The sequence below is a fragment of the Photobacterium aquimaris genome (genome assembly GCF_002954455.1).
GTDB classification, from domain to species: Bacteria; Pseudomonadota; Gammaproteobacteria; order Enterobacterales; family Vibrionaceae; genus Photobacterium; species Photobacterium aquimaris.
Genome location: NZ_MSCC01000001.1, coordinates 500548 through 615890, shown reverse-complemented (window position 1 = coordinate 615890; position 115343 = coordinate 500548). Strand labels below are relative to the sequence as shown.

Annotated in this window: 110 protein-coding genes, 1 other RNA gene and 4 pseudogenes (2 of these 115 only partly in view); 29 read left to right on the top strand and 86 right to left on the bottom strand. The window is 41.3% G+C overall.

The features are described from left to right. The 5 genes from recR to BTN98_RS02645 all read right to left on the bottom strand — a co-directional run. On the bottom strand, positions 1-43 hold the start of the coding sequence (recR, locus tag BTN98_RS02665; RefSeq protein ID WP_060997006.1) for a recombination mediator RecR. 557 nt of this gene lie to the left of the window's left edge; the window shows 43 of its 600 coding nt (coding positions 1-43); it begins with the start codon at positions 41-43; its stop codon lies off the left edge, out of view. Positions 44-46: 3 nt separating this feature from the next. Further along, on the bottom strand, positions 47-376 hold the full coding sequence (locus tag BTN98_RS02660) for a YbaB/EbfC family nucleoid-associated protein (RefSeq protein WP_045041700.1): 330 nt from the start codon (positions 374-376) through the stop codon (positions 47-49). Positions 377-412: 36 nt separating this feature from the next. Next, positions 413-2506, bottom strand: a complete 2094-nt coding sequence (gene dnaX / locus BTN98_RS02655) for a DNA polymerase III subunit gamma/tau (protein ID WP_060997007.1) — start codon at positions 2504-2506, stop codon at positions 413-415. 283 nt (positions 2507-2789) lie between these two features. Then, on the bottom strand, positions 2790-3335 hold the full coding sequence (apt, locus tag BTN98_RS02650) for an adenine phosphoribosyltransferase (protein ID WP_045027108.1): 546 nt from the start codon (positions 3333-3335) through the stop codon (positions 2790-2792). Between the two features lie 126 nt (positions 3336-3461). Continuing rightward, on the bottom strand, positions 3462-3866 hold the full coding sequence (locus BTN98_RS02645) for a YbaN family protein (RefSeq protein ID WP_231730623.1): 405 nt from the start codon (positions 3864-3866) through the stop codon (positions 3462-3464). Between the two features lie 369 nt (positions 3867-4235). Between BTN98_RS02645 and BTN98_RS02640 the strand changes: the two genes are divergently transcribed. Further along, the gene (locus tag BTN98_RS02640; protein ID WP_060997144.1) at positions 4236-4583 is read left to right on the top strand and encodes a TraR/DksA C4-type zinc finger protein; all 348 of its coding nucleotides are present in this window, start codon (positions 4236-4238) and stop codon (positions 4581-4583) included. A 116-nt stretch (positions 4584-4699) separates the two neighbouring features. Here BTN98_RS02640 and BTN98_RS02635 read toward each other — a convergent pair whose 3' ends face one another. Together BTN98_RS02635 and BTN98_RS02630 are read right to left on the bottom strand one after the other, a co-directional pair. Further along, positions 4700-5344: a YccT family protein gene (locus BTN98_RS02635; protein ID WP_370738424.1), complete on the bottom strand. Its 645-nt coding sequence runs from the start codon at positions 5342-5344 to the stop codon at positions 4700-4702. A gap of 151 nt (positions 5345-5495) precedes the next feature. Continuing rightward, on the bottom strand, positions 5496-6485 hold the full coding sequence (locus BTN98_RS02630; protein ID WP_060997010.1) for a porin: 990 nt from the start codon (positions 6483-6485) through the stop codon (positions 5496-5498). A 533-nt stretch (positions 6486-7018) separates the two neighbouring features. On the opposite strand from BTN98_RS02630, the gene dinG reads away from it, so the two are divergent. Genes dinG through rsmS form a run of 4 tightly spaced genes read left to right on the top strand, consistent with a single transcriptional unit; the run spans position 7019 to position 10713 of the window. After that, positions 7019-9103, top strand: a complete 2085-nt coding sequence (gene dinG, locus BTN98_RS02625; RefSeq protein ID WP_060997011.1) for an ATP-dependent DNA helicase DinG — start codon at positions 7019-7021, stop codon at positions 9101-9103. Between the two features lie 30 nt (positions 9104-9133). Continuing rightward, positions 9134-9907: a TSUP family transporter gene (locus BTN98_RS02620; protein WP_060997012.1), complete on the top strand. Its 774-nt coding sequence runs from the start codon at positions 9134-9136 to the stop codon at positions 9905-9907. Between the two features lie 24 nt (positions 9908-9931). After that, the gene (locus BTN98_RS02615; protein ID WP_060997013.1) at positions 9932-10483 is read left to right on the top strand and encodes a primosomal replication protein; all 552 of its coding nucleotides are present in this window, start codon (positions 9932-9934) and stop codon (positions 10481-10483) included. A 59-nt stretch (positions 10484-10542) separates the two neighbouring features. Further along, positions 10543-10713, top strand: coding sequence for a pleiotropic regulatory protein RsmS (gene rsmS / locus BTN98_RS02610; RefSeq protein WP_082732101.1), 171 nt, complete (start codon positions 10543-10545; stop codon positions 10711-10713). Between the two features lie 72 nt (positions 10714-10785). Here the strand turns inward: rsmS and BTN98_RS02605 are convergent, their stop codons facing one another. The 8 genes from BTN98_RS02605 to cobA all read right to left on the bottom strand — a co-directional run bounded on the left by BTN98_RS02605 (position 10786) and on the right by cobA (position 23100). Next, positions 10786-11280 carry a hypothetical protein gene (locus BTN98_RS02605; protein ID WP_060997014.1) on the bottom strand — a complete coding sequence of 165 codons (495 nt, stop codon included), beginning with the start codon at positions 11278-11280 and terminating at the stop codon, positions 10786-10788. Between the two features lie 456 nt (positions 11281-11736). Next, positions 11737-14820: an efflux RND transporter permease subunit gene (locus tag BTN98_RS02600; RefSeq protein WP_060997015.1), complete on the bottom strand. Its 3084-nt coding sequence runs from the start codon at positions 14818-14820 to the stop codon at positions 11737-11739. Next, a complete protein-coding gene (locus BTN98_RS02595; RefSeq protein ID WP_231730624.1) occupies positions 14817-15908 on the bottom strand; it encodes an efflux RND transporter periplasmic adaptor subunit in 1092 nt (363 codons plus the stop codon). The genes BTN98_RS02600 and BTN98_RS02595 overlap by 4 nt, the downstream gene beginning before the upstream one ends. A 136-nt stretch (positions 15909-16044) precedes the next feature. Further along, positions 16045-17790, bottom strand: coding sequence for a bifunctional protein-serine/threonine kinase/phosphatase (locus tag BTN98_RS02590; protein ID WP_060997016.1), 1746 nt, complete (start codon positions 17788-17790; stop codon positions 16045-16047). A gap of 32 nt (positions 17791-17822) precedes the next feature. Continuing rightward, complete coding sequence (locus BTN98_RS02585; RefSeq protein WP_060997017.1) at positions 17823-19292, bottom strand: NarK family nitrate/nitrite MFS transporter; 1470 nt, start codon at positions 19290-19292, stop codon at positions 17823-17825. 9 nt (positions 19293-19301) lie between these two features. Next, the gene (nirD, locus tag BTN98_RS02580; protein ID WP_060997146.1) at positions 19302-19649 is read right to left on the bottom strand and encodes a nitrite reductase small subunit NirD; all 348 of its coding nucleotides are present in this window, start codon (positions 19647-19649) and stop codon (positions 19302-19304) included. Between the two features lie 12 nt (positions 19650-19661). After that, positions 19662-22208, bottom strand: coding sequence for a nitrite reductase large subunit NirB (nirB, locus tag BTN98_RS02575; protein ID WP_060997018.1), 2547 nt, complete (start codon positions 22206-22208; stop codon positions 19662-19664). 16 nt (positions 22209-22224) lie between these two features. Next, positions 22225-23100, bottom strand: coding sequence for a uroporphyrinogen-III C-methyltransferase (gene cobA / locus BTN98_RS02570; protein ID WP_082732102.1), 876 nt, complete (start codon positions 23098-23100; stop codon positions 22225-22227). Positions 23101-23535: 435 nt separating this feature from the next. Between cobA and BTN98_RS02565 the strand changes: the two genes are divergently transcribed. Beyond that, positions 23536-26196 (top strand): nitrate reductase, encoded by a 2661-nt coding sequence (locus BTN98_RS02565; protein WP_060997019.1) that lies wholly within the window; start codon positions 23536-23538, stop codon positions 26194-26196. 84 nt (positions 26197-26280) lie between these two features. On the opposite strand, the gene BTN98_RS02560 is transcribed toward BTN98_RS02565, so the two are convergent. Both BTN98_RS02560 and BTN98_RS02555 read right to left on the bottom strand, forming a co-directional pair. After that, positions 26281-26754, bottom strand: a complete 474-nt coding sequence (locus tag BTN98_RS02560; protein ID WP_060997020.1) for a hypothetical protein — start codon at positions 26752-26754, stop codon at positions 26281-26283. A gap of 128 nt (positions 26755-26882) precedes the next feature. Then, on the bottom strand, positions 26883-28343 hold the full coding sequence (locus BTN98_RS02555) for a glutathione synthase (RefSeq protein WP_060997021.1): 1461 nt from the start codon (positions 28341-28343) through the stop codon (positions 26883-26885). Positions 28344-28732: 389 nt separating this feature from the next. Between BTN98_RS02555 and ald the strand changes: the two genes are divergently transcribed. From ald to BTN98_RS02540, 3 genes and pseudogenes are all read left to right on the top strand, one after another. Then, positions 28733-29848 carry an alanine dehydrogenase gene (gene ald, locus BTN98_RS02550; protein WP_065190112.1) on the top strand — a complete coding sequence of 372 codons (1116 nt, stop codon included), beginning with the start codon at positions 28733-28735 and terminating at the stop codon, positions 29846-29848. 201 nt (positions 29849-30049) lie between these two features. After that, positions 30050-30946 carry a DMT family transporter gene (locus BTN98_RS02545; RefSeq protein WP_060997023.1) on the top strand — a complete coding sequence of 299 codons (897 nt, stop codon included), beginning with the start codon at positions 30050-30052 and terminating at the stop codon, positions 30944-30946. A 112-nt stretch (positions 30947-31058) separates the two neighbouring features. Further along, positions 31059-31325, top strand: a pseudogene (locus BTN98_RS02540) (DEAD/DEAH box helicase family protein); the annotation flags it as partial. 136 nt (positions 31326-31461) lie between these two features. Here BTN98_RS02540 and nfsA read toward each other — a convergent pair. Then, on the bottom strand, positions 31462-32184 hold the full coding sequence (gene nfsA, locus BTN98_RS02535; RefSeq protein WP_060997025.1) for an oxygen-insensitive NADPH nitroreductase: 723 nt from the start codon (positions 32182-32184) through the stop codon (positions 31462-31464). 163 nt (positions 32185-32347) lie between these two features. On the opposite strand from nfsA, the gene BTN98_RS02530 reads away from it, so the two are divergent. Then, positions 32348-32728, top strand: coding sequence for a VOC family protein (locus BTN98_RS02530; protein WP_060997026.1), 381 nt, complete (start codon positions 32348-32350; stop codon positions 32726-32728). A gap of 1 nt (position 32729) precedes the next feature. Here BTN98_RS02530 and BTN98_RS02525 read toward each other — a convergent pair whose 3' ends face one another. Further along, positions 32730-32918 carry a hypothetical protein gene (locus BTN98_RS02525; RefSeq protein WP_060997027.1) on the bottom strand — a complete coding sequence of 63 codons (189 nt, stop codon included), beginning with the start codon at positions 32916-32918 and terminating at the stop codon, positions 32730-32732. Between the two features lie 479 nt (positions 32919-33397). On the opposite strand from BTN98_RS02525, the gene lepB reads away from it, so the two are divergent. Next, on the top strand, positions 33398-34279 hold the full coding sequence (gene lepB, locus BTN98_RS02520) for a signal peptidase I (protein ID WP_060997028.1): 882 nt from the start codon (positions 33398-33400) through the stop codon (positions 34277-34279). A gap of 330 nt (positions 34280-34609) precedes the next feature. On the opposite strand, the gene ffs is transcribed toward lepB, so the two are convergent. Both ffs and BTN98_RS02510 read right to left on the bottom strand, forming a co-directional pair. Continuing rightward, positions 34610-34706, bottom strand: an RNA gene (gene ffs, locus BTN98_RS02515) — signal recognition particle sRNA small type. A 168-nt stretch (positions 34707-34874) separates the two neighbouring features. Beyond that, positions 34875-35612 (bottom strand): VP0952 family biofilm-associated protein, encoded by a 738-nt coding sequence (locus BTN98_RS02510; RefSeq protein WP_060997029.1) that lies wholly within the window; start codon positions 35610-35612, stop codon positions 34875-34877. A gap of 111 nt (positions 35613-35723) precedes the next feature. Between BTN98_RS02510 and BTN98_RS02505 the strand changes: the two genes are divergently transcribed. Continuing rightward, complete coding sequence (locus BTN98_RS02505) at positions 35724-36032, top strand: MGMT family protein (protein WP_060997030.1); 309 nt, start codon at positions 35724-35726, stop codon at positions 36030-36032. Between the two features lie 64 nt (positions 36033-36096). Next, positions 36097-36954 (top strand): acyl-CoA thioesterase II, encoded by an 858-nt coding sequence (gene tesB / locus BTN98_RS02500; RefSeq protein ID WP_060997031.1) that lies wholly within the window; start codon positions 36097-36099, stop codon positions 36952-36954. Between the two features lie 80 nt (positions 36955-37034). On the opposite strand, the gene BTN98_RS02495 is transcribed toward tesB, so the two are convergent. Beyond that, a complete protein-coding gene (locus tag BTN98_RS02495) occupies positions 37035-37496 on the bottom strand; it encodes an Lrp/AsnC family transcriptional regulator (RefSeq protein WP_060997032.1) in 462 nt (153 codons plus the stop codon). Between the two features lie 745 nt (positions 37497-38241). Here BTN98_RS02495 and queC point away from each other — a divergent pair. The 4 genes from queC to cydX all read left to right on the top strand — a co-directional run bounded on the left by queC (position 38242) and on the right by cydX (position 42244). Then, positions 38242-38940 (top strand): 7-cyano-7-deazaguanine synthase QueC, encoded by a 699-nt coding sequence (gene queC / locus BTN98_RS02490; RefSeq protein WP_060997033.1) that lies wholly within the window; start codon positions 38242-38244, stop codon positions 38938-38940. Between the two features lie 440 nt (positions 38941-39380). Further along, positions 39381-40967 carry a cytochrome ubiquinol oxidase subunit I gene (locus BTN98_RS02485; protein WP_060997034.1) on the top strand — a complete coding sequence of 529 codons (1587 nt, stop codon included), beginning with the start codon at positions 39381-39383 and terminating at the stop codon, positions 40965-40967. Between the two features lie 18 nt (positions 40968-40985). Then, entirely contained in the window at positions 40986-42122 is a 1137-nt protein-coding gene (gene cydB, locus BTN98_RS02480; protein ID WP_060997035.1) for a cytochrome d ubiquinol oxidase subunit II, read from the top strand. 14 nt (positions 42123-42136) lie between these two features. After that, positions 42137-42244, top strand: a complete 108-nt coding sequence (gene cydX / locus BTN98_RS02475) for a cytochrome bd-I oxidase subunit CydX (protein WP_060997036.1) — start codon at positions 42137-42139, stop codon at positions 42242-42244. Positions 42245-42334: 90 nt separating this feature from the next. Here the strand turns inward: cydX and prmB are convergent, their stop codons facing one another. After that, positions 42335-43267 (bottom strand): 50S ribosomal protein L3 N(5)-glutamine methyltransferase, encoded by a 933-nt coding sequence (gene prmB / locus BTN98_RS02470; protein ID WP_060997037.1) that lies wholly within the window; start codon positions 43265-43267, stop codon positions 42335-42337. Positions 43268-43320: 53 nt separating this feature from the next. On the opposite strand from prmB, the gene smrB reads away from it, so the two are divergent. Next, entirely contained in the window at positions 43321-43851 is a 531-nt protein-coding gene (smrB, locus tag BTN98_RS02465; RefSeq protein ID WP_060997038.1) for an endonuclease SmrB, read from the top strand. Here smrB and BTN98_RS02460 read toward each other — a convergent pair. Beyond that, a complete protein-coding gene (locus tag BTN98_RS02460) occupies positions 43848-44207 on the bottom strand; it encodes a hypothetical protein (protein WP_060997039.1) in 360 nt (119 codons plus the stop codon). The genes smrB and BTN98_RS02460 overlap by 4 nt on opposite strands. A gap of 12 nt (positions 44208-44219) precedes the next feature. Next, positions 44220-44693, bottom strand: a complete 474-nt coding sequence (gene sixA, locus BTN98_RS02455; RefSeq protein ID WP_060997040.1) for a phosphohistidine phosphatase SixA — start codon at positions 44691-44693, stop codon at positions 44220-44222. A 280-nt stretch (positions 44694-44973) separates the two neighbouring features. On the opposite strand from sixA, the gene BTN98_RS02450 reads away from it, so the two are divergent. Beyond that, the gene (locus tag BTN98_RS02450; protein WP_060997041.1) at positions 44974-47739 is read left to right on the top strand and encodes an insulinase family protein; all 2766 of its coding nucleotides are present in this window, start codon (positions 44974-44976) and stop codon (positions 47737-47739) included. Positions 47740-47952: 213 nt separating this feature from the next. Beyond that, a complete protein-coding gene (locus tag BTN98_RS02445) occupies positions 47953-48234 on the top strand; it encodes a hypothetical protein (protein ID WP_060997042.1) in 282 nt (93 codons plus the stop codon). Positions 48235-48315: 81 nt separating this feature from the next. Here the strand turns inward: BTN98_RS02445 and fadJ are convergent, their stop codons facing one another. Both fadJ and fadI read right to left on the bottom strand, forming a co-directional pair. Beyond that, entirely contained in the window at positions 48316-50418 is a 2103-nt protein-coding gene (gene fadJ, locus BTN98_RS02440; protein WP_060997043.1) for a fatty acid oxidation complex subunit alpha FadJ, read from the bottom strand. Continuing rightward, positions 50418-51728, bottom strand: coding sequence for an acetyl-CoA C-acyltransferase FadI (gene fadI, locus BTN98_RS02435; RefSeq protein ID WP_060997044.1), 1311 nt, complete (start codon positions 51726-51728; stop codon positions 50418-50420). Before fadI ends, fadJ begins: the two co-directional genes overlap by 1 nt. A 593-nt stretch (positions 51729-52321) precedes the next feature. Between fadI and BTN98_RS02430 the strand changes: the two genes are divergently transcribed. The 4 genes from BTN98_RS02430 to BTN98_RS02415 all read left to right on the top strand — a co-directional run bounded on the left by BTN98_RS02430 (position 52322) and on the right by BTN98_RS02415 (position 56752). After that, entirely contained in the window at positions 52322-52885 is a 564-nt protein-coding gene (locus BTN98_RS02430) for a sigma-70 family RNA polymerase sigma factor (RefSeq protein WP_060997045.1), read from the top strand. Next, positions 52878-53615: a DUF3379 family protein gene (locus BTN98_RS02425; protein ID WP_060997046.1), complete on the top strand. Its 738-nt coding sequence runs from the start codon at positions 52878-52880 to the stop codon at positions 53613-53615. The genes BTN98_RS02430 and BTN98_RS02425 overlap by 8 nt, the downstream gene beginning before the upstream one ends. Before the next feature lie 272 nt (positions 53616-53887). Next, complete coding sequence (locus BTN98_RS02420; RefSeq protein ID WP_060997047.1) at positions 53888-55114, top strand: outer membrane protein transport protein; 1227 nt, start codon at positions 53888-53890, stop codon at positions 55112-55114. Between the two features lie 357 nt (positions 55115-55471). Further along, positions 55472-56752 (top strand): outer membrane protein transport protein, encoded by a 1281-nt coding sequence (locus BTN98_RS02415; protein ID WP_060997048.1) that lies wholly within the window; start codon positions 55472-55474, stop codon positions 56750-56752. Between the two features lie 78 nt (positions 56753-56830). Here BTN98_RS02415 and BTN98_RS02410 read toward each other — a convergent pair whose 3' ends face one another. The 10 genes from BTN98_RS02410 to ccmA all read right to left on the bottom strand — a co-directional run bounded on the left by BTN98_RS02410 (position 56831) and on the right by ccmA (position 64940). Next, on the bottom strand, positions 56831-57634 hold the full coding sequence (locus BTN98_RS02410; protein ID WP_060997049.1) for an MlaA family lipoprotein: 804 nt from the start codon (positions 57632-57634) through the stop codon (positions 56831-56833). Positions 57635-57706: 72 nt separating this feature from the next. After that, positions 57707-58996 (bottom strand): c-type cytochrome biogenesis protein CcmI, encoded by a 1290-nt coding sequence (ccmI, locus tag BTN98_RS02405; RefSeq protein WP_060997050.1) that lies wholly within the window; start codon positions 58994-58996, stop codon positions 57707-57709. After that, positions 58993-59505 (bottom strand): cytochrome c-type biogenesis protein, encoded by a 513-nt coding sequence (locus BTN98_RS02400; RefSeq protein ID WP_060997051.1) that lies wholly within the window; start codon positions 59503-59505, stop codon positions 58993-58995. Before BTN98_RS02400 ends, ccmI begins: the two co-directional genes overlap by 4 nt. Then, positions 59505-60086 (bottom strand): DsbE family thiol:disulfide interchange protein, encoded by a 582-nt coding sequence (locus BTN98_RS02395; protein ID WP_060997052.1) that lies wholly within the window; start codon positions 60084-60086, stop codon positions 59505-59507. Before BTN98_RS02395 ends, BTN98_RS02400 begins: the two co-directional genes overlap by 1 nt. Continuing rightward, positions 60079-62070 (bottom strand): heme lyase CcmF/NrfE family subunit, encoded by a 1992-nt coding sequence (locus BTN98_RS02390; RefSeq protein ID WP_060997053.1) that lies wholly within the window; start codon positions 62068-62070, stop codon positions 60079-60081. Before BTN98_RS02390 ends, BTN98_RS02395 begins: the two co-directional genes overlap by 8 nt. Before the next feature lie 3 nt (positions 62071-62073). Then, the gene (ccmE, locus tag BTN98_RS02385; protein WP_060997054.1) at positions 62074-62556 is read right to left on the bottom strand and encodes a cytochrome c maturation protein CcmE; all 483 of its coding nucleotides are present in this window, start codon (positions 62554-62556) and stop codon (positions 62074-62076) included. Then, complete coding sequence (ccmD, locus tag BTN98_RS02380; protein ID WP_060997148.1) at positions 62553-62759, bottom strand: heme exporter protein CcmD; 207 nt, start codon at positions 62757-62759, stop codon at positions 62553-62555. The genes ccmE and ccmD overlap by 4 nt, the downstream gene beginning before the upstream one ends. Before the next feature lie 7 nt (positions 62760-62766). Further along, positions 62767-63498, bottom strand: coding sequence for a heme ABC transporter permease (locus BTN98_RS02375; RefSeq protein WP_060997055.1), 732 nt, complete (start codon positions 63496-63498; stop codon positions 62767-62769). Positions 63499-63616: 118 nt separating this feature from the next. Then, positions 63617-64285, bottom strand: coding sequence for a heme exporter protein CcmB (gene ccmB, locus BTN98_RS02370; protein WP_060997056.1), 669 nt, complete (start codon positions 64283-64285; stop codon positions 63617-63619). Next, on the bottom strand, positions 64278-64940 hold the full coding sequence (ccmA, locus tag BTN98_RS02365; protein ID WP_060997057.1) for a cytochrome c biogenesis heme-transporting ATPase CcmA: 663 nt from the start codon (positions 64938-64940) through the stop codon (positions 64278-64280). The genes ccmB and ccmA overlap by 8 nt, the downstream gene beginning before the upstream one ends. 276 nt (positions 64941-65216) lie before the next feature. Here ccmA and BTN98_RS02360 point away from each other — a divergent pair, with 276 nt between their 5' ends. Further along, complete coding sequence (locus tag BTN98_RS02360) at positions 65217-65909, top strand: hypothetical protein (protein WP_060997058.1); 693 nt, start codon at positions 65217-65219, stop codon at positions 65907-65909. A gap of 20 nt (positions 65910-65929) precedes the next feature. Beyond that, positions 65930-66235 (top strand): EscU/YscU/HrcU family type III secretion system export apparatus switch protein, encoded by a 306-nt coding sequence (locus tag BTN98_RS02355; RefSeq protein WP_060997059.1) that lies wholly within the window; start codon positions 65930-65932, stop codon positions 66233-66235. A 25-nt stretch (positions 66236-66260) separates the two neighbouring features. Here BTN98_RS02355 and BTN98_RS02350 read toward each other — a convergent pair whose 3' ends face one another. The 38 genes and pseudogenes from BTN98_RS02350 to flgK all read right to left on the bottom strand — a co-directional run bounded on the left by BTN98_RS02350 (position 66261) and on the right by flgK (position 104015). Next, positions 66261-66695 carry a DUF2802 domain-containing protein gene (locus tag BTN98_RS02350; RefSeq protein WP_060997060.1) on the bottom strand — a complete coding sequence of 145 codons (435 nt, stop codon included), beginning with the start codon at positions 66693-66695 and terminating at the stop codon, positions 66261-66263. Further along, complete coding sequence (locus BTN98_RS02345) at positions 66695-67189, bottom strand: chemotaxis protein CheW (RefSeq protein WP_060997061.1); 495 nt, start codon at positions 67187-67189, stop codon at positions 66695-66697. The genes BTN98_RS02350 and BTN98_RS02345 overlap by 1 nt, the downstream gene beginning before the upstream one ends. Before the next feature lie 20 nt (positions 67190-67209). Further along, complete coding sequence (locus tag BTN98_RS02340; protein ID WP_060997062.1) at positions 67210-67935, bottom strand: chemotaxis protein CheW; 726 nt, start codon at positions 67933-67935, stop codon at positions 67210-67212. After that, entirely contained in the window at positions 67928-68704 is a 777-nt protein-coding gene (locus BTN98_RS02335; RefSeq protein ID WP_060997063.1) for a ParA family protein, read from the bottom strand. The genes BTN98_RS02340 and BTN98_RS02335 overlap by 8 nt, the downstream gene beginning before the upstream one ends. A 10-nt stretch (positions 68705-68714) precedes the next feature. Beyond that, complete coding sequence (locus BTN98_RS02330) at positions 68715-69878, bottom strand: protein-glutamate methylesterase/protein-glutamine glutaminase (protein ID WP_060997064.1); 1164 nt, start codon at positions 69876-69878, stop codon at positions 68715-68717. A 74-nt stretch (positions 69879-69952) separates the two neighbouring features. Continuing rightward, the gene (locus BTN98_RS02325) at positions 69953-72079 is read right to left on the bottom strand and encodes a chemotaxis protein CheA (protein ID WP_060997065.1); all 2127 of its coding nucleotides are present in this window, start codon (positions 72077-72079) and stop codon (positions 69953-69955) included. Positions 72080-72088: 9 nt separating this feature from the next. Continuing rightward, entirely contained in the window at positions 72089-72808 is a 720-nt protein-coding gene (locus tag BTN98_RS02320) for a protein phosphatase CheZ (protein WP_060997066.1), read from the bottom strand. Positions 72809-72839: 31 nt separating this feature from the next. Beyond that, positions 72840-73211, bottom strand: coding sequence for a chemotaxis response regulator CheY (cheY, locus tag BTN98_RS02315; protein WP_036795644.1), 372 nt, complete (start codon positions 73209-73211; stop codon positions 72840-72842). A 72-nt stretch (positions 73212-73283) separates the two neighbouring features. After that, positions 73284-74006, bottom strand: coding sequence for an RNA polymerase sigma factor FliA (locus BTN98_RS02310; protein ID WP_060997067.1), 723 nt, complete (start codon positions 74004-74006; stop codon positions 73284-73286). Further along, a complete protein-coding gene (locus tag BTN98_RS02305) occupies positions 73999-74889 on the bottom strand; it encodes a MinD/ParA family protein (RefSeq protein WP_060997068.1) in 891 nt (296 codons plus the stop codon). The genes BTN98_RS02310 and BTN98_RS02305 overlap by 8 nt, the downstream gene beginning before the upstream one ends. Next, a complete protein-coding gene (gene flhF, locus BTN98_RS02300) occupies positions 74882-76504 on the bottom strand; it encodes a flagellar biosynthesis GTPase FlhF (RefSeq protein ID WP_060997069.1) in 1623 nt (540 codons plus the stop codon). The genes BTN98_RS02305 and flhF overlap by 8 nt, the downstream gene beginning before the upstream one ends. Before the next feature lie 51 nt (positions 76505-76555). Further along, on the bottom strand, positions 76556-78652 hold the full coding sequence (gene flhA / locus BTN98_RS02295) for a flagellar biosynthesis protein FlhA (protein WP_060997070.1): 2097 nt from the start codon (positions 78650-78652) through the stop codon (positions 76556-76558). A gap of 171 nt (positions 78653-78823) precedes the next feature. Then, entirely contained in the window at positions 78824-79954 is a 1131-nt protein-coding gene (gene flhB / locus BTN98_RS02290) for a flagellar biosynthesis protein FlhB (protein WP_060997071.1), read from the bottom strand. Positions 79955-80026: 72 nt separating this feature from the next. Beyond that, complete coding sequence (fliR, locus tag BTN98_RS02285) at positions 80027-80809, bottom strand: flagellar biosynthetic protein FliR (RefSeq protein WP_060997072.1); 783 nt, start codon at positions 80807-80809, stop codon at positions 80027-80029. Positions 80810-80867: 58 nt separating this feature from the next. Next, a complete protein-coding gene (gene fliQ / locus BTN98_RS02280; RefSeq protein WP_045026998.1) occupies positions 80868-81137 on the bottom strand; it encodes a flagellar biosynthesis protein FliQ in 270 nt (89 codons plus the stop codon). 30 nt (positions 81138-81167) lie between these two features. After that, positions 81168-81964: pseudogene (gene fliP, locus BTN98_RS02275) on the bottom strand (flagellar type III secretion system pore protein FliP). Positions 81965-81995: 31 nt separating this feature from the next. Continuing rightward, on the bottom strand, positions 81996-82352 hold the full coding sequence (fliO, locus tag BTN98_RS02270; RefSeq protein ID WP_060997074.1) for a flagellar biosynthetic protein FliO: 357 nt from the start codon (positions 82350-82352) through the stop codon (positions 81996-81998). A 9-nt stretch (positions 82353-82361) separates the two neighbouring features. After that, on the bottom strand, positions 82362-82748 hold the full coding sequence (gene fliN / locus BTN98_RS02265; protein WP_060997075.1) for a flagellar motor switch protein FliN: 387 nt from the start codon (positions 82746-82748) through the stop codon (positions 82362-82364). A 22-nt stretch (positions 82749-82770) separates the two neighbouring features. Beyond that, the gene (gene fliM, locus BTN98_RS02260; RefSeq protein WP_060997076.1) at positions 82771-83820 is read right to left on the bottom strand and encodes a flagellar motor switch protein FliM; all 1050 of its coding nucleotides are present in this window, start codon (positions 83818-83820) and stop codon (positions 82771-82773) included. Between the two features lie 7 nt (positions 83821-83827). Further along, positions 83828-84313, bottom strand: coding sequence for a flagellar basal body-associated protein FliL (gene fliL, locus BTN98_RS02255; RefSeq protein ID WP_105029943.1), 486 nt, complete (start codon positions 84311-84313; stop codon positions 83828-83830). Positions 84314-84358: 45 nt separating this feature from the next. Then, a complete protein-coding gene (locus BTN98_RS02250; RefSeq protein ID WP_060997078.1) occupies positions 84359-85738 on the bottom strand; it encodes a flagellar hook-length control protein FliK in 1380 nt (459 codons plus the stop codon). 132 nt (positions 85739-85870) lie between these two features. Next, positions 85871-86314: a flagellar export protein FliJ gene (gene fliJ, locus BTN98_RS02245; protein WP_060997079.1), complete on the bottom strand. Its 444-nt coding sequence runs from the start codon at positions 86312-86314 to the stop codon at positions 85871-85873. 43 nt (positions 86315-86357) lie between these two features. Next, a complete protein-coding gene (gene fliI, locus BTN98_RS02240) occupies positions 86358-87674 on the bottom strand; it encodes a flagellar protein export ATPase FliI (protein WP_060997080.1) in 1317 nt (438 codons plus the stop codon). Next, the gene (gene fliH, locus BTN98_RS02235; protein WP_060997081.1) at positions 87671-88480 is read right to left on the bottom strand and encodes a flagellar assembly protein FliH; all 810 of its coding nucleotides are present in this window, start codon (positions 88478-88480) and stop codon (positions 87671-87673) included. The genes fliI and fliH overlap by 4 nt, the downstream gene beginning before the upstream one ends. A gap of 44 nt (positions 88481-88524) precedes the next feature. Further along, on the bottom strand, positions 88525-89565 hold the full coding sequence (gene fliG, locus BTN98_RS02230; protein WP_060997082.1) for a flagellar motor switch protein FliG: 1041 nt from the start codon (positions 89563-89565) through the stop codon (positions 88525-88527). Continuing rightward, the gene (fliF, locus tag BTN98_RS02225; RefSeq protein ID WP_060997083.1) at positions 89558-91300 is read right to left on the bottom strand and encodes a flagellar basal-body MS-ring/collar protein FliF; all 1743 of its coding nucleotides are present in this window, start codon (positions 91298-91300) and stop codon (positions 89558-89560) included. Before fliF ends, fliG begins: the two co-directional genes overlap by 8 nt. 61 nt (positions 91301-91361) lie before the next feature. Beyond that, positions 91362-91673 carry a flagellar hook-basal body complex protein FliE gene (fliE, locus tag BTN98_RS02220; RefSeq protein WP_060997084.1) on the bottom strand — a complete coding sequence of 104 codons (312 nt, stop codon included), beginning with the start codon at positions 91671-91673 and terminating at the stop codon, positions 91362-91364. Between the two features lie 61 nt (positions 91674-91734). After that, positions 91735-91905, bottom strand: a pseudogene (locus BTN98_RS20820) (helix-turn-helix domain-containing protein); the annotation flags it as partial. A gap of 72 nt (positions 91906-91977) precedes the next feature. Beyond that, positions 91978-93105 (bottom strand): annotated as a pseudogene (locus tag BTN98_RS02215) (sigma-54-dependent transcriptional regulator); the annotation flags it as partial. A gap of 29 nt (positions 93106-93134) precedes the next feature. After that, complete coding sequence (locus BTN98_RS02210) at positions 93135-94157, bottom strand: sensor histidine kinase (protein WP_060997086.1); 1023 nt, start codon at positions 94155-94157, stop codon at positions 93135-93137. 324 nt (positions 94158-94481) lie between these two features. Then, positions 94482-95927, bottom strand: coding sequence for a sigma-54 dependent transcriptional regulator (locus BTN98_RS02205; protein ID WP_060997087.1), 1446 nt, complete (start codon positions 95925-95927; stop codon positions 94482-94484). A 251-nt stretch (positions 95928-96178) separates the two neighbouring features. Then, the gene (gene fliS / locus BTN98_RS02200) at positions 96179-96580 is read right to left on the bottom strand and encodes a flagellar export chaperone FliS (protein ID WP_060997088.1); all 402 of its coding nucleotides are present in this window, start codon (positions 96578-96580) and stop codon (positions 96179-96181) included. Positions 96581-96632: 52 nt separating this feature from the next. Beyond that, positions 96633-96950, bottom strand: a complete 318-nt coding sequence (locus tag BTN98_RS02195; RefSeq protein WP_060997089.1) for a flagellar biosynthesis protein FliS — start codon at positions 96948-96950, stop codon at positions 96633-96635. 12 nt (positions 96951-96962) lie between these two features. Next, the gene (gene fliD, locus BTN98_RS02190; protein WP_060997090.1) at positions 96963-98348 is read right to left on the bottom strand and encodes a flagellar filament capping protein FliD; all 1386 of its coding nucleotides are present in this window, start codon (positions 98346-98348) and stop codon (positions 96963-96965) included. 15 nt (positions 98349-98363) lie between these two features. Then, the gene (locus BTN98_RS02185) at positions 98364-98762 is read right to left on the bottom strand and encodes a flagellar protein FlaG (protein WP_060997091.1); all 399 of its coding nucleotides are present in this window, start codon (positions 98760-98762) and stop codon (positions 98364-98366) included. Between the two features lie 82 nt (positions 98763-98844). Beyond that, positions 98845-100224, bottom strand: coding sequence for a flagellin (locus BTN98_RS02180; protein ID WP_060997092.1), 1380 nt, complete (start codon positions 100222-100224; stop codon positions 98845-98847). Positions 100225-100787: 563 nt separating this feature from the next. Continuing rightward, positions 100788-102053 (bottom strand): flagellar hook-associated protein FlgL, encoded by a 1266-nt coding sequence (gene flgL, locus BTN98_RS02175; RefSeq protein WP_060997093.1) that lies wholly within the window; start codon positions 102051-102053, stop codon positions 100788-100790. A 12-nt stretch (positions 102054-102065) separates the two neighbouring features. Continuing rightward, positions 102066-104015: a flagellar hook-associated protein FlgK gene (flgK, locus tag BTN98_RS02170; protein WP_060997094.1), complete on the bottom strand. Its 1950-nt coding sequence runs from the start codon at positions 104013-104015 to the stop codon at positions 102066-102068. Positions 104016-104236: 221 nt separating this feature from the next. Between flgK and BTN98_RS02165 the strand changes: the two genes are divergently transcribed. After that, positions 104237-104422 (top strand): hypothetical protein, encoded by a 186-nt coding sequence (locus BTN98_RS02165; RefSeq protein WP_060997095.1) that lies wholly within the window; start codon positions 104237-104239, stop codon positions 104420-104422. Between the two features lie 86 nt (positions 104423-104508). On the opposite strand, the gene flgJ is transcribed toward BTN98_RS02165, so the two are convergent. The 11 genes from flgJ to BTN98_RS02110 all read right to left on the bottom strand — a co-directional run bounded on the left by flgJ (position 104509) and on the right by BTN98_RS02110 (position 114168). Then, positions 104509-105507 carry a flagellar assembly peptidoglycan hydrolase FlgJ gene (flgJ, locus tag BTN98_RS02160; RefSeq protein WP_060997096.1) on the bottom strand — a complete coding sequence of 333 codons (999 nt, stop codon included), beginning with the start codon at positions 105505-105507 and terminating at the stop codon, positions 104509-104511. Positions 105508-105543: 36 nt separating this feature from the next. Next, on the bottom strand, positions 105544-106635 hold the full coding sequence (locus BTN98_RS02155; protein WP_060997097.1) for a flagellar basal body P-ring protein FlgI: 1092 nt from the start codon (positions 106633-106635) through the stop codon (positions 105544-105546). A gap of 30 nt (positions 106636-106665) precedes the next feature. Next, on the bottom strand, positions 106666-107388 hold the full coding sequence (locus BTN98_RS02150; protein WP_060997149.1) for a flagellar basal body L-ring protein FlgH: 723 nt from the start codon (positions 107386-107388) through the stop codon (positions 106666-106668). A gap of 91 nt (positions 107389-107479) precedes the next feature. Next, the gene (flgG, locus tag BTN98_RS02145; RefSeq protein WP_060997098.1) at positions 107480-108268 is read right to left on the bottom strand and encodes a flagellar basal-body rod protein FlgG; all 789 of its coding nucleotides are present in this window, start codon (positions 108266-108268) and stop codon (positions 107480-107482) included. 19 nt (positions 108269-108287) lie between these two features. Continuing rightward, positions 108288-109037: a flagellar basal-body rod protein FlgF gene (gene flgF, locus BTN98_RS02140; RefSeq protein ID WP_060997099.1), complete on the bottom strand. Its 750-nt coding sequence runs from the start codon at positions 109035-109037 to the stop codon at positions 108288-108290. 158 nt (positions 109038-109195) lie between these two features. Continuing rightward, on the bottom strand, positions 109196-110548 hold the full coding sequence (flgE, locus tag BTN98_RS02135; RefSeq protein WP_060997100.1) for a flagellar hook protein FlgE: 1353 nt from the start codon (positions 110546-110548) through the stop codon (positions 109196-109198). An 8-nt stretch (positions 110549-110556) separates the two neighbouring features. Then, the gene (locus BTN98_RS02130) at positions 110557-111303 is read right to left on the bottom strand and encodes a flagellar hook assembly protein FlgD (RefSeq protein WP_060997101.1); all 747 of its coding nucleotides are present in this window, start codon (positions 111301-111303) and stop codon (positions 110557-110559) included. Positions 111304-111320: 17 nt separating this feature from the next. Next, the gene (gene flgC / locus BTN98_RS02125; RefSeq protein WP_060997102.1) at positions 111321-111737 is read right to left on the bottom strand and encodes a flagellar basal body rod protein FlgC; all 417 of its coding nucleotides are present in this window, start codon (positions 111735-111737) and stop codon (positions 111321-111323) included. 3 nt (positions 111738-111740) lie between these two features. Then, on the bottom strand, positions 111741-112136 hold the full coding sequence (gene flgB / locus BTN98_RS02120) for a flagellar basal body rod protein FlgB (protein ID WP_060997103.1): 396 nt from the start codon (positions 112134-112136) through the stop codon (positions 111741-111743). 214 nt (positions 112137-112350) lie between these two features. Next, positions 112351-113178 carry a CheR family methyltransferase gene (locus tag BTN98_RS02115; RefSeq protein ID WP_060997104.1) on the bottom strand — a complete coding sequence of 276 codons (828 nt, stop codon included), beginning with the start codon at positions 113176-113178 and terminating at the stop codon, positions 112351-112353. A 54-nt stretch (positions 113179-113232) separates the two neighbouring features. Beyond that, complete coding sequence (locus BTN98_RS02110) at positions 113233-114168, bottom strand: chemotaxis protein (protein ID WP_060997105.1); 936 nt, start codon at positions 114166-114168, stop codon at positions 113233-113235. 152 nt (positions 114169-114320) lie between these two features. On the opposite strand from BTN98_RS02110, the gene flgA reads away from it, so the two are divergent. After that, positions 114321-114995, top strand: a complete 675-nt coding sequence (flgA, locus tag BTN98_RS02105; protein WP_065190114.1) for a flagellar basal body P-ring formation chaperone FlgA — start codon at positions 114321-114323, stop codon at positions 114993-114995. A gap of 138 nt (positions 114996-115133) precedes the next feature. Beyond that, positions 115134-115343: the 5' portion of a flagellar biosynthesis anti-sigma factor FlgM gene (gene flgM / locus BTN98_RS02100; protein WP_060997106.1), read on the top strand. The gene runs 96 nt beyond the window's last position; 210 of the gene's 306 nt are visible here — the first part of the coding sequence; the start codon lies at positions 115134-115136; the stop codon falls past the right edge of the window.

Sequence of the window (115343 nt, the reverse complement as noted above, 5' to 3'; positions counted from 1 at the left end):
GTAAGGCTTCCATCAAATGCTCCAGTAAGTGACTGGTTCGCATTGATTAGAAAGGCAGCTTAAAGCCAGCAGGTAAGTTCATACCGCCGGTAACACCTGCCATTTTCTCTTTTTGTGTTTCTTCGATACGACGTGCTGCATCATTGAATGCCGCAGCAATCAAATCTTCAAGCATATCTTTGTCGTCTTCCATTAGGCTTTCGTCAATTTCTACACGACGTACGCTATGGCTACCAGTGATCGTTACTTTAACAAGGCCCGCACCAGATTCACCAGTCACTTCCATGTTTGCAACTTCTTCTTGCATCTTTTGCATGCGCTCTTGCATTTGCTGCGCTTGCTTCATCATGTTACCCATACCGCCTTTACCAAACATAACTCTTCTCTCTCTATCTGGTCTGGTTAAAAATCTTTAAACTGGTCTAATACTTTCTTCATCCAGTTGTGCAGCAAAACGCTGACAAATGAAATTCACATTAGGATCGTTCGCTAAACTTTCTCGTGCTTGTAACAATTTTTGTTGGTACAAGTGTTCACGTAATTCCAATGGTGTTTGGCCTTGTTCGCCCAACACAATTGATAATTGCACAGATGTTTGTAACACATCATTTAAAGCACTATTTAATTGCGCTGTCGCTCGCTCTGCTTGTAAATGTTTCTGAGCTGAACGCAAGTACAAGGTAATATGATCATCTGTACGCTCAAAAGCAGAGTTAAGTGCTAATTGCTGAATTAATTTAGGTACATCAAGCTGAGTAACTAACTGTGACCAACTATCCTGATTTGCCGCTTCATTGACAAGCAATTTCGCCATCTCAGGGGTTTTTTCATGCTCTAAAGCGCGCTTTAAAACTCGCGGCGTTAACTCAGGCTTAATTACCGTATCAGCCTCAGCTTTTGCCATTGGCTTCCAGCGATATTCATCTTGTTCTGCCACATTAGCAGCAGTCGACGCCGGCATCGCATGAGAATTCAATGATGGCATCGCCGTTTGCTTATTGGCTATGCGATCCATCACTGAGATTGCGACTTTTTTAGCTGGCGCCGTTAGGGCCTTTTTTGGCAATACCGATGCCGACTGATCATCTTGACCACGTTTAGTTTGGCTACGTAACTGATTACGGGCAGCTAATAGCCCTGATGCTGCCGATGGTCGAGCTACTGCAGGTTGCGGTTGTGATTGCATTGGCGCTGCCGATACCTGTTGCTGTTGCTGCGGCTGTTGTTGCTGCATCGGTGCTATTGGTGCTGACAACGGCGGCTGCGATGTTGGCATCACTGTTGGCGCAACATTATCGGTTACAGGTGGTTGCATTTGTGCTTTTAATGCTTGCACTCGCGACACACCACTTGCAGCAGCATTGACCACTGCCGGTTGAGAGCTTGGCACTACAATCGGCTGTGGTGTAATACTACCACCGCTCACTGGGCGGAAAGCAAGCATGCGTAATAACACCATTTCTAAGCCAGTACGGCCATCTGGTGCAAACGACAAATCTTGACGCCCTTGCAAACAAATCTGATAACACAATTGTACATCTTGTGGTGTCATTAGTTGGCTAAGTAAATTCACGCGCTCGGCATCGGGCAAGCTTTCGTCAAGACTTGCAGGCAAGGCTTGAAACATTGCTACTCGATGTAATTGGGCTGACAATTCACGTAATAAACTGTCCCATTCAATGCCAATAGCAGCAAGCTGCTGCAAACTTGCCATCGCGGTATTGGCATTAGCGCTAGCAACAGCCTCTAACAAACACAATGCTTGATCAGTATCTAGCGTACCCAGCATAGTCGCAACCGTTTCAGCGCTAACATGGCCATTGCCTAATGCTATCGCTTGATCGGTTAAACTTAATGCATCACGCATACTGCCTTCAGCAGCACGGGCTAATAATGCTAATGCACGCGCTTCATATTCAACTTTTTCTTCAGTTAATACTTTCTCTAATTGCGCGTGAATTTGTTGATGGTCTAGATGCTTTAAATGAAACTGTAAACAACGAGATAAAATCGTTACCGGCAGTTTTTGAGGATCGGTGGTTGCCAGAATAAATTTTACATATTCAGGCGGTTCTTCAAGTGTCTTTAATAACGCATTAAAACTGTGACGCGAGAGCATGTGAACTTCATCAATAAGATAAACTTTAAAGCGCCCACGTGCAGGCTTATATTGCACGTTATCTAATAATTCACGGGTATCTTCAACTTTAGTGCGTGATGCAGCATCAATTTCTAACAGATCAACAAAACGCCCCTCATCGATTTCACGACAGGTTGTGCATTTACCACAAGGTGTCGATGTAATGCCTTGCTCACAATTTAGTCCTTTAGCAAAAATACGTGCGATAGTCGTTTTACCAACGCCACGAGTACCACTAAAAAGATAAGCATGGTGAAGCCGATTTTGTTCTAAAGCATTCCCTAATGCTGTTAACACATGTGATTGTCCAACCACATCTGCAAACTGATAAGGACGCCATTTTCGGGCCAGAACCTGATAACTCATTTATAAATAACCTTAATCAATCTGGACTGCATCTGGTGCAACGAAATTCGCCACTCTTTCTTTTATTCTCGCCATCATAGCGATAATGCTAACAACTGCTAGTAATCATTATAAAACAAAGAAAATAAACGAAATAGTAACGAGATAGGTAAAACATTAAATTCAACATTAATGCTAGCATAGTGCCCATTTGTGAGCGAGAGGGCGCTAGAATTAGCGCCCAATGATTAACCAACTATCACTTTATTACAGAATATAATCAGCCATAGTTGTTAAAGACATCTTAATGTCCTGGGAAATCACAAATAGAGTAAACGTTCAGTCCCAAGCCTTGTAGACGTGCTTCACCACCAATATCAGGTAGGTTAATCACAAATGCAGCATCAGCAACATCACCGCCTAAACGACGCACTAAGTTAGTGGTTGCTTCAATGGTACCACCCGTAGCCAGCAGATCATCAACTAACAACACTTTATCACCAGCAACAATCGCATCTTTATGAATTTCTAAGGTATCTTTACCGTATTCAAGTTCATAACTCTCAGCAATCACTTCACGTGGCAATTTACCCGGTTTACGCACAGGTACGAATGCAACCCCTAACGCTAATGCTAATGGTGCACCAAACAAGAAACCACGCGCTTCTGTACCAATGATCTTAGTGATACCTTGATCTTGATATTTTTCAGCTAAAATAGCGATCGTAGCACGATATGCTTCAGGCACTTCCATTAGGCTAGTGACATCACGAAAAAGAATACCAGGCTTAGGGTAATCTTGAATTGATTTAATGCTGTTAGTAATTAGATCTAATGTTTCTTGGTTCATCATTCTTTCCGTACTTACTCTTACCGCAAACAGAGTAATCTCAAGTTAAAGCCTGCAGATCGCAGACGAAAGCATAAAAATACAGCCGTTCACAACAGCTGTATTTTTATGTGATAAGTACGCATTTTATGGGTTTTCGTCAGCTTCGGCAACTGACGTAACATCAGCTTGAAGTTCAACCACTGGTAATCGATTAAAACAGTATAATAAAACCATCATTCCCAGCAACAACATGCCTTTATGCCACCACAAGGGCACCATCACTATTGAGAAGGTAAAACTGAGCACTATCATTATCCTTCCACGTCGCTTTACAACAGATGTTACTGCGCCATGTTGGTGCCAATTAACTAAAATAGGCCCAAGCTGAGGATGTTGATATAACCACTGATTTAATTTCGGTGAGCCTCGCATAAAGCAAGCACTTGCCAATAATAAAAAAGGCGTGGTTGGCAATAAAGGTAAGAAGATCCCTAATACACCCAAAGCGACAGCAAGCCAACCCAAGGCAACTAAAACATAACGTATCATTCGGCTCTGAACCATAATGTCTTTATTCAAGCGTTTACTACCCCAATTCGCAAATTTAACAACTTACATACCTTTTCTATTGCGAAACTCGCTCTTTGTAACAACAATCAACATTAATTGTTAACATTTATCATTATTCATTGACGTTGGCTATATCACAGCAAAAATTAACCAATATTTATTAAATTCGTTTAAAGAATTGATTCAAATCACAACAGCATACAGAATCTCGATTAGACTAATAACACTTAGAGGTACTGCATTAGATTTTTATTTAGCCGCAGTATAACAACACTCAATCAAAGCATTAGTAATTACATTATTACCCTGACTTTATTATTGAATATCACCACTATGGCTATGACCGATATGAATTATAAAAATTTTCAGTATCCGCTAGAGACCGAATATTTATCTTTAGCTGAAAAATTAAAAAATGAAATGTTAATCAATCATTTAAATGATAGTACTATTGCAGATAATAACACTGATCTTAATGATCTAATCGTAATGGCTAAATCGTCTTTTATACCGAACCTTTTTGATATGGCGATACGATTAGAAAAAGTGGATGCCGCGGTATGCTCATTTAAATTAGGCATGTATGGCTTATGTGCCGATTGTGAAGAAGAAATTGAGTATAGCGATCTTGAGCAAGATCCCGCTCAACCTCGATGCAAAGCTTGTCGAGAGCATAGCCGTTATCATCATGATTAATTATCGCTAAAAGCTATATTTAGCCAGCAAATAAACAAAAGGCAACTTCGGTTGCCTTTTACTTTTTTATTACAAAATAACTACAATAATAATCTACAAGCAATTAACTAGATTGATTAATTAAAATCTTTTTCCGCCATCCAGATTTTAAAGGCTTTTTTATCGTTATTGGATGCTTTGGTATACCACATTTTTAATTGCGTTAATGCATCTCCAGTAATTTCTACCTTACCCGTTTTATTATCAACATTAACCGCAACTTGTTGTAAATCTACCGCGTTACCTTTTTCTATCACAATGCCATTATCGCTATTATAAGCAGCAACAAGTGCTTCAATATCGCTGTAAGCCGCGAAACCTTCACCTTGCAATTCAACACCGCCAAGAGGTTGTAGTGCCCCACCTTCAATCGCTAATTGCCACTTTGCACCCCGTTCAAAAAAGGCTTTCGCTTGTGATTCAGTGGTTAAACGTGGCAGAGTGATTTCAGCATTTTTGTGGCCTAAATCAATCTCAAATAAATACGGACGAGTGGTATAAATAGTTGATTTTGAACCGCGCTTAACCTCACCATCAAAACGCACTACCACTTGGTGTTTACCTGGTGATAATTCAACACTATCAACGGCGTTCCAACCTTGCGCTTTAACTTCTTTACCATCAACCGCTAATAACTCAATTTTATCCGCTACTGATAACGTTGCCGCTTGGGTCGTCGCTGAAAACAATGCCACTAATAGCCACAATGTGTTTTTCATTATTAATCCTTAATATATTTTGTCTTATCGGCTGCTTATTGCTATCACTAGCGCTATTAAACTAATGCGTGATAGCAATATTCATCCAAAAAAATCACCTTAGCAAAAAGCCGCCAATAAAGGCGGCTTCATCAATCATTACGTTAACGCTTGATTAGAATTTAACTTCTAGACCAGCAACGTAACCGAAATCTTCTAGTGAATCTTTCTTATCGTCAGCATAACCAACTTCAACATATGCACGTACATTGCTGTGCAGCTGTTGCGTTACGTTTGCGTATACGTTGTTGATTACGTTACCGTGAGCAACTTTATCTTCGCCACGAACATAGCCAAGTGCCATAGTTGTGTTGTCGATTTTGTATGAACCATTGATTTCGTAAAGATCAATTTTCTTATCAGTGATCTTAGTATCAGCTGCTTTGTATTCAACTTGGCCAAAAGATGCAGCTAGGTTAATTGCACCCATTGCATATTGTGCTTCAAGGTTGTAACCACGAACATTCTCACCAGCTTTACCAGGAATGATAATTGGTGTACCGTCAGCTAGCTCGCCATTTTCAACTAAACCTTTAAGGCCGATACGCTTACCGTCATAACCGTATGCGCGAATGTCTAGACCGCCAGTACGGAAACCAACACGACCATCAGTGATCGTTGTGCTGTGGTTATTATCCATTTCATGAGAAACAGCAGTGTAGAAAGTACCGTTATCGTAAACGTACTTAGCAACACGATCACCTTCAGTTTGTACCCAGTCAATCTGACCAGCACCTAGCTCGTAATCTTTACCGATACCTGAATCATCAGAAACTAGAAGTTGACGACCAAAAGTTAGTGTACCGAAGTCACCAGAGAAACCAGCCCATAGCTCGTAGTTCTGTAGATCACGGCTTTCATATTTGAATGCAGTACCAGAAACAACATTTAGGTTCTCAGACACAGCAACTGTTGCGTTAAGTGCTAGATCACCATCATCTAGACGGATAGTTGAATCGCCGTGCTTTTCAAAGTTGTCGTAAAGCTGCACTTCAACTGCACCAGAAAGATCAACTTTAACGCCATTTGCATCGTAAAGGTTGATGCCAGCATTTGCAGAACCAGCTGCAGTTAGAACTGCTAGCGCTAATAGAGTTTTTTTCATGATATGTCCACTGCCTTTCTTATTGTTGTAAACCTCAATCCTGAGGCTCCCTGTCCTTATATTCCTCTGTCATGTGTATTGATTAGAAAACAAAACACTAAAACACAAAGGAAGTAATTTATGGCTCACATCCTGACAGAAGTTCAATATTTTTGTCAAATAATCTAAATTAAACATAAAAAAACATAAAACACATCACAAAAACAATAGCTTATATAAAAACAACTAGATATTAATCACACTAAAATAAGTAAAAATATGCAATTAACAATTATTTAATAGCTGTAAATAACTGTTAATCACATTACTAACAAACTGGATAAACCAAAAATAACAGCATAAAAAACCATTTACACAGCTAAGTAATGGATTTTAAATTGGCATAGTTGAAATAAATACAAACTCAATGTAACGAAAGTAAAAAATCGTGAGCAACACCTCACTTTAAAACATAAATAGCGTAAATATTGTTACCGCTCACATTTAGCGCTTCATGCTATAATGTATTTCCCGATATTTATGAAGTTTCAGTCATGCTGCATAACACCATCAAAAACGACATTAAACAGTGTTACACCAACCTCGGTCATCAACTTGATAATTTTATTCCACGCCGCGCACAAAACTATTTAGTCGCAGAAATTGCCAAAACACTGGCGGGTGAATACCACAAAAAAAATCGTATTCTGGTGGCTGAAGCAGGAACAGGTATCGGTAAATCACTGGCCTATTTAATTGGTGGAATCCCTTTTGCTTTATTCAACAATAAGAAATTATTGATATCGACAGCAACAGTGGCACTTCAAGAGCAGCTGATTACCAAAGATTTACCACTGTTTAATCAAATTTTTCCGCGCGAGTTTAGTTTTATTCTTGCTAAAGGCCGCCAACGCTATTGTTGTAACCATAAATTAGAAGCCAGTTGTTCAACCGATAAAGAGTTGCAATTGGGTATGTGGGAAGAAAAGCCAAAAAAATCTGATCTCGATTTACTCAAGCGAATGCTCAAAGCCACCGAACAAAATAAATGGGATGGTGATCGCGATAGTTGGCCAACCACGATTCCAGATAAAGTGTGGCAACAAATCATGGCTGATAAACACAGTTGTCATGCGGGTATGCCCAAGCACCGTAGCTGTCCATTTGCTAAAGCACGTGAACATCTCGATAAAGCAGATGTAATTGTTGCTAACCATGCACTACTAATGGCAGATATTGAATTAGGTGGTGGTGTCATTCTGCCAGAACCAGAACAAACCATTTATGTGATTGATGAAGCCCATCATTTACCTCAAGTTGCGCGTGACTTTTCATCTGCAGCTTCAAGTTTAAAAGGCGCTGCCGCTTGGCTTGAAAAGCTTAATCAAATTGTGTCTAAATTTGCAGAATTAGCCGATTATCAAAAATCAAATCGTTTTCAAAACGCGATTCAAGACAACATTCAACATTTAGTACCAACCTTAAATCAAATTGCCAATAATATTGATGCCAGCACATTTAACAAAGATGGCGTTTACCGCTTTGAACATGGCGAATTGCCTCAATGGCTTGAAGAGGAAGCCAAAGGCTGTAAAAAAGCCAGTAAAAAAGCGCTACAGTCACTAGGTAAAATTCAAGATCTTATCGCTGAACGCACCAAAGAAAACATCATTATTCCGCGTTTAGGTGAGCAAGCACTTACTGAAATTGGTTTTTATTTGCAACGTCTTGAAAATTTAGAAAAAGTTTGGTCATTAATGGCACAGCCAAACCATAAAAAAGGTGCGCCACTTGCGCGCTGGATAGAAAAAAGCCCAGATCGTGAAAATGACTACATCATTGAAGTATCACCATTAGAAGTCGGTTATCGACTTGATCAATTATTATGGAGTCGGGCTGCTGGCGCGATTTTAGTCTCGGCGACATTGCGTGCATTAAATCAATTTAGTTTCTTCTGTCGTCAAGCAGGTATATCAGATACAGAAGCTGAAGGAACACGTTTTCTAGCATTAGCGTCACCATTTGATTATCAAAACAATGCTCGCTTAGTGATTCCTGCATTAAAACTTGAGCCTCAAGCAGAACAATTTACCGATTTATTGATCGATGTATTACCCGAATACCTTGAAGGTGAAACCGCAAGCTTAGTGTTATTTTCCTCTTATTGGCAGATGAACAAAGTCGCCGATGCACTGCGTCCACTGGCAAAGAAAAACAAATGGCAATTGCTGGTTCAAGGGGAAGAATCACGTAATGAAACTCTAAAAAAACATAAAGATAATTGTAAAAATGGCCTGCCAAGCATTTTATTTGGCACCGGTAGCTTCTCTGAAGGCCTTGATTTACCAGGTGATTTATTAAAAAACCTAATTATTACCAAAATTCCTTTTGCGGTGCCAACCTCACCTGTCGAAGAAGCACACGCTGAATATATAGAAAGCCGTGGAGGTAATCCTTTCTTACAAATTTCGGTTCCAGAAGCCAGTAAAAAACTGATTCAATCCGTAGGCCGATTGCTGCGAAAAGAACTCGATTCTGGTAGAGTGGTTATTTTAGATCGTCGTATTATCAATCGTCGCTATGGAAAAGCATTACTTGATTCTTTGCCTCCATTTAAACGCGTTATTGAGTACAACTAATTCATCTTAACCGTGATACAAAGCATTTAAATGATTGATATGATTGAACCAAGTATGCTATTGATTCTTGGTATTGTTGCATTAGCTGCAGGTTTTATAGATGCAGTGGCAGGCGGTGGGGGTATGCTAACCGTTCCCGCCCTGCTTTCTCTTGGGTTACCGCCTCACATTGCGCTTGGTACTAACAAATTGGCGGCAACATTTGCGTCATCAACAGCTGCATGGACTTATTATAAAAAGCAGTTGTTCAACCCTAAATTTTGGCAGGCATCTTTTGCGGCAACATTTATTGGTGCCGTTGCAGGTACTATCATCGTTAGCCTGATTAGTGGTGCTTGGTTAGAAAAAGTCCTGCCTTTGATCATTTTTGCGGTAGCAATTTATAGTTTGTGGCATCCGCACCCTAATCCTGATCAAACCCAACTGCCAGCAGTGACTCGCAAGTTTAAATATCAACAATGGCTGCAAGGTTCCAGCTTAGGCTTTTATGATGGTATAGCGGGGCCAGGCACAGGCGCATTTTGGACAGTATCGAGCTTAGTATTATATCGTTTAGATATGCTGCGAGCTTGCGGACTTGCTAAAGCGATGAATTTCACCAGTAACATAACCTCATTGGTGACCTTTATTATTTTAGGCCATGTTAATATCGCATTAGGTTTAACAATGGGGCTGTGCTTAATGATTGGTGCTTACCTCGGTGCACACTCAGCTATTCATTTTGGTGCTAAATTTATTCGTCCCGTATTTATTAGCGTGGTCTTTATTCTTGCGGCTAAATTAGCTTGGCAGGCGTGGTTTTAACCTTCGCTATTGATAGGTATTGTAATGATAGATCTTTCTCGACTTCACTCGCTGGTTGAACAATTACAACATCAAGCAGCAGAAACAGATCGTATTCGTGGTGAAGCATCGCGTCCATTATTTGATCAACAATTATTTCGTTATCGCAGTAAGTTGCTTGCGCCTTGTGTAGCAGAAATTGCTCAAGAATTAGCAATACTTCAAAAAGAACAACAAACGGGAAAGTTATTACCAGAACGAACGCAACATGTCTGTGAAAAGTTAGTTGCCCAAATCCATGCTGTACAACGTGAATTTGCCACGCAACACATTCGTAAAAATGAGCCTAAACAGGCAATACGTAAGCAACGTTCAATCAATCAAATATACCAAGATTTGAATCAGCATCGTGATTGGGAGCGCCGTTTAAAATCGATGCTTCGCGATAAAGAGTCATTAGTTAATCGTTGCGGTTCTCAATTTGAACAACAACAATTACAAAAAGAAGTTCTAGCATTAGAAGGACGGATCAATCGTTGCCAAGCTGCATTAATCAAGCTTGAAGATGAAATTAACCGCCGTGAAAGAAAAGGCTAATCGCCAAGGTATAGTTTGAACACACTACACTTAAATAACACTAAACCAGAGATTGATTGATGAGTAACGCCCCTGCATCACCTTTAGAGAATGCCCCCGCTGAAATTAAACTAGCGGTTGATCTTATTTGCCTATTAGAAGATAACGCGATTGATCCGCATACAGTATTATTAGCATTAGATATTGTGCGTCGTGATTTTGAAAAGAAACTGCAACCACAATCGGCATAGTTATAATAAATAGCCATAAAAAAAGGCTGAATTAATCAGCCCTTTAAAATAGTGGTATTTCTTAAAAATAAATTAGTTAATGCCTGCGCGCTTTAATAGACCAGCCATCAATGCTGAGCTTGATTTCACTTGCTTTGATTTGTTTTTCAAATCTTTAGCCAGTGCTGCATCATTAATGTCATTAGCAATGAAGATCATTGATTGATACATATCACGTGGCGTTTTGATACGCTCTTTATCATTCAATGGCTTCAGCAAGGTCACTACATCAGAGCCTTTCTTTTTATTTTCAGTTGTATAGCGCAAAATAGAATCAAGTAAGCGATCCATATCAACCATAAATTCAGAGTTTTCAGTACCCTGCTTTTTCATTTCTTTAAGGTTTTTCTTACGAACCTGATTAATAACAAATGCTGGTTGATTTATTTTACGGTAAGCGAAGATACCCGCTAGCACCAATAACGCTACACTACCTGCTGCAACATAACCCCAGATAGAACCTGAAGATTCAGCAACAGGCTGAGCGACAGCGGCAACGTTTGCAACAGACTCTGGTACATCAGACATATTTGTAACCTTTTACTTTAAGAATTCGGAATGCGGTGAGACCTTACCACCTACTCGATAAACTGCTATATCTTTTATCAAAAATTAGTTCAAATAGGCGACAGAGCTCAAATCTATGCTCATTCTGCCGTTTTCACCAACAAAAATAAAGCACCGTTTGGTTGATTTGCAACCAACCAATGGTAACTGCTTGTCTAACAATGTAAAAACCTTGATTCAATTCAAAGTTTATTTTCTGATGAAGCACAAACAAGCTAACAGTTATACAAATTAATCAGTTGTCAGAACTCGATTTCACGAACTCGTGTTAATACCAATACATCGACTTTAAACAACCATACCAATGCTTAAAGTCTAGTTGGTTTTAGCTACAATGAAAGTATCAAGATATCTATCATTAATAACAGCTAACAACACTAAACCGCGGCTATAATCAACCGCAGTGGCAACTCTGTTTTAATCGATACTAGAGGCCGTGACTGAAGTCTTGGTTCGTTTTAGCTTTTGCACCATCAAATACACACTCGGCACTACAAATAATGGATCAACAATACCTAACGCCATTCCGGCAATAATAATGATCCCTAGCGATCCCATGGCATTAGCACCAGGCCCAGTTTCGCATAATAACGGTAATGTCCCTAAAATCATCGTCAATGAGGTCATTAATATTGGTCTTAAACGGGTTTTAGTCGCTTCTAAAATAGCCTCTCGCGGTGAAAATCCTTGTGCCTGTAATTCATTGGCAAATTCAGTAATTAATATGCCGTGTTTACAAATCAAACCAATTAAAGTGACTAACCCTATTTGTGAATAGACATTTAAACTGTAGTCACTGCTATATAATGCCCACAACGCGACCGATAACGTGATCGGCAATGACAGCATCACCACCAGTGCATCAACCATGCTCTCAAATTGCGCACTTAACACCATATAAATAAATATCAATGCCGCCACAAATACCAACAGCATTTGATGGTTTGCATCTAAATATTGTTTAGCACTATCGACATAGTTATAACGCGCATTAGCAGGTAACACCTTGGGTAATAATTGATTTAAAGCCTTAATCCCCTGCCCCATGCTGACACCATCCGCTAATCGAATTGATAATGAAGCTGAGGTAGCACGATCATATTGTTCAAGTGAGCGTGGCCCAAGTTGATTTTTAATCGTAATAAGCTCAGATAATGGCACTAATGTACCTTTATTATTACTGATCATCAGTTGTTTTAGCGCATCAGGCGTTAAGGTATAAGCGGAATCCAATTGTAAATGCAGTGGATAATTAGTCCCTTGGTAGCTCATATCATTACTGAATGATTTACCACTCATGGCTAATTTCAATACTTGCTGAATATTATGCAGAGAGACACCGTATTGCGAAGCCAGCACACGATTAATAGTAATAGTAAATTGATTCTGATCGAACTTTAATGCGCTTCTTGCATGATCAAACAACGGTGATTGCTGAATCTTATGCGTGACCTCACTCATTTCTTGTGCCAGTGTTTGCTCATTAACATTACTGCTGACATTAATATCAATACCATTACTGTTACCACGGCGACCACCGCCGGTTTCAATCGTGGGGATGACACCTGTAAAAACAATATTACCGCCTATTTTTAAGCGGGCACTGATCATTTCACTGATTTTTAGCGCGGATAACTTACGCTGATCCCAAGGTTTTAAAGTCACAAAACCACGAATAAAATCACTACTCGAAAAAATCGCCACGTGGGCAATATCAGGGATCTGATGTAACTGATAATTCATGTTATCAATCATTTTTTGTTCGCTAGTGTCATCACTACTACCCACTAACGGTTGAAATAAAAATATTTGTCCAGAATCTTCCGTCGGTAACATTTCTGAAGGGGTTTGCATTAATGGCCAATAACTACTAGCTAAAATCACCACCATCACCACTAACGTTGTTTTACGATAATCAATGGTCACGGTTAATAACCGTTGATAAGCACCAGCCAGCCGAGTTAACTGCTGATTGATCCACACTTCAAACCAACCTGGCGGTTGATGATTTATCATTTTACTGCACATCATAGGTGATAAGGTTAATGCCACTACACCAGAGATAACTACCGTACCCGCTAAGGTAAATGCAAATTGTTGAAATAACTGCCCAGTAATACCATCAACTAACCCTACCGGAATATACACGGCAGCCAATGTCAGTGTGGTTGCAATAATCGCAAATCCAATTTGACGACAAGCAATCACGGTCGCTTTACGCACTGATGAGTGATGCCTCAGTTGACGATGCACGTTCTCAACTACCACAATCGCATCATCAACCACCAACCCAACAGCTAACAACATTGCTAATAACGTTAACGAATTAATGCTAAACCCGGCCAATTTAAGAATAATAAACGAGCACGATAAACACACCGGAATGGTCACAATCGGAATCAGCGCGATGCGTAAATTACCTAAAAATAGCCAAATCACTCCAGCCACCAGCAATACCGCAAACCCAATCGCAACATAAACATCGTTAAGCGAAGTGATAATAAAGGTCGATTTATCCAATAATACTGCGGCTTTCATACCACTAGGTAAAGTCGTTGCTTTCAACAATTGATGCACTTGTTGTGACAATACCAATGGATTAGACGTGGCAGTATACTGAGGATTAAGTATAAATAGCATTGCACTTTGTTTGGAGAAATCCACCATCGGCCTTAATACTAACTGGCTGCTTGGCGTACCAATTATTACCGTTGCAACTTGGGATAAGCGTATCGGTTGTTGTCCATACATCGCCACAATAGTATTTTTAATATCATTAAGGTTGGATATAGCCCCAGTAGATACCAATTGATATTGACTTTGAGACCCTGATGTTTGCCCACTTAGCGCCGTTATACTGTCAACATCGGCGATTTTGTTGATCACATTATTTAAAGTTAACCCGTAATGCTGCACTTTATCTGGATTTAGAGTAATCAATACTGATTGGTCAGAATTAGGCGCAACACTCACCGAGCCCGTTGCAGGTAACTGCTCTAACTGCGGCAACAGTGTATCCATAGCATATTGATGAAATTCATATTTTGCTTGATGTGGTCCGGGGGTTAAGCTAACCAGCATTGCAGGCATGCCCAGATCATCAGATTTAGACACCTGTGGAGAAATATCATCCGGTAACTGGCTTTCTATATTACCGATATCATTATGGATCTCACTTACCAAGGTATCAATTTTACTGTCATCAACGCTGGCAGCAACGTCAATGATAATATTGCCCTGTCCTTGGCGCGCCGTTGCGGATAAATGGCTGATCCCTTCCGTACCAGCAATGGCATTTTGAATTGGGATCAATACTTCAGTCATCATATTTTGTGCAGCAAGCGCACTATCATGGACTGAGATTTGAATTTTAGATTGGCTAATTTTGGGTGTATAACGCCACGGTAATTTTTGAAAAAACAGTAACCCAATAAATACTGGAATGAGCCACAACACAGTACATAGCACTGGGCGACGAAGGCAAAGCTCAGTTAATTTCATGCTTTACCTTCTTTTGAGTGCGGTTGTGAATGCGAGTGTAGTTGAAACGGTTTAGGATCAACAATTTCGACCTTTTGATCGGTACGTAAATAATTTTGTCCATTAACAACCAGTTGATCTCCTGCTGCTAAACCAGAAACTATTTGTACATAGCCATCATAATATTCACCAACTTTAACATCACATAAACGCGCTTTATTATCCACCACGATAAATACCTGTGCGCCTTGAATATTAATCATTAACGCTGATGTTGGAATCGTCACTTGATGAGGTAATAGTTGGGTTTTTTGAACAACTTTGATGTTTTGTCCCGGCGTGAATGGTGCGTCAGACGGTAACTGTGCTTTTAATGTCACCAGCCCCGTTACCGTATTAGGTGCAATATAGTCCACCGTAGCAATAATCTTAGTAGCAGGATCTAATTCCGATTGTACTAATACTTGCTGGCCTAATTTATAATCTAAGCGTTGTTGTGCTGGTAGTTGATATTCTACCGTGAGTTGGTGAGGGGAATACAAAGTAGCGATACTATTACCGACGGTGACCACATCACCAACATGGAAATCGGTTTGGCTGATCACGCCATCAAACGGCGCTTTGATGGTCAGTTCGGCTAACAAGGTTTTATCTTGTGCTAACTGGGCTAATGCCTGCTTATAACTACTTTCGCTGTCATCATAACTGCTACGAGAAATAACGCCTTTGGCACTTAATTGCGTTTGACGCTGCCAGGTAGATTTTGCTGCCGTCAATAATGCTTGATCATGAGCCACTTTTGCTGTGGCAACACGGGGATCTAACTGCACTAACTGCTGCCCTTTTACTACTGTCTGACCATCACTGAACAAAATTGCAGTTATTGTATTAGTTTGCTGGCTTTTTAGAGTCACAACGTTATTGCTATTAATCACGCCATAGCCTGTTACTTGCTGAACCAATGTTCGCGCGTTAATGGTTTGGGTTTCAACTTGTACAGCAGCTGCAGTAGCTTTGTGAGCAGCGACCTTTGAACCACTATCACAGCCTGCAATAACAGATACTAATGCGGTAACCACCACCATTGAAATGACTGTTCGTTTTATCATGATCTACTTCCTAGAACATTAAACAACATGCGCTAGGACCAACCAGCACCATATATACCCATAGGGAATACAATACTAGCAAAGCTATTTTTTCGAATATACGACTATTACTCAACTTTACGCTGTTTTACATTTATTATATTACCCCAAAAATTTGTAGCATGATAATTACCAATAATATTAGACTAATCGATTGCCATAACAGCAATGGATTACGTTCAATTAATGGCTGTTGCATCATTGTGGGTAATGGTGCGGGAGTGGTTAATGCTATGATTAATTCAGAAAGCGCTTGATAACGATATTGCGCATACGGATGACAACTTTTCTTGAGACTTACATCTAACCATAACGGTAAATCTGCACGATAATGGTTGAGTGCGGTATAGTTCATCTTGATAGCAACAGGTACGCTACTATGAGGTGTTAAACGTGGATAAGGTAATGATCCGGTTAGCATTTCATAGATAACAACCGCAACTGAAAACTGCTCACTCAACATTGATGGTTTACCACCAGCATGACACTCAGGAGCGAGATAATTTAAATCCCCTCGAGGATGATAGTGAGTCTGTGCTAAGTCTAGCTCTTGATAGCCATTGATCCACGCACTGCCAAAATCAATCAGAGTCACTCTTAAATCAGAACCTAATATAATATTTTCAGGTTTGATATCGGCATGATAAATACCTTGTCGTTGTAAAGTTCGTACCACTGCCACAATTTCAGTAACAATCACTCGCACAGTCGCCAAAGGTGGATTGGGATTATCTATCATCCATTGACGCAGTGTAGAACCTTCAAGAAATTCACACACATGATATAGAAACGCTGATTGGGCATTATGATTAAATATTGGCATTATTCCATCAAACTGACATTGTCGTCCTAGCCAACCTTCACGCACAAAACAATCAAGGTATTGGACATCATCAACCATATTGGGCGATGGCATTTTTAATACATAATAATTGTTATCATCATTCGACTTGGCCAAGTAAATATGGCTTCTACAGCCCACATCAAGAATACGGCAAATAACAAATTGATCGATTCGTTGCCCAACATTTAGTGCGGCAGAAATAGTTTTATAACGACACGCCGCTAAAATTTCATCAGCAGCAGGCAAAGGCAGCGCTACAATCTCTAGCACCACACAACTGGCATTATCTTGTACTCCTTGTTGCTGGGCATTCGTGACTAACTGACGCGCTTGCTGCTCTAAACACTGTTGCTGTTGTAAGTCAGATAACAACGGTTCAATAGACATAGTTGCTGCAATTGATTGTTCAATATCATCGACATCATGCACACCGTCGGTGGTCATCACGAGCTTATCACCGACATTTAACGCAATGGTTTGATAATCCACTTGAAGGTGCGACTCCATTCCGAGTGCACGAGTAAGATAATGTTGACCATCATGATGATTGCGACGGTGATCTTGAGTTAAGCAACAACAATTGTTATCACGCCATAAATACACTCGGCAATCACCAATATGAAAGATATGTGCGGTATTGGATTTAATGATCACCACTGACAATGAGCTCACAGCCGCATCTTGCGGTAACCCTGCTTGCTGGCCATCATCAAATAGCCATGAATTAAGCGTGTTTAATACCGAAGAAGCAGCTTGCTTAACCGATAACGTGGTGGCGGTCGCTAAATAATCTTCAATAAAATGAACAACACTTAATTGGCTGGCGATATAACTGCGATGACTACAACTAACACCATCAGCAATACACGCCACCACCCCTTTATGTTGTAACTCTAGCGTTTTTAAGGGTGATAACACCGCAAAGGCATCCTGATTTTGCTGCTTTTTTCCTGCATCAGAATAACCACCATAACCTACCGACAGATTAGTTACCGTCATGATATTCCTTATTGAATGACTCGGTTATGCCACTAACTGACATCGATTAAGGTCACGCTACCATCATCATTGATCTCGGCCATTGTGCCTGATGGCTCTTGCAACGCCAATAACGCCACAAAACCTAAGATAGCGGTTAATGCAATAATGACAAAAAAAGTACTGTATTCAACCACCGATAAAATAGTCAGATAACACACCGCACCAACATTACCGTACGCCCCTGTCATGCCTGCAATTTGACCTGTCATGCGGCGTTTAATTAATGGCACCACAGCAAACACAGCCCCTTCTCCTGACTGAACAAAGAACGAACATATCATTGCTGCTAATACCGCACTCCATAATGGCCAACTGGCGTTAATATTGGCCATCAACAAATATCCGATAGCCAAACCTGCAGTTAAAATCAGTAAAGTTGATTTACGGCCAAATCTATCCGACAACCAGCCGCCACCAGGGCGAGAGACCAAATTCATAAACGCATAGGAAGATGCAACCACACCCGCCATCACAGGGGTTAAGGTAAAGATATCAGCAAAAAATAATGGCAGCATCGATACCACCGCTAACTCCGAACCAAAGGTAGTAAAATACAACACATTAAGCACCGCAACTTGCCGAAAAGAATAACGGTGGATGGCTGGCACAGGTTTGATTAACATTTGCTGATTAGCTCGCCACAGTTGTTTAATATCAAATAAATACCCCCCAACTAAGGCGATATAAATACCATAGCTAATATCAGCACTTAACATACCAATCGCTGGCGATGACAGCTTCCACACCAATAACCCCATTGCGGCATACATGGGTATTTTCATGATAGTTAATAGCCATAAATCACCACGCGATGTCACTTCCATAGCACCAACATGATGGGATTTATAATAGGTTGCACCTTTGGGAGTATCCGTCACCGTCCAATAAAATATCACCCCAAAAATAACGCTTAACCCGCCAGTTATCGCCATCGCATAACGCCAACCATCATCACCACCGAACCATAATGCTAACGTCGGTAATGTAAATGCCGCAGCAGCAGAGCCAAAATTGCCCCAGCCACCATAAATACCTTCCGCAGTGCCTAATTCATGATGGGGAAACCACTCCGACACTAATCGAATCCCAATCACAAACCCTGCGCCTATAAAACCGAGCGCAAAACGGGCAATGGCGGCTTGCATAAACGTGGTTGAAAAAGCAAATACAAAACAAGGAATTGCACATAATATCAATAACAAACTATACACAAGCCGTGGGCCATATCTATCGGTAAGCATGCCAACCACGACTCGCGCTGGAATAGTTAATGCGACATTTAATATTAATAAGGTTTTTATCTGCTCCGTGGTTAACCCTAACGAGGTTTTTACGGCTTGCAACAAGGGGGCGAAATTAAACCACACCATAAATGTGATAAAAAAAGCCAGCCAACTTATATGAAGTATTTTCATCTTGCCGTGAAAAGAGAACAAATTAAACTTATGATAATTCGACATTATTGTTCCCTATTCACCCAGTAAAGAAACGATCAATTGCACCTGAACATTACCGTTATAACGGCGCACAGGATATGTTGGTACTAAGGTTTCAGCTCGCTCGACACATTGACCACTTTCAAGACAAAAATGCTGTTTATATAATGGTGACGCCACCACTACTGTACCGTTTAATGAGCCAACAATACCCCGTGACAGCACATTTGCTTTACCGATGGGATCGTAATTATTGATCGCATAGAGACTATTATTATGACCACATAGAAACAACGCTATCTGATGACCATTCACCAACGCACAAACTCCCGCATCAAGGAATAAATCATTTTCACCACACACAGTAATCCATTGATTAATCATTATTTATCCTTATTCAGTAATATTAACAATTGCAATCGAATCCGCGCTTTTAGGCCATGTCATTGGCGTACGTTGCTGACGAACAGTGTGATAAGCCAACCCCAAATCAGGTTGACGACTATTAATGAAATGTTGAAACCGACGCAGTTCTTGTGGTGACTCAAGGGTGGTTTTCCATTCACATTGATAATTACTCAAACTGGTTACCATCTCTTGCTCCAGTTCAGCATTAATCGTTAACGCATCATCAATCACCACTTGGCGTAAATAATCAATGCCGCCATCAAGGTTTTCTAACCAGACAGAGGTACGTTGCAACCTATCGGCAGTACGAATATAAAACATCAAAATTCGGTCGATATATCGAATCAAAGTATCGCTATCAATGTTTGAGGCAAACAGATCCCCATGACGTGGACGCATGCCGCCATTACCCGCAACATATAAATTCCAGCCATTTTCAGTAGCAATCACGCCAATATCTTTTGATTGCGCTTCTGCACATTCACGAGTACAGCCAGAAACGGCAAACTTAAGCTTATGCGGTGAACGTAACCCCTTGTAACGATTTTCAAGATCGATTGCGAATGCCATGCTATCTGCCATGCCATAACGACACCATGTTGATCCGACACATGATTTTACGGTTCGTACCGATTTACCATAGGCGTGTCCAGTTTCAAAACCCGCATCCACCAGTAACTGCCATATTTGAGGCAATTGATGTAACTGGGCGCCAAATAAATCAATTCGTTGACCACCGGTTATTTTGGTATAAAGTTTAAATTGCTGTGCGACTTGACCTAATATAATTAATTTTTCAGGCGTAATTTCACCCGCAGGAATACGAGGCACAACCGAATAAGTACCGTCTTTTTGCATGTTGCCAAGATAAATATCATTGGTGTCTTGCAGGCCAACATGTTGTGGCTCCAAAATATAATCATTCCAAAATGAAGCTAAAATTGAACTGATAGTCGGTTTACAAATATCACAGCCTAATCCTGATCCATATTCAGTTAATAGAGCACTAAAGGTTTTAATTTTTTTAACTCTAATAATGTCGGCTAACTGCTGGCGACTATAGCTAAAATGCTCACATAAATGGTGATTAACTTGGTGGCCTAACGCTGCTAATTCAGTTTGCATAATTTGTTTAGCAAAACTGGCACAACCGCCGCAACCTGTACTGGCCTTAGTGATGGTTTTAAGCTCAGCCATATCGCTACAACCATTAGCAACAGCTTGACGAATATGGCCTTTCGTCACATCAAAACATGAGCATACTTGCACCTCATCACCAAGGAGATCATCACTCGCTGTCAATTGAGAACTCGCCGCTAACGCCTCAGGCATTAATAATAACGACGGTGGGGTTGGTAATGGCTGCTGATTGAGTGTTAATTGTAATAACTGCGAATACTGTTCAACATTACCAACTAATACTGCACCAAGTAATTTATCACCTTGCTTGGAAACAATGATCCGTTGGTAACTCTGCTCAATATCATGAGATAAAGTAAACACTTGAGCGGCATCAACATCATGATGAACGTCGCCGATACTGGCGACATCAACTCCTAATAATTTCAATTTGGTGCTCATATCTGCACCCGTAAATGCCGCCTCAATACCACATACCGTCGACGCTGCCACCCGTGCCATTTTATAGCCCGGTGCCACTAACCCAAAAATACGGTTATTCCATAACGCACACTCACCAATGGCATAAATATCAGCATCACTGGTCTGGCATTGATCATTAATCACAACACCACCACGCTCACCCACTGTCAGCCCCGCTTGTTTTGCTAGCGTGTCTTGCGGGCGAATACCTGCTGAGAAAACCACCATATCTGTTTCTAATTCAGTACCATCGGCAAAAATAAGTTTATAGCGGCAATGATCGCCAGTTGCGATTTTCTCGGTTGCTTTACTGGTATGGACATGTACGCCTAATGCTTCAATTTTTTGCCGTAATACCGCGCCGCCGCCTTCATCTAGCTGCACCGCCATTAACTGCGACGCAAACTCAACCACATGGGTTTCCAATGCCATATTTTGCAGTGCATTTGCCGCTTCTAATCCAAGTAAACCACCACCAATCACCACCCCAACTCGACTGTTTTTACCTGATGCCGCAATGGCCTTTAAATCATTAATGGTGCGATAGACATGACAATGTTCACCATCATTACCCGTAATCGGTGGCACAAAGGGGTATGATCCGGTAGCCAAGATCAACTGATCATAGTCAATCTTTTTCCCCTGAGCGGTAACAATGTATTTATGCTCTCGCTCAATTGCTGTCACTTGTTGATTAATATGGTAACCAACCCCTGCTTGTTGATAATCAACCTCATCGACAAGGGCTAAATCTGCCGCCGTTTTATCACTGAAATAATGACTCAGTTGCACTCGGTCATAGGCTAAGCGATCTTCTTCAGAGAAAGTCACCAACCTGATGTCATTAGCACTATCAAGGGCTAATACCTGCTCAATAAAATGATGCCCAACCATGCCATTACCAACAATAACCACTCGCTTTTTATTCATGTTATTCTCCCTGTGTTTATGCCAACTGGTGATGTTTATTCATTGACATCAGCGCATGCATTTGAGGTTGATACCACGCTAAGCTGTCACTTAAACTCACCACCTCACCAATAATAATTAATGCTGGAGAGCAAACTTGATGACGGTTAACTTGCTCGGTTAGAGTCGCTAATGTGGCGCTAATGAGTCGCTGTTCAGCAGTGCAGCCTTTTTCTATTATTGCAGCAGGTGTTGCCGCCTTTAATCCTGCCAACACTAATTGCTGACAGATCAGATCAACTTTGGATAATCCCATATAAAACACTAAGGTATGGTTGAGATTGGCTAATGCTTGCCATTGAATATCAAGATCTTTTTCGGCGTGAACCGTGACTAACGTGCACCCTTGAGACACACCACGATGGGTTAATGGAATTCCCGCATAGGCACTACAACCACTAGCAGCTGTAATACCCGGTACAACATCAACCTTGATACTATGCTGACGTAAATATTGTATTTCCTCACCACCGCGACCAAACACAAACGCATCACCACCTTTAAGGCGACATACGTGTTTTCCTTGTTGGGCTAACCGCACTAATAACTGATTAATTCCAGCTTGAGTTATGCTTGGTTGACCTTTGGCTTTACCAACACAAAGAGTTTGGCAGCGTGACGGAATCAACGCCATAATCGCTGCACTGACTAAACGGTCGTAAACCACCACATCCGCTTGTTCGAGGGTTTTTAGCGCTTTTAAAGTTAATAAATCAGGATCACCAGGCCCTGCACCGACTAACGTCACTCTTCCTAGTTGATATTGAATATTCGTCGATTGTATTACCTGACACCATTGAATCTCAGCGTCATTAGTCACTAACGAATATTGTTGCGGCTGCAATGGTTTCATTGTTCACCTCTTATTTTAAAATCATCATTACTTTTATTTTTATTTCAAGTTGTTATTTGAGACTGTTATTTATTCAGCAATGTTAATGCCAGCCTGTATTTAAAAAACAAATAAAACCATCAAGCACCTGAATTAAAAAAGTAAATATCAATTAATTACCAACAAAGAAAAACTTATTTAAAATATATTAAAAACAATAAACACCGTTATGGTGCAGAATTAATCTACTGTTGCACCAAAATGATTAATGATAAATATTAACCAACCATAATAGCGCTAAAGAAAATTAACAAAAAAAAACAATAACAATTAAAATCAAATACTTAATAAATAAAAAACAAACACAGAAAATATTTAATGACTATTGGTACATATGTTGCTGTATTTATTAATGACCATCTATTGTGGCTGTATTAATAAAAGGAATCGTCATCAATGAATAAAAAAAGCTCATGGAAAAAATCAACCTGTGCTTATTGTGGTGTTGGTTGTGGAATAAAGTCACGGTTTAATAATGATGGTCAACTAGAAATAAAAGGTGACGAACAACACCCTACTAATAAAGGTAAACTGTGTGCAAAAGCATTAACGTTATCAGAAACACTCACCACAAATAATCGTATGCTAACGCCACAAATATTAAATAAACCTGTTAGCTGGAATCAATCTTTAAATGAAACAGCAAATCAGCTTCAGAATATTATTGATAACTATGGTCCTGATGCGGTTGCGTTTTATGTTTCCGGACAATTACTCACCGAAGATTATTATGTAATTAATAAACTAGCAAAAGGCTTTGTTGGCACAGCGAATATTGATACCAATTCACGGTTGTGCATGTCATCAGCCGTCGCGGGTCATCAACGGGCATTTGGTGAAGATTGTGTTGCTGGCTGTTACGCTGATTTAGAAGCTGCTGAAGTAGTGATTTTAACAGGATCAAACCTTGCGTGGTGTCATCCAGTACTTTTTCAACGCCTTAAACAAGCACAGCAACAGCATAATACTAAAATTGTGGTAATTGATCCGCGTCATACCGCCAGTTGTGAAATTGCTGATTTACACCTTTCAATTACCCCTGGCAGTGATGTTGCGCTATTTAATGGTTTACTCAGTTACTTACATACCAATGACTATGTTGATCAACATTATATCGATGCCCATACCAACAATATTACGGCCGCATTAACGACGGCAACCGCTTTAGATCTGCAACAAGTAAGCCAATTAACCGGCATCAATGAGCAGCAACTGCATACTTTCTATCAGCTATTTGCCACTCATTCACGCACTGTGACACTATATTCTCAAGGCGTAAATCAATCGGTATCAGGCACAGATAAAGTCAATGCGATCATCAACTGCCATTTAGCGACAGGAAGAATTGGCAAAGTCGGCGCGAGCGCTTTTTCTATTACGGGTCAACCTAATGCGATGGGAGGACGTGAAGTCGGTGGCTTAGCAACCACCTTAGCGGCGCACCTAAGTTTTGAACACCACGATCATTGGCAATTACTCAGTGATTTTTGGCAAACCGATAAACTGGTGACTAAGCCGGGGCTTAAAGCGGTTGATATGTTTGATGCCATTGCTAATGGATCAATAAAAGCAGTATGGATCATCGCTACTAATCCCGCCGCAAGTTTACCTAACAGCAATAAAATCAATCAGGCATTAGCTCAATGTCCGTGTGTGATCGTGTCTGATTGTGTCGATAATAACGATACACTACGCCATGCAACCATTAAACTCCCAGCTCAAGGTTGGAGTGAAAAATCAGGCACTGTCACCAATTCTGAGCGTTGTATTTCCCGTCAACGACGTTTAGTTCCAACTCAAGGCGAAGCTAAACCCGATTGGTGGATAATCACTCAAGTCGCACAAAGAATGGGATTTGAACGCCAGTTTAATTACATCAATGAAGCTCAAATCTTTGCCGAACATGTTGCATTAACAGCAACCAATAATCACCCAACTCAAAGTCCACGTTTACTGAATCTTAGCGGACTATGTCATTTAACTGCTAACGATTATGACCATTTATTGCCTCAGCAATGGCCAATTAACAGCGATGGTATTAGCCACCAGCGATTATTTAGTGACGGTATTTTTCCTACTCAAGATGGGCGGGCGTGTTTTATTGCAACCCCTTATCGCCCAGTGATAAGTCAAGCTTCAGCGGATTATCCCTTATTACTAAATACAGGCAGAATTCGAGATCAATGGCATACCATGACACGCACAGGACTTGCGGCTTCGCTGGCTGATCATATTCAACAACCATTGATATCAATACACCCAACAGATGCCAATCACTACCAAGTTATAGATAATCAATTAGTAACGGTAACCAGCCACTACGGCGAAGCTATTTTTCGAGTGCGTATTACCACCGATGTTAAACCTCAGCAGGTATTTATCGCCATTCATTGGACTCAACAGACTTCATCTGCAGGCAGTGTTTGCGCGCTCATTGGTGAACAACGCGATCCGATTTCAGGACAGCCACAATATAAAGCGGCCGCCGTTCAACTATCACCACTCACCTATACCACCGATGCTATCTTAACTACCACCACCACAATCGCATTGACTGAGCTTAGTGCATCAACAGCACTCTATTGGGTATGTAAAAAAGTAGCAGCAGGTTATCAATATTTTATCAGCTCAAATCTGAGTTCAAGTGCTTTAGAGAAAAGATTAATGGCCCACTTCATGCACTCGACGCAACACGACTTACGAGCCATTACTCACAATTGCCGTCGTGCTGTGGTATTTAACAATAATCGCTGCCTAGCTTCAGTGGTTATTCATCCCCATAATAGCCACCATTACAGCACCACATCGGCAAATATTATTGGTAATGAAGTTAACGATATTGGCGTTCATCAGTTCCTTAATGGCGAAGATAAGCTGGCCTCCTCTGACATTGTTTGTGTGTGTAAACAAATAACCAAACAACAACTTATTGATACGATCGCCAGCAATAAAGTACAGGATTTATCGACACTAAGTCGTATAACAACCGCAGGAACAGGCTGTGGTGGCTGTTGTACTGAAATAGACATCTTACTCAACACCACCAACGTTAATTAGTTAACTCGTACATATTTAGTGACGGGAATAAGCGTTACGTTATTAGGATTAAGCTGGCGCTTATTTAATTACAACAATGATGGTTTACAATTCCTCAACCGCAGAAGTAAAGCCATGAGCGGATAAGTTAAACCCTGCAATATCGACATACTCTTTCTTTTGAAATAAGGTCAATACTCGATCCATATTACCGCCATTATTACCTGCATAAGCATGCGCAGTGCAATTATGGGTGCTTGGATTGTAATTAGTGCTTACGCGTAATACGACTTCGTCAGCAACATTAAGGTTGTTAAATGCTGGAACATATAACCAATTTTTGCATGCTGTAGCTTGCGTTTCCATATGATCAAGAAAATCAATACGTGATAACCGCTGACCATTGCCTGTAAAATGGAAAATATAGGTCTGATTACCAAAATCAGTTTTAGTCACAATTTCATTTTGAGCAGGAAGAACTTGATAACTATTATGCTGGGTTGTGCCAGCAAATGCAGCGGGCGCCACGAAAGATAAAGAAAGCAATAATGTAGAAATAACGGTGGTTCGGTTAAGCACAGCAGTAAACTCCAATGGCAAATGTCGCTAACAGCCATCTAATATGCCCATTAGCGATAATAACACAATAGTTTTTACGTCAATTTTATGGTTAACCACCGTATTTATACATATTTAAAGCGATTCCATTAACCTATCAACACTAACGAATCCAAAATCCCTTTACCACTGTGAATACCACCTTCATTTTCAGTTGCTGGCTTACTACGAATTAAATACCCAGCATAACCATCAAAATCGGTGACAGGCTTACCATTGAAATAAGCACTAAATAGCCCGATTTCACTGACTAAGTCCGTCACTACTGTTGCCTGTGCATCACGAATAGCCACCGTCGGCACTTCACGCTCGTGTGGATATAAACGCTGCATCAATGCCCATGCGTCATATTCTGCCGCGGTTAATGTTGCTAGCGTTGCGCTAATATCGTCTCCAAATACACAATGACCGCCACCTTCACCCTGATTTTTTAGTACCCATTCACCCTTGGTTGCTTGCGTATTAAACCAAGCAATGGTTGTGGCTGTAATTGGCTTCATTTCAGCTAAGACACTTTTTACCAACTCTGCTTCTGCAGCGGTTAACCCCCAACGCAAATACTGTTGAGCTGGCATCATGGTTAATAACATTTGCATGGTTTTACTGGTTGCAAGTTGTTGACCTACGGTGGCATTTAAAGCGACGTGATGTTGCTCGATAAACACTCGCATTTGGCTCAAGGTATAACAGCAAACCGCCTCATGCAGTGCTGGCGCACAATAATCTGAATATTGATAACCTGCACGTAAATACACCACATCAATCGCACCAACACCTTCAAGCAGTAACCGTTGACCAGATCCTGTTGATAGCTGAGCACTTAATTGTTCAAAAGTACGTCTTACCGTGCGTATTCCTTGTTTTTGTAGCGCTGCCTCTAAAAGATGTTGATCATAAACATTATCTTCATTTGGTTGCACCACCATCAAAAACACCGGTGCATCTTGCTCATTAAAATCAGCTTTTATACTGCGAGCGGCAGTCTCAATTCCTAACGCTAATTGAGTCAATCCTTGGTTTACTAATGGTGTAGCAGAACGGTTTTCTAGCCATGCTTGATAAATTTCAGGCCATTGATGTTGCACAAATTGATGTAGTTCAGTTACACGTTGACCAAACGGTGCCATACCTGCAGCAATACCATTAAATTCAATAACTTTTGCACCATATTGACGATCATCCATAAAATCGGTTCGCATCAGTAACAACGGCTGACGCGCAGGTTCAATACACTGACTAGCATTGCCATGAATTTGTTGATGCAATGCCATTAAGCGGCCAAAGAAAGGATCCGCTTGCGCCATATCCCCCAATGCTGACTGCAAAAAATCATGATCTTCAGAGACATTACTGATCAATTTCGTCAAGAGTGGTACGACTCGGCATAAATGATGATACACCTCACGCTCAATCGTCATTGGTGCAATACTAAAGGGACAATGCCTGGCGCTATTATCCGCTTGGCGAAAAGCGACACCATGCATAATTGCCCACTCACAAATATCTTCAATGGTCTGTTGTGCAATCACGGCTTTATTATTGCTATTCATAGTTTAATCGCTCTTAAATACAGCTGAAAGTTATCTATGGTTTCAAACAATAACGCTATTTCAATCAAGGTTAAGTGTCGTCACCATTAATTCCACAATACTAGGAATATAGTTTTAATTTGTATCTATAGCAGCAGCTATCAATGCTAATCATCCTCACTCTACAACTTTTTCAAAAGTTCCCCCATAAAACTCGAACAAAAAACAACTATTTAGACTGCAACACCGATCAATATTAGATTTAATAACCACCATCAAACACCAAGGCAGTTGATGCAACTTTTATTTACTACAAAAATAGTTGCACATTCCAACAAAGTTGACCTAGTCTATAAACATACCAACAACAAACGCCACATTCCAATAACGAAATTTCAAGGTTGATTATTATGATCCTAGGTGTACCAAAAGAAATTAAAACTCATGAATACCGTGTTGGTATAGTTCCAGCAGCAGTAAAAGAAGTTGTTTCTCATGGACATAGCGTATATATCGAAACTCAAGCGGGCTCGGGAATCGGTTTTAGTGATCAAGATTATATCGACGCAGGCGCACAAATTTTACCAACAGCGGCCGAGGTATTTTTCGAGTCAGAAATGATAGTAAAAGTTAAAGAGCCGCAAGCGATTGAGCGCGCTATGCTACGTGAAGGCCAAATTCTATTTACTTATCTCCACCTTGCACCCGATTCAGCTCAAACAGAAGATCTTATTCGCAGCAAAGCAATTTGTATTGCCTACGAAACAGTAACAGATAAACACGGACGCTTACCTTTACTAGCACCGATGTCTGAAGTTGCAGGACGAATGTCGATTCAAGCAGGAGCATTTGCTCTTGAAAAATCACGCGGCGGTCGCGGAATGTTATTAGGTGGCGTTCCTGGAGTCGAGCCTGCGAAAGTCGTTATCATTGGTGGCGGTGTTGTGGGTAATAATGCTGCGCAAATGGCACTGGGATTACAAGCCGATGTAGTAATTTTAGACCGCAATATTGATGTGCTACGTCAGCTTGATGTCCAATTTAATGGCAAACTAAAAACTGTTTACTCAACCAATGATGCTATTGAGCGCCATGTCTTAGAGGCCGATTTAGTGATTGGTGGGGTGCTTGTTGTCGGTGCTGCAGCGCCAAAACTTGTCACCGCTGAGATGATCAAAAAAATGAAGCCTGGTGCGGCTATCGTTGATGTTGCCATTGACCAAGGTGGTTGTGTTGCGACATCACATCCAACAACTCATGATAATCCTACTTATATTGTTGATGAAGTGGTGCATTATTGTGTGGCAAATATGCCCGGTACCGTTGCGCGAACCTCTACGGTTGCTCTAAATAATGCCACCCTGCCTTACATTGTTGAACTAGCCAATAATGGTTATAAACAAGCGTTGCAAAATAACCCGCATTTGCTAAATGGATTAAACGTTTATCGTGGTCACATCACCTGTGAAAATGTAGCTCAAGCACTTGATCTACCTTATGTAACTGCGGAAAGTGTTGTCGCTTAATTGCCATTTCAGCGAGTAGATTTAACCTGCTTTAAGCCCTCATTATTAATCCTAATAGCCAACCGTTAACGGTTGGCTATTATTTTATTGCTACCAAAATAGTTTGCTGAAAATCATGGTAGCTCAGAAATAGACACTTTATTCTAATGAGGAATTAACGATTCTTTAGTGCCATCCAATTAACCAAACGATAAAAATACCATGCAGACTAAAAACCATAATATGCTCGGTGCGATGCTCATTATCGCCGCCACCTTATCATTAACGCTTAAAGACAGCGCTGATAAATACCTAATACAACACGGATACCATCCTATTCAAATGGTATTTTTTAGGTTTGCGATCCCTTTTTTATGCATGGCTATTTTTATGCCTAAGCAAACTAAAACTGCCATTTTTGCCACTAACGGTAAATTAATCCTACGGGCGGTATTATTTTTAGTGTGTGCGGTGACGTCAGTGATTGCGTTAAAATATATACCGCTTGAAATGTATATCATCATTGTTCAAATGGGCAGTATCGCCTATATGCTCGGTGGTACATTATTTTTTAAAGAAACCCTGACCCCAATAAAAATCATTGCAACATTATTGGGCTTTGTTGGCGTGGTGGTGGTGATTAACCCAACCAATATAACAGGCTTACAGTGGGTATATTTATTGCCTTTACTAATTGCGGTAACAAACTCTGGTTACAACCTGATCACTAAAACCATTGATTCTAAGATCTCGCTGCTGTCGGTGCTGATTAATTCGTTTTTTATTCTTGGTACAATTGCAAGCTTGCTGCTCATCATTCAACCGCAGATGTGGCAGACTCCAACCCTGGCAGCATTACCCTACTTTATCACTATTCCTATCGTCACCATTGTGTCGCAGCTGTGTTTAATTAAAGCAATGAACATTGCCGAAGCATCCCATGTTGCACCGTTTTTTTACTTTCAAATTGTATTTTCTTGCATCTTTGGCTATTGGTTGTTTGATGAACTACCAACCTACAACACCCTTGGCGGCGGACTATTTATTGTGATCGCAGGTTTGTTAATTACCTACTCTAATTATCGTTCAGTAAAAAAAGTTACGACTAACGAGGGCTAACATCAACCCACCTAGTATATTTAATCAACATGGTCGCTTATTGAGTTAGAGATTCGAATAAGCGCATGTTGAAAGTTATATACTAATAATGAATAGCTAAAGGCGACTCGCCATGCCGCATAATGTTTTTATTCTACATTCAAAATACCCACCTTCTGGCGACCAACCACAAGCGTTAGCTAAACTGATTGATGGCGTTGAACAAGGCGTTACTCACCAGACTCTAAAAGGGGTAACAGGATCAGGCAAAACCTTCACTATGGCGAATATGATCCATCGCTTACAACATCCAACACTAATTTTGGCACATAACAAGACCCTTGCCGCGCAGCTTTATAGCGAAATGAAACGCTTCTTTCCTGAAAATGCGGTCGAATACAATCAATAAGAACCGAGCTTGATAAACTATATCGGCAGTTTATTTATATGTAATCTTCATCAATATCGGATAGCGATAATAACCTATTCGCTACCCGATATTGATAGTTACTAACCTCATCGATGCTCAACAAGAGTTATTTTTCCATCAGCCCTTTGCTGTGAAAATATTCCGCCATAAATGGACGCGACTCTTTTGAAAGCGTTTTAGTAACAGTGTTAGACCAATCTTGGTGTTTATTATGGCTTGAACGCTGCTGGTAATATGCCATCGTTTGTTGATCATATTTTGCTAATAGCGGTTTATTTAATGGCTGATACTCATTTTGATGTAAAATCATATCCATTGGTAAACGCGGTTTTAATTGTGGATCTTGCGCTGGTACACCTAAACACATACCAAATAAAACCGCACAATACGGCGGTAAATTAAGCAGTGCATCAACTTCATGCGGATGATTACGCAGCCCACCAATATACACCCCACCAAGACCCATTGATTCAGCGGCGACTAAACAGTTTTGCGCCATAATACCGCTATCAATTGCGCCAATTAAGGCTAACTCAGTATATTCAGGTTTGATCTCAGTGCTAATTGAATAATGACGTTGATAATCAATACAAAACACTAAAAACTCGGCCGCTTGAGCAACATAAGGTTGATCACCAGCAAGATGCGCCAATGCTGCTCGCTTATTTGGATCCGTTATACGAATAATAGAGCTAGCTTGGATCATACTTGAGCTAGAAGCCGCAATACCTGCTGCAATGATCGCATTTAATTGCTCATCAGAAATAGCAGCGTCAGTAAAACTGCGGATCGAGCGATGATTGAGTATTGTTTTAATTGTGGTGTTCATAACAAGCAGCCTATAAAAAGATTTAATTAACCATAATATTAATCACCAAAGCTGCAACAATTTTTTCAGTAATCTATTTTATCAATACGATTGAATTGGGTTATCACGATATTCAAGTTTAATATAATATCGCCTATAGCGGAGAGATCTACGGAGTATCACCATGAAGATTAGTCATCTTGATCATTTAGTATTAACAGTCGCTGATATAAATGTGAGTGCTAACTTTTATCAACGGGTGCTTGGCATGGAATTAATCATCTTTGGCGATAATCGGTTTGCACTTCGGTTTGGTAATCAAAAGATCAACCTCCACCAGCATGGCGCAGAATTTGAGCCTAAAGCCGCCACAGTGCAAGTTGGTAGTGCTGATTTATGTTTTATCGCCACCACTACTCTCGATGAGATTCAACAACATCTGCAAGCGCAAGATGTCATTATTATCGAAGGCCCAGTTGAACGCACTGGCGCAACGGGAAAAATCATCTCGCTTTATTTTCGCGATCCTGATGGTAATTTAATTGAAGTTGCAAATAGGCTTTAAATTAAATAGTTATTTTTCGGCGTGTTACGATTTGCTTAAATAGCGTTAATTGCTTTTCCGATAATTGACCGTGATGAATTAAAGTTTGATTTAAATTACTTAAATAATCACGCTCCCAATGGGTTAAAGATTCAGAATGCAATAACAACACCGTATTCACTTTATGCATTAACTCAGTATCCTGCGCCATCGCCTTTTTCACTCACCTTAATTAACATCGAGTATTGATACCATCACTCAACAGCATTAACAATCCCTTTCAAGTAACTATCGTCATTACCGTCAGTAAATTCAATTCTCCCGTTATAGCCAACAGTGAATACCAACCAAACCCCGTCATTCCCTGTAGTGAGGTTACGAACGAGATAGGGAATCTACTGTTCGCGCGCTGTAGATTCATTGGCTTCTTTAAGGCTCAAGCACGCCTTGAATAGATCACGGATAGCTTCGTTCCTCAACTTTCGAGATGACGAATAATGGGCTGAGTGCATGCCAAGCCCCTATCCCACTCAAACCTCACAGCCAAAAATAACACTATCGGACGGATTTGGGGGTTTAGTGAGATCATAGTTTACAAAATCTGACCATTTTATTTAGCAGCTTAATCATGTTCAATAAGCAGTACTATTATTTATAGATTATTCTATTTACACATTTTTGAGATTGCACATGCTTTCAGTATTCAACGCCGCAGAATTGTTCTCACTCATTCTTACTCTCGCGACCTTAATAACAGGTATTGTGTTCGCGTTAGATAAGTTCGTTTGGCAACCAAAACGTAAAGATCAGACGCAGCAGAGTCGATCTGGTTGGGTTGATCAAGCACGCTCACTGTTTCCGGTGTTGTTTGCTATTTTGATTATTCGATCTTTTATTATCGAACCTTTTCAAATTCCAAGTGGCTCAATGCAACCAACCTTGCTGCCGGGTGATTTTATTGGGGTAGAAAAATTCGCTTACGGACTCCGTGATCCTATTTTCCACAAAACCTTAATTCCCACAGGCAAGCCGCAACGTGGTGACATTACCGTATTTATTGATCCATCTAACCCAAAGATCGATTTAATCAAGCGTATTGTTGGTTTACCTGGTGATACCGTTATTTACCAAAACAAAACCCTGTATATTAAACCTGCTTGTAATGGTCAAAAAGTCTGCCCTGTCGCGCAAGAAGTGCCTAAACAATATGTTGGCTTAACTAACTTTACTGAGCAAGGAGTACGGTTAGATGAATACAACGAGCAACTAGGCACAGTTAATCATCACATTTTGCGTGATCCTGCATTGCCTGAACAACTTTACCGTTATTACCAGCAGCCAGGTTCACCAATGGGCGAATGGGTTGTACCAAAAGGCCATTACTTTGCGATGGGTGATAATCGAGATAATAGTTTAGATAGCCGTTACTGGGGCTTTATGCCAGAACAAAACTTAGTCGGCAAGGCGACCTTTATTTGGATCAGCTTTACGTTCAACCATAATCCAAATTCAATGTGGCCACACTGGTTACCTGATGGGGTTCGCTTCCACCGTATTGGTCGCATTCACTAGCACCACCAACTAGTAAGCTCAAATAAAAAAGCCGATATGCTAATACCATGTCGGTTTTTTTAGCTTACATGTTTTCACGCTACAACACTGAGAGTTTGAGAGTTTGAGAGTTTGAGAGTTTGAGAGTTTGAGAGTTTGAGAGTTTGAGAGTTTGAGAGTTTGAGAGTTTGAGAGTTTGAGAGTTTGAGAGTTTGAGAGTTTGAAGATTACAACAAAGAAATATTAACAAACAACAGCGACAAGCTAATATTGAACTACACTATAGAAAGTTATAATTAAATTAACTATTTGATAAAATGGGGATTTTATGAATTTTAGATGGGTGGAAGCCCCCACCAGCCACATCCCGGCACACACGACGCCTGCTGCGGTTGCTCCCTTCCGGGCCTGGCCGAGTTCACAGGTTAGTGTTGCGGGAGGACCAATGGGGGCCTCCATAGATTCTTTGTCTCTTTCGAGAACGGGAAGGATTATCTATTAACCTCGCCCACAATGCAAGCCGTTATCTTACGCTTTTGTTTAACTGCTGATTATTTATGCAAAATAAAACAAATTTGTAATAAAGTCAGCCTATTGGTCACTGTTAGCGATGGTGTTATTCATCTTCCTCTTCAGGTTCATCCAGTAACGATTCCCCTAATAAGCCGCCGCCCAACACCAACAACCATGATACTAAAATAGGATTGGCAACACTGAACTGTGGCAATACCACTAAGGTTGTAAACCCTATTGCAGGTAACACACAAGCTAAACGCGGAATCCAATCTTGATGATGCATTTTAACTAGGCTTTGTAGCGCGGCTATTAAGCCTGTGACACATAATCCGACTAACGCTGCCGCTTCCATACCGCCAAGCCACAATGGAAATACAGCAAACAATGGCCACCACGTATTACCGGTGATCGAACGCCAACAACGGGCGGCATACCAAATTACACCAATCGCGATAATTTGGATCACGGTAGCACTAATACTGCCTTCAAGCTTACCTTCGCCTTGTAATGCCATTAGACCGACATTCATAGACAGCACAATCGACACCATTAAAGCGCCAAGCTGCCAGCAGCCTTTAGTCGATGTACAAATCATCAGAATCGGTAACATCATAAATAAGCTAATAGACAATGCTAGTGGTTGCTCTGGCAGCACTGCACCATACGCTCCGAGCCCACAAAGTAATAACCATCCTGCGACACCACTTTGCGGTAATAACCATAAAGCAGGGATAGCAAGTGCTAACACAGGCAGTTCTCCTGACGTTGGACCAAGAGCACTAACACCTAACACCGTTAAAATTAAGCTAACGGTAACCAATGAAGCAGCATACAACATGGCAACACCTCCTTGCGTTATCCTGTTGTCTAAAAAGATAGAGCCGCTATTATATATCAAACATCTTATTTACTATTTACCGAGCATATTTGTTAACGGCTACTTATAAATATGGACGACTTTTCCAATCAAATCTATAGCCAAGTCCATCAAATTCCATTTGGACGAGTTTCAACCTATGGCGATATAGCAAAATTTGCCGGTTATCCCGGTTACGCTCGCCATGTAGGACGCTTAATGGCAACCTTGCCTGAAGGTTCAACAATCCCTTGGCACCGTGTTATTAACAGCCAAGGCAGAATTTCATTAACAGGTGATGCACTATTAAGACAAATCGCGGCATTACGAACAGAAGATATTGAAGTATCAGATAACGGACGGCTATCACTGCGCTATTATCGTTGGCAAGGGCACTCGTAGGCATATTGGCACTAGAGCTAAATAAGCTTACCATTGTTTTAGTTTTTATTTTTCAGGATATACCATGAGCAAACAATTAGATGAACTACTCACTCTGCTGCAATTAGAGCAAATTGAACAGGAACTCTTTCGAGGCCAAAGTGAAAATTTAGGTTTGCCACAAGTCTATGGCGGTCAAGTTATTGGTCAGTCTTTGTCTGCAGCACAGCAAACGGTAGATCCAGAGCGACACTTACACTCTTTTCATAGCTACTTTCTGTTACCCGGCAACCCCGAGAAACCGATTATTTATGATGTAGAAACCCTACGCGATGGCAGAAGTTTTAGTACTCGTCGTGTCAAAGCAATTCAAAATGGTCGCCCTATCTTTTACTTAACCGCATCGTACCAAATTGATGAATCTGGATTTGAACACCAATCGGTGATGCCTACAGTTGCAGGGCCTGAAGGTTTAGCCTCTGAAAGTGAATTGGTTGAATCAGTAGCCCAATATTTACCGCCAAAGATTGTTGAAACCTTTGGTCACAAACGCCCAATTGAAGTACGCCCAGTGACGGTGGTTAATCCATTAAAACCGACTATTGAAGATCCGAAGCAATATTTATGGATAAAAACTAATGGCGAAATGCCAAATGAATTAAGTATTCACCAATATATGCTGGCTTATGCCTCTGATTGGGGATTTTTAACCACCTCTTTGCACCCACATGGCGTAACGTTGTTTAGCCCTCATATGCAGGTTGCAACCATTGACCATTCAATGTGGTTCCACCGTCCATTTAAAGTCGATGAATGGTTGCTATATGTAATTGATAGTCCATCAGCCAGTGGTTCGCGCGGTATTGTTCGTGGTGAGATTTATAACCAGCAAGGGCAATTAGTCGCAACAGCGGTGCAGGAAGGATTAATTCGTCAACGCTAATTGATTTAAGTTGCGCACAAACAATAATCCCGAGCCATTGTATAAATGGCTCGGGATTATTTGCATTATAAACACCGCATTTAAACAGGCAAGGCAGTGGTATATTTAAGCGGTTCCATTGCAAAGGTGGAAGTCACATTGGTCAGGTCAGAAATAGAAGCCACTAACTTTTTATATAAATTATCAAAAGCCTGCATATCAGCGACTTGTACTTTCATCATATAGTCATACTCTCCCGCCATACGATAAAACTCCATCACTTCAGGAAACTCTGTAACAGTCGATACAAAATGATTAAACCAATCTTTCGAGTGATTGCTGGTTTTTATTTGTACGAAAGCAGTAAATGCGATACCTAATTTGACCGGATCAAGCAAAGCAACCCGTTGACGCAAAATACCATCTTCTTCAAGACGTTTTAGGCGCTTCCAACAAGGTGTGGTTGTTAAATTCACAGCTTCTGCAAGTTCAGCCAATGGCATGGTCGCATCATCTTGTAACAAACGTAATAACGTTCTATCAACACTATCTAAAACTGCCATTCATTCCACCAATTACAACAAAAGGGTAAATACTTACTAAAAAATACCTCTTATTACGCAGAGAGGCAAAAAAAATCATCTATTATGACGATCAGTGTCAGTTTATAGGTATGAATTAACAGTAAACGAGCTTTGATTTGCGCTGTAAAGTGGTAACATTTAATCATACACACCGGAAACAATGATATTTATATCCCATAAAATTAATAACAAATAGGAGGTGGTTCTATTTATAATCTAATAAGGTAGTAACCAATTCTTTTTAACCTTCGAAAAAAGCAGACAAAGAAAAGTTTTCCCCCGTATTTATGTTTACTATATACCCAGTTGCTTCAAGGGAGTTGATTAGGTCAACACTCGATGGATTCGAATTAAGCAAAGAGGTATGACTATGACAGTAAATACCGTACAAGAACAAAATGCTTGGCTCAGTAAGGCAATAAAAGTGATTGAGCTGGTTAACTACAGCGCCAGCTCCCCTATTTAGTATTTGTGTCTTTAAACAAATATGAGTACACGTTAAGCACCCTCTGCACTTCGGTTGCTTAACTGTACACGGATACCATATTTTGTTTATTTTTATGCCGCACTTTCGAGTGCGGCTTTTTTTTATCTACGCTATTTGTGATCACTACTTTTCTATCGTCAACAGCTGGGTTAGCATACCCCTCATGCTAATAACACCATTATTAGTATGCTGTTGTACCGACTGTTTATCGGTAATCACTTATAAAGGATATCCATAATGACAAAAGCCGTTGTTGTTTTCAGTGGTGGCCAAGACTCAACCACTTGCCTAATTCAAGCATTAGCCCACTACGATGAAGTGCACTGTATTACGTTTGATTACGGCCAGCGCCATAAATTAGAGATCGAAATTGCTGAGCATATCGCCAAAGATCTTGGTGTAGCAGCCCATAAAGTCATGGATGTGAGTTTATTAGGCGAGCTTGCAATTAGTTCACTAACCCGTGATAGCATTGCTGTTTCGCATGAATTACAAGCAAATGGCTTACCGAACTCTTTTGTACCTGGACGTAACATTTTATTTTTAACCTTAGCCGGTATTTATACATATCAAATCGGGGCTGAAACGGTGATCACCGGTGTCTGCGAAACCGATTTTTCTGGTTACCCTGATTGCCGCGATGAATTTGTGCGTTCACTTAATCAATCGTTAGTGCTGGGTATGGATCGTCCATTTACTATTGCAACGCCGTTAATGTGGCTGAATAAAGCTGAAACATGGGCGCTGGCTGATCAATATGGCAAATTAGACTATGTTCGTAATCAAACACTGACTTGTTATAATGGTATCGTGGGTGATGGTTGTGGTGATTGCCCATCATGTGATTTACGTCGTGCTGGTTTAGAAGATTACTTACAGCATCAACCAATTGTGATGGCGGCGTTAAAAGAAAAACAAGCACAGCATAAAGCATAAAATATAATTGATTATTAGCTCACTCCATATTTGTTGTATGGGGTGAGTATTAAATATGACACCTCTCCCCACTTATTTAATAACACTTCAGTATTTCTTAACCTCTAATAAATAAAATTCAAATAGTAAAAAACGCCTGCCTTAATATATATTGTTGCTAATTTACATTTGTCGCTGTAATTGATAACACAACCAGTCACTATTAATAAAACACATTACATAACCTATAAAACACGATTTTTAGATTGCAAAATACACGAGTTAATAAAATTAAATAGTGAAAAATTGTTGTTTATAATATATTTCCATTTAATAACGGCTGTTATATTTATAACCATTATTGTTTACAAACAATGATTAGAAATAAATCTAACACCTCGAAATATAATATTAATTTTTAAAGTTTTATAAATTAATATTATAAATAAGGCTTTATTATTATGTTACACGATGTCGTTGATTTATCACGATTTCAGTTTGCATTCACTGCAATGTACCACTTTATATTCGTACCATTAACGCTAGGGATGACGTTCTTATTAGCAATAATGGAGTCAATTTATGTCATAACCGGTAAACAAGTTTACAAAGATATGACTAAATTTTGGGGTAAACTTTTTGCTATTAACTTTGCACTTGGTGTGGCGACAGGTTTAACCTTTGAATTTCAGTTTGGTACTAACTGGGCTTATTATTCTCATTATGTAGGTGATATTTTTGGAGTGCCATTAGCGATTGAAGCTTTAATGGCGTTCTTCTTAGAATCAACCATGATCGGTATGTTCTTTTTTGGTTGGGATCGACTTTCAAAACGCCAGCACCTTACAGTGACATGGCTAGTTGCTTTAGGTTCTAACTTATCAGCATTATTGATCCTTGTTGCCAATGGCTGGATGCAAAATCCGGTTGGAGCACATTTTGATTATCAAACCATGCGAATGGAAATGATCAGCTTCTCAGAAGTTATCTTTAACCCTGTGGCTCAAGTTAAGTTCGTTCACACTGTCGCATCAGGCTATGTCTGTGGCTCAATGTTCGTACTTGGTGTTAGTGCATTTTACATGCTTAAAGGCCGTGATCTTGGCTTTGCGCGTCGCTCATTTACCATTGCTGCCTCTTTTGGATTAATGTCAATTATTGCGGTAATGATACTAGGTGATGAGTCTGGCTATGAGCTTGGTGATGTTCAAAAAACCAAGCTAGCTGCGATTGAAGCTGAATGGCATACCGAACCCGCTCCCGCAGCTTTCACTGCTTTTGGCTTCCCTAACCAAGATAAGATGGAAACTGAATACGCGATTAAGATTCCATATTTAATGGGGATTATCGCAACTCGTTCACTGGATACTCAGGTGACGGGTATTAGTGATCTCAAAAAACAACATGAAGCACGTATTCGTAACGGTATGGTTGCCTATGGGTTACTGCAAAAATTACGTTCCGGTGATAAAAACCCAACCGATATCGCCGCCTTTAATGAAGTAAAAGGTGACTTAGGTTATGGGCTGTTATTGAAGCCTTACACTAACAACGTTGTTGATGCGACACCAGAGCAAATTCAACAAGCGACTAATGACTCTATACCGCGTGTATGGCCGTTATTCTTTAGCTTCCGAATTATGGTTGGGGCAGGCTTCTTAATGTTTGCCATTGTTGCCGCTGCATTTTTTCAATCGTGTCGTCATAAGATTACTTCCAATAAGTGGATTCTTAAAGCAGCACTTTATGGCATCCCTTTGCCGTGGATTGCGATTGAAGCGGGTTGGTTTGTGGCTGAATATGGTCGTCAACCATGGGCTATTGGTGAAATCCTACCGGTAAATATGGCGGCATCTCACTTAGTACCATCACAACTATGGTTCTCACTGTCATTAATTATTGTGCTTTATTCTTTGTTCTTTATTGCAGAGGCCTATCTAATGACGAAATTCGCTCGTTTAGGTCCAAGCAGTTTAAAGACCGGTCGTTATCATTTTGAACAACCGAATAATGCCAAAGATGCGCTAACACATCAGGTTGAAGCATAAGCAGGGAGACACAAATTAATGTTTGATTATGAAAGCTTACGAGTTATCTGGTGGGTATTAATTGGTGTGTTATGCATCGGTTTTGCAATTACTGATGGCTTTGATATGGGTGTTGGTATGTTGTCGCCATTTATTGGTAAGACTGATAGCGAACGCCGCGTAATGATTAATGCCATTGCACCACACTGGGACGGTAACCAAGTATGGCTTATCACCGCCGGTGGTGGCTTATTTGCAGCATGGCCATTAGTTTACGCAACAGTATTCTCTGGTTTTTATGTGGTGCTTATCTTGGCATTAGCATCATTGTGGTTACGCCCATTAGGGTTTGATTACCGCTCTAAACTACCGAATAGCCAATGGCGTAATCTGTGGGATAAAGCGATCTTTGTCGGTAGTATTGTGCCACCGATTGTTTTTGGTATCGTGTTTGGTAACCTAATGCAAGGTGTACCATTTGAGCTTAATAAATTTATGATTTCGACTTATCATGGGTCGTTTTATCAATTATTAAACCCATTTGCGTTATTATGCGGTGGTGTTAGTTTACTGATGATCATCACTCAAGGTGCTACATTCCTGCAATTGAAAACCACGGCAGCTATTCATAGCCGCGCACGTAAAATTGCCGTTATTTCGGCGATCTTAATGGCAATATTATTTGTTATTGCGGGTTTTGTTGCTCAAGGTATTAATGGTTATGTAATCACATCTCAAGTATTACCTAATGCCGCATCCGATCCTTTAACCAAAGAAGTTGTTCGTCAACTAGGTGGGTTATTCTCTAATTACCATAACCATCCTATATTGTGGATCGCGCCAATACTTGCTGTAGTAATGCCATTATTAACCGCAGTATGTTCACGTGCTGATCGTGGTGGCTTTGCTTTCTTATGTTCAAGTCTAACGGCTGTCGGCGTAGTGTTAACGTTTGGGTTTGCAACCTTCCCATTCATTATGCCGTCAAGCCTAGATCCAAATGTTAGTTTGACTCTTTGGGACGCAACCTCATCAGAATACACATTACATATCATGACTATTGTTGCGTTTGTAATGGTACCTGTGATCTTGGCGTACACCTCATGGTGTTACTACAAAATGTTTGGTCGTCTTGATACCAAATATATCGAAGACAATAAGACGTCACTGTACTAAGGAATAAACACACAATGTGGTATTTAGCGTGGTTTTTAGGTATTTTGCTCGCATGTTCATTTGCGATAATTAATGCCTTATGGCTTGAACAAGACACCAGTGATGATGAATTAATTAAGTAATTCTAAGTTCACAAACATAAAAAAAATCAGCCATAATCTATGGCTGATTTTTTATTGTTGGTATTAGCATTGATTAATGCTTGGTGTTAATTAATCGCGGTAAAGAGCAAAATCTTCTGCGCAATCAACTAACTGTTCACGGGTTAACATAAACACGCCGTGACCACCATTAGCAAACTCTAACCACAAGAATGGAATATGCGGGTATTGCTCTTCCATGTGGATCATTGAGTTACCAACTTCACAAATCAAAATACCATTATCTTTCAGGTAATCTGGTGCATTAGCAAGAATACGACGAACCAATTTTAGACCATCACTGCCCGCGGCTAAACCTAGCTCTGGCTCATGACGGAACTCTTCTGGTAGGCTGTCCATATCTTCTTGGTCAACATACGGCGGATTGGTTACAATAAGATCGTATTTATCTTTTGGTATATCTCGTAAAAGATCAGAACGAAGCGGAATCACTTGCTGCTCAAGACCATGATCCGTTATATTCTGTTCAGCAACAGCCAATGCATCTGTCGAAATATCAACAATATCAACTTCTGCTTCAGGGAACATGTGCGCACAAGCTATACCGATGCAACCACTTCCCGTACACAGATCCATGATCCGTGTTGGTTCTTGTTGTAAAAAGGGTTCAAAACGGTTTTCAATGAGCTCGCCAATTGGTGAACGTGGCACAAGTACACGCTCATCAACGAAGAACTCCATACCGCAAAAGTAGGCAACATTCGTTAAATATGAAACAGGTGTACGTTCATTGATTCGACGCATAACACGTTCAACAATGCGATGACGCTCACTGCTTGTTAAACGAGAATTACGCACTTCCGGTGGAACATCCAACGGTAAGTAAACTGTCGGTAGTACCAGTTGCACAGCTTCATCCCATGCATTGTCTGTACCATGACCGTAAAATAGGCCAGCAGCATTAAAACGGCTTACCGTCCAACGTAGCATGTCCTGCAATGTGTGAAGTTCGCTGACAGCTTCGTCGACAAAAATCTTATCCAAAATAGCCTCCGATAAACGCTACAATACCACTATATAATTGTTGGAATTTCATTATGAGTAACAAAGATTCACAGCTTGAAGATGATTTCAATCTCTTCAAGGCAGAGGTAAAAGGCGTAAAAAAGTTCACGCATGATACCATAATCACGCCACGTCAACAGAACTCTAAAGCGGATAAAGCAAAAGTGATGGGCAAAGAGACCCAAAATCATGAGTTTTATTTCTCGGATGAGTTTGAGCCTCATCTTAGTGACACCGGCCCTACGCAATATGCGCGTACAGGTGTGTCTAAATATGAAGTGAAAAAGCTTCGTCGTGGAGTATATGTTCCTGATATTTACTTAGATATGCATGGAATGACGCAGCAGGAAGCAAAGCGTGAGTTAGCGGCAATGATTGCAGCTTGTATCAAAGAACACGTGTCATGTGCTTGTGTTATGCATGGTATCGGTAAACATATACTCAAACAAAAAGCACCAATGTGGTTAGCCCAGCATCCAGATGTGATGGCATTTCACCAAGCTCCACTAGAATTTGGTGGCGCAGGATCATTATTGGTGTTAATTGATATTCCTGAACGCTAGTATTTTGGTTTTACCATATGACCCACGTTCACTACTTTACCATGGTTAAATAACGTCACTTCTCCTGTCTCACAGATTTTTAGGCGTTTTTTAACCGCGGTTTCAACGTAAAAATATTCACAATTATCATTACGGGCACTATCAATTCGCGCAAAAATAACCAAGCGCAGCGCACCGACCTCATTGGAATAGTTAGCAAAAGTTAAGCTACTACCCGTTTGTGAGACATGCATCCCCTCGGTACGTCCATCAGACCACTTCACCATACCGTTAGCAGCAATTCGAACTGGCTCACCAACACTGCAGCCAGCCACAAGCAAGACGCTTATTGCGGTTACTATTCCTAATTTAGTCATGGTGATTATCCATTATTTATGAGGTTGATGTTGCCATAACAAGGTGCTGGTTCCTGTTTGTGGATCATAGTCAATCGCGGCAATCGCAGAAGTTAAAAACATTGGCGGTTGTAAACCTGCGACCAATTCTGCAGTTAGATAGCCGACTATTGGCAAATGTGAAATAAATAATAACGATTGTGGTTGCTCAGTTTCAATGGTGGCCTGAATATATTCAGCCACTGTTTCAGCATCACCGTAGGGCGTAATATCCTCAACACTGTCAACTCGCATTGGTGACGGTAAGGTATTTGCCATTGCTTGCCACGTTTGTTGTGCACGTAAATACGGACTAACCCAAACATGATCCAACTCGCCATTCAAATGTGATGCGAGTAATGTCGCCATTTGCTGTGATTGAGCAATACCGCGCGCGGTTAATGGGCGCTCAGCATCACTGGCTGCAAAATTTTCGGCTTCGCCGTGACGCATAATATATATTTGCATAGATATTCCGATAACCTCAGTTAAACAATCGCCATAGCCACTCTGCTATTTGTTGGAGTGGGTCGATCATTATTACATGGTTTGATTATTGGTATAACCAAAGAGTTTTAATTCTGTGGCTAAGCCTACTATTTAACGACTTAATTGATTAAGTAATGACTAATTCATCAATTTGTTAACAAAAATGCGACTTATACTTCATCTAATCGCATCTTCAATTTGCCAGCCTTAATATTGAACGTCATACTTACTCTAATTCCCTCTAAAATAGGCTCTTCCTGTGCATACTAGCCCTAACGATCATAAGCAGTATCGCTACCTTACTTTAGCGAACGAACTTCGAGTACTGCTCGTTCATGATGCTGAAGCGCCTCGCTCTGCTGCTGCATTGTCAGTCGAGATTGGTCACTTTGATGATCCCATCGACCGTCAAGGCATGGCGCATTTTCTTGAGCATATGCTCTTTCTTGGCACTGAAAAATACCCACGTATCGGTGAATTCCAAACTTTCATTAACCGCAATGGCGGCAGTAATAATGCTTGGACTGGCACTGAAAACACCACCTTTTTCTTTGAAATCAGTCCTCATGGTTTTGAAGAGGGCTTAGATCGTTTCGGTCAATTTTTTACCGCACCATTATTTAATGAAGATGCGGTTGATAAAGAACGTCAAGCTGTTGATTCTGAATACAAATTAAAAATAAAAGACGATGTACGTCGTTTATATCAAGTTCAAAAAGAAACCATCAATCAAGCCCACCCTTTTGCCAAGTTCTCGGTTGGTGATCTGACTACCCTTGATGACCGTAATGGCCAATCAGTGCGTGACGATTTATTGGCTTTCTATCATCAACATTATTCTGCTGATGTGATGGGACTGGTACTATTAGGCCCACAATCGCTGGATGAGTTAGAGCACTACACTCAAGATTTCTTTAGTAAAATCCCTAATGCTACCACTAAAAAAGTAGCAATCGACGTGCCATTTGTTACTGAAAACGAGTGTCAGAAGTTCATTCAAATTGAACCTATTAAAGAATTGCGTAAGTTAACATTATCGTTTGCAATGCCTTCGGTTGACGAGCACTATCAAATCAAGCCGTTATCTTACCTTGCCCATTTACTGGGTAATGAAGGTAGCGGCAGTTTAATGGCGATTTTGAAACAGCGCGGCTTGATCAATACCCTAACCGCTGGCGGTGGCGTGAGTGGTAATAATTTCCGTGAATTTACCATAGGCTTAAATTTAACCCCTAAAGGCCAGCAACACACCGATGAAATCGTACAATGTGTGTTTGCTTTCATTGCGTTAATAAAGCAACAAGGGTTAAACAGTTGGCGTTATCAAGAAAAGAAATCGGTGCTAGAGATGGCATTTCGTTATCAAGAGAAAAGCCGTCCACTTGATACCGTCAGTTATTTAGTCATGAACCTGCTGCATTACAACGCCGAAGATATTATCTATGGCGACTATATGATGGAAGGCTACGATCAAGATTTACTTGAGCAATTATTAGCCTATTTTAGCGTCAGTAATATGCGCCTTACATTAGTGGCACAAGGTGGTCATTACGACCGCGTCGCCGCTTGGTATGATACCCCTTACTCAGTAACGCCATTCACAGCACAGCAAGTAGAAATGTGGACCAATATTAGCCTTGATACAGAGCTATTATTGCCTGAGCCTAATATTTATTTATGCGAAAAATTTGAGCCATTAGCCCTTGAGGCAGGATCTGAATTACCACCACAATTAATTCAAGATCTGCCAGGGTTTAGATTATGGCATAAACAAGAACATGATTTTCGTGTGCCAAAAGGCATTGTTTATGTCGCGATTGATAGCCCACATGCGGTAAGTTCTACTACCAATATTGTCAAAACACGGTTGTGTGTCGAGCTACTATTAGAAGCTATCAATGAATCGGCTTACCCTGCTGAAATTGCAGGCATGTCTTACAATCTTTATGCCCATCAAGGCGGCGTAACGCTGCAACTTTCAGGATTTAGTGAAAAACAACCACAGTTAATGCAGCTGATTTTAGAGCATTTTAAAAACCGTAATTTTACCCAACAACGATTTGATAATATCAAAGCACAAATGCTACGTAATTGGCGTAATGCGGCGGAAGATAAACCAATTTCACAATTGTTTAATCAATTAACGGGCTTATTACAGCCAAATAACCCGCCTTATCCGCACCTAATTGAAGCGCTAGAAACCATTACTATCGATCAACTGCCGCCATTTGTTGAAGCGATGTTTGCAGAACTGCATATTGATACGTTTGTGTATGGTAACTGGATTAAAAAAGATGCATTGGCACTGGCTGAAACACTCAAAGATGCGTTTCGCGTCACCGACCAATTATATGGTGAGTCACAACGCCCATTAGTGCATATAGAAAATAGCGGTACATTAACTTATGAATTAGATTGTAATCATGAAGACTCGGCTATCTTAATGTATTACCAGTCACGCCAAACAACACCCAAAAAAATTGCGATTTATACCCTCGCAAACCATTTAATGTCGACCACGTTTTTCCATGAATTACGTACGAAGCAACAACTCGGTTATATGGTGGGTACAGGCAATTTACCGTTAAATCGTCACCCTGGATTGATCTTATATATTCAGTCGCCAGTCGCTGAGCCAAGTTACTTGTCAGATGCCATTGATGACTTTACTAATGCCTTTGCGTTGGTGCTTTTAGAGCTTAATGAAGCCCAATGGCAAGCAAGCAAAACAGGATTAATTGCACAAATATCAGAACCAGATACTAACCTTCGAGCGCGAGCACAACGATTCTGGGTCAGCATTGGTAATAAAGATGAGCACTTTAATCAGCGTCAATTAGTGATTGAGAAGCTAAAACAATTAAGCCGTGCCGATATGATTAAGTTTATTGTTGATACTGTTAAACCTAGAACGGCAAATCGGCTGGTAATGTATTACACCGGTAAAACACATCAAGGTGCAGAGCCGTTAACCATAGGTCAACCGATTGAATCTATAGAAATTTTCCAGAAAAACGCTTACTAAATAAAAAACCCTATTTATATTGAATGAATGGGGTTTTATTTTAACAGCTAACATTTAAGTAGTTTTATTATGATAAAAAACACTTTCATAACATTTCAGTAGCTAAATAACAGTCCTCATAAGCATAATAATCATTATAAACATATTGCCATTATTGCAGAGACATACGGCATTAATTGCAAATAGCATTAAATTGATTAGAAGAGGATCGCCGTGACTCAACGATGTCCGCACTGCCAAATTGAAATAGATGCACCCAAGCTAAATACATACGAAGATAACTTTGTTTGTCCCCATTGCGCCGCTACGTTATCTCATAACCAAATTGATATCTTTTTTTATGCCTTTTGCTTTATTGCATTAGTTTCATTGCTACTGATCACTATTGGCCACGTTAACACCTTTATTGCGCTAGTCGTCGCTGCGGTGAGCTATCATTTCTGTCGTGGTAAGCTATTTGAGTCTCGCTTCCGTTTAATTCGCTGTACCTTTTAACATTCTCCATTACAGCTAATCAACACTCACAAAAAGCCTGCATTAAAGCAGGCTTTTTTTGTGAGTGTTGATTATAACAGCTTAATAAAACCGTTGCTGGGCTTGTGCCATCTCAAGCAAATAATCACAAGGTACAAAACGCTCACCATAAAGATCGCTGTATTCACGCATCATATCGACTACTAAATCGATGCCTAAATGATCCATATAACTAAATGGTCCACCAAGGAATGGTGGAAAACCGATACCAAATATCGCGCCAATATCACCATCTCGCGCTGATTTTATCACCCCTTCATTTAAACAACGTGCAGCTTCGTTCAACATCATTAGAGTACAACGAACTGCAATATCAACTTCGGTTAATTGTTGCTGCGGCTCAACCCCTAATAAGGTATATACCGATTTGTCAACTTCTTTATTTTTGGTGTTATACAAATAGAAGCCTTTACCACTTTTACGCCCCTTACGGCCATCTTGCTGTAACCATTCAAACATGGCTGGTGTAGCAAAACGTTCGCCTAGCTCAGCGGCTAAAATTGGACTAATTTTGGCACCGATATCGACCCCAACTTCATCAAGTAGGGTAATTGGCCCGACAGGAAAGCCAAAGTTAAGTAACGCGTTATCAATATGTTCAATCGGCTCACCAGCCAATAATAGCTGCGCGGCTTCATTCATATAAGGCGCAAGAATACGGTTAACGTAAAAACCGGCTTTATCCGCGACTACAATTGGGGTTTTACCTTGCTTTTTGGCTAATGCTACTACGGTTGCAATCGTCGAATCTGACGTTGTTGCATGGGGAATAACTTCAACTAACGGCATTTTTTCAACCGGACTGAAATAATGTAAACCAATAACATTTTCAGGACGTTGTGCCTTTTCAGCAATTTTATGAATCGGGATCGACGATGTGTTAGTAGCAAAAATGGTCTTTTCTGAAGTATTGACTTCGATTTCTTGAACCATCTTTTGTTTAAGTTCAACATCTTCAAATACCGCTTCAATCACCACATCAACATGCTTCACGCCGCGATAATCTATGCTGCCACTAATACGTAACATTTGCTGTTGTAGTTGGGGCTTACTAATAATGCGTCGCTGACGTTGCTTATTCAAAATAGCGTAGTTGTACGCTAATGCATGTTGAATCCCATCATTAGTAATATCTTTAATTCGCACCGCATAGCCGGCTTTAATTGCCGATACATGCGCAATACCTCCACCCATTAAACCGCCACCAAGTATTGCGACTCGATTAATTGGGTTGGGTTTAGCCGCTGCGCCCAGTTCTTTTTTCATTGCAGTAGTCGCAAAGAAGATATTCCGTAATGCACGCGATTCAGCGGTCATCACTAACTCACCAAATACCTTAGCTTCTTGCTCTAACCCTTGCTCAATACCTTTTTCTAAACCGTATTTTACCGTATCTAAAATCGCATCAATGGCAGGATAACAACCGCGCGCTTTTTGTTGGGCTTTTTTAGTGGCTTGCTCAAACACTACACTGCGGCCAAAAGCATTACCCGCCATCGCCCAATCTTGAAATGAATGAGAACGTATCGGTTTTGGCGTTAACGCAACTTGCTCCGCGGCGTATAATAAAATACTTTGCGGAACCATTTGATCAACCAGCCCTTTTTTCAATGCTTGTTTGGCGCGAAGTTGTTTACCGGTTAGGATCAACTCTAAACTATGTGCGACACCAATCAGGCGCGGTAAACGTTGAGTACCACCAGAACCCGGTAATAAGCCTAATTGCACTTCTGGCAAACCAAGACGGGTTATTGGATCATCGCTACAAATACGGCTATGACACGCTAAAGCAAGCTCTAACCCACCGCCTAAACACGGTCCGTGAATAGCTGCCACAACGTGAATTGGTAAGTCTTCTAATGCAGAAAACAGCTGTTGGCCCTTAATAGCTAAAGCTTCGGCTTCAGCGGCGGTTTCGCAGTTAGCCAACATATTAATATCTGCACCTGCAATAAAATTGTCGGCTTTACCGGAATACACCACTAACCCTTTAAGATCAGTATGGGTACTTAATTGTGTTAACACTGCACTGATTTGATCAGCAAAAGCGGCTTGCAGTGTATTCATTTTTTCATTGGCAACATCAATTTTAAGCCAACCAATGCCATTATCACCAAACGATAAACTAAATGCTGATTGAGTCATTATTCTGCCTCCAAAATCATTGCTGCGCCAAGACCACCTGCTGCACAGGCGGTATTTAATGCAAAACCACCACCACGCCGTTTTAATTCATGTAACGTTTGAGTGATCATTCTTGCACCAGTGGCTGCAAATGGGTGCCCATAAGCAATCGAACCACCAAGCACATTAAATTTATCCATATCAATGTCACCAATGGCATGATCCCGACCTAATTTTTGCTTGGCAAAGCGGTTAGAGCCAAACATTTTAACGTTGGCTAAAGTTTGCGCAGCAAAAGCCTCATGCATATCAATCAGAGTTAAATCAGTTAAGTTTAATCCTGCGCGTTCAAGTGCCAGTGGGCTCGCATAAGCGGGCCCCATTAGCATATCTTCAACAACATCAATCGCAGCAAAAGCATAAGAACGAATATAGCCGAGCGGAGTTAAGCCTAATGCTTTAGCTCGCCCTTCACGCATCAACAATATCGCCGCAGCGCCATCGGTTAATGGGGTCGAGTTTGCTGCAGTAACACTGCCATACAAATGATCAAAAGCCGGATTAAGTTTGGCGTATGCTGCCAATGTGGAGTCTTGACGAATATTATTATCTTGAGCAAGCCATTGTTGATAAGGGGCTGGAAATGCGGTCATGACTTCATTAGTCAGTAAACCATCACGCCATGCTTGCGCTGCTAAAATATGTGAACGGTGGGCAAAGGCATCTTGCTCTTCGCGACTAATGGCGTGACTTTTTGCCATTTGCTCTGCGGTTTGACCCATACTTAGGCCGGTCGAATATTCGGCAACAGCAGGAGGAACAGGCATTAAATCTTTCACCCCTAATGCACTGATTAACTTCAATCGAGCAGGCATGGTTTTGGCTTTACTTAGTGCAAGTAATGTCGCTGCCATTTTTTTACTAACGCCAATCGGTAACAAAGAGGTTGAATCAGCACCACCTGCGATACCAATATCAATCGTCCCTGCCATAATACTTTCAGTGACATTAACTGCCGCCTGAAAACTGGTTGCGCAAGCACGGGTTACACTATAAGCATCGGTATGAATGTTCATACCGGTACCCAGTACAATTTCACGAGCAATATTCGGGACTTCAGGTGTTTGTACGACCTGACCAAATACAACTTGTTCAATTAACTGCGGATCAAAATCAGCAACTTGCAGCATTTCATTAACGGCTATTTTGCCTAAATCAAGGGCAGATAAACGCTCAAAGACTGTTGATTGACGTGCGAATGGTGTCCGTAATCCACTAACAATAGCAATACGTTCACCGTTACGTGTGGTGATATTTTGAAGACCCGACATCGCAACTCCTTGTCACAATTATAATTAACCTTTAAATCAAGGTCAGACCACACAATTGTAACTATAAAGTTATAAAAATAAAGCTTTTGTTTAAATATGATTATTAAATGGTTTTTTAAGTAAAAAATATCGACATTAACAACGGTTGTAATATAAAAACAACCAATGCTATTTCTATGTAGGATTGATAATAAAAATAATCGCCACTCAATATTTAGGCAAAAAAAAACCACACCCGTAGGTATGGTTAGAATTCACGCCGAAAATAATCAATCAACGTAATAAAATAATCAATTAACATAAAGCCAATTGCAAATCAGGAAAAACCTGATAGGAGAAAGTAAAGTCAGCCTTCAAAAGGAAGTTGTCATCTTGCTCAACAGATGGTGTTAACTATTATTAAGTCATAGACCTAATAATAATTTCAACCATCAGATGACGCGACAACTATAACCTACCGTTAAAAACAGAATTTGAACCAGATCAATTTTAGTGCGGTTTATAGAGTCTAAAACACAAAAAAACACAGACATTACTTAAAAGTTATCAGATGGCATCGTTTATTGATGCAATAACGCTAAACAGGCACATCAATGATAAAAAATATTTTTAGAAACAAAAAGTCTTCTGCCTCGGTCTGTTTAAATATGAACAAACAAAAACGTTATGAAGCACTTGTTAGAGCGTGGCATCAAGATTTATATCGCTATGCTTATTGGCTATGCCACGACCCTCATATTGCCGAAGATTTAGTGCAAGAAACATGTCTGCGCGCCTGGAAATCACTTGATAACTTACAAGATGATAACGCAGCCAAAGCATGGCTAATCACTATTCTACGGCGTGAGAATGCACGTCGATTTGAACGCAAACAATTTGATTTAGTGGATATTGATGATCATCATATTGCAGACACTAATCCCAGCGTTGAAATGGACACCGAACAATATTTATTACAGCGATTAATCATGAAACTAACACCTGAATATCGAGAACCGCTGATTCTACAAGTGATGGCAGGGTTTAACGGTGATGAAATCGCAGGGATTCTAAATCTTAATCGCAATACGGTAATGACACGGCTATTTCGTGCTCGTAATCAATTAAAAGAACAACTCGAAAAAAAACCGACTCAACGGGGGAATCATAATGGATGATCTAGAATTTCGTCGCCGCTTACTGGCTGATCCTAATGATAATAATCCAGAACTGATTAAAACCAAAAATCAGTCCACCGCTAATCGTCATTTCTCTAATGAATTGCAACAGTTAGATCAACAATTAAAACAAGCCTTGAAGGTTGAGATACCCAATAACCTTGCTGATAGGATTCTATTTCATCAATCAAGTCAGGCACAACCACCAAAACAATCTCATTATAAGCGTTATATTTCATACGGATTGGCAGCATCAGTGATGTTTATGATCGGGGTAATCGTAGGACAACAATATCATTTTTCTCCTTTGCCCCCTACGCAACACGTCTATACTCCAGCATCAATGTCTAGTATCGCTTTACAGCACGTAAACGCTGAAGCGCAATTTGTTAACCACACCGATGAAGCGGTAACCTTGCAGCAAGTTAATGCAAAATTGAAACCTTTTGGTACCAGTATGAATCAACTACCTGGCCATATTTATTATCTTAATTATTGTGGTTTTGATGGCAACCGAGCTTTGCATATGGTTGTAGGTACAGATAAAGGAAAAATGACGGTCTTTATCGTGCCGCAAACAAGTTCACAAATGGCGACAGATAGCGACAGTACTAATCAAAGTTTATTATTACCTCTGCAAGATGCTAGCTTAATTGTGGTGGGTGACAAAGGTGAAAAGCTGATGCCAATCGCCGAAAAACTCAAATCTGAGCTCTATTGGCAAATCTAGCTCAATAAATCCCTTCGATATCCAGCTAAAAATTCGATATTGGTAATTAAGTATCGATTTTTAGCTGCGATTTATAGTACCAATTGTAACGAAAACAGCAATAAATCAGCGTAAAATGATACCAAATGAACTCAAATGTTCGCTATACCGTATTTTTTACTGTCTAGATGACTGGTCAGCTTTGATAGTACCGTTTCCCCCCCTACAATCGTCGCCAATCAGTCATATATAGACTGGAATAATAAATATAAATACATGATCAGGAATCATAAATGAATAAGAAGCAGATATTCACGCGTTCAGTAATTACTGTTGCTATCGCTGTTGCATCGTCACAAACAATGGCTGCCGGCTTTCAGCTGAATGCTCAATCAGCTACCGGACTTGGTCGCGCATTCTCAGGTGATGGTGTTATTGCAGATAACGCATCAACTATGGCTAAAAACCCTGCATCAATGGCACTGTTTGATGCCCCTGCATTATCGTTAGGTGTGATTGCTATCAATACTGATGTGCATGTTAAAAACACTGAAAGTGCAATGACGATTGGTAACCACACATTGCCATCAACTGCTATTGCTGACGCATCTATTGGTGGCACTAGCTACGCACCAAACATCTACTACATTCAACCGATTAACGATAAATTTTCTGTAGGTGCTTCGCTGTATTCAAACTTTGGTACTAAAACTGAATTTAAAGACGGTTATAAAGCCGATCTTTTCGGTGGTTTAACTGATGTTAAAAGCGTTAACTTAGGACTAAGTGCTGCTTACCGCATCAACCAACACTTTAGCGTGGGTGGTGGTTTAGACATTATTCATGGTAGCGGTAAACTGCAACGTGGTAATGCACAAGCACTGAATATCGATGCTGATGGTATTGCATTAGGTTACAACCTTGGTGCTATTTATGAATACAATCAAAATAACCGTTTTGGTTTATCTTACCGTTATAGCCCAACACTAAAAGCAAAAGGCGATATTCATTATAAAGGCGACAACCTAAGTAATGAAAAACTCATCATGCCATTACCTGATATGGTTGAGTTTTCTGGCTTTAACAAGCTTAACGATAAATTTGCAGTGCATTACAGTGTGCAATGGATCCGTTGGAGTGAGTTTGATAATTTAGCCACAACGGGTGACTCTTTTACTAAGCCTTACCAATGGCAAGATAGCTGGCACTACTCTGTTGGTGGTACTTATTACCTCAACAACGATTGGACATTACGTGCGGGTTACATGCATGACACCAGTGCTCAAGGTAAGTTAACATCAATTTCAGTACCAGATTCTGATCGTAACTGGTTATCAGGCGGCTTTAGCTACCACCTTGACAGCAAATCAACTATTGATTTCGGTCTGACCTACTTAATCGGTGAAGATGTTAAGGTAAATGAAACTCAGCCATTACTACCTGGCGTGAGTACATCAGTTGCTGCAACCACTCGTGCTAATGCTTGGTTATATGGTCTACAGTACAGCCGTTCATTCTAATTTGAGCGTACACTGATTACTTCTTCTAAAAAAGAAGCCGCGGTGGCTTCTTTTTTATATCGAAAAAATATCAATCAATGCATTTCCACTCACTAACGCCCTAAAAAATCGCATAATAAATAGCAATCAGTCATAGTTATAACAAATTTATTTATTTTATTTTTCGTACAAGTGTACGCTCAAATTTCAGCTCCTGTCATTTATCGCACAAACAACACCCGATAAAAAACTTCAATATTAAATATTTGAAGTATAAAACACTTAATGACTCGCTTTTATAAGATAATTTTTAACGCACTTTATTGCTGCGGGTATCATTTAGCTTATTATTTCGATCAACAATAAGTTTTTTATACCATGCATAAAAATAAAATCACTCTAGCCTTAGCCATTACCGCAACTGTCGGCATCAGCAGCCAAGCTTCTGCCGCAGGTTTTCAGTTAGCTGAATATTCAGCAACAGGTCTAGGTCGTGCTTTTGCGGGTGAAGCTGCAATGGCTGATAATGCTAGCGCCCAATTCCGTAACCCTGCGATGCTAACGTATTTAAAAGGCATTCAAGTTTCTGCTGGTGCAATTTATGTTGATCCTAATATTGATATTGCAGGTTCACACTCAACTCTGGGTAAAACCAATTCAGCTGACTTTGCTAACAGTGCGGTTATTCCTAACTTTTATTTCTCTCGTCCATTAACCGATAAAGCCACCATTGGTTTAGCCGTTGGTACTCACTTTGGCATGCGTACCGATCTAGGTACTGATTTCAAAGCATCGATGTTTGGTAATCAAGCAGATGTACATACAGTTGAAATCAACCCTAACCTTGGTTACAAAATTAACGATCAATTCAGCGTTGGCGCTGGTGTACGTTATGTAATGGCAACAGGTCACTTTGGTGCAGCAAGCCCAATTACTATACCGAATATGATCAATAAAGGTCAGCACCTTAAATACATGGAAGGTGAAGATAATGCATGGGGCTGGCAAGCAGGTGCAGTATGGCAAATAGATGCCAATAACCGTATCGGTATTAGTTACCAGTCGGCGGTTAAACTCAACCTTGAAGGCCACGCTAATGGTCTTGGTTTTGATTTAAAATCATTAGCTCAACATAAACTGCCTAAAACACAATATGCCGGCTCATTACCGATTGAGTTACCAGCATCAGCTGAAATTGCTAGCTTCCACCAATTAAATGATCAGTGGGCAGTGCATGCGAGTGTTAACTGGACCGATTGGAGTGCATTTGAAAAACTAGAAGCCAATATTCCAGATCTTAATGGCCCTGTAGATATCAAACCAGAAAATTGGAAGGATAACTACCGCTTTGCTATTGGTACCACTTACCAAGCGACCAATAAGCTAGTTTTACGTTCTGGTATTGCCTATGACACCTCTGCGGTTGATGAAGCTAATCGTACGCAAACCATTCCTGAAACTGATCGTACTTGGTTAAGTGTTGGTGCAGGCTACGCATGGTCTGAAAATCTAACCTTAGACGCTGGTTTTACTTATATTTTTGCTAAAAAAGCCCACATGCTTGAGCAAGAAAAAGACATGCCAATATTAGGTAAGTTTGAAGGTCAAACATCAGGCCACATTTGGTTAGCAGGTGTTCAAGCTAGTTACCGTTTCTAATTTGATCCGCTATTAGCCACACACAAAAAGACCGCCTATTATGGCGGTCTTTTTATAGAGCATAGTTAATCAATAAAATTAATCGCTATCAATTTCATCTAAATAACTATCATCAAATGTATCACCTGTCGCTTGCTCACTCACTTTACCGTCACTGGCGGTGAAGTTCTTATACTGAATATACGCATCGCGAGTAAACAGATAAGGATCAGGTGAGTTATTTAGCATTGATTCTTGGTTCACTAAAGCCGCACGATCTTCCATACCCTCAAAGATCCACTTACCTAAGCCTTCCCAGAAATTAATTAAATTCAACGGGAAATACAGATCATCAACCGAATCTGTAAAACCTCTAAATGTGATTGGTCCATAAACAGGCAACATTAAATATGGCCCGTTACCCACGCCGTAATAACCTAGCGTATCACCAAAATCACGATCTTGAACTTTATTAATATCGGCTGCTGATGCAATATCAATCAGACCCGCTAAACCAAAAACAGTATTAATCCAAAAGCGGTTAAAATGGGTTAGCGCATCTTTGCCATGCAGTGTTAGCAGGCTATTCACCATCCCTGCAGGCTCATCAAGATTTGATAAAAAATTAGTAATACCTGTACGCGCAAAAGAAGGCGTATAGTTCACATAAGCAAGTGACACTGGACGTGCTACATACGGATCTACATAATTAAAGTTAAAATCCCACATTGCTCGGTTAAAGCTTTCAAACGGATCATATACTGCCGTTGCGGCCGCGTTATCACCATCAATATGATCAGTCACATTGGCTGAAACTGTTTGCTCACTGGCTTTATCGGGAGACTGTGCGCACCCCACAATGCCAAGGCTTAAAAAAATTATCAGTAATAGATTTTTCTTCAAAACATACACCTAATAAAAAACAGGCTGAACATTGATATTCAGCCTGTTTTATTCATTTTAGCAATTAATTAGTTAATATTGCTTATTAATGATAAACGCTGTTTCTCCACCCAGAGGAGTTTGGCTACTTTGACCGTACCAATCACCTTGTTTGGTCATCACGTTACCGTCGCTATCCACACGCGCTTTAATGATCATCTCTGATAGTGATGATAGCTGACGCTGTGGAATCATGCTGTCTTTATCTGTTAACGTAATCGTTAATGGGAACTTCGTCGACAACGGTAATTTTACCGCTGCAATTGGCATTGGCGAACCATCTGCATCATGCACCGAAATTATAATATTACCTTGCTTTGGCAACACCACGTTTTTACCTAGCGCTATAGTAGCAGTAACCTGCTTTGCTGTATCGGCATTTTGCGTTTCAGATTGTGTTGTTGTTTCATCGATTGCGGTTGGATCGGGTGCAACCTTTGAAGCATCGCCATCTGCAATACGCAATTTCGCACGCTCGATACTGCGAGTAAGCATTGGTGTACGTGAATCTTTAGGACCGATAAGTATTTTCATCATTGTCCAATAATCAACTGCTTGCTGGTAGTTTTTCTGCTCAAACGCATCAAATGCTAATAATGATAAAGCTTGAACGTTAGTGTGATCACTTTTGATAACTTGACGTAAAAGCTGGCGAGCAAGTTCACTTTGACCAGGCTGTCCACTTAGCATTAATGTTTGTGCGTAACCTAAGCGAATGTCAGTATCAACCGGGTTAAGATCATAAGCACGTTTCATTGCCATTTCAGCCGTTGCACCATCGCGGTTTGCAATAGCAATACGACCTAATAGTAACCATCCCATAGGATCATCACCATCTTTGTGCAATTTCGTTCTTAATGCCAAAGTAAGATCTGACATGTCTTGATCTGATAATGGTTCATTAGACGCATTATCGCCCATTAAACGTTGCGTTAGCTCTGGTAAGCGATTCATAGCTTGGTGCCATGCTTCAACTTTAGCACTACTACCGACTGCGCCATAAACACCGTAACAAATACCAACAATCAAAATCAGACCAGGTACAACCATCGCGGGGCTAACATAAGTCGCTTGTTTCTTTTCAGTAACAGGCAAATCATCCAGTAATGTTTGTTGTAAGTCTGTCACCATTTCTTGTTGGTTATCGACTAAACCTTCTTGCGATTCTTCTTCAAGCTCATGAATACGATCTTTAAAGAAAGCTTTATTAAGCTCATCTCGGCTAGCTTCATCGTCATATTCTTTACCGACATACATCGGGATCACAAAGATAGCGATAGAAATTAAAACCAAAACAGCGGTTAAAATCCAAAACAGGGTCATTTAGTTACCTTCGTCTTATTGGTTGTTTCAGTATCTTGCTGCGCCATTTCAGCTAACAACCCCTGTAAACGTTCCGATTCAACTTCATCAAGAGGCTGATCTTTAGTTAGCTCACTTTTTTTGCGTGAACGATAAACTAAGATAGTAAAACCAATCACAATAAACCCAATTGGGCCAGCCCATAAAATCATGGTTGATGCTGTCACTGCTGGATCATAAGTTACGAAATTACCGTAACGTGCAATCATATAATCAATGACTTGTTGATTAGTTTTGCCTTCTTTTAACAGCTCGTAAGTTTTCATGCGCATATCTTCTGCTAAAGTCGCATTAGAATCGGCGATGCTGTTATTTTGACATTTAGGACAACGTAAAGTCTCTGTCAGTTCTTGAAACTGTTTTTCTTGTGCTGGATTTTTAAAATCGTACACATCAATAGCAGCTAATGCAGGTGCTACCATCGAAAACGTCAGTCCAAGTGCAAAAATTAAAGCAAAAAAACGTTTCATTATGCTTTAACCTCCGCTTTGGTATTGTTTGCTTTCGCTTCCGCTAGCATTTTTTCATACAAAGGCTTGAGAGTTTTGTTCCAGTTTTCTGGATTAACATCACCCACATGGCGATAACGAATAATGCCATTAGCGTCAATTAAGAATGTTTCAGGTGCGCCATAAACGCCAAGATCCATCCCTAACATACCATTGCCATCAAACAAGGAGATCATATAAGGATTACCCAGCTCTTTGAGCCATCGAATCGCTTTAGGTCGCTGATCTTTATAATTTAGACCAATGATCTTCACCCCTTGATCAGCAAGCGTATTAAGATATTGGTGTTCAGCTTGACAGGTTGGACACCAGGTTGCCCATACATTAAGCAACAGTGGTTGACCTTTAAAAATCGTTTGCTGGTATTCCTTACCTGGCTCAAACAAATCTTCTAACTTAAATGCAGGTACAGGTTTACCTACCAGTACTGATTCAAGTTTTGTCGGATCGTCACCCGCTGCGTTACGAGTTAATTGGACCATAAACATCACAACTAACCCTAAAAACAACACTAAAGGAATAAATAATAGCTTCTTATTCATTAGTTAGCTTCGCCTCTGATTTTTTGTCATTCGCAGCAATATTAGCAGGCTTACGGAACCGATAACGCTTATCACTGATAGCAAAAGCACCGCCAAGCGCCATTAAGAACGCACCCATCCACATCCAGTTAACAAATGGCTTGTAATAGATTCGCACAGCCCATGCACCGTCATTACCTAAACGCTCACCCATTGCAACATAAAGGTCACGAGTAAAGCCACTATCAATTGCCGCTTCAGTCATCATTGAACCAGCAACAGTATAGAAACGCTTTTCAGCATGCAGAGTAGTAATATCGATACCACGACGACTAATTTCAAAGTCAGCCACATAGCCATCATAGTTAGGACCATCTGCATCGCGTAAACCTGCAAAGTGGAAATCATAACCTTTAACGTTCACTGACTGCCCTGGTGATAAACGTAAATCACGTTCAATACCGTAGTTCGATACTAATGTCATACCAATAATTGCTACAGCTAAACCAAGGTGACCTAGCATCATTGCCCAATGGCTTCGTCCTAACTTTCCTAAACCTTCAAGGAAAGGATGACGATGCGTTGCACGACGGTAGATTTCAACAAGGTGAAGAACAATGATCCACACCGCCATCATGACACCAACAACGGCTAATGGCTCAACAACGCTTGCGGTTAAGTAAATTGCCAAGAATGAGAATGGTACCGTAAATAGCGCACTCCATAACATTGGCTTTGCAATTGAAGCAAAATTATCACGCTTCCAGCGTACCAGTGGTCCCACACCCATTAAGAATGAGAATGGCACCATTAACCACGTAAATAGCGTATTAAAGAACGGTTCGCCAATCGATACTGAGCCTAAACCTAATTGTTTATGAACTAACGGTAATAGCGTACCAATCAGTACTACCAACAATGCAGCAACTAATAACAAGTTGTTTGCTAGCAAGAAGTTCTCACGCGAGAACAGCGCGTAGTTACCACGAGAACGAATTTGACCACCACGTAGTGCATAAAGTAGTAATGAACCACCAATAACCACCACTAAGAAGCCAAGAATAAACATACCGCGCGATGGATCTGATGCAAATGCGTGCACAGAAACCAATACGCCAGAACGTACTAAGAACGTACCTAATAAACTTAATGAGAATGCAGAAATTGCCAGTAATACTGTCCACGCTTTAAAAGTACCGCGTTTTTCAGTTACTGACAGTGAGTGCATTAATGCCGTACCCGCAAGCCATGGCATTAGTGATGCGTTTTCAACTGGATCCCAGAACCACCAGCCGCCCCAGCCAAGTTCGTAGTAAGCCCACCATGAGCCTAGTGCGATACCTAAGGTTAGAAATGACCATGCAGCAATTGTCCAAGGACGCGACCAACGAGCCCAAGCCGTATCCAAACGACCTGTCATTAATGATGCAATAGCAAATGAGAATGCAACCGAGAAACCTACATAACCCATGTACAACATTGGTGGGTGGACAATCAAACCCGGATCTTGCAATAACGGATTTAGATCACGACCTTGTACCGGAAAATCTGGCAATGTGCGTAAAAATGGATTCGACGTAATGATAATAAACAGTAAGAAACCCACTGCTACCATGCCCATCACGGAAAGTACACGCGCCACAGCTTCTATCGGCATACCGCGGCTAAATCGAGCAACAGCTGCAGCCCAACCAGCTTGAATAAGCACCCATAGCATTAATGAACCTTCATGGCCGCCCCATACTGCGGTTAAACGGTAATACCATGGCAGTAAACTGGTTGAGTTACTGGCAACATACGCTACCGTAAAATCATTGCTATAGAACGACCAGCTCAAAATACCAAACGACAATGCAAGCATGCCGAATATTCCGTAAGACAGTGGACGTGCCATACGCATCATTGCTTGGTTGCCAACAGTGGCACCATACAATGGGTAAATGCTGGCCAGCACCGATAGCGCAAGCGCGGCTATAAGTGCGAATTGGCCTAATTCAGGGATCATTGATCACTTACCTTGTAGTTGTTCTTCAGTGTACTGAAGTCGTTTATGGTTTATCTTCATTGCATCTGCCACTTCTGGCGGCATATATTTTTCATCATGCTTTGCAAGCACTTCACTGGCTTTAACTGTAGTCGGGTTAATTAATACACCCTGCGCCACAATGCCTTGTCCTTCACGGAATAGATCCGGCAAAATACCATCATAAATAACGGTAACTGATGGGCCAACATCTGCCACTTTAAAGGTGATTCGTAACGATTTAGGATCGCGCTTAACCGAACCCTTTACCACCATGCCACCAATACGCAACCTTTGACCTACTTCAGGTTTCGCACCACTATCGGCTTTACCATTAATTAACTCTGAAGGAGTATAAAAAAGGTTCATATTTTGGTTTAACGCATACAGAATTAAACCAACCGTTGCACCGAGTCCAAGCACCAACGCTAGTACTATTACTAAACGTTTTTGACGTCTTGGGGTCATAGCGTGTTCTCCAATGTTTTTGCTTCTTTAATGCGTTGTTCACGCGCCATTTTATTTTTAATTTCTCGTAACAAACGGCGTTTCGTTGTTAAGCTTGAAAATAAAATCCACAATATCGATAGAAAAGTAATTGCATAGGCACTCCAAACGTAACCTGCATACCCACCCATCGCAAAAAAATCTTTTATAGAATCAAAATACATAACCATCTCACTTCACCAACTTCTGTACCCAAGGGCGGTGGCTCTCACGTGATAGAATCTCATTACGTAACCGCACCAAAGTGACAGCAGCAAAGAAACAACCAAAACCAAGTAGCATCACTAGCAACGGCCATAGCATATCGTTCGACATCGATGGCTTACCAAATTTAGAAATTGTTGCGCCTTGGTGAAGGGTATTCCACCATACCACTGAGTAGTGAATAATCGGAATATTAATCACGCCAACAATTGACAAAATACCAGCTGCTTTAGCCGCTGTTTTGTGATCATCAAACGCGTTATACAAGGCAATCACACCAAGGTATAAGAATAATAGAATCAATTCAGAGGTTAAGCGAGCATCCCAAACCCACCAAGCGCCCCACATTGGTTTACCCCAAATAGCCCCTGTAATAAGGGCGATAAAGGTAAATACAGCGCCAATAGGTGCCATCGCAGCCGCTGCCATATCTGACATACGAATCTGCCACACTAGGCCAATGAAAGAAGAAATAGCCATAGTCACATAGATACTCATCGACCAAATTGCTGATGGTACATGAATATAAATGATTCTAAAGCTATCGCCTTGTTGGTAATCAGCAGGAACAAATAAGAGTCCCCATACAGATCCCACTAAAATGGAAATCAATGCGATAATAGAAAACCAAGGCAACAACTTACCGCATAATCGGTAGGTGTTTTCTGCTTTAGCGTAGGGATGTAACCACTTCCACATAATGCTCTCAACTTATAATAGATAGTAAATACGTCACTGAGAGTAAAGTTGTTACTCTCACTTTCTTTACCACTTCACCGTTTAAGCTAGGCGTCAGCGCTAAAGAAAAATTCATCGGCTAATTAACACTGATCCTTAGTGATGCTGCCACTGCAAACGGTGCCAGAGTCAATGACCCGACTAACATTGCTCCCAGAATGGCCAATTGACCATCATAGGCCATGCCTAAACTTGCCGCCTCAATGGCGGAGGTCGCGAATATAAGCACAGGAATATACAAAGGCAATATGAGCAAGCTCAATAAAACGCCACCTTTTCGTAATCCAACCGTTAATGCCATGCCAATTGCACCTAAAAAACTTAATGTTGGTGTGCCAATCAGCAAAGTTAATAACACTGCAATCCACGTATGCCAATTTAATGACAGTAAAATAGCCAGTAATGGGCTAATTAAAATCAATGGCAATCCAGTCAGTAACCAATGCGCGATCATTTTAGCAAATGCAGCCACCGATAACGGTACTGGCATCAGTAACATTTGCTCAAGTGAACCATCAAGGTAATCATCACGGAACAAACGCTCCATCGATAACAACGCTGCTAATAGCGCCGCAACCCAAATGATACCTGGAGCAATGCGTGCTAATAAATTAGGCTCAGGACCAATCCCTAATGGGAACAGCGTGATCACAATAATAAAAAACCATAACGGATTAAAAATATCCGCCTGGCGACGATAAGCTATCAATAACTCACGCCGAATAATTTGAACAAGGGTGTTAAGCATGGTTAGTATGCCCTAACTTAATTTTTCGTAACCGATCACTATTAACAAACATATCTTGGTGAGTAGTCAGTAACACCATTCCTCCACGCTCAGCATGGGATAAAAACAATGCTTCAAGTACCTTGACACCTTGCTTATCAATCGCAGTTAGCGGTTCATCAAGCACCCACAGTTTATGATTACTTAACCATAAGCGCGCTAACGCAACTCGACGTTGCTGACCTGCTGATAACTGCCCTGCACTAATATCTTCACGTCCTGCTAAACCAACATGGGCTAATGCTTGCCACAATGCATCATCACCACTGACTTTAGGTGTTCCTTTGAGATCGGAGCCTTGTTGACAAGTATGCATTGCCTGAAAAAAAGCCAAGTTCTCAAAGGCCGTAAGCTCGCGCTTTACGCCTGTTTGGTGACCTAAAAATAACAGTGATTGGTGATAATCTTCACGCGCAGTCGTAATATTTTCATTACACCACTGCACCTCACCACTATCTGAATGGCCTAAGCCCGCTATGATTCTTAATAAAGTCGTTTTACCAGCGCCGTTTGGCCCTTCAATTTGAACTAATTCACCGCTTGAAATAGTGAAGTTTAACTCATCAAATAAGACGCGTTCATCACGAACACAGCTCAAATTTGCTACTGACAACATAAAATGCTATATCCTAGGTGCCACAAAATAGCCGCATAGTACCACAATGGCTAACAAATTGGCTAAACTGCTCAGCTTCTTAGTCGTTAACTAACGTAAGTAATTGTGAAATAAATGCAAACTAAACTATTGCCAAATTCATCGCCCTTTATAGAAAAACTTTCGAAAATAGAAAGAATTACTACAATACCGACGAGTTCCAATTTACTCTCATCAACAATCACTGCTAACAATCAATCAAATTTGATCTCTCAGCTGCCGCAATTATTATTATCTATGAATAGCTTGCAACAATTAGTTACAAATTTATTGTTTCCGTTAAACTTAGGTACAGCTAAATCGTCACAATCGATGCCATCATCACTGCAACAATTGTTTAGCCAATTATTATTACCCAATAACCAAGCTGGATTAATCCACTGGCTGCAACACAATACCGGTCACCAAACATTAGCAAGCTTATTACTGCAATTATCGCAACCGTCAAGTCCACTCAAACAGTGGCTAAACCAATTGAGTCCTGAGCAACAACAAGAGTTTACCGCTTTACTTCGCCTTGCTGGTGAACAACGCGGCCCTGAAAACCTGCGTTCTCCTGATAGTCACCAACTGCACTTACAATGGGTGCAAGACAATGGTCAAACCATTGAGCTACAAATTAATAATCATCAAAAAAATAAAAGAAATACTGCTAAGGATAACAATAACCGTTGGACGGTCAAATTGAGCTTGCCTATTGGTACAATAGACACAGTGAATGTTATTGCTTGTTGGCACCAACAACAATTAAGCACTCGCTTTGAGTGCGTAAATCAGCAATTATTACTACGTATTGAACGGCTAACACCCTATTTAATTTCACGGCTGCAGCAATTAGGCATTAATAGCACGCCGCCCCAATATAAAAGGCTTACAGAGCAACCACTGCACACGCCACCAGCAATATCAGGGCTATCAATCAAAGTCTAATAACAGGGATTAAGTTAAATATGACAGCTAAACCAAACACGAATCAAGCGATTGCACTGCGTTATGATGGTAATAAAAGCCCTTATATTGCCGCTAAAGGTTATGATCAATTAGCACAACATATTATTGAACAAGTAAAACAACAAGGTGGATTAATTCATCAAGATCCAGTGCTGGCACAGTACCTTAATAGTTTTGAATTAGGCGATCATATTCCCGAAGAGTTATATCAGATTATTGCCGAGTTAATCGCTTTTTCATGGTACCTAAACGGCAAAACCCCTCCGGGCTGGGAAGGGTTTGAAAATATCGATATCACGGCATAATAGTATTAATGAATGATCGCAACCATCAACGTCGATAATGCTGTGGCATACTTCTTTGTAAACTCAACAGTAATTCAGCCTCAGCTTTAGGTAAATCACATTCTTTCATTAATTCGTCAACATCAGCGCCAAGTTCAACCATTTTACTGGCACGACTGTATAAGCGCCCACCAGAATCATTCATCGCGACTTCATTTTGACGCACTTCAACCCGGTCAATTTGCTCGATCAAATCAACTAATTTATCACTCATACCGATACTGCCAGTACGTAATTCGTGAAATTGTTTGGTTAAGCTTTCATTTTGCAACCGCGCATTTTTTAATACGGTTTCAATGGCTGCGAATTTGACTTCTAATGCCAACCTTGCTTGGCGCTCACGACGAATTAGCACTACTGCAGTTAGCGCAATCAGCGCAGAAATAACCACCGGTAACCATTGTTGAAGTAAGATATCCATTACAAATACGCCATCTCATCCCACTCGTCTTCAGACAGCAGTTTATTTAAATCGACTAAAATTAATAGCTGTCCATCACGGTTACTTACTCCTTGAATAAACTTGGCGCTTTCTTCTGTACCAACACAAGGCGTACTGTCAATTTCAGAGCTACGTAAATACACCACTTCAGCAACACTATCGACTAAAATACCAATCACTTGGGTTTCAGTTTCGATAATTACAATACGAGTACTGTCTGAGATTTGACCATGTTGTAAGCCAAAACGGGCACGAGTATCAATAACGGTAACAACATTACCACGTAAATTAATAATACCAATCACGTAATCAGGCGCGCCCGGTACAGGTGCAATATCTGAATAACGTAATACTTCACGCACTTGCATGACATTTATACCATAGGTTTCATTTTCTAATTGAAATGTAACCCACTGCAGTACTTGATCATTAACGCCATCTTTTTGAATTTCCGTTATATTCACTTGGGACATATTATTTCCTCTTTAATGCCTCAACTCGCGCCACTATTAACATCTAAGCCTTTATTCAACATTTGAACTAATGCATCAACATGGATCAGTGCACACATTTTTTGTTTGACCATTCCCGCTAACCACGGCCGCTTACCTGCTTGTTGTCGCCAACGAATATCTGTCGTCAATAATGTTTGCGTGCCATGCAAAATATCGCACGCTAATCCCCACTGACTATTGCCTAACATCACCATGTAACGATAATTCGCACGATAGCAATCATTAGTTAATTTATCGGCCATCACCCAGCATGCTGTATCAACAACATCAACATTATATTGGGCTAATGGTGCTAAGCCTAAATACCAACTTGGGCGACCAACAATCTGGTTTAATTCTCCAAGTCGATGAATCGATCCTAACTCTGTTAACGCCACCGCAAACATCATGCCATTGACTTCAAAAAACAACGCTTGAAACGGCTGCTGCTGACCATGATGCTGCCACGCAACATCTTCCGGTTCTGGTTCTGGTTCTGGTTCTGGTTCTGGTTCTGGTTCTGGTTCTGGTTCTGCATCAATAACAACCACTTGTGGCTCGGTTGCAACCTCTAGTGGTACTTGAGCCAATAACTGTTGTAATTGTTGTGACGATGACGGATCACAAAACCTTGGCGGCTGAGCCGACTCGGGTTCGGCATCTAATAACAAATCACCAAAATAATCATCCAATGCTTGTTCACTGGTTAAACGGTTATTATTCATTGTGTGCAAGCCTTGTTAAATGACTAAGTAACGTTTTGTAAGCAAATACTCCACGACAATTATGAGCATACAATGATGGCGGCATATGTTTAATACTGGCATCTCGAAATTTAGTATCAATCGGAATCGCTGATGCCCACACTTGATCAGGATAACGGGTTTTGAGATCTTGCAAAGTTTGCAATGATGCTCGAGTACGCTTGTCATACATGGTCGGCACAATAGTGACATCAAAGCCACCTGGTTTAGAACGCTGCATAATCTGCAAGGTACGCAACATGCGCTCGAGGCCTTTCATGGCTAAAAACTCAGTTTGTACTGGAATCAAAATCCGATCACTGGCTGCCAGAGCGTTGACCATCATCACCCCAAGAATCGGTGGGCAATCTATCAATACATAGTCATAGTCTGCGGCAACCGCGGTTAATGCTTTTTTCAATACTAATCCCATACCACTGCGGTTACCCATAGAGCGATCTAAAGTCGCTAATGACATATGGGCTGGAATAATATCAATATGGCTAAATGTGGTGCTTAAAATTAATTCTCTTACACCATCATAATCAATGTGTGGTAATTGAAATAAATCAAATAAACTGGCGGGCACATAATCAGCATCAAAATTCAAATAGGTTGTTAATGATCCATGGGGATCGGTATCAACCACTAATACCCGCTGGTTTTGTTCACTTAGTAATCCTGCTAATGCTATGGTAGTGGTCGTTTTCCCTACTCCACCTTTTTGGTTTGCAATACTCCAAACAACCACCTTTAACTCCTCACGACAAACCCAATTCAATTAAAATATATTCCGCAATGCGGTCAAGGGGAAGATCATGACTAGAAATACCCGCTTTAGCAACTGCTTGTGGCATACCATATACCACACAGCTATCTTCATCTTGTGCCCAAACAGTGGAGCCATTGGCTTTTAACATCCGTGCACCTTCGCGACCATCAGCCCCCATACCTGTTAGCACTATCGATAATACGCGATCATTAAACACTTTCGCCGCAGATCCAAAGCTGACATCAACACAAGGCTTGTAATTCATGCGCTCGCCACCATCAATAATGCGTAGTCGAGCTCCAACTGCCCGTCCATCAACCATCATCTGCTGTCCACCTGGAGCTAAATACGCCACGCCAGCGCGGAGTATATCGCCATTTTGCGCTTCTTTTACTTCAATACTACAGAGGTTATTTAATCGTGCCGCAAACGCTGCCGTAAACGTTGCAGGCATATGTTGCACTAAAATAATCGGATATGGAAAATTCGCTGGTAATTGGGTCAGAATTTTTTGTAATGCGACCGGCCCGCCGGTTGAGGTTCCAATTGCAACTAACTGATACTTTTTGCCTGAGGCGCGAAAACGTAATGGTATTTTGGCCGTCAGCGCGGGTTCGCTACCAGTGCGTCCCGTGTTTATTGCCGAAATAGCAGCGGGGCGAACTTTAGATGTCATCGCTGACATATTACGCCCAGGTGGCGTAGATAACGTCTTTATCGCAGGCGATGAAACATTATGACGCCGTAAATAAAAACGTTTTCCGGCTAATTCTGCGACCCGTTTTTGTAATAGATCGACCGCTTCATCACGATTACGGGCAATATCTTCAAACTTTTTCGGTAAAAAATCGAGGGCACCCGCATCAAGTGCATCTAAGGTCGCCTTGGCACCATCTTGAGTTAAAGAAGAAAACATCAAAATAGGCGTCGGGGCTATTTTCATTATTTCACGTACCGCAGTAATACCATCCATCACCGGCATTTCAATATCCATGGTAATAACATCAGGCTGTAACACTTTCACCAGCTCACATGCTTCTTTACCATTAGCGGCATTACCAACAACGGTTAGTCGAGGATCAGCATTAATAATCTCACTCACACGGCGACGAAAAAAGCTTGAATCATCAACCACTAACACCTTTATTGCCATTTGTTTTTATTCCTTTACCTAAACAATACCGTCAGCCTAATCACTGGCGGTCAATCGGTTATTATTGTTAGTAATTAACGTGTTACATAATGGTTTAATAGGTTCGGTACATCTAAGATAAGGGCTATATGGCCATCACTGGTAATGGTTGCTCCAGCCATACCCGGTGTGCCTTTTAGAAGTTTATCTAGCGGTTTAATCACCACTTCTTCTTGGCCGATTAGGCTATCAACCACAAAACCGACCCGTTGGTGACCGGTTTGGACAATCACCACATGACCATAATTACTATGTTGTTGATTACGGCTCGGTGATTTTTTCGATAACCAATCTTGTAGAAAAAATAACGGAATCGCTTTTTCACGCACAATAATCGTTAATTGACCATCAACAGTATGGGTTTTGGTTAAATCTAAATGGAAAATCTCATTCACACTCGCTAAAGGTAACGCGAATGGCTGCTGCGCCACGCCAACCATTAATGTCGGTAAAATCGCTAATGTCAGTGGCACTTTAATATCAATTCGGGTTCCTTTTCCTAACACCGAATTAATTGATATCGAACCGTTAAGTTGGTTGATGCTGGTTTTAACCACATCCATACCAACACCGCGCCCTGAAATATCTGAAATCTGTTTTTTGGTTGAAAAACCAGGGGCAAAAATCAGATTATAAGCATCATTATCACTTAACCGTGAAGCGGCATCGTGATCCATCATGCCGCGATCAATTGCAATTTGACGTAATTTATTGGCATCCATACCGCCACCATCATCTTCAATGGTTAACCGAATATGATCCCCTTCTTGTGACGCGGAGAGTAACACTTTACCTGTTGGCGACTTACCGGCTTGCTCGCGCACTGCTGGCATTTCAATACCATGATCAACCGAGTTACGTACTAAGTGCACTAAAGGATCGGCTAAGGCTTCCACTAAGTTTTTATCAAGATCAGTATCTTCCCCTACCATTTCCAGCACGATTTCTTTATTAAGACTACGGGCTAAATCACGTACTACTCGCGGAAAACGACCAAAAACTTTTTTGATAGGCTGCATGCGAGTTTTCATTACCGCACCTTGAAGATCAGCGGTAACAACATCCAGTGTTGATACCGCTTTAGACATTTCTTCATCGGTGGTATTTAACCCTAAACTCACCAAACGATTGCGCACTAACACTAACTCACCCACCATGTTCATGATGATATCAAGAGTTGAAGTATCAACACGTACTGTAGTTTCTGCTTGAGGCTTAGGTTTATCTTTCGTCACTGCTAGTACTGGTGGATTTACAGGTTCAACCACGTTGTTATTCGTGGCTAAATGCGGGTTAACCGCAACCGACTCAGCCTCTAATGGCGCAATAACTGCTGGTATTGGATCAACCTGAGGCCCACGACCCACACCATGTAATTCATCTAATAAATTTTCAAACTCATCATCTGTCATCAAATTATCATTAACAACCGCAAGATTGTCATTGGTTATGACAGATTCAGCAGTAACAGATACAACCTCACTACCAGGCGCGTTACCACTGCCATGTAACTCATCTAATAGCCGTTCAAACTCATCATCGGTAATATCGCTACTTTCAATACCACTAGCAATATTATCCGTTGCCGTTACTGCTACCGCTGAAGGTGATACTGCTACTGAAGAGGGAGAATTACCAACACCGTGTAACTCATCTAATAAACGATCAAATTCATCTTGAGTAATATCATCGATACTATCAGCATTAATTACATTATTTGATGACGGCACAATAACAGCCTCAGGCTCAACCTCTGTGGTTTCAACAGCAGTAGGCGGTAAACTGTAATGATGTAATTGATCCAATAATGTTTGATCAGCTTTAGTCAGTGGTTGGTGCGCTTGTACCTGTGAAAACATAACGTTAATACAATCTAACGCCGTCAAAATCACATCCATGAGATCTGATGTGACACTACGCTTACCCGTGCGTAGCAAATCAAACACGTTTTCAGCACCGTGGCAGGCATCAACTAGCTCAGCCAAAGATAAAAAACCAGCACCACCTTTAACGGTATGAAAACCACGAAAGATAGCGTTTAATAATTCACTATCGTCAGGACGACGCTCAAGTTCAACCAATTGCTCAGACAATAATTCAAGAATTTCCCCAGCTTCAATTAAAAAGTCTTGTAGGATATCTTCATCTAAATCAAAACTCATAAATTCCCTCTAAAATCCAAGACTTGAAAGTAAGTCATCAACATCATCCTGTGATGAAAGTGCATCTTTACGTTGCTGGGGATTAATAATTGGCCCTTCCGCGGTCACCGTTGATGGCTTAATCTCTACCTCAGTCAGTGCAGCTTGCTCGATACCAAACGCTTGTAAAATTTCAAGCATTCGCTGTTCAATTTCGTGAACTAAGGCGATCACTCGTCGTATGACTTGACCGGTCAGATCCTGAAAATCTTGAGCCATTAAAATATCAGTTAAATGTTCACGTAAAAGAGAGCTGTCTTGATTAACTTGAATTAATAATCGATTAATATCGTGGCAAAGTTGTTTAAAATCAACCAACGCAATTTTACCTGCCATTAACTGCTGCCATTGCGGCTGAAGATGATGCAGTGTTTGCTGTAATTGTTCGGCAATCGGTAAGGTTATTTCAACCGCATCCATTGTACGGTTAGCGGCAGCTTCAGTTTTATCTATTACATAAGATAAACTATCGCGCGCATCTGGAATGTCGGTTTTAGCCAAATCATTCCAACGAGGATCAAGCCGAAAACTGACTAAGGAGTCATGCAGCTGGCGCGTCATTTTGCCCACTTCCTCGTACATAGGTGAACGCTGATGTTCAACTAAAGTTTGCACTAACGTATTAGCTTGTTGTTGCTGTCCTTGTTCAAGCAACACCACTAATTGCTGCGCTTGCTCTAATGAAATCATGGTTAACTTTCCCTATGCCAAAACGCAATAACTACTGTAACCGTTCAAAAATCTTCGCGAGTTTTTCTTTCAATGTTGCGGCATTAAATGGTTTTACAATATAACCATTCACACCAGCTTGAGCGGCTTCAATGATTTGTTCACGCTTAGCTTCCGCAGTGATCATCAAAACGGGTAAATGTTTTAATTGCTCATCCGCACGAATATGACGTAATAAATCAATGCCTTGCATTCCAGGCATATTCCAATCAGTAACCACAAAATCAAAATCACCACGTTTTAATAACGGCAATGCTGTTACGCCATCATCGGCTTCAACAGTATTGTTAAATCCTAAATCACGCAGTAAATTTTTAACGATACGACGCATTGTTGAAAAGTCATCAACAATAAGAATTTTCATATTTGTATTCAAAATGGCCTCCACAGTAAACTGTGTTGTAAGTTATAAATAATGACAGCACTATTATTGAAATCACGCAGCCCAAGCATGTAATTTAGCCCGTAATCGCTGCATCGCTTGGCTATGAATCTGACAAATACGCGATTCACTCACACCAATAACGGCACCTATTTCTTTTAAATTCATTTCTTCGTCGTAATACAATGACAGCACTAATGCTTCTCGCTCTGGCAGGGTCTTAATCGCCGCAGCTAAACTATGTCGAAAACTATCATCAACCACGCCTTGGAATGGCAGATTTTGATTAACATCTTCGTCATTAACCATTGTTTCTTCACCACCAGCAAGATCAGCAATGCCAACGATACGCCCGCAATTTACATCGTTTAATGCTTGATGATACTGTTCTAATGGCATATCAAGATACGTCGATATTTCATTATCCGTCGGATCGCGACCAAGACTATGTTCAAGGTGTGAAATCGCATCACTGATAAGTCGATTATTTTTATACACCGAACGCGGTACCCAATCACCACGGCGAATATCATCTAACATCGCACCACGAATACGAATACCAGCAAAAGTTTCAAAACTCGCCCCTTTGCTAGGATCGTAATTTTGTTGTGCTTCTAACAACCCGATCATGCCCGATTGAATTAAGTCTTCGACTAATACACTTGGTGGTAAGCGGGCCATTAAGTGATGTGCAATCCGCTTTACCAAGGTTGAATAGCGCTCAATAAACGCCTGTGGGCTTTGTTGATAACGGCTATAGGTTAAGGTTTTATTCACAAATTTGGGCCTCCATGGCTCGCGGTTTATGCACTAACAATCGTTCAACAAAAAACTCCAAATGCCCACCTGGATGATGCGGAATCGGCCATGTCATTGCTTTTGATGCCAATGAGTTCAGTGCTAACGCTGCAGGTGTATGCGGAAATGCCTCGACCACTAATTTTTGACGTTTAACCGCTTGGCGAACGTTATCATCAAGAGGAATACATGCGGCAAGTTCAAGGTTAGCATCCAGAAAACGTTCCGTTACTCGGGTTAATTTAATGAATAAATCGCGCCCTTCACGATAACTACGAACCATGTTGGCAACAATCTTAAATCGTTGAATATCATACTCACGACTCAAAATTTTCATTAATGCGTACGCATCTGTGATCGACGTCGGTTCATCGCACACCACAATAACAATATCTTGAGCTGCACGAGCAAAACTGAGCACCATGTCAGAAATACCAGCAGCAGTGTCGACAATAAAAAAATCGAGTTCGTCTTGTAAATTACCAAACGCGCGAATTAAGCCAGCATGTTGCGCAGGGGTTAATTCCGCCATATTCTGAGTGCCCGAAGCCGATGGAATAATTTTCACGCCATAAGGGCCTTCGATAATAATATCTTTAAGTTCGCACAACCCAGCCAGCACATGTGAAAGATTTCGCCCAGCACGTAACCCTAACATCACATCGACATTAGCTAACCCAAGATCAGCATCAAGCACCATGACACGTTTACCTTGGCGCGCCATTGAAATTGCCATATTAAGTGTGACATTGGTTTTACCTACGCCACCTTTACCGCCAGTAACCGTAATGACTTTTGTCGACGTTAATTGGGTCATTCGACGTAAACCACTCGCTTGATCGTACATGATGTTCTCAGTCATAAAAATCGGCCGTTTTGTTATCTGAACTATCACTAGCCCATACATGAGATTGCTGTGACAACTCTCGTTCTAACAACTCATTGGCACGCGAAACTAGGTAATTTCCCGTTGCTACTTTCAAATCTTCAGGAACCCGTTGACCATCTGCTAAATATGCAATTGGTAAGGCATTTTGAATAGCAACACAGATTATTTCACCTAAACTTAATGATTCATCAAGCTTGGTTAATACACAGCCTGACAATGGAATACGACGAAAATGCTCAATCGTCTCCTCAAGCACCCGTCGTTGTGATGTTGCTGGCATCACCAAATAACTGCGAATCTTAGCGCCGCTATTTTGCATTATGGTATCTAACTGTTCGGTCAAACGAATATCCCGTTGCCCCATTCCAGCAGTATCAAGCAACACTAATCGTCGATGGCGTAACTGATGAAGTATATCGGCCAGTTCTTGCGCATCTTTAGCCACTCTGACAGGACACCCCATAATTCGGCCATAAGTAGCAAGCTGTTCATGAGCACCAATACGGTAATTATCTGTGGTCACTAATGCGATTTGACTAGGGCCAAATTCCATTGCAGCCCGTGCGGCCAATTTGGCAACGGTGGTTGTTTTACCGACCCCTGTTGGTCCAAGTAAAGCCACCACACCACCAGTTTCTAAAATACAATCATCAGTGGTCAGTATTTGATCTGCTAATAAATCAAGTAGTGCCGGCCATGCTTCATTAGTCGGTAAATCTTCAGGAATATAACAAGCTAATTGATCTGCGAGTTGGGCTGATAAACCCATCTTTTCTAATCGCTTAATCATCATTGCTCGCATTGGCTCTTGGCGTTCAACTTCTTGCCACATCAGCCCGGATAATTGATGTTCTAATAAACGTCGAATTGAGATAATTTCAGCACGCATCGTCTCTAAGTCATCGTCTTTACGTGTCCCTTTGACTTCATAGCGACTCGGATCTAACCGTGGCTTACGTGGTGGCGTACCATAATCATTTCGACCAATAGCCACTTCACGTTCAAATTGTTTCGACGCTGGACGGTTATAATCCCCCACATTGAGATCATAAGATTGTTCATCATAACGACGTTTAGGTTGCGATCGTAATGATGCAGGTTGACGATCAACGCCATGCTGCTGCCGATGCTGCTCATGGCTATCACTGTGGTAATAATGCTGACGCGCCTGCTCTCGGCTGCCATCATTTGAATGATTAGACTGTGCTTGTAGCTGATCTTGATGCTTTGATTGGCGCTGCAATAATGCCGTTAATGAATCAACAGAGGCCATATTGTCTGGCGTTTCTGTCGCTGCGGCATAATTTTGGAGCACACTGGCAAACGGCTTTGATGCTGATGGCGTCACATTGACTTTATCATCAGCTAGTTTGCGCCGTGCTTGCCCTAAGCCTTGCGCTAACTCATCACGCACATCATGTGTGGTTTTCGTCATCATTGGCTGAGTATCAGTATCAACTGCAGCGACAATTTCGACGCCGCCAGAGACTTTTTTATTTGACATAATCACTGCGTCAGGGCCAAGTTCTTCTTTGACTTCGCTAAGTGCTGTTCTCATGTCCTTGGCAAAAAATCGTTTTATTTTCAAACTTAATTCCCTATCAGCACGTGCTTAAATGAATATTGAGTTTCACCATTATTAATGGCCAACCGCATTAACAATGCGAATTTGCTTTTCATCAGGTACTTCTTGATAAGACAACACTCTCAATGTCGGAATAGTATTTTTGACAAATTTTGCCAAGGTAGAACGCAAAACACCGGATGTAAGTAAAACTGCAGGCTCACCTTTTAATTCTTGTTGTTGAGTTGCTTCAGTAAGCGAACGTTGCAAACGCTCAGCGAGTCCTGGTTCAATACCTGAAGACTCCCCACCGGCAGATTGCATGGTCTGATGCAATATTTGTTCCAACTCAGGAACCAAAGTTATCACCGGCAATTCAGACTCTATTCCATTGATTTCCTGACAAATTAATCGTTTTAATCCAATACGTGCCGCCGCGGTGAGAATGTCAGGATCTTGACTCTTGCTAGAGTACTCAGACAAGGTTTGAACGATGGTTCGAATATCCCGTAATGGAATAGCTTCATTGAGTAAGTTCTGCATTACTTTTACTACCACACCCAGTGGTAATTGATCAGGTACAAAACCATCCACCAACTTAGGTGTCGATTGGCCTAACATTTCAAGTAAGTTTTGAACTTCTTCATGACCTAATAATTGTGCGGCGTGGTTGGTCAATAGTTGACTTAAATGGGTCGCTAACACAGTGGCAGAATCTACCACGGTATAGCCTAATGCTTGAGCGTGTTCACGTTGAGAAACTTGAATCCATATCGCTTCTAAACCAAACGCAGGATCAAAGGTACGTTCACCATCAATGCTGCCAAACACTTGCCCTGGGTTAATAGCTAAATCCATATTGGGATGAATATTAGCTTCACCACAGGTAACCCCCATTAGGCTGATACGGTAACTATTTGGCGGTAATTCTAAATTATCACGAATATGGACCGGAGGTACGAGGAAACCAAAATCTTGGGAGAGTTTTTTACGCACGCCTTTAACACGCTCTAACAGCTCTCCGCCTTGATCTTTATCAACCATAGAAATAAGCCGATAACCGACTTCTAAGCCAATGGTATCAACCGGCTGAACATCATCCCATGACAGCTCTTTCATAGGTTGAATCGGGGCTAAATCATGAGACAGAGGTTCTTTTTCAACTAATGCAGCGGTTCGATCTTTTTTGTAACGCCAATAAGCAACGCCACCAATCAGTGCAGCTAAAAATAAAAACGGCACATGGGGCATGCCCGGCACAATACCCATCACAAATAAAATCGAACCAGTAATAATCAACGCCTGCGGATTATTAAACATTTGAAAGTACATTTGCTGGCCCATATCCTCGTCAGTATTTTGACGAGTTACCAGCATTGCTGCACCAATGGACAATAATAACGACGGTATCTGTGCGACCAGTCCATCACCAATGGTAAGCAAGCTATATATTTCCAGTGCTTCAACAAACGCTAACCCATTTTGGGTCATACCAATGATTAAACCACCGATAATATTAAGAAATAAAATTAAAATACCGGCAATCGCATCTCCTTTTACAAACTTAGACGCACCATCCATCGAACCATAAAAATCAGCTTCTTTGGTAACTTCAAAACGGCGAGTACGGGCTTGCTCTTGATCAATAAGACCTGCATTTAAATCGGCATCAATCGCCATTTGCTTACCAGGTAAGGCATCAAGGGTAAAGCGAGCACTAACTTCTGAGATACGACCTGCACCTTTGGTTACTACCATGAAGTTAATAATCATCAGAATAATAAACACCACTAAACCAACAGCATAATTACCACCAATAACAACCGCACCAAAGGCATGAATAACCTCACCAGCAGCCTCTGGTCCTTCATGACCATGAAGTAATACAATTCGCGTTGAAGCAACGTTAAGCGCTAGACGTAATAAGGTCGCGATAAGCAATACGGTTGGAAAAGCAGCAAAATCGAGAGGGCGGCGAGTGTAAACAGTGACTAACAACACCACTAATGCCAACGCAATATTAAAGGTAAAGACCATGTCCAACATTAATGGCGGTATTGGCAGAATGATCATCGCCAAGGTTGCCAATACCATTATCGGCGCACCGATTGCAGGCATATTTTGTAAACGCGCTAACGGTAAACGCGCAGCCAAAGGAATTGAAAGCTTCATTGTATTTTCATCAAATCACGATTTATTGGTATGAAGACGGCTGCTTTATAAACTATAAAATTTGCCACAATTCTTCACAGATACAATCGTTTATAGCAAATATCATGCCGCATAATTCCGCCATTATTTTGACGATAAAATTACGCTTTTAAGGTTGTTATGATGAAATAATTAATGTTGTAATTCTTGAGGAATATCCGTTGCTGCTGCGGATAATATCGGCTTTTGACCTTTACCACGGCGATAGGCTTTTAATTGGAAAACATAAGCTAATACTTGCGCTACCGCGACAAATAAACCATCAGGCACTTGCTGCTCTAGTTCAGTAGTGTAATAAATCGCACGTGCTAATGGTGCTGCCGGCACAATATCAATATTGTGTTTATTGGCTATTTCACGAATTTTAAGTGCTAAGTGATCGCCACCTTTGGCAATCACAATCGGCGCAGCGTCCAGTTTAGGATCATAACGCAATGCCACCGAATAGTGTTCAGGGTTGGTGATCACTACATCGGCTTGTGGTACATCAGCCATCATTCGTCGTTGTGCCATTTCACGTTGCAGCATACGAATACGACCTTTTACTTCAGGCTTACCTTCTGAGTCTTTATATTCATCTTTAATTTCTTGCTTGGTCATTTTCAATTGATCACTAAAATGCCAAATCTGATAAGGCACATCAATCGCCACTACCACCAGCAATGAACAACAGATCAATAGCACAAAGTTGAGCAAAATATCCAAAGCATGAAAGTAATTAGCTGGAAAGGTTTCAATACTGAGTTGAAAAAAATCATCCAAACTTGAATAAATCAGATACCCCGCCACACTTGCCACTAAGCCAACTTTAAGGATTGATTTAATAAGTTCGACCCAACTTTGGCTACCAAACATCCGTTTAAGGCCACTTAGAGGGTTCATTTTAGACAATTTTGGCATCGCCGCTTCAGAAGAAAAGCGTACTCCACCTAACCCTGCCGCGCCGATTAACGCTGCAGTAAATAAAAACACCAAAATAATCACTAACGGTAAAAATACTTCCCATATCGCATTAGAAATCACCGCTAATAACAGATGCACATCAAATACTTCTTCACGGCTAAGGGTAAACATGCGCGTCATTATGCGACCTAAAGCACTGCTTAACCCTTCACCAAACCACATTAAACCGACAGCACCGGAAACCAATACTGCCACGGAGGCTAATTCTCTTGAGCGCGGTACTTGACCTTTTTCTCGCGCCTGCTCGCGTTTTCGCGCGGTGGCGTCTTCGGTACGTTCTTGACCGTCAGCATCCGACATAATGGCACGTCCATGGTGAATTTGAAGAAGAATAATCCGCGAAATACATCGCTATAAAATAACAATCAACAGTTAACAATCAAGCCTTGCTAAGCGACACACCTGATCCAAACCCAGTTGCCAAATCGCCTCATACTGCGGCACGATCCCGAGCACAATAAACCAACTGATAGCCAAGCCAAGTAACAGTGCAAATGAAAAACCTAATGAGAAAATATTTAACTGTGGTGCGGCACGCGTCATAACGCCAAACGACAGATTAACAGTTAATAATGCAATCACTCCCGCTAATGCCATATCAACCCCAGCTTTAAAGATATGTCCAAACCAACCAGCTAATTGATAATAATCTGCGGCAACCAACATGCTACTTCCCACAGGCAAAGTGGTAAAACTCAGCACTACCACATTAAGCATGGTTAAATGCCCATCAGTGGCTAAAAACAACAGTATTGCTAGAAACATATAAAATTGCCCTAGCACCGGCGTATTTTGACCATTGGCAGGATCGACCATAGAAGCAAAACCTAAGCTCGATTGCATACCTAATATCTGCCCCAACAATACAAAGGTTTGAGTAATAAACTGGGTCACTAATCCCATCGCGACCCCAATAATAATTTGTTGGGTCGTCACGATAAATCCTGCTAACGAAAGCAGTTCAATATCCGTCGGCACTTTAGGCAACATCGGCATCACGGCAAAAGTGATGGTTAATGCGAGATAAAGTCGAATCTTTGGCGACACAAAACGAGCCCCAAAAAAAGTCATCGCCATCATCATTGAAGAAATACGTGTGAACGGCCAAAAATAATTGGCAATCCAGTCTAATAATACGCTTGAGGTATAGTGCATAAACTGTGGTTACTCATAACTCACAAATGACGCTGAATTAGCAATTGTCGTCATTGTGCTAATACAACAACTGCGGTATTTGATCGACAATACGGAAAAAATAATCCATCAACATTCGCGTCATCATATGACCAAAAAACATCAAGGCTAATAGCGTCACGATTAAGCGCGGTAAAAAACTTAACGTTTGTTCGTTAATTGACGTTGCTGCTTGAAATACTGCCACCACCAGACCAATTAATAGTCCCGGAATGACGATCGCGCACACCATGATTAACACCATGTATAACGCTTCTTGAAAAATATCGACAAACGCTTCTGGAGTCATTTGTTATTTATCCTTGCCATTTTCGCTATTTTATAAGGTGCCAAAACTGGCCGCTAACGTCGACAGAATTAAATTCCAACCGTCAACCAATACAAACAACATCAACTTAAACGGCAGCGATACAATCATCGGTGATAGCATCATCATACCCATTGCCATTAATACCGAAGCCACCACTAAGTCGATAATTAGAAACGGTAAAAACAACATAAAGCCAATTTGAAACGCAGTTTTAAGTTCTGAAGTAATAAACGCGGGCACTAATACCGTTAACGGTACGGTTTGAGGGTCAGTGGCGTTAGATCCCGACATATTGACAAAGGTTTCAAGATCTTTGACTCGCGTTTGCTTCAACATAAATTGTCGCATCGGATCTTCTGCTTTGGCTAATGCCTGCTGCGCACTGATTTGTTCATTAATATAAGGCTGCACCGCATCAGTATTAATTTTATCGATAACAGGTGACATCACAAAAAAGTTAAAAACATTGCAATGCCAATAATCACCTGATTAGAGGGCGTTTGTTGCAATCCCATTGCTTGGCGCAAAATCGACATCACCACCACTATGCGGGTAAACGATGTCATTAGGATCACCACTGCAGGCAAAAAGCCCAGCGCAGTCATCAGGGCTAATATTTGCAGCGTGATTGAGTAATCTTCGCTGCCATCAGGGTTCATGGTCACTGATAACGCAGGAATACCACCACCACTGCCCTTACTCGCTGTTAAATGTCCTGCAGCGCTTTCTGTTGCCATTGCTGCTTGAGTCATGCTTTCGGTTGCTGACGCTGGCATAACCATCAACCAGCTACCAATAAACACCATCAACAACAGTCTGTTTAAATTCGGTAAAAAGTTATTTTTTATCATTAGTGGTTATCAATCGGCTCAGCTGAGAAGCAAAATCTGTCGCTGGCACATCTTCCATGATTAAGGGCTGTTCAAGTTTGGTAAGTAACGAAATATTATGCTGAGTGATGCCAACTAATAATTGTTCGTCACCAACTTGAATTAATGCAATCCGTTCCCGTTGACCAAGTGTCAGTTGTTTCACAATCGTCAAACGTTGATCATTACTGTGCACGCCAACCAAACGCATTTTTTTCAGCAGCCACGCTAAAAATAGAATAATCACAATCACCAGCACTAATGACGCTAGCGTGGTGGCTAAATTCAAATCGGGCGCTTGCCCTAATGGTGCTGATTGATCCATCACTGACTCTTAACGTAACTTTTTAATGCGTTCGGTTTGACTGATCACATCAGTTAAACGAATACCGAATTTATCATTCACCACCACCACTTCACCGTGAGCGATCAAGGTACCATTAACCATCACATCCAGTGACTCGCCAGCAATACGATCAAGCTCAACCACTGAGCCTTGGTTAAGTTGCAGCAAGTTACGAATACTGATTTGCGTCCGTCCAACTTCCATTGAAATCGTCACCGGAATATCCATGATGGTATCAAGCTTACGGCGCTCATCATCAGAGATTGGGGCGGTATCATCGGTTAATTCTTCTAACGGTGCAGTCTGAACCGTATCTTGTTGCTCTGCTAATGCTGCTGCCCAGTCATCTGCCATTTGTTGATCATTTTGAGACATTGTTATTCCTGCTTATTTATTATCAATGCGTTTCATCGTCACTATTCATCTCTAATAATGTTGAGCTTAATAGTTCACGATCTAAGAAAGCCAAATCCGTTTTCACCATATCTGGACGTTTTAATTTATCGGTAATTTTAAGGGCGACATTATCACCACAGCGACCCATTTTGGCGCGATAAGTTGGCAAATCCTCAACAAAAATCGTTGCTGATTCTGGCATCGTTATCGGAATAACATCACCCGTTTGAAGCTCCATTAAATCGCGTAATGAAATATCAATATCTAATAGTTTTGCGCGTAAATTGACGGGCACATCCATGATTTCGTCACGTAATGCGTGGCTCCAACGTACATCAGTGTCCATCTTGTCACTTTGAACACCGGCATCGAGTAATTCACGAATTGGCTCAACCATCGAATAAGGCATTACCACATGAAAATCACCGCCGCCGCCATCAATTTCAATGTGAAATGAGCTCACTACAATAACTTCGGTGGGACTGACAATATTGGCCATGGTTGGGTTAACTTCGGAGTCGATATATTCAAATTCAACTGACATTACTGGCGACCATGCTTCACGGTAATCTTCAAACACCAGTTTAAGCAGCATTTGTACAATTCGGCGCTCGGTCGGAGTAAATTCACGTCCTTCAATCTTGGCGTGAAAACGACCATCTCCACCAAAAAAGTTCTCAACCAAAATAAATACTAATCGTGCTTCCATGGTGATCAATGCCGTACCTTTTAACGGTCTAAAGCGCACCATATTTAAACTGGTCGGCACATAAAGTGTATTTTGGTATTCACCAAACTTAATCATCTGAACACCATTGATCGACACTTCTGCGGTTTTACGCAGCATATTAAATAAGCTGATCCGCATATGACGTGCAAAACGTTCATTGATCAATTCAAGAGTCGGCATCCGTCCACGAACAATGCGATCTTGCGATGAAAAATCAAATGTTGTTATGCCTGAACCTTGCTCACTATCATTGGTCTCTTCTGGCTCATCGACCCCGTGTAATAGTGCATCAATTTCATCTTGGGTTAATAAATCACTCACAGTGCACCTATTGCATCACAAAGCCGGTAAATAACACCCGTTCAATCACAGGCATGTCAGTCATCTTGTTCATTGTTGCTTGTACTGCTGTCAATGCTTGTTGACGTAATTGCTCACGCCCTTGCGGTTGACGTAATTGTTCAACAGTGGTCGCGGCAAAAGTTTGCAGTAATCTACTTTCGATCAGCGGTATATGCTTATTGGCTAAGGTTTCATTGGCTTCACCACGCACCATCAACTGAACTTTTATCTGTACCAATCTATCGTGTTCTTTACCCATAACATTAAAAATAAATGGCTCAGGTAATACGATGTAATAAGCGGACATTTCTAGTGGCGCAGTCGTTGATGCTACTGATGGCTCAGCCGTCGTTTGAGACGCAATTGAAACTGAAGAATAAAGCCACACCGCTCCCGCAATCATTGCTGCAACCATTATGCTTACTATACTAATAATGGTTATTTTTTTCTTTTCCCACCAAACATTACTCATCCTTGTTGCTATTTTATTACCGATTAAATATTTGTTATCAATACACTACGCGTAGTAATCAACGTGATCTTTATTGTCTGTTACCAATAGTTGACTATGGAGTTGAGGTTGTTCAGCTTCAGGCTGTAATTGACCCTCAGTCGCAGCGACCATTGATGATGATTGCTGGCCTGATTGTGAATTTGCAGCATGATTATTTTGCTGCCCTGAAAATTGCTGCGATGTTTCTTGCTGAACTGAGCTTTGTGCTAATTGTAATCCCTGCTGTTGCAGCATTTCTCGTAGCCTTGGCATCGCTTGTTCAACCATGTCACGGGTTTGAGGATTATTGACAGTAAATTGCACTGAGGCCTGATCTTGAGCGATATTCAATTTAATTTGAATTTTGCCGAGCTCTGGCGGATCTAAGCGAATATCAACATGTTTAAGGTTTTTTGCCATCATTATATTAATCCGCTCATGCACTTGTTCACCCGCCTGTTCACGCGTGAGTAATAATGGTGATTGAGCAGGTGTCATTGGCTGTGTGAGTTCTGGTTTCAATGCTGTCGCTGAAGGTGTTGTTAATCCCGCAAGTTGTTGAGCTAAAGACTCACTATTAGGGTTAATCGTTATTGCTTGAGGAGAAGGACAGCTCTTCGATGCGAATAGATCTGTAGCTTCTACACTTACCATGCTCTGAAGCATATCTGAGGTTGCCGTGGTGACGTTTGGAGTCGACGAAATCGACAACGGCAGATTATTGACATCAACATCAATGCCGATGTCAACTTTTTGGCTATCAATAGCTGTTGATGCTGCCACTGATGTTTGTAAAGCTGTAGCCGCAGGGGGCAAGCTTTTGCCGCTACTATCAACCATACCCGCCTCTGCTGATATTGGATTATTAAGCTGCTGATTTGATTGGGAAAGCTGTTGTAAAAACACATTCCCAGCAGCCATTAACTGACTAATATCGTTCGCGGCGGGTAGTGCCTTGGTATCCTTTGCAACAGTATCAGTTGCAGCTACATCACCAGTAACAACATTGGTTGTAGTATCACCAATAACAACATCAGTGGCAGCATTACCAGTAATAACTACGCTCGTCATTGAAGCATCAGTTAATGTCTCACCATTGTCATTAATCGTTACTGTGTCGCCATTAGTGTCGTTATTCACAGTAATGGTATTTGGAGTGACAATAATTTGATCTTGAGCAGTAACAGCGTCGGTGTCACTGACTTCAGAATCAATACTGATATCATCTGTTGAAACTAACTCACTATTATTACTCGTTAATAATGGTTGGTTTTCATCAAGTGCTTGTTGATATTGTTGTGAAAAATCATTGTCACTTGGTGTGATAGTTTCAGATTCAGCAGTTGCAGCTGATGAAACCACTGATTTTGGCGTTTGCGTTGATGACACATTAAATAGATTCATAGCAACTCTTTTAATACGTGTCGCTACAAACGACAGATAAATGAATAACTGTGTGAAATAAAGCGTCAAAAAAACGTTTGATTCCAAGCTGATGTTCTATGTTAATGCAAAAAGCAAACCAGTTTTTTAATTCTAGCGTTGTTGGCGTCGAGCAAACTGTAACGTAACAAATTCATCCATCATTTTTTGCTCTTGTTTATCCAAAAAAAGTCGCCGCTCACGCTGCTTTTTCTCTAATAACCATTCAATACCGCGTTTCTTTTGTTGCATCGCTTGCCAATGTTGACGGCATTGCTCAATTTGATTAGCAAAGTAGCCCCCCGCCTGTTTTTGTTTCTCAAGAGTGGTATCAAGTTGAGTTAGGAATTTTTGTAAATGGCTATATTGACTGGCTGTCAGCCCTTGCTGTCCACGCTCAGAAAGCTGGCGACAATAATCTAAACGATACTGCTCAATTTGGGCTAATTGCTGCAAATAATTTTGTTGTTCAAGTTGGGCTTGGTTAAGGGCTAAACTGGCTTGATGTTCTTGTTGTTGCGCTTGTTCTATCAATAATTCAAATGTTCTTAATGGCATACTTTAACGACCTTGTCTTTGATTACCTTATTTGCAAATACCATTAGCCTCCCAATGTAGAGCGCAACATATTGACGCACATTTCATAAGGCACTGCTTGTTTCATTTCTTGTTGTAAATAATCATCTAATTTGGGTTTAAAATTAAACGCCTGATCAATGGTGGCATCGGTGCCGGGCTTATAAGCACCAATCGCAACCAAATCTTGATTTTTACGGCAAATAGATAAAATTTGGCGGACCGCTTTTGACATCAGCATATGCTCATCACTAACAATGGCTGGCATAACCCGGCTCACTGAGCGCTCAACATCAATCGCCGGATAATGACCGGCATCCGCCATTTCTCGCGATAATACAATGTGACCATCAAGGATCGCCCGTGACGCATCAGCTATCGGATCTTGCAGATCATCACCTTCACTTAGTACCGTAAAAAAAGCGGTAATTGAACCTTGGTTTTCATTGCCATTACCAGCACGTTCCACCAGCGCAGGTAGCTTAGCAAATACCGATGGCGGGTAACCTTTGGTCGCAGGTGGCTCACCTACGGATAGCGCAATTTCACGCTGTGCCTGAGCAAAACGAGTCAATGAATCCATCAGCAGTAATACATCAAAACCTTGATCACGAAAATACTCCGCGATTGTCAGTGAAGTTTGACAACCTTTTAAGCGCATTAATGGCGAAGCATCGGCAGGTGCAGCAATCACCACTGCCCGTTCTCGACCTTCTTTTCCTAAAATTTCATCAATAAATTCTTTTACTTCTCGGCCACGTTCACCAATTAAACCCACCACCACTATTTGGGCACTGGTACCACGAGTCATCATGCCTAATGTTACTGATTTACCAACACCAGAACCTGCAAATAAGCCTATCCTCTGACCTTTTCCGACCGTCAATAAACCATTAATGGCTTTAATACCAACATCTAACGGCTCTTTAATTGGTTTACGTGATAACGGATTAATCGGTACTGAAGTAAACGCTGCTCGCTGTTCAGTAAAAATAGGCCCTAAGCCATCTAACGGATTCCCCATTCCATCAATCACTCGCCCTAATAATTCAGGACCAACAGGAATACCACTGTTATGCAAAATAGGGGTTACTTTAGCGCCAGGCATCACGCCAGATAACTGCTCGCTCGGCATTAAAAATAAGGTTTCACCAGCAAAACCCACAACTTCTGCTTCTAATTCACCGGTGACGGTTTCAACTTTACAGACACTGCCAACAGGGGCGCGACAACCAATGGCTTCAAGGGTTAAGCCAACTACGCGATCTAAACGCCCAGAAGCCACAGGTTTACAGGCAGTATTCGCAGTTTGGTAGCGACTTAGGCGCTGTGCGAGGGTCATGGCGTTGGCTCTTGCAAATTACTGTTGAGTTCATTAAAGGCAGTCAATGAATGCAAAATCCGATCATCGATTAAATAATCAACGCTAGAACTGCCACATTCCAATTGCAAATCACCGCGTTGTAAACTTGGCTCGGCAATTAATGTCCATTGACGTTGCTGAATATCAGCTTCATCAAAATGGGCATGTATTAATGCCACATCCTCTGGATGAAGATGCATTTTTATCGCCCGTTCAGCAATCGGCAGGGTTGCTACCACTTCACGTAGCGTATTAAGTAATACTTGTGGATTGGTTTTTACTTCAACTCGAATCAACGCCTTAGTTAAGCCATTAACCAATAACAATAACTGCTGCTCAACCTCGGCATTGACTTGCGCAATCGGATCAGAAAATTTATCCATCACCGCAGTCAATAACGCCACTTGCTGTTCAATTTGAGCTTGTGCTTGTTCAAGTCCTTGCTGTAATCCTTGCGCTAGCCCTTCCGCATGGCCTGCGCTAACACCTTCAGCATGGCCTTGAGAGAAGCCTTCGCTATGCCCAGCTTGACGCCCTTGCTCAACACCTTCGTCATAAGCAGATTGCTGCATTGCTTCAAGTTCTGCCGCCGTTAAAGGTGCGGGAGCGGGCTCTGGTTCTGGTTCTGGCTGTAACTGCTGAAGATGATATTGGTGATCATAATTAAGCGCATTTTCAGCTTCATGCTCACCATCATTGCTGTAATCAGGATAAGACCAACGTTCAAGCTCTTGTGCTTGATGCTCAGGTACACGCATAAAACCGCGGCGACGTTCATTACTCATGCTCAATAGTCGCTCCATGCTCAACCACAGCGTTAATCATCTTCTTATAAGAACTCATCAGTACCGCCATTACCTGTTAATACAATTTCGCCTAAATCAGATAATCGACGTGCGATAGATAAAATTTCTTTCTGCGCCGCTTCAACATCCGCGACTCGAATTGGTCCCATCGCTTCTAAATCTTCTTGCAGCATTTCACCGGCACGCTTAGACATATTGCTATAAAACTTATCACGCAACATGTCATCAGCACCTTTAAGGGCTTTTTGTAGTAAATCTTGTGGTACATCACGTAACAAAATTTGAATACCGCGATCATCAACTTCAATCAAATTATCAAATACAAACATCAGATCTTGAATTTGAGTAGCTGTCTCTTCATCGTTTTCGCGAATTTGATCCATCAACAACCCTTCAACGTTATTATCAAGGTAGTTCATGATCTCAGCCGCCGCTTTAAGACCACCAATCTTAGCCGCTTGCGCACCAGCTTGACCTGCAAATTGTTTTTCCATGATATCGTTTAATTCATGCAATGCCGCAGGCTGTACTTCTTCTAAGTTAGCAATACGCATCATCAAATCTAACCGCACTCGCTCAGGAAATTGCGATAAAATTTCAGCCGATTGTTCCGGCTCTAAATACGATAAAACAATGGTTTGAATTTGTGGGTGCTCATTAAGAATAATGCTGGCGACTTGGCGTGGATCCATCCATTTCAGAGAATCAAGTCCACGCGAGCCACTGCCCATTAAAATTTGATCAACTAAGTTATTGGCTTTGTCTTCGCCTAATGCTGCTACTAACGCATTACGCACAAAATCTTCACTGCCCATACCAATGCTGGTGTATTTTTGAATCTCTTCTAAAAATAATCGATGAACACTAGATACTTTGTCTTGATTTAAGTTTTTCATGCTTGCCATAGTGCCGCCGACCCGCTGCACTTGCTTTGGGTCGAGATGACGAATAATACTGGCTGCATCTTGTTCATTAAGACTTAATAGTAAAATCGCGGCTTTTTCAGCGCCATTAAGGCTTTTAATATCAAATTTATTGTCAACTGTTGCTACGTCATTAGCCATCTTCATTCATCCAGCTTTTCACTACTTGGGCAGCAAGATCCGGTTCATTGGCAACCAATGCTCGCACTGCTTTAAGTAAATCTTCATCTTTATGTAAATTAGGTAGATCTAAACTACTGCTACTTAATTCAAAACTTTCATGACCATCGACATCACCGCCAATCAAATCAGTACCATCGCTGCTACTGTGAGTCAGTATTGGCATACCATTTTCATCTAACGGTGTACCGTCTGCGGTTTGATTTGGATAGAGCAGCTTCTTCATTGCCGGACGCACCAGTACTATCACAATGACAACGATCACTAATGCCGCCGCTAACCATCGCACCCAACTGCTAAAGTTAGGATTTTCCCAAATTGGCACCTCAGCTAATAATTGCTCTTCTGGTAACGCAAATGGCACTGATAATACTTCTAATAAATCGCCACGTTCTGCTGAAAAACCAATCCCTCCCATTAGTAAGCGGCGAATTTTAACAATTTCAGCTTCCGAGACTGGCACGCGCGTAATGTCACCGGTTTTAGGATCGACAATGGTTTTATAGTCAATTGCCACTGAAACCGTTTGGCGATCAATCACTCCTGTTTGCGCACGCTTATGGCTAATGGTGGTATCTAACTCATAATTACGCGTCGATTCACGGTGCATACGGCCATTACCGCTGCTCGTTCCCGCCTGCATATCTTTGATATTTTCAGGAATAGAACTACTAACAGGCGGCTGATTGCTTAATGCCCCTGGAATACCCGCCACCACTTGACCACCATTGCTATCTTCACGGGTAAACTCACTTCGTGTTGCTGCTGTAGCAGGGTTATAACGTTTATGGGTTTCTTCTAAGGCCGAGAAATCCATCGCAATATCAACTTGCGAGGTATAATTTCCTAAGCCTAAAACCGGCATTAAAATCGCATCAATCTTTTCACGTAATGATTGTTCTTGCTTACGTTCTAATTCATATTCTTTACGTTTCGCGCTTGAACCAGGATCTTCGGTACCCGAACTTAATAAGCGCCCATGTTGATCGGTCACAGTGACCCGTGTCGGACGTAATCCCGGCACTGCCGTTGCAACCATATCAACAATTGAATCCACTTCTTGCTGACCCAACGCACTGCCTGAGGCTAAGGTTAGAAAAACTGTCGCGGTCGCGTCTTGATTATGGCGCACAAACACACTTTGCTTGGGCATGGCTAATAACACTTGTGCCTTACGCACTTGGCTAATTTGTTCAATCGCACGTGCTAATTGGCGTTCACGGCTTAATTTTAAGCGTTCATTTTCAAGCCGTTGTGATACGCCAAATCCCATATCTTGCAATAAAATATCATCGCCTTCAGCAGTGCGACTGTTTAAACCACTGCGGGTTAAGTCTAATTTTATGCTGCTGTATTTATCGGCAGGAACACGAATAGTGTTGCCATCGAGTTGGTAATCAATTTTCTTTTGATCGAAGTGATCTAAGATAGGAATTAATTCTTCGGTTTCATAGCTACCGAGAGGCCGCATTTCAGGTTCTTTTATCCATACCACCACCATCACAATTAACGCGACACAGATGGCAACCGATAACACTAAAATTACCTGCCGTAACAGATCAAGGTTGCCTAAAATACTGTCGGTACGTGATGCTTTTTTCTCGGCAAGATCCGGATCTTGAGAGGCATCACGTAACACCGGCGAGGTATTATTATTTGCAACCGCAACTTGTTGATTAACAGTTTGATCTGACACTATTTATTACTCACACATATCATCAAATGATGCGTTATCACATCCACAATAACCACGGTATTTATACCGGCATATTCATTAATTCTTTGTAGGCTTGAACCATTTTATTACGCACTTGCACTGTCGCTTCAAACGCTACACTGGATTTATTACGTGCAATCATCACATCCGATAACGACACACTTCGATCACCTTGATCAAAACGGGTGGCTAAATCACTTGATTGACCTTGTAGGGTATTTACTGACTTAATGGCATCGTTAAGTAAATTGCCAAAATCAGCACTTACTTGCTGGCCTGTTGGCGGACGAATAGTATTTTGTGCTTCTAAACGCATGGTCTGCATTTCAGTCGCTAATCCATTAACTTTCATTGCATAGTCTCACTGGGTTATTTACTGCTACCACTAAGCAGCGGATAAAATATCAATCGGTTTACGCAGGTAACTGAATTCCTGCATCGCGCATTTTAGCTAACTTATAGCGTAACGTTCGTGGGCTAATACCTAATTTATCAGCCATATGTTTACGATTACCTTGGCAGGCAACTAAGGTATCAAGAATAATGCTGAACTCTTGGCCACGTAATTCATTACCTAAACTCTCGGTCGCAGTAGCTGGCGATATAGCAGTTGCCGCAGCGGTGTTAGCCGCGGTTGAACAATCAGCCATCTGTAACCAATCAAGTCCTTCTATTAGAATATGTTGTTCATTTATCATAAGGTTATCGTGAATGATTAACGCGCGTTGAATCACGTTATCAAGCTCACGGACATTTCCTGGCCATGAATATTGTAATAATTTGTGCTGCGCACAGTCGCTCAGCGTTGGCACGGCAAGCCCTTGTTGGCTGGCATGACGCTGAAGAAATAATTGCGCCAATGGCAAAATATCGCCGCTGCGTTCAGCTAATGCTGGCCAAGTGATTGGAAAAACATTTAAGCGGTAATATAAATCTTCACGAAAATGGCCCGCGGTAACATGGCTTTTTAAATCCCGATTACTGGTCGCTATAATGCGTACATTTAATTTAATGCTTTTACGACCACCTAAGCGTTCAACTTCACGCTCTTGTAATACTCGCAATAATTTAGCCTGCAAGTTAATGTCCATTTCACTGATTTCATCCAGTAAAATAGTGCCATTTTGCGCTTGTTCAAATTTTCCTGAACACGCCTGCACCGCGCCTGTAAACGCGCCTTTTTCATAGCCAAACAACATCGCTTCCAGCATATTCTCAGGAATGGCAGCACAGTTAATTGCCACAAAAGGACCATCACTGCGTAATGAATGCTGATGAATATAACGCGAGAGCACTTCTTTACCTGAACCACTTGGACCTAATACCATCACACTGGCATCGGTTTTAGCGACTTTTTCTGCCATCGCCAATAAATGCAAACTTTTAGGATCAGCCACTACGGTATCGGTCAAATGGTGTTTAACCGGCGCATAGCGGCCAACCATATTAAGCAGTACTTGCGGTGCAAACGGCTTCGACATGTAATCAATCGCACCTTCTTTCATGGCAGCAACCGCATCTTCAATATTGGCGTAAGCTGTCATCAATAGCACTGGCATTTTCGGCCATTGCAGCTTGATGCTGCGCAGTAAAGCTAAGCCGTCCATTCCTGCCATTTGAACATCAGACACCACAATATCAATCGGCTCTGATTTCAGTAGCACTAATGCCTGCTCTGCGCTTTCCGCTTCTAGCCATTGATAACCCGCTAATGCCAGAGTATCGACTAACGCTTCACGCAAACCGGTGTCATCTTCGACGATTAATACTCGTGTTTGAGTCATGTTGTACTCTCCATAGTAAACTTGAATCGTTATGCTGCTTGCAGTGATACAGCGAGTGGTAGCTGCAAAGTAAAGGTTGCCCCATGACCAAGCTGTGACTGTAATTCCAAACTGCCTTTATGCGCAGCGACTACCATTTTCACCACAGCTAAACCTAATCCAGTACCTTGTTGACGAGTGGTGTAAAAAGGCTCTAACACTTTTTGATGATCTTCCACCGCAATACCTGGGCCATTATCGCTAACACTGAGCAAGAGCATTTGCCCTTGTTGCTGGCAACGCACTGCAACTCGGCAGCCTTTGCCTGACATTTGAATCGCATTGGTGATCAAATTTCCCACCGCACTGGCTAACGCATTTTCATTACCTAACAGCAATAATGTTTCATCGTCACAATCAATACTAAAGTCAACATCCTCACTCATTAACTGAGTTTCAATGAGGGTTTCTAAACGGTTGAGTAAACTTTCGACATTAAACTCACTCACTACTTTATTATCACCACCTTTAGCAAATAGCAGCATGTCATTAACTTGTTTTTCAAGATCGTAGAGGCGATCAACCAACTTCGTTTGAAAACGGTTACGGGTGATTGCCGTTAGCCCTGATGACGCTAGATTTTCTGCATATAATAATGCGCTGGCAAGCGGCGTTCGAACTTGATGCGCCAATGACGCCACCATTCGCCCTAATGATGATAAGCGCTGCATTTCACTTAACCGTGACTGTAACTGCCGAGTTTCGGTTAGATCAGTGATCACGATAAGCTGCCCTGCCGCTGACGCTGAAATAGCAAGCTTGACTTTACGCCCACTGCGCAATGAAACCTCATGACCATCATCATCTTGAGGTGCGAAACTACGTTGAATAATTTCTCCCCAGCGTTGGCCTATTAACGGCTCACCTAACAACCGCAATGCTTCTTGATTGGCTTCAGTGATCAGTCCTTTTTCATCCAACAAAATCACCGCAACAGGCATCACTTGTAATACTTGCTGATAACGCTCAACTTGTTGGTTCAACGCCAATACTGCTACCGATGAGTCACTCATGATTACCCTAAAACAAACACCACACCAGCAACTAAATGCAAGTTACATACCATTATTAACCATTAAGTATCAGTAACTTAATAAAAAACTCGCATTCAAAACAGTGTCACTTTTATGACACTCGTCGCTATTTAATCGCTGTGATTAATATTGTTTAACCATAGTGTTCAATTTATGCTCGCCTCTATTAGTGAAATATCGTTGCTAGCTATATTTTGTAACTATTTTTGACACCGCTCGATGTATAGAATACATAAAAAAGCCACCGCCAAATTACTGGCGGTGGCTTTTTTCAAATTGTTTTACAACAATTGTTAGTATGAATTAGCTGTCTTTAGACAATCCGTATTTACGCATTTTTTCAACTAGCGTAGTACGACGCATCCCTAACATATCCGCAGCGCGCGCTACCACACTCGACTGAGCATCCAAAGCTTGGCGGATCATTTCAACCTCTAGCTCTGCCAGCATTTCTTTAAGGTTTAGCCCTTCTGGTGGTAAGTCATTACCTAAAGATGTGGTATCAGTCTCTTCTGAAGCAAACATGTCAGCTAATGCTTGCTGTTCTTGTTCTTCAATCGAGGTAGTATTTAACTCAGGCACAAAATCAGGTAAATGACCATAACGGTATTTCACTGGTAAATGGTTAACATCCACCATTTCGCCAGGATAAAGAATCGTTAATCGTTCCACGAGATTAGCAAGTTCTCGAATATTTCCCGGCCAATCATGCAGCATTAATGATGCAATTGCGCGAGGGGTAAAATGAATCCGTTTTGCGCCTTCAGCTTCCATACGCGTTAGTAGCTCTTGCAATAGTAACGGAATGTCTTCAATTCGATCCCGCAGCGCTGGCATATCAATTGGGAACACATTTAAGCGGTAGTATAAATCTTCGCGGAAGCTTCTATCAGCGATCATTTTATCCAGATCACGATGGGTTGCTGCCACAATACGGACATTAGCCTTAATGGTTTGATTGCCACCAACACGTTCAAAACTACGCTCTTGTAACACCCGTAATAATTTAACCTGCATCGACATTGGCATATCACCAATCTCGTCTAAGAATAAAGTGCCACCTTCAGCCAACTCAAATCGCCCTTTACGGGTTGAAATTGCGCCAGTAAAGGCACCTTTTTCATGACCAAATAATTCACTTTCAAGTAAATCTGCAGGAATGGCACCACAGTTAACCGGCACAAATGGGCCTTTGCCACGCTCTGAGTGATAGTGCACATTACGCGCAACCACCTCTTTACCAGTACCGGATTCACCTAAAATCAACACACTAGCATCACAAGCTGCCACTTGTTCAACCAACCGACGAATATCACTGATGGCTTCACTGCGACCGACCATGCTTCTAAACAGCATGTTCTTACGCCCTAAAGACGGCACTTGATGAGTACGTTTGCCTAAATATTCTTGGCAATGACGAAAGGCATCAGCTAATTGGTTGTAATGTAACGGGAGTTTTAGATCACCAATATAATTAGGTAACTCAACCAATGCTTGATGATGATTTGCTAAAGCAACCACAGGGATCTGTGGGTACATTTTCAGCATATTGATAATACTATTTAAGCGCTTAGCATTGGTGATCGTGCCTAATAAGCAAACACTCCATGACTGCTCCCATAATGACACGGTAAGATCTTGTGATGATAGCGCACTATGATGCTCACCCATAAAATTAAGGATGACACCTAAATCATGACGTTGCTGTGAATCGTCATCAATAACAAGCGTATTTACTAAACCGAGCATAAAATGGATATTGCCTTTATATGAGGACACTTTGACGGAAGATTCAATATAACCAAGAGAACAACAATCAAGAAGATAGTAGCTACATTGTAATTAATGTGCACCATAAGGCAAGATTTGACGTATAAAAGCTGTGATACCAATACAAATTACAATGCAATTGAGACGCTTTTATTCCATTTTTAGCTTAAAAACCATAAAAATACTGCTTATCGGCAACCAAATTTGTGGTTGCCGACAATCAATAACGGTTAATTTGTTTCAGTAAGGTAGTGATATTGGATTGGAATTTGATCCCATGCTGATTTTATTTCACGTAACATACCGATGACATCATCAATTGGCTGAGTGACGTTTTCTGCATTGGCACGTGAAATTTCGCTGCCCATAAAATCATAAAGAGCATCAAGGTTTTTCGCGATGTCGCCGCCGTCTTCCATTGATAAGCAATCACGCAGACTTAATACAATATCTAATGCTTTAGCTAACCGCTCACATTTAACCGCGATATTGCCCTGTTCCATCGCGGCTTTGCCCTGAATAAGACGTTCGATTGCCCCAGCGTATAACATTTGAATGATACGGTGTGGGGATGCGCTGGCGAGTTGTGCATTCACTGAAACTTGCTTATATGCCTGAAGAGAACCACGCATGTTATTATCCTTTAAATAGCTGGAACATTATTGCTAGCGTTAACGCTAATGGTTATTGTCCGTGTTGTTGAATATTGCTGTAGAGCGATAATGATTTTTGACTTTTTTTCGAGCGTACTAACTGCGCGCCAATACGATCTTTATGCTGTTGTAATAACCCTTTCATCGCTTGCGTACGTGCTACCACATCATCAAATACTGGTCGTGATAAATCTGGCTGTTTAAGCACTAACTCCACTTGTTGATGGCGCAACGCAACTAAGTTTTCTAATTGCTGCGGAAAATCATCAGGGTACTCTTCCGCCAACAATAACTGCTCGATTTGGTGTTCAAGCTGAGTTAGTGGCTCTAGTGTGATTACTTGTTGCATTGGTTATCCATTTTAAAAAACCATCAAGCTCATCATGGTATTAAGTTGATTATTCATTTTTCCTATTGCAGCATCCATCGCAGTAAATTGCTGATAAGTACGCTCTTCATAGGCTTTCATACGCTCATTAAGTGAGGTCATATCATCTTCAAGTCGAGTTTGTTGCTCTTTAATGGTTTTTTCTTTATTGGTTAATACACCGTCAGTCGAGCTGGTAAAAGATTTAAAAATATCTTCAGCTTGATCGAGAAAACCATCATCTTCAGTATGAAAAAATGCATTAAAAGCTTTAAAATTATCTTTTAATGCCTCATCAAACTTTTCATCATCAATTTCAACTTTGCCATAACGATCGGTGGTAATTCCAAGATCACTTAAGTTATAACTCTGACCATCAACCTCTATGGTTTTATTCATCAAATTACGCATTTGACTACTGATCGAGCGGGTTAAGCTATCGCCGTTTAACGGTCCACTGGTTTTCTTCTCTACATCATATTTACTTAGATTATTAGCTGTATCAATCAAGCCGTTATAGGCTTCGATAAATCCTTCAAGTGACGACTTTGCATCTTTGGTATTATCTGTAATATCAATCGTGACGTGTTTAACATCATCAGTGTCGGTCAATTTTTTCAGATCAAGTGTTACGCCTTCAATCGCATTCTCAATCTTATTACTACCGCTACTAATAACAGTGTGGTTATCTATTCGTATTTGAGCATCCTCACCCGCCTGCATTTGTACCATTTCAGTATTAGCAGTTGGGTTGGCAGGATCAAAGCTTAACTTAGCAAGATCGCCACTCATCTTCGAAGCATCGATCGATATCTGATGATCTTTGCCTGTTTCAGAACTTGAAAAAACAATTTTAGCGCCATTATCATCATTGATAACGGTAGCGGTAACACCAGGGTTATCTTCAGCATTATTTATCGCGTTAACGATATCTTTAAGGCTACTTTTTTCTTTATTAATATCCAATGATAAGGTTTTGCCATCAATGGTAATATCTAGGGTGCCCGATCCAAGTTCCGCTTTGGGATCAGAGTCAAACGAGTTATTTGACATCACTTTATGAGATTTCGCTAACGCAAGCACTTCAATGTTATAGCTACCATTTTGTGCATCAGCAGAGGCTTCAACACCAACAAAACCACTTTCTGATGAGGTTGCCGATTGAGCAGCAAACACTTTATCTTCGGCAAACTTTTTGACCATATCTTCTAAGCCAGAAACCGCAGATTTAATTTGCCCATAGCCGCTCAATTGAACTTCTAGCTTTTGCTGCTGTTCTTTAATCCGCTGTTCTTTTGGCGCACGCTCAGCGGCAACTAATTGTTGCGTCATTCCGGCAACATCTAACCCAGACGCTAAACCACCTGCACTTAATCCCATAATTTGCCTCTTTAACTACACAGTACGGCTTAAAGAACTCAAGCTATGCTTGGCTAAATTTTCGTTTAACTCTAGCAATTCTTGTGCCGGAACTTGACGAATAATATCGCCGCTTTCTTTATCGACAATGGTCGCTATTTGTTTACCCGTTTCATCATCAATATGAAACTGTAAACTGCGATTAACCTGTTGTAATAGTTGTTCAATCTGCTTAATTCGTTCTTGCTCTTGTTGATTATCAAGATTGAATGAATTAAGCGGATTGTCATCTTTTTTAATGGCTTCGGTTTTATTGACGGTTTGATTTAATGACACGTTATTGCCAATAATTTTTGGCGGTTGAGTATCATCAACGCCAGCTTGAACATCATGAGAGTTATATAATGATGAAGGTGGTAGAGGATTGATCGCCATAGCCAGTTCCTTGAGCATATTTGTTAGCGATTAAAATACAATACTGCCCTGCTTGATATACCAAGCAGGGCACGATTACGAATTAACCTAGTAGGCTAAGCGCAGATTGTGGAATTTGTTTTGCTTGTGCCAGAATAGATGTACTTGCCTGCTGCAGGATCTGATTCTTAGTCATGTTAGTCGTTTCTGATGCGAAATCGACATCTTTAATACGGCTGTTTGATGCGGTTACGTTTTCATTGATGTTAGCAAGGTTGCTCAATGTATGGTTAAAACGGTTTTGCACCGCACCTAAATCAGCTCGCTGTGAGTCGATACCTGCGATTGCTGCATCGATAACGTCTAATGCATCTTGTGCTCCACTGCCATCAACACCAGACGTTAAGTCAACGTCAGCAATAGAAGCTAATGTTGAAGTCGCTGAACCTGTCATCAATGCCCGATCTGTTCCTGCAAGAGTAATATCATCGCCAGATGTTAACTTTAATGTAGAATTTAGTGTTGCATCAGCAGTAACAGCCGTTCCTCCTAGACTAACAGTACCAGCCGTTTTACCCGTAATTTGAACGCCATCTACATCACTAGCAGATAGAGCTATTGAGTTATTACCTGAATCAAAATTAGCTTTATGACCTGCTTTGTTGATATCTTCAGCTAGCTTCTCTGTATCACCATTATAAGTAGCTAAATCAAAGGTATCGCTACCAATCGTAAGAGTACCATCAGCTGATGCATCAAGGTTACTAATTGTCGTATCCACTTTAGCTTCAGCTTTTACACCTGTACCTGAACTATTTATCGCAGCAGCAACACCAGTAACACCAGTACCAACAGTTACAGGCACAGCTTTACCATTAACAGTAATATCATCAGTCGTTGTTTTAGCTAAATCTGCTGTTGCTGTTAGTGTACCAAAACCACCAGCCGAACCTGCGGAATCTATCTTATTATTACCAATTGATGTTGACTTCATATCCATTAAAGAAACATCAATAGTCTCATTCGCGTTAGAACCAATTTGGAATGATTTTGTACCAAATGAGCCATCAAGTAAGTTTTGACCACCAAACGTCGTTGTCTCAGAGATACGCGTTAATTCTTCTTGCAGTGCACTCACTTCTTTTTGCATAGCTGCACGATCATCACCAGAGTTTGATCCGTTAGCTGCTTGTAATGATAGATCACGCATACGTTGCAAAATATTTGTTGACTCTGACATCGCGCCTTCAGCGGTTTGCGCCATTGAGATACCGTCATTGGCATTACGCATTGCTACGTTCAAGCCGTTTGTTTGGCTGGTTAAACGGTTTGAGATTTGCAAACCTGCAGCATCATCTTTTGCAGAGTTAATGCGAAGACCTGATGATAGTTTTTCCATGCTGCTTGCGACGCCATTGCTTGCACCATTTAGGTAACGCTGGGCGGTCATTGCAGAAACGTTAGTATTAACTGTAACAGCCATAGTTGTTGCTCCTTAATTTGATACCCAGCAATCCCGGGCGAAGACAGTTTTATCTGTTGTGCTAAAGTTAACGGCACCGTTTTAAGAAGCTTTAGAATTATTTTTAGTATTTTGTATATTTATTTAACAATTGATAAATAAGGGGAATATTTTCCGAGTGGCAAGTGCCAAACCCCACCCCGTCATTCCCTACAGTGAGGTTACGAACGAGATAGGGAATCTACTCCCCACGCGTTGTAGGGTCATTGGGGTTGTACTGATTGAATTCACTGGCGTCTGTTATGCTCAAGCACGCATTGAGTAGATCACGGATAACCTCGTCCCTCGACTTCCGAGATGACGCATAATCGGCTACGTGAGTGCCAAGCCCCGTTATTGCGACCGTGAGTGCTCCCTCACACCGTCATTCCCTACAGTGAGGTTACGAACGAGATAGGGAATCTACTCCCCACGCGTTGTAGGGTCATTGGGATTGTACTGATTAAATTCACTGGCATCTGTTAGGCTCAAGCACGCGTTGAGTAGATCACGGATAGCCTCGTCCCTGCTCTCCCCTAAACCCCTTAAATATAATTAAACAATGACAATTGCTTGGTTTGCCCAAACGCTTGCTGCGAGGCTTGCAACGCCATCATTTGTTGATTCATATCCATAATGGCTTTGCTGTAATCAAGATCTTCTAAGCCACTTTGCGCCTGATTTAGGGTTAATTCAAAATCAAGATGTTGTTCTAACTGGCGATCGACCTGCTGCATGATAGTGCCGACTTCTGAACGTTGTTGGTTCATATGCACAAAGCCACTGTCGAGATCATCAATCACTCGCTGTAAGTTTGCTTCTGCCGCAGGCGATGAGGTTGGACGCTCTGCGTTATCAATCGCACTCTGAATCGAATCAAAAATATTGATGGTTTGGGCAGGCTTTAGCGTAATGCTATCGCCACTGCTGATGCCATCAAATTGCAGATTAAGGGTAGCACTATCGGCAACCGCAGGATCTTTATAACTGATCCCCTGCTGAGGATCATAACTCGCATCAGTAACAACCTCTTTACCGCCGATGTTAAGGCTGTATTGCATTTCTTTGGTGGTATTACCGTCACTATCGACCACATCGACTTCATTAAAACTTACTTCAATAGTTTCAGCCGTAGAAAAATCACTGGTAGTCGCTGAAAGTAAATGCAATTTAGAGCCATCGGTTAAGCCATCAGCTGTGGCAGTTTTATCACTAAATACAGGTCTAAAATCACCGTAACTATTGGGGACATCAGTAAATAGCTGATCGCCAGGCAAGCTGGTTTTTACGTTAACCGATTTATCAATTTGCGCATAACGCGACTGGTTATCACCGTGATAGTTCATGCTGCCATCAATGGCTTCCATAAACGGTTTAGTATCAGATTGATTACCCGCAAACACATAGTTACCGGCTTCATCACGACTATTGGCTAATTCCAGCAAGCCATCACGGAGGCTGATTAATTCATCTTTAAATGCGGTACGGTCGTTACTTGCCATCGCACCATTGATCATTCCCAGCACTTTTTGTTTGGTTGCGCCAAGGTTATCTTCAACCCCAGCTATCGCGGTTTCCATGGTTTGCAGACGATTATTTGCAAGGGTGATGGCACTATTATATTGATCGATTTGAGTCAGCTGTTGACGGTAGTTTTGAATCGTCACTGATGACACCGGATCATCGCCTGCGGTTTCGACCCGTTTGCCGCTAGATAGTTGACCGTTAGTTTGATTAAGCTCGCCTTGCTTACGCATTAAGTTGGAGGTCAGGTTTTGGTATTGGCTGGCGGTTGAGACGCGATTGATCATGACAACTCCTGGTTATACTGCGCGCATTAAGGTATCAAAGGTTTCTTTTGCCACCGACATAATTCGTGATGACGCCATGTACGATTGTTGAAACTTCATTAAGTTGGCGGCTTCTTCATCAAGGTTAACCCCTGATAAATTCGATACTCGCTCTGAGGCTGAATCAAAATCAAGCTGATTCACTTCGGTTAATTTATCGGCATTTTTTTTAAGCATGCCAATATCTGTCGCTAAGCCTTCAAAAACATCAATCACACTGGATTTACCATCAGCCATGGTCTTTTGATGCTGAACTTGCTGCATCGCTAAAAAGTTACCGTTGCCGCCTTGGGCATTTTGCGCGCCAAGTTCAATCTTAAAACTATCATTGGCAGCAGCATTGGCTGATATTGTCATTACTGGTATTGATGTAGTCGCGCTGGTTTTAAAGGCAATGTTAGCGCCATCAGCAGCAGAATAACGATTATCAACCAGCTCAACATTGGTATTAGTTTTTAAATCAGTAACCGTAACTTGATCGCCCGCGGCATTTAACTGTAACTGATACCGCCCCGCTGCATCATCAGGCACATTCTCTGCTTTAGTGATGCTTGCCGAGCCAGTGTTTGACTCTGCGGCAATCGCGGTTAACTGGCGGTGACCAGCAAGCCCGCGCGGATCGGTCATTGCCAGTGAAATATCCGCGGCACCACGACGTGAAGGTTGAATAATGGTGGTTTCAGTCTCGCCAGCCGTTAACGTTGGCGGTTGATTAATAATAATTTCTAGGCCATCAACCTTAGCAACAAACTTGCCGTCAGCACCGGCTTCCAGTTGAGTTTTATTACCTTGCTGATCAATCAAGGTATGGCTGCTCGCATCACTGACTAATTGATAATCACCTAATTTAAGCTGGTTAATATCATCAATTTTAACGCTTATATCACTGCTGCTACCAAAGGGTTTAAGCGCCCGTTGTGACATTGCCTTAGCACTATTAATATCATTAAATAATGCTTGCCCTTGCTGACCATTAAGATCAACGCCCTGCTGTTGCAAATCATTCATTTGGGATCCAAAGCCAATTGCCATTTGTCCGAGTTGATCCAAACTTTTATCAATCACATCATCACGTACCGTTAGCATCGCCCCTAAGCTGCCGCCAATAGTATCGCTCTTAATCGGTTTGCTATTATTTCCATTGATTAACGCTATTTGTTTATTGGCAACATCAGGATCGCCATCGACGAGTTTCAACTGCGATGCACTCACGCCTGAAACTAAAGTATCACCGCTGCCAATAATAACCGTATTGGCTAAACTGCCTTTATCAGCTAACACTGTCACTTGAGTATATTTGGCTAATTCGTTGATCAGCGTTCGTTGTTGATCAAACAGATCATTACTGCCATCGCTATTTGATTGTTGTTGCAGGCTGGTATTAACGGCGGCAAGTTCTTGCCCTAGCGCATTGACGCGTTCAAGTGAAACATCAAGTTGCTGATTAACATCAGTACGAATATTGGTGAGGGTTTCGTGAGCATTATTAAGATTAACCGCCGCTTGATTGGCATGTTCTAGCACCGTTTGACGGCTACCTAGATCGCTTGGGTTATCCGCTAATGACCGCACCGAGTGATAAAAATCATTGATACTATTAACACTATTAACCGCGCTTTTAGAGGTGAAGTCATCTAACATCGCTAAATGCTGTTGTTTAACGTTAGCTTCTTCAAGCTGAGTGGTAGATAGCGTCAGTTCGCGGGCTGCAAATTGGTCATAAGCACGACTGACGTTATCAATATAAGCGCCAGTACCATAGTAATTATTACCATTCCAATGCGCATTATCTGCTTTTTGCTCGACAACTTGACGGCTATATCCAGGCGTGTTGACGTTGGTAATGTTATGACTTGCCACATCCAATTGTTTTTGAGATGTGCGTAAGCCACTCACCCCAATTTGCATCAAATCTACCGCCATTGCCCACTGCCCTCACTGAAAATTAAACCATTACCGTCAATGTATTGCGATAACGCTGTAACTAATAAGCAAGAACTGAACCACTTTTAAATAAATAGCGCGCTGACATCGATGTTTAAATAAATACTGTTAATTAGCATTTATTTACTTATACTTTTGCCAAAGCTGCCGATACAGATCAACACTTAACAAAACTAACGTCATAATAAAGGATCGCGCTAATGAATATTTTACTTTCTGGATTAATTGGTTACGCGATAAAAGAGGTGGTTGTGCCGCTGATTACTGACAGTAACGATGATCAGCAACAATCAAAGCAAGTGTCTGATAAGGAAGTAGAAGGGGCATTATTTGAGAGTAACGATCTGATTAAAATGGTCTCAAGTTTAATTGATATTGTGGTGTAAGATTATTGTTGCTTTACTTATTCACAACTCCCTCGATACGCCAGCTTTTTAGTTACTTTATTCTTTGAACGCCCAGATCATCCTGATCACAATAAGCTCTGCACTTTTTTCATTACCGCTAACACTTTGTTGCTGTAATTAGGATCAGTGGCGTAGCCTGCTTGATGAATTTCACGAATAAATTGTTGCGGCTGAGTGCTGTGCGTTAGTGCTTTTGAATAGCGCGGATTATGCTGTAAGAAATTAACAAAGTCATCAAAACTGTGCTGATAAGAATCATAAGCACGAAATGCTGCTTGTTCTTGAACGGCAATACCATCATGAAATTCTAATGTTTTAGTGGCAACCTTTTGCCCCTGCCAGCGTGGATCTGCTTTAATATTAAATAAATTATTGCTTGAACCAAGCGCATTATTGATCACTTTTTTACCCCAGCCAGTTTCTAATGCTGCTTGAGCAATCAATAACGCAGGATCGGTGCCTAATGCACGTGCCGCTTGCTGCGCATAAGGTTTCATGTGATCAACAAATTCAGCTGCCGAGGCAAAACTTGTCGGTTTAGCGACCGCAGCAGGCACTGCTTCAACCGCATTAGTCGCGATTGATTTTGCAGAGACGGGCGCGGGTGTAAATGGTGCTGGTGCTGCTAACGGTGATGTTTTGGCTGTCGCAGTGGCTAAAGGTAAAGCCGTCGCATCGGCATTAATTGGCCGAATCGAAAATGGCTGCGGTTGCTGCTGAGGTCGAAGTTCGGTTGTCGGCTGGTGTTGACTCAAATCTTGTTGCTCGCCACCGAGCTGTTTAACAATCATATCCGCCAACCCAAGACTGCCAGTAGTACTTAGCTGCGAAGAGAGTTGTTCATCGTGCATTTGCTGGTAAAACTTACCGTTATTGCTACTCATTAAATCTGATTCAAAGGCGCTATTAGCCTCACGCATCGATTTAAATAACATCTGCGTAAAAATAGATTCAAACTGGGTTGCCGCTTCGCGCAAAGAGCCTTGTTTATCCTCGCTGATCCCTGCTCGTAGACGATCAAGGTTGCTTAAATCATGAATAAAACCCGGCTCTATTTGCTTCATTGCGGCTCCCTTTTATAGTAATAACGCACTAACGGATTAGATAATAATTAACTGGCCTTCAATCGCACCAGCTTGCTTTAACGCTTGTAAAATCGCCATTAAATCTGATGGCGCAGCGCCGACTTGATTGACCGCTCGTACTAATTCATCCAAGGTCACTCCCGGCTCAAATTTGAACATGCGTGCATCGGATTCATTAACAGTTATTTGTGAATTAGGCACTACCACGGTTTCACCACCAGCAAAGGCATTGGGCTGACTCACTTGCGCATTTTCTTTAATGGATACTGTCATGCCACCATGAGTAATTGCCGCTGGACGTAACTTAACATGCTGGCCGATAACAATGGTGCCGGTGCGTGAGTTAACAATGATTTTTGCCGAGCCTTCAGCGGGATCAAACTCTAAATTTTCAACCGTTGATAAAAAAGCCACTCGCTGACTAACATCACGCGGCGCACGAACACGAATCGAAGTTGCATCCACAGCTGATGCCATTTGTGGACCTAAAAACTGATTAATCGTATCAGACATTCGTTGCGCGGTAGTAAAATCAGATTCGTACAAGTTAAAGGTTAAATAATCGCCACGCCCAAACGGGTTTGATACTTCTTGTTCAACCATCGCACCATTGGTGATTCGCCCCACTGTTGGGGTATTACCAACCACTTTAGAGCCATCAGCACCTTCAGCACTAAAGCCTCCGACCACTAAACTACCTTGGGCAATCGCATACACTTTACCGTCAAGACCTTTCAGAAACGTTTGTAATAATGTGCCACCACGTAAACTTTTGGCAGAGCCAATCGAAGACACGGTAATATCAATCGTTTGACCTTGCTTAGTAAACGCAGGCAAAGTCGCATTCACCGCAACGGCGGCGACATTTTTGGTTTTCGGTTTAGTGCCGACAGGCAATTGAATACCAAAGTTTTGCAACATCGCATTAAAAGTTTGGTCGGTAAACGGGGTGGTTTCACCAGTGCCGGGTAAACCGACCACTAATCCATAACCGACTAATTGGTTACTACGCACGCCTGCAACGGCGGCGACATCTTTGATCCGTGCTGCTTGCACTGTGGTGGTAAATAAAGCCAAGGCTAGAATACATATTGACGAAATTTTCAAGCGATTCTCCGCTGCAAATTAAGGTGAGGCTTAGAAAGCGACATTAAAAAAACGTGACAGCCAATTTTGCTGCTGAATGTCTTGTCTATCACCAGTGCCTGAATATTGAATCCGTGCATTAGAAATGCGGGTTGAGGCGATAGTGTTATCTTGATCTATATCATCGGGACGAATATTGCCGCTAACACGAATATATTCTTCGCCAGTATTGAGCATTAACCACTTTTCACCACGGATCACCAAGTTTCCATTACTGAGCACATCGACCACTTCAACTGAGATCGAACCTTTAATACTGTTACTTTGATCGGCAGAAGTAGAACCTGCAAAAGAGTTATTATTCGCCATCGCATAAGACAAAGTGTAATCATGTAAAGTGACAGGCTTACCACCAAGATCAATCGGCTTCATATTAAGATCGGTTTTTTTGTCGAGATCAGAACTAGCGCTTTTCTTGGCCGCGGTTTTCTCTTCCAGCAAAATTGTCACAATATCGCCAATCCCACGCGGCTTAGTATCATCATATAAATCTTGCGCCTGAGCCTGATTAAATAACGATCCGGTTGCAGTGGCATAATGTTCTGGTTTAGGTTGTGGTCGTACTGGGTTCCACGCCGGATCGTTCATTTGTGCATCTTCACGGCCACGCAAGCGCTCAATCAAGCTTTTTGACTGCGGCTGCTTACCTTCGACAGCATCAACATTGGTGGTGGCTTTTTCGATATCGCTGCCAACCATATCAGGGGTCGACATACAACCACTTAACCCACAAATCAGCGCAATAATACTCCAACGCCAATAACGATTTTGGTGTGTTTTCACCGCAAGTTCCTTATCAGTCGAGTTATAATTGCTGATTAACGTAACTTAGCATTTGGTCAACGGTTGAGATCACTTTTGAGTTCATTTCATAAACCCGTTGTGCCTCAATCATGTTCACTAGCTCTTCGGTCACATTAACATTGGAGGTTTCAAGCATCGATTGGCGAATAGAACCAAAACCTTCTAAGCCCGGCGTGCCTTCTTGTGGATCGCCACTTGCACCTGTCGGTAAGAATAAGTTCTGTCCAATCGGCTCCATACCTGCTGGATTGATAAAATCAGCGGTGGTTATTTGCCCCAGAACTTCGTTTTCTTGTTGATCACGAATACGTGCCGAGACTTCACCATCAGTACCGACAGTAATACCTACTGCATTATCAGGAACCACAATTTCAGGCTGCACTGGATAACCGCTACCACTAGTCACTAAAATGCCTTGATCATTAATGGTAAATTGACCATTACGGGTATAACCAATATTGCCATCAGGCAGTAATACTTGGAAAAAACCATCGCCTTCGATCATCATGTCCATGGCATTATTGGTGGTTTGAGTATTACCTTGAGTAAACACTTTTTGAGTCGCAACCACTTTTGAACCCGCACCGAGCATTAAGCCGCTTGGCAGAGTAGTATCTTGGGTTGATTTACCGCCAGGCTGATTAATGTTTTGGTAGAATAAATCTTCAAAAACCGCTCGACTTTTCTTAAAACCAATCGTCGAGGCGTTAGCTAAATTATTAGAAATAGTTGAGATATTGGTTTGCTGGGCATCTAAACCCGTTTTACTGACCCATAATGCTGGATGCATGCTGCTCGTCCTTTAGTAATTAGCTGATACGCATCAGTGAAGAAGAAGACTTATCCATTTCTTCGGCTGACTTCATTAACTTCACTTGCATTTCAAAGTGACGCTGTAAATCAATCATGCTGGTCATTTCAGCAACGGCATTAACATTACTGCCTTCAAGCATACCTTTGGCTAAGTTAACACTGGCATCGGCATCTAAAGGATCACGATTACCAATCACTTTAAATAAGCCATCAGTATCTTTAAATAAACTGCGATTATCAGGTTTAACAAGTTTAATGCGATCAACGGTCACCATGGTATCTGGCGGCGCACCTTTGGGTAATACCGCCACTGTGCCGTCTTTACTGATTTCAATTTTATTGATCGGTAGAGGAATAAAAATAGGGCTGTCGTTACGTCCTAGTACCAACTGGCCATTGCTGTTTTGAAGCATGCCCATTTGATCAACTTTCAAATGCCCTGCACGGGTATAGCCTTCTTGACCATTGGCATCTTGGACTGCTAACCAGCCATCACCTTGAATAGCAACATCAAGATCGCGTCCAGTATTGATCACTGAACCTTGCGCAAAATCATTACCAGTACGCTCAGCCATGGTAAACACGCGGCTTGGTACGCCTTCACCAAACACCTGCATACTACGTGCTTGTTGTAAGTCAGCTCGAAAGCCCGTTGTACTGACGTTAGCAAGGTTATTGGCATGTACTCGCATACCTTGCATATCTTGTTTTGCCCCGCTCATGGCGAGAAACAGCGCCCGATCCATTTTTTTGACACTCCTCTGTTCAATAGCGGATTTAAAGCAAAAATTACGCCAAGATGTGAATAAAGAATAGCAACTGTCAGAAACTGAGAGATGAACATACAAAAACGCCACCGATAGCGGTGGCGTTGAGCAATTAATAATAATTAACGCATTTGAAATTAACGAATTTGAAGAATGTTTTGCTGAAGTTGGTTATTAACATCCAAGGCACGTGAACTGGCTTGGAAGTTGCGCTGGGCACTGATCAAATCCACCAGCTCTTGAGTCATATCAATGTTTGATTGCTCTAGAGTACCGCTTTTAATAGCACCAAATGAACCTTGAGAAGCATCACCCCACACCACTTCACCTGACTCTTGGGTTGCATTCCATAGCGATCCGCCAAGTTGCGTCAGCCCTTGCTCATTGGCAACACGTGCCATTGCTACGCGCCCCACCACTAAATCTTTACCATTTGAGTAAGACGCCATGATATTACCATCAGGATCGATATCAACTTTGGATAAATAGCCCGTTGTTGCACCATCAACATCTTCAAATTTACGTACTTCAAATGCTGAAGCGTACTGAGTTGGCTCATCATATTTCATGGTTAACGCCTGATTAATATCAGCACCACCAACATCGATTTTGGCATCGGCAAAGCTTTCCATTGGAATCTCATTTGGAGAGCCCGCTTGCAGTTGCCCATTAGCATCAAATTTCATGATGTAGCCAATATGCGGACTCACTTTTGGATCCGTCATATAAGCAGCAGGTAATGAGCCTGGTTGTACATCCAACGCTACTTCGTCACCATTGTTATTGGTCACGGTTTGATAAACTTCCCATGTATTGGCTTGCTGCAGCTCAGGAGTCGCTGCATTAGGATCATACTTTGCCACATAATAAGTGGTCATTTTGTATGGCTTACCCAGTGAATCATAGATTGTTGATGAAGTAGAACGGCTAAATGAATCTGGATCCTTAAAATCAAACGGCTGACTTTTAGGTGTCGTCTCACTATTAGGTAAATTAAGAGAAACTTTGATATTTTTAGAGGCGGTTGGCTGTCCAAATACATCATCAATTTTCAATGATTTAGCTTCATATGAAGCTACCGTATTGGTATCTTGATTCACCGGATAACCCAATAAGAACTTGCCTTCAGAGTTAACCAGTTCATTTTCATTGTTTAATTGAAACGCGCCATTACGGGTTAGATTACTGTTGGCGACTTCATTTTTGCTATCTGCCACCGCAAAAAAACCAGCACCAGATACCCGTAAATCTAACGGGTTATTGGTATAAATGCTTGAACCTTCATGGAACTGTTGTGCCACCGTTGAGGTTTGAACACCGCCACCCGTGGTGGTTTTAGAATTTGAGAAAATAGAATTCGAATACACATCACCAAACTCTGCCCGCGACTCTTTAAAGCCAAAGGTATTTGCGTTGGCAATGTTATTACTGGTGGTGTTTAGATCCTTTTGCGCAGCACCCAAGCCACTTAATGCGATATTCATACTCATGAGTTCAGTTATCCTTGTTGTGTACTAAGTGGTGCCGCAGATTGGGCGCTTTTACCAATTTGTAAGACTTCAGCGAGATTGACCGGTTTAGTGACACCGGCGAGGTTTAACATCACTTTACCGTCGCTGTTGCCCAGTAAAACGCTATTTACATTAGCGTGAGTTAGCACTTCAAATTGTTGGCTTTCACCACCAACATTACCTGATACTGAGAAATTATATTTACCCTGCGGCATCACATTGCCAGCATCGTCTTTGCCATCCCATGCAAACGGATGCTCTCCGGCTGATTTTGCGCCAAGCGTAACGGTTTTTACTAATACGCCTTGCTCATTTTCAACCCGCAGAATGGCGTTATCGACCCCTTGTTGCATACGAACCATACCCGCCATTTCACCATCATGGCTTTTTAGCGCCGACGCACTTGGAATAAGTACATCTTGGCCTACCAGTGATGATGCTTGCAGTGCTTGGTTAGATGTCATGGCACTATTGAGTGAGCCAAATTGCTCATTCATTTTATTGATGCCATCAACAGTAGCAAAAGACGCCATCTGCGCAATCATCTGATCATTACCTACTGGCTTAAACGGATCTTGTTGCGCTAATTGTTTGGTTAACAACGATAAAAAATCATCTTGTTTTAATTGATTAGTGCCCGTTGTCGGTTGCTCTTCAGCAATTTTTTTATCTTGCATGCCTTTTAATTGGTCAAGATAAGAAAGGGATTGCCCTGCGCCATTAATGGTTGTCATAACACTCGCTCCTTTGCTTATTTGCCCATTTGCAATGTTTTCATTAGCATTTGCTTACTGGCATCTGCAACTTGAACGTTATTTTGGTAAGAGCGTGATGCCGAGATCATATTGGCCATTTCTTCCATCACATTAACGTTCGGTTTATAAATATAACCGGCACTATTCGCCAATGGATGCTCTGGATTATATTCAGCACTTAATGGCTCGTTACTTTCAACGATACCTTGCAGTTGTACTGGCACACTGGCGCTGCCTTGATAAGACGCATTATCAAGCGCTGCGGCAAAAATAGGATGGCGCGCTTTATAGGTTTCTTGCGCAGAGCTACTAACACTGTTGGCATTGGCAAGGTTACTTGAGGTGGTATTGAGTCGTACTGACTCGGCACTCATGGCAGAGCCTGTAACATTAAAAATATTAAATAAACTCATCCATTATTCCCCTTTCAATGCCTTGGTGAGGTTCTTAAATTTAGAACCTAAAAAGTCTAACGATGCTTGATATTCAATGCTATTTTGCATAAATAAGTTTTGTTCTAATTGCGCATCTACTGTATTACCATCACCGCTGTCGGGTTGGGTAGGTACGCGATATAACTGCTCACCGCTAGCACTACCAGAGGCAGTAATATGCCGCCCATTGGTAAGATTAAGGCCAACGTTTGCCCCTGAGGTTGCCGATTGCAAGACGCGGCTAAAGTCGACATCTTTTGCTTTAAAGCCAGGTGTGTTGACATTGGCTAAGTTACTCGCCAAGGTTTCGGCGCGAGTAGCGCGAGCGCCAACGGTATGTTGATGAATACCTAATGCTTTATCAAAAGAAATCGACATATTTTGCCTCTACGGTGTTGTTCACAGTCACAATGACAACAAGAGTAAAGCAAGGACAATGCCAAGATGGAAAAGAGGATAGGAAAAAGTAGGAGAAGGGACGAGTGACGAGCAGGTACGAGAATAAGAGCTTAATAGCTAACAATGTAGTAGCAATCTTTCCAGTTCGGTTTTACATTTCGAAATCTCGCCCCTAAACTCCCTGCTCTTACTATTATTTTAATTTGTAAATAATACCCGGGTTACAGCGTACCATTTCAAACTTATCACACAATCCGGTTAACGATTCTGATGCTCCTAAGAATAAATAACCGCCAGGATTTAAACTGGCAGCTAATTGATTGAGTACTTTGATTTTGGTTTCCGCAGAAAAATAAATTAATACATTTCGGCAAAATATCACGTCAAATTTACCCAATAACACATAGCTTTCTTTTAAATTCTGCGAACGAAAACTAACCAATTGCTTCACTCGCGAATTGACCATCATTCCGCCACTGACATGAGGTTCAAAAAATAGTTTTCTACGCTCAGAAGATAAACCTCGACTTAACGCTAGTTGGTCATACACCCCTTCACGACACATATCGAGCATGGTTTGTGAAATATCTGTCGCGGTGATCTGAATATTTGGTAACAGTCCTGGGCGTTTTTGTTGTTGCTCTAAAATAGTCATCGCAATTGAATATGGCTCTTGGCCTGACGAACTTGCTGCAGACCATATTTTAAACGATCTTCTCTTGGCTGCTAATTCTGGCAACACCTTATCAGCTAACACTGTATAAGGATAACCATCACGAAACCATAATGTTTCATTGGTTGTCATTGCATCCACTACCGCAACACGCACTTCACGATTACGCCCACTTAGTGTGAGTTGCAACAGCTCAGATAAAGACTGCATACCAAAACGTTTAATTAACGGGCTTAAACGACTACGAACTAAGTACTGTTTATTGTCCCCTAAAACAATGCCACACTGCGCTTCAAGATAATGACAAAAGTCATAATAATATTGATCATTTACCGTTAATGTTGTCATTAATCACTCTTTATTATTGTTATATTATTACTACACGTCGAATTTTATTGATGGTTAAGCTGGTGTATCGATAATAGGTATCATGGCATTTTTGACCGCTTGTCCGAGTTCATCAGGGTTAAATTTAGGAATAAAAGCATTGGCTCCCACCCGCTCAATCATCGCTTGATTAAAGACGCCACTCAGAGAGGTATGCAAAATAATATGTAAATCTTTTAGTGCTTGATCGCCACGAATAGCCGCCGTTAAGGTATAGCCATCCATTTCTGGCATTTCGATATCAGAAATAACCAATGCCAATTGTTGATAAATACAACCCTTAGCAGCCATAGCTTGTAATGTTTGTAATGCTTCCTTGCCATCTTTAACACAAATACAATCACAGCCGATAGATTCAATTGCCCGCTGAACTTGCTTACGTGCAACCATTGAATCATCAGCAATTAACACGGTTTTTACTGCTGGAGTAATCAGATTAATTTCATCGAGTAACTCAGTTGATAAACGCGTATCTGCTGGTGATATTTGATCGAGGATCTTTTCAACATCGAGAATCTCTACCAGCTCATTGTCAATCTCAGTGACCGCTGTAAGATAATTACTTCGACCAGCCCCTTGTGGCGGCGGTAAAATAGCTTCCCAGTTGATATTAACGATCCGCTCAACTGCTGAGACTAAAAATCCCTGCACCGAACGGTTAAACTCAGAAATAATAATAAAGCAGTTACTGATATCTTCGACAGGTCGATCGCCAATAGCGAGGCTAATATCGATCACTGAAATGGTTTGACCTCGAATATAAGCCACCCCTTTCACAAACGGATGTAAATTAGGCATTGCGGTTAATTTCGGGCACTGTAAAACTTCTTTGACTTTAAAGACGTTAATGCCATAACGCTGACGTCGATTGAGCCGAAACGTAAGTAACTCTAATCTATTTTGGCCAACCAACTGGGTACGTTGATTAACGGAATCTAAAAGACCTGACATGTGAAATAGCTCCCTGCTCAAGAATATTAATCTGACCAATACAAGCAATTTTATGAATAATTACTTATGATATACCGTCTAACTACTGATTTTCTAACACCGACAGAGAATATTACACCGTGATCACTCATCGATATTTAGATCTAGTTTGCATGATTATCGGCAGTTTACTGCTGAGCTTTAGTGGAAATATTCATGCGACACCACTCTCTCAACAAGAGCTTATTAAAAAAACTGCTGTCAGCCATATAAAACAGACCCTAATACAGCCCGAGTTTGGCAGTATTAATATCACCGCAGCAAAACTCGATTCACGATTACGGTTTCCAGTTTGTAGTAGCCAACTGCAAGCGTCGACGCCAGGTAAGCAAACATTAACAGGTAATGTCACCGTTTTAGTGCGCTGCGAAACTGAAAATTGGCAATTATATGTTCCCGTTAGTATTCAACAAACCTTGCCACAAGTGATTGCCACTACCCATTTAGGCCGTGGCGCACTACTCAGTGCTGCTAACCTTAAAATTGCGATGGTAGAGAGCCGTTTTCAACGTGGCATTAGCTTTACTGATCCACAGCAACTTATTGGTTCTAAAGTCAAACGAACGGTAAAAGCGGGTGATGTCATTCAAGCCAACGATATCTGTCTTGTATGCCGTAATGACAGTGTATTAATTCGTGCAGGTCAGTCAGGGTTAGCAATTGTTACTGCGGGAAAAGCATTATCTGATGGCGCGATAGGTGATGAGATTCGAGTCCAAAACAATAAGTCAAAACGTATTATTGATGGCGTGGTTACTGCTGTTGGTGAAGTATCAGTAAAGTACTAATTCATCGTTCAATATACAGCCATGAATCTAAACATCTACCGACATAATATTTTGGCGTTAGCACATAAAAAAAGCTAAAGTTTAGGGTTTATACGTCGATAACAGACTATAACCATTGACATCGACAGGTACAATATTATGACAAGCATTGATCATTTACGTGGTGGACAACCACTGAACACTAGCCGTACAGTTAACACTCCTAAAACGGCAACAGAAAATACCGCCCCAACAGCTATTGAACCACAACACGATGCGGTTTCATTAAGCTCTCAAGGCAAAGCCGTCGGTCAAATTCATCAACAATTAGCCGCTGAAACCAGTTTTGATTCCGCAAAAGTGGATCAA

Bases quoted from the DNA above. Each gene is read 5' to 3' on its own strand.
- BTN98_RS02660 (WP_045041700.1), bottom strand. From the start codon at position 376: ATGTTTGGTAAAGGCGGTATGGGTAACATGATGAAGCAAGCGCAGCAA.
- dnaX (WP_060997007.1), bottom strand. From the start codon at position 2,506: ATGAGTTATCAGGTTCTGGCCCGAAAATGGCGTCCTTATCAGTTTGCA.
- apt (WP_045027108.1), bottom strand. From the start codon at position 3,335: ATGAACCAAGAAACATTAGATCTAATTACTAACAGCATTAAATCAATT.
- BTN98_RS02645 (WP_231730623.1), bottom strand. From the start codon at position 3,866: ATGATACGTTATGTTTTAGTTGCCTTGGGTTGGCTTGCTGTCGCTTTG.
- BTN98_RS02640 (WP_060997144.1), top strand. From the start codon at position 4,236: ATGAATTATAAAAATTTTCAGTATCCGCTAGAGACCGAATATTTATCT.
- BTN98_RS02630 (WP_060997010.1), bottom strand. From the start codon at position 6,485: ATGAAAAAAACTCTATTAGCGCTAGCAGTTCTAACTGCAGCTGGTTCT.
- dinG (WP_060997011.1), top strand. From the start codon at position 7,019: ATGCTGCATAACACCATCAAAAACGACATTAAACAGTGTTACACCAAC.
- BTN98_RS02620 (WP_060997012.1), top strand. From the start codon at position 9,134: ATGATTGATATGATTGAACCAAGTATGCTATTGATTCTTGGTATTGTT.
- BTN98_RS02615 (WP_060997013.1), top strand. From the start codon at position 9,932: ATGATAGATCTTTCTCGACTTCACTCGCTGGTTGAACAATTACAACAT.
- rsmS (WP_082732101.1), top strand. From the start codon at position 10,543: ATGAGTAACGCCCCTGCATCACCTTTAGAGAATGCCCCCGCTGAAATT.
- BTN98_RS02605 (WP_060997014.1), bottom strand. From the start codon at position 11,280: ATGTCTGATGTACCAGAGTCTGTTGCAAACGTTGCCGCTGTCGCTCAG.
- BTN98_RS02600 (WP_060997015.1), bottom strand. From the start codon at position 14,820: ATGAAATTAACTGAGCTTTGCCTTCGTCGCCCAGTGCTATGTACTGTG.
- BTN98_RS02595 (WP_231730624.1), bottom strand. From the start codon at position 15,908: ATGATAAAACGAACAGTCATTTCAATGGTGGTGGTTACCGCATTAGTA.
- BTN98_RS02590 (WP_060997016.1), bottom strand. From the start codon at position 17,790: ATGACGGTAACTAATCTGTCGGTAGGTTATGGTGGTTATTCTGATGCA.
- BTN98_RS02585 (WP_060997017.1), bottom strand. From the start codon at position 19,292: ATGTCGAATTATCATAAGTTTAATTTGTTCTCTTTTCACGGCAAGATG.
- nirB (WP_060997018.1), bottom strand. From the start codon at position 22,208: ATGAATAAAAAGCGAGTGGTTATTGTTGGTAATGGCATGGTTGGGCAT.
- cobA (WP_082732102.1), bottom strand. From the start codon at position 23,100: ATGAAACCATTGCAGCCGCAACAATATTCGTTAGTGACTAATGACGCT.
- BTN98_RS02565 (WP_060997019.1), top strand. From the start codon at position 23,536: ATGAATAAAAAAAGCTCATGGAAAAAATCAACCTGTGCTTATTGTGGT.
- BTN98_RS02555 (WP_060997021.1), bottom strand. From the start codon at position 28,343: ATGAATAGCAATAATAAAGCCGTGATTGCACAACAGACCATTGAAGAT.
- ald (WP_065190112.1), top strand. From the start codon at position 28,733: ATGATCCTAGGTGTACCAAAAGAAATTAAAACTCATGAATACCGTGTT.
- BTN98_RS02545 (WP_060997023.1), top strand. From the start codon at position 30,050: ATGCAGACTAAAAACCATAATATGCTCGGTGCGATGCTCATTATCGCC.
- nfsA (WP_060997025.1), bottom strand. From the start codon at position 32,184: ATGAACACCACAATTAAAACAATACTCAATCATCGCTCGATCCGCAGT.
- BTN98_RS02530 (WP_060997026.1), top strand. From the start codon at position 32,348: ATGAAGATTAGTCATCTTGATCATTTAGTATTAACAGTCGCTGATATA.
- BTN98_RS02525 (WP_060997027.1), bottom strand. From the start codon at position 32,918: ATGGCGCAGGATACTGAGTTAATGCATAAAGTGAATACGGTGTTGTTA.
- lepB (WP_060997028.1), top strand. From the start codon at position 33,398: ATGCTTTCAGTATTCAACGCCGCAGAATTGTTCTCACTCATTCTTACT.
- BTN98_RS02510 (WP_060997029.1), bottom strand. From the start codon at position 35,612: ATGTTGTATGCTGCTTCATTGGTTACCGTTAGCTTAATTTTAACGGTG.
- BTN98_RS02505 (WP_060997030.1), top strand. From the start codon at position 35,724: ATGGACGACTTTTCCAATCAAATCTATAGCCAAGTCCATCAAATTCCA.
- tesB (WP_060997031.1), top strand. From the start codon at position 36,097: ATGAGCAAACAATTAGATGAACTACTCACTCTGCTGCAATTAGAGCAA.
- BTN98_RS02495 (WP_060997032.1), bottom strand. From the start codon at position 37,496: ATGGCAGTTTTAGATAGTGTTGATAGAACGTTATTACGTTTGTTACAA.
- queC (WP_060997033.1), top strand. From the start codon at position 38,242: ATGACAAAAGCCGTTGTTGTTTTCAGTGGTGGCCAAGACTCAACCACT.
- BTN98_RS02485 (WP_060997034.1), top strand. From the start codon at position 39,381: ATGTTACACGATGTCGTTGATTTATCACGATTTCAGTTTGCATTCACT.
- cydB (WP_060997035.1), top strand. From the start codon at position 40,986: ATGTTTGATTATGAAAGCTTACGAGTTATCTGGTGGGTATTAATTGGT.
- cydX (WP_060997036.1), top strand. From the start codon at position 42,137: ATGTGGTATTTAGCGTGGTTTTTAGGTATTTTGCTCGCATGTTCATTT.
- smrB (WP_060997038.1), top strand. From the start codon at position 43,321: ATGAGTAACAAAGATTCACAGCTTGAAGATGATTTCAATCTCTTCAAG.
- BTN98_RS02460 (WP_060997039.1), bottom strand. From the start codon at position 44,207: ATGACTAAATTAGGAATAGTAACCGCAATAAGCGTCTTGCTTGTGGCT.
- sixA (WP_060997040.1), bottom strand. From the start codon at position 44,693: ATGCAAATATATATTATGCGTCACGGCGAAGCCGAAAATTTTGCAGCC.
- fadJ (WP_060997043.1), bottom strand. From the start codon at position 50,418: ATGACTCAATCAGCATTTAGTTTATCGTTTGGTGATAATGGCATTGGT.
- fadI (WP_060997044.1), bottom strand. From the start codon at position 51,728: ATGTCGGGTCTTCAAAATATCACCACACGTAACGGTGAACGTATTGCT.
- BTN98_RS02430 (WP_060997045.1), top strand. From the start codon at position 52,322: ATGATAAAAAATATTTTTAGAAACAAAAAGTCTTCTGCCTCGGTCTGT.
- BTN98_RS02425 (WP_060997046.1), top strand. From the start codon at position 52,878: ATGGATGATCTAGAATTTCGTCGCCGCTTACTGGCTGATCCTAATGAT.
- BTN98_RS02420 (WP_060997047.1), top strand. From the start codon at position 53,888: ATGAATAAGAAGCAGATATTCACGCGTTCAGTAATTACTGTTGCTATC.
- BTN98_RS02415 (WP_060997048.1), top strand. From the start codon at position 55,472: ATGCATAAAAATAAAATCACTCTAGCCTTAGCCATTACCGCAACTGTC.
- ccmI (WP_060997050.1), bottom strand. From the start codon at position 58,996: ATGACCCTGTTTTGGATTTTAACCGCTGTTTTGGTTTTAATTTCTATC.
- BTN98_RS02400 (WP_060997051.1), bottom strand. From the start codon at position 59,505: ATGAAACGTTTTTTTGCTTTAATTTTTGCACTTGGACTGACGTTTTCG.
- BTN98_RS02395 (WP_060997052.1), bottom strand. From the start codon at position 60,086: ATGAATAAGAAGCTATTATTTATTCCTTTAGTGTTGTTTTTAGGGTTA.
- BTN98_RS02390 (WP_060997053.1), bottom strand. From the start codon at position 62,070: ATGATCCCTGAATTAGGCCAATTCGCACTTATAGCCGCGCTTGCGCTA.
- ccmE (WP_060997054.1), bottom strand. From the start codon at position 62,556: ATGACCCCAAGACGTCAAAAACGTTTAGTAATAGTACTAGCGTTGGTG.
- ccmD (WP_060997148.1), bottom strand. From the start codon at position 62,759: ATGTATTTTGATTCTATAAAAGATTTTTTTGCGATGGGTGGGTATGCA.
- BTN98_RS02375 (WP_060997055.1), bottom strand. From the start codon at position 63,498: ATGTGGAAGTGGTTACATCCCTACGCTAAAGCAGAAAACACCTACCGA.
- ccmB (WP_060997056.1), bottom strand. From the start codon at position 64,285: ATGCTTAACACCCTTGTTCAAATTATTCGGCGTGAGTTATTGATAGCT.
- ccmA (WP_060997057.1), bottom strand. From the start codon at position 64,940: ATGTTGTCAGTAGCAAATTTGAGCTGTGTTCGTGATGAACGCGTCTTA.
- BTN98_RS02360 (WP_060997058.1), top strand. From the start codon at position 65,217: ATGAATAGCTTGCAACAATTAGTTACAAATTTATTGTTTCCGTTAAAC.
- BTN98_RS02355 (WP_060997059.1), top strand. From the start codon at position 65,930: ATGACAGCTAAACCAAACACGAATCAAGCGATTGCACTGCGTTATGAT.
- BTN98_RS02350 (WP_060997060.1), bottom strand. From the start codon at position 66,695: ATGGATATCTTACTTCAACAATGGTTACCGGTGGTTATTTCTGCGCTG.
- BTN98_RS02345 (WP_060997061.1), bottom strand. From the start codon at position 67,189: ATGTCCCAAGTGAATATAACGGAAATTCAAAAAGATGGCGTTAATGAT.
- BTN98_RS02340 (WP_060997062.1), bottom strand. From the start codon at position 67,935: ATGAATAATAACCGTTTAACCAGTGAACAAGCATTGGATGATTATTTT.
- BTN98_RS02330 (WP_060997064.1), bottom strand. From the start codon at position 69,878: ATGGCAATAAAGGTGTTAGTGGTTGATGATTCAAGCTTTTTTCGTCGC.
- BTN98_RS02325 (WP_060997065.1), bottom strand. From the start codon at position 72,079: ATGAGTTTTGATTTAGATGAAGATATCCTACAAGACTTTTTAATTGAA.
- BTN98_RS02320 (WP_060997066.1), bottom strand. From the start codon at position 72,808: ATGATTTCATTAGAGCAAGCGCAGCAATTAGTGGTGTTGCTTGAACAA.
- cheY (WP_036795644.1), bottom strand. From the start codon at position 73,211: ATGAAAATTCTTATTGTTGATGACTTTTCAACAATGCGTCGTATCGTT.
- BTN98_RS02305 (WP_060997068.1), bottom strand. From the start codon at position 74,889: ATGACTGAGAACATCATGTACGATCAAGCGAGTGGTTTACGTCGAATG.
- flhA (WP_060997070.1), bottom strand. From the start codon at position 78,652: ATGAAGCTTTCAATTCCTTTGGCTGCGCGTTTACCGTTAGCGCGTTTA.
- flhB (WP_060997071.1), bottom strand. From the start codon at position 79,954: ATGTCGGATGCTGACGGTCAAGAACGTACCGAAGACGCCACCGCGCGA.
- fliR (WP_060997072.1), bottom strand. From the start codon at position 80,809: ATGCACTATACCTCAAGCGTATTATTAGACTGGATTGCCAATTATTTT.
- fliQ (WP_045026998.1), bottom strand. From the start codon at position 81,137: ATGACTCCAGAAGCGTTTGTCGATATTTTTCAAGAAGCGTTATACATG.
- fliO (WP_060997074.1), bottom strand. From the start codon at position 82,352: ATGGATCAATCAGCACCATTAGGGCAAGCGCCCGATTTGAATTTAGCC.
- fliN (WP_060997075.1), bottom strand. From the start codon at position 82,748: ATGTCTCAAAATGATCAACAAATGGCAGATGACTGGGCAGCAGCATTA.
- fliL (WP_105029943.1), bottom strand. From the start codon at position 84,313: ATGAGTAATGTTTGGTGGGAAAAGAAAAAAATAACCATTATTAGTATA.
- BTN98_RS02250 (WP_060997078.1), bottom strand. From the start codon at position 85,738: ATGAATCTATTTAATGTGTCATCAACGCAAACGCCAAAATCAGTGGTT.
- fliJ (WP_060997079.1), bottom strand. From the start codon at position 86,314: ATGCCATTAAGAACATTTGAATTATTGATAGAACAAGCGCAACAACAA.
- fliI (WP_060997080.1), bottom strand. From the start codon at position 87,674: ATGACCCTCGCACAGCGCCTAAGTCGCTACCAAACTGCGAATACTGCC.
- fliH (WP_060997081.1), bottom strand. From the start codon at position 88,480: ATGAGTAATGAACGTCGCCGCGGTTTTATGCGTGTACCTGAGCATCAA.
- fliG (WP_060997082.1), bottom strand. From the start codon at position 89,565: ATGGCTAATGACGTAGCAACAGTTGACAATAAATTTGATATTAAAAGC.
- fliE (WP_060997084.1), bottom strand. From the start codon at position 91,673: ATGAAAGTTAATGGATTAGCGACTGAAATGCAGACCATGCGTTTAGAA.
- BTN98_RS02210 (WP_060997086.1), bottom strand. From the start codon at position 94,157: ATGAGTGACTCATCGGTAGCAGTATTGGCGTTGAACCAACAAGTTGAG.
- BTN98_RS02205 (WP_060997087.1), bottom strand. From the start codon at position 95,927: ATGCTCGGTTTAGTAAATACGCTTGTTATTGATGACGATTCACAGCAA.
- fliS (WP_060997088.1), bottom strand. From the start codon at position 96,580: ATGCGTGGTTCTCTTCAGGCATATAAGCAAGTTTCAGTGAATGCACAA.
- BTN98_RS02195 (WP_060997089.1), bottom strand. From the start codon at position 96,950: ATGCAACAAGTAATCACACTAGAGCCACTAACTCAGCTTGAACACCAA.
- fliD (WP_060997090.1), bottom strand. From the start codon at position 98,348: ATGGGATTAAGTGCAGGTGGTTTAGCGTCTGGGTTAGATGTTGCCGGA.
- BTN98_RS02185 (WP_060997091.1), bottom strand. From the start codon at position 98,762: ATGGCGATCAATCCTCTACCACCTTCATCATTATATAACTCTCATGAT.
- BTN98_RS02180 (WP_060997092.1), bottom strand. From the start codon at position 100,224: ATGGCTGTTACAGTTAATACTAACGTTTCTGCAATGACCGCCCAGCGT.
- flgL (WP_060997093.1), bottom strand. From the start codon at position 102,053: ATGATCAATCGCGTCTCAACCGCCAGCCAATACCAAAACCTGACCTCC.
- flgK (WP_060997094.1), bottom strand. From the start codon at position 104,015: ATGGCGGTAGATTTGATGCAAATTGGGGTGAGTGGCTTACGCACATCT.
- BTN98_RS02165 (WP_060997095.1), top strand. From the start codon at position 104,237: ATGAATATTTTACTTTCTGGATTAATTGGTTACGCGATAAAAGAGGTG.
- flgJ (WP_060997096.1), bottom strand. From the start codon at position 105,507: ATGAAGCAAATAGAGCCGGGTTTTATTCATGATTTAAGCAACCTTGAT.
- BTN98_RS02150 (WP_060997149.1), bottom strand. From the start codon at position 107,388: ATGTCGACCCCTGATATGGTTGGCAGCGATATCGAAAAAGCCACCACC.
- flgG (WP_060997098.1), bottom strand. From the start codon at position 108,268: ATGCATCCAGCATTATGGGTCAGTAAAACGGGTTTAGATGCCCAGCAA.
- flgF (WP_060997099.1), bottom strand. From the start codon at position 109,037: ATGGATCGGGCGCTGTTTCTCGCCATGAGCGGGGCAAAACAAGATATG.
- flgE (WP_060997100.1), bottom strand. From the start codon at position 110,548: ATGAGTATGAATATCGCATTAAGTGGCTTGGGTGCTGCGCAAAAGGAT.
- BTN98_RS02130 (WP_060997101.1), bottom strand. From the start codon at position 111,303: ATGACAACCATTAATGGCGCAGGGCAATCCCTTTCTTATCTTGACCAA.
- flgC (WP_060997102.1), bottom strand. From the start codon at position 111,737: ATGAGTTTATTTAATATTTTTAATGTTACAGGCTCTGCCATGAGTGCC.
- flgB (WP_060997103.1), bottom strand. From the start codon at position 112,136: ATGTCGATTTCTTTTGATAAAGCATTAGGTATTCATCAACATACCGTT.
- BTN98_RS02115 (WP_060997104.1), bottom strand. From the start codon at position 113,178: ATGACAACATTAACGGTAAATGATCAATATTATTATGACTTTTGTCAT.
- BTN98_RS02110 (WP_060997105.1), bottom strand. From the start codon at position 114,168: ATGTCAGGTCTTTTAGATTCCGTTAATCAACGTACCCAGTTGGTTGGC.
- flgA (WP_065190114.1), top strand. From the start codon at position 114,321: ATGATTATCGGCAGTTTACTGCTGAGCTTTAGTGGAAATATTCATGCG.